The organism is Streptomyces flavofungini, assembly GCF_014650815.1.
Classification (GTDB): Bacteria; Actinomycetota; Actinomycetes; order Streptomycetales; family Streptomycetaceae; genus Streptomyces; species Streptomyces flavofungini.
Map to the genome: position 1 here is coordinate 112,102 of NZ_BMVR01000009.1, position 113,298 is coordinate 225,399.

Genomic DNA, 113,298 nt, shown 5'->3' on the forward strand with positions numbered 1-113,298 from the left:
TGCTCATGGGCAGGAACCTAACCCTCCCCCGGGAGTTCCGGGATTTCCGGGTTCCGGAGCCATCCTTGAGTGGAATAGACTCAACTTTGTGCACGTTGGCTAAGTCAGTATTGGGGTGGGGGCCCGCGGGCGAGCCGGCCCGGGCCCCGTACCCGCCACACCCAGCGACCAGGAGGAGAACCCGCACGTGGACGCCGAGCTGACCAACCGGAGCCGGGACGCGATCAACGCGGCCACCAGCCGGGCCGTGTCCGGAGGCCACCCCGACCTGACCCCCGCGCATTTGCTGCTCGCGCTCCTGGAGGGCCGAGGACGACAGGCAAGCGAGAACATCACCGACCTGCTCGCCGCGGTGGACGCCGACCAGGCCGCCGTGCGCGCCGGGGCCGAGCGCGTCCTCGCGGGGCTGCCGAGCGTCACGGGGTCGACCGTCTCCCCGCCGGGGCCGGACCGCGAACTGCTGGCCGTCGTCGCCGACGCGGCCCAGCGCGCCAAGGAACTGGGCGACGATTACCTCTCCACCGAACACCTGCTCATCGGCCTCGCCGCGAAGGGCGGCGCCACCGGTGACGTACTGAACCAGAACGGCGCGAGCGCGAAGAAGCTGCTCGACGCCTTCGAGACGAGCCGTGGAGGGCGTCGCGTGACCACCCCTGACCCCGAGGGGCAGTACAAGGCCCTGGAGAAGTTCGGCACCGACTTCACCGCCGCCGCCCGCGAGGGCAAGCTCGACCCGGTCATCGGGCGGGACCAGGAGATCCGGCGGGTCGTCCAGGTCCTGTCGCGGCGCACCAAGAACAACCCCGTGCTGATCGGCGAGCCCGGCGTCGGCAAGACCGCCGTCGTGGAGGGGCTCGCGCAGCGGATCGTGAAGGGCGACGTGCCGGAGTCGCTGAAGAACAAGCGGCTGGTCTCGCTCGACCTCGGCGCGATGGTCGCCGGGGCGAAGTACCGGGGCGAGTTCGAGGAGCGCCTGAAGACCGTGCTCTCCGAGATCAAGGAGAGCGACGGGCAGATCATCACGTTCATCGACGAGCTGCACACCGTCGTGGGCGCCGGTGCGGGCGGCGACTCCGCCATGGACGCCGGGAACATGCTCAAGCCCATGCTGGCCCGCGGTGAGCTGCGGATGGTCGGCGCGACGACCCTGGACGAGTACCGCGAGCGGATCGAGAAGGACCCGGCCCTGGAGCGCCGCTTCCAGCAGGTCCTGGTCGCCGAGCCGTCCGTCGAGGACTCCATCGCCATCCTGCGCGGACTCAAGGGGCGCTACGAGGCCCACCACAAGGTGCAGATCGCGGACAGCGCCCTGGTGGCGGCCGCCACCCTCTCCGACCGGTACATCACCTCGCGGTTCCTGCCCGACAAGGCCATCGACCTCGTCGACGAGGCCGCTTCCCGGCTGCGCATGGAGATCGACTCCTCGCCCGTCGAGATCGACGAGCTGCAGCGCGCCGTCGACCGGCTGCGGATGGAGGAGCTGGCCCTCAGCAAGGAGACCGACCCGGCCTCCAAGCAGCGCCTGGAGAAGCTGCGCCGCGACCTCGCCGACAAGGAGGAGGAACTGCGCGGCCTGAACGCCCGCTGGGAGAAGGAGAAGCAGTCCCTCAACCGCGTCGGCGAGCTGAAGGAGAAGCTCGACGAGCTGCGCGGGCAGGCCGAGCGGGCCCAGCGCGACGGCGACTTCGACACCGCCTCCAAGCTCCTGTACGGCGAGATCCCCGCCCTGGAGCGCGACCTGGAGGCCGCGTCCGAGGCCGAGGAGGAGAAGGCCGCCGAGCCCGACACCATGGTCAAGGAGGAGGTCGGCCCCGACGACATCGCCGATGTGGTGGCCGCCTGGACCGGCATCCCGGCCGGCCGGCTCCTGGAGGGCGAGACGCAGAAGCTGCTGCGCATGGAGGGCGAGCTGGGCAAGCGCCTGATCGGCCAGACCGAGGCCGTCCAGGCCGTCTCGGACGCCGTGCGCCGCACCCGCGCCGGGATCGCCGACCCCGACCGCCCCACCGGCTCCTTCCTGTTCCTCGGCCCGACCGGCGTGGGCAAGACCGAGCTGGCCAAGGCGCTCGCCGACTTCCTCTTCGACGACGAGCGGGCCATGATCCGCATCGACATGAGCGAGTACGGCGAGAAGCACAGCGTCGCCCGGCTCGTCGGCGCCCCGCCCGGTTACGTCGGGTACGAGGAGGGCGGCCAGCTCACCGAGGCGGTGCGCAGGCGGCCGTACTCGGTGGTGCTGCTCGACGAGGTCGAGAAGGCGCACCCGGAGGTCTTCGACGTGCTGCTGCAGGTCCTCGACGACGGGCGCCTGACCGACGGGCAGGGGCGGACGGTGGACTTCCGCAACACCATCCTGATCCTCACCTCGAACCTCGGCAGCCAGTACCTGGTCGAGCCGCTGACCAGCGAGGAGGAGAAGAAGCAGCAGGTCCTGGAAGTGGTGCGGGCCTCGTTCAAGCCCGAGTTCCTGAACCGGCTCGACGACCTCGTCGTCTTCTCCGCGCTCGGCAAGGACGAACTGACGCACATCGCCGAGCTGCAGATCCGGCGCCTCGCCAAGCGCCTCGCCGACCGGCGGCTCACCCTCGACGTCACGCCCGCGGCCCTCGCCTGGCTCGCGGACGAGGGCAACGACCCGGCGTACGGCGCCCGGCCGCTGCGCCGCCTGATCCAGACCTCCATCGGCGACCGCCTCGCCAAGGAGATCCTGGCGGGCGAGGTCAAGGACGGGGACACGGTCCGCGTGGACGTCTTCGGGGAGGGGCTCATCGTCGGTCCGGCGGCGGCCGGTACCGGGGTCGAAACGGAGGCGGCGGCAACCGGGAAGTCGCGGTAAGGCGCCGTAACCGGTCACATAGGCGGGCGGGGGTTGCGGGCCCCCGCCCGGCATGGGAGAGGATGGCTCAATCCGTACGAAGGGAAATACACGGTGAGCATCGACCCGTCCTCGATTCCGAATTTCGGGGGCCAGCCCGAACCGCAGCAGGGCGCAGGACCGGCGGGCCCCGTCGTCCCTGACCAGGACCTGGTCAAGCAGCTCCTGGACCAGATGGAACTCAAATACGTCGTCGACGACGAGGGCGACCTCGCGGCGCCGTGGGAGGAGTTCCGTACGTACTTCATGTTCCGTGGCGAGGACGACCAGGCGGTCTTCTCGGTGCGGACGTTCTACGACCGGCCGCACGGCATCGAGGAGAAGCTCCAGCTCCTGGAGTCCATCGATGACTGGAACCGGCGCACGCTGTGGCCGAAGGTCTACAGCCACACTCACGACGACGGCACGGTCCGCCTCATCGGCGAGGCTCAGATGCTGATCGGCACCGGTGTCTCGCTGGAGCACTTCGTGTCGTCGACGGTGAGCTGGGTGCGGGCCGCGATCGAGTTCGACCGCTGGCTCGTCGAGCAGCTCGGCCTGGAGCAGGCCGTCGACTCCGCCGACGGCGAGGAGAAGCCCGGCGACGACGAGGCCTGACGGCCCGGCGTACTACAACGGCATGCGGGCGATCGTCACCAGATACGCCCCGTACGCCACCGAGAGCCCGGCCAGGGCGCCCACCACCAGGTAGGCGGCCCGCGGCCGGGCTCTCGCCGTCCGCACCACCGCGCCCGCAAGGGGCAGCAGCAGCGGGAAGGCGGGCAGCAGGAACCGCGGCTTGGACTCGAAGAAGCCGGAGCCGCCGACCGTGATCAGGAGCAGCACACCGGTGTAGACGAGCAGCGGCAGCGGGGCCCGCTCGGCCACCAGGAGCGCGTACAGGAGCACGGCCACCGCGACGATCACCAGCGTCATGGAGAAGACCAGCTTGTCCCCGTCGAGCAGCAGGTGCCTGACGAAGGCGAGCGAGCCCGCGCCGAAGTCGAAGCGCGAGCCCCAGCCGCGCTGCACCGCGAAGTAGCCACCGGGCACATCGCCCTGCCGGGCCCCGACCCACAGGACGTACGCCGCCCAGCCGAGCGGGGCGAGCAGCGCGCCCGTCCACAGCCTGTGGGGAACCCCGCGCCCGCGCCGCCGCCCGATCTCGCAGACCGCCGCGACGAGCACCGCCGCCGCCACCGCGAAGCCGTTCGGCCGGGCCAGGCCCGCGAGCGCCGCGAGCGAGCCCGCCCACAGCCAGCGCCCGGTGAGCAGCGCGTACAGGGACCAGGCGGCGAGCGCGGTGAGGACCGGCTCGGTGTACGCCATCGACAGGATGACGGAGTGGGGCATGAGACCCCACAGGAGCACGAGGACGGTCGCGGTGCGGCGGTCGTACAGGCGGGCCGCGACGGCGTAGATGCCGAGGGCGGCGGCCCCGGCGGCCAGCCAGGACACGACCAGCCCGGCCGCGCCGTGGGAGAGCGGCGTGACGGTGGTGACCGCGCGGATCAGGCCCGGGTACAGCGGGAAGAACGCCAGGTCGCTCTGGACCACGGCGGGCTCGAAGTACAGGGTGCGGCCGTAGCCGTGGGCGGCGATGCCGGTGTACCAGCGGGAGTCCCAGGAGCGGCCGAGAAGGCGGAAGGTGTCCTGGCCGGTCGCGTGCGCCACGGCCGTCACCGCGAGCAGGCCGGTGAGGCGGGCGGCGGCGAAGACCCCGAGGGCGCGCACGGCCGTCGGCCCCTTGGGTTCGAGGGCGAGGCAGCGGGTGCGGGGCGGTTTCGTGAGCGGGGCCGGGACGGTGGGGCTCGGGTGGGTCACACCCGAACCCTCCGGGGTCGTGGCGGCGGGCGCGAGCCGGGTGGGTCCGTGTGGGTGGGTGCCGTGCCCCTACGGGGACTTCGGCTCCGCCCGGCACGAAGACGCCGGCCGGCCCGCCGCTCCCGTCACAGCGCCTTGAGCCGCTCCACCGCGTCCGCGAGGACCTCCGTGCGCTTGCAGAACGCGAACCGCACGAAGGGCGCGCCCGCGTCCCGGTGGTCGTAGAAGACGGCGTTGGGGATGGCGACGACACCGGCGCGCTCCGGCAGGGCGCGGCAGAACGCGAAGCCGTCGCCGCCGTGCGACCGGTCCTCGCCGAGCGGGCGGATGTCGGTGGTGATGAAGTACGTGCCCTGCGGGCGGTAGACCTCGAAGCCCGCCGCCGTCAGGCCCGCCGACAGCAGGTCCCGCTTGGCGCGCAGGTCCTCGCGGATGCCCGTGAAGTACGACTCGGGCAGGGCGAGCGCCTCCGCGACGGCGTACTGGAACGGGCCGGACGCCACGAACGTCAGGTACTGCTTCGCCGACCGCACCGCCGTGACCAGCTCGGGCGTGGACGTCACCCAGCCGACCTTCCAGCCGGTGAACGAGAACGTCTTGCCCGCCGAACCGATGGTGACGGTCCGCTCCCGCATGCCGGGGAAGGACGCGAGCGGGAGGTGAGCGGGCGTCACCTCATCCGTGAAGACCAGGTGTTCGTAGACCTCGTCGGTGACCACGAGCAGATCGCGCTCGACGGCCAGCTCCGCGATGGCGGCCAGCTCCTCGCGGGTGAGGACGGTGCCCGTCGGGTTGTGCGGGGTGTTGAGGAGCAGCAGCCGGGTGCGCGGGGTGACGGCGGCGCGCAGCTCGTCCAGGTCGAGGACGAAGCGTCGATCAGCGGCTCCGCCGCCGGGCCCCTCGCCCGGGCGCAGCGTCACCGGGACCCGGGTGCCGCCCGCGAGCGCGATCGAGGCGGCGTACGAGTCGTAGTACGGCTCCAGGGCGATCACCTCGTCGCCCGGCTCGACCAGGGCGAGCAGCGAGGCCGCGATGGCCTCGGTGGCACCGGCCGTGACCAGGACCTCCCGGTCGGGGTCGTAGCTCAGGCCGTAGTGCCGCTCCTGGTGCGCCGCGACCGCCGCGCGCAGCTCGGGGACGCCGGGGCCCGGCGGGTACTGGTTGCCGCGCCCGTCGCGCAGCGCCCGCACCGCCGCCTCCCGCACCTCCTCGGGGCCGTCCGTGTCGGGGAAGCCCTGGCCCAGGTTGATCGCCCCGGTCCGCACGGCGAGGGCGGACATCTCGGCGAAGATCGTCGTGCCGAATTCGGCCAGCCGGCGGTTGAGCAGCGGGCGGCCGCCCGCCGCGGAGCCGGGGGCGCCCGGGGTGCCGGTGGTGCCGGTGGAGCCAGAAGTGGACGTCATGGCCGTCATCCTGCGCCGAACCTCTGGACTTCCTCAACTCTGCTTTGGCCGTGAATGGCCGGGGGCATTCCCTTGTCACGCAACGACGCGGGACAACGACCGCAGGGCGCCGACCGCTTCGGGCTCCTGGGGGAACGCGGGCGGTCGGCACAACGGGGGAACGGAAAGGTGAGTGAGGGACATGATTCTCATCGTGCTCTTCTTCGGGCTTGTGGTGCTGATGATCGTGGGGTTCACGATCGGTGCCGCCCGCGTGCGCAGCCGGGGGCGCCGCACGGCGTCCGGGGCCGGCGGCAGCTGGTGGGCGTCCGGCGGCGCCGGCAGCAGCAACAACCACAGCGGCGCGACATCGTGCGGCGGCGCCTCGTCCTGCGGCGGCGGCTCGTCCTGCGGTGGCAGCTCCTCGTCCTGCGGCGGCGGCTCGTCGTCGTGCGGTGGGGGCGGCGGGGGCGGATGCGGCGGAGGCAGCTGACACGGGGCAGCTGGTCCACTGGGCGAAGCGTCCGCCGGGAGTCAACTCCCGGCGGGCGCTTCGTCGTTGTCGGGCATCCGCGCGGCCGGGCCTTGACGGGCTTCGGCGGGCTTCGGCGGGCCCTGAACGGGCCGGTGTCGGGTCGGTGCCGGGGTGCGGGGGACGGATGTTGACGCCCTGGGTGGAGAAAGCGCAGCGCAGCGGGTCGTCGCGGGGCGACAGGGGCGAAATGGGGCTATTGGCGACCGTACCGGGATGCTTCTGGATCGTCTGAGTTTTCAGAAACGTGAACAGATGAACTGTTCGGCCCTCTAGGGGATGGAAACCCTACGAAGTTGGGTAAAAACGCTGTGGCAGTGTCGCAGTTCATGATTCCCTCTTAACCGTCACACCGCCCTCGGACGTTCTCAGTCCAATCAACGATCGGGACTTCTCCGTGGGCACGAGCCGGCATTCCGACCTCCTGGTGTCCGACCGGGTGCGCCGGCCCCACCTCCATTGCGTGCCTAGCGGAGCCGACCCATGCTCACGACCCTGAAGACTGTCTATACCGACACGCGCGCCGGGGACCTGGCCTGGGCCCTCGGTCGCGAGCCGTTGCCCGCGCTCGCCACGCTAGACCTCGAACTGTCCGGCGCCACCATCCAGTTGAGGCTCCTCGGGGCGTCCCACCAAGTGCTCCTGGAGGAGGAGCGCGGCGGCAGCTGCTCCGAGACGGTGGCCTGCATCCCCGGCAGCAGCACCCCGCTGCCGCTCGGCGTCTCCAAGCGCGTCGGCGAGTGGGAGTACGAGTTCGCGGCCTGCGTCGAAACCCTGTCACGGGGTCAGTTCGCGGGCCGCGCCCAGGAGTTGCTGGCCCTCGTCACCGAGCACCCGCACGGCCTCGCCGGAGTCTTCCCCGGCATCCCGCACGCCTTCACCGCGATGCTCGCGCAACGTCACGAGGGCTCGGTCATGTGGCGTACGTGGCACGCGTATCCGCAGGACGGGCAGCTGGTGGCGACCAGGACCCGGGTCGGCGTACGGATGCCGGCCGCACTGTGACGGGCGAGGCGGCCGCGGCGACGGCGGACCCGTGTGCGCGGGCGCGACGGCCGCGGCACCGACACGCGCCCTGCCGCCCTTTACGCGTCTTACACGTCCACGCGGGCACCTCCACTCTTGTGGGGGACTTGGCGTAAGCGTTCGGTGACGTAGCGTTCGCAGCGTGATCGAGCCGCCCGAGCGTCTGCCCGTCACGCCCCGGACAGGCCGGTTCCTCGTCCTCGCGGGCGTGTTCATCTGTGCCGCCTGCGGACTCGTGTACGAGCTCGAACTCGTCGCCCTCGCCTCGTACTTGATCGGCGACTCCGTCACCCAGGCCTCCGTCGTGCTGTCCGTGATGGTGTTCGCCATGGGCATCGGCTCGCTGCTCGCCAAGCGGCTGCGCTGCCGCGCCGCCGCCGGGTTCGGCCTCATCGAGGCGGCGCTCGCCCTCGTCGGCGGCTGCAGCGCGATGACGCTGTACGCGGCGTTCGCGTGGGCCGGGGACCGGGGCGAGGTGTGGGCCAGCGGCTCGCGCTACCTGTTCGTGGCGTTCTCGCTCGCCATCGGCGTCCTCATCGGCGCCGAAGTGCCCCTGCTGATGGTGCTGATCCAGCGCGTCCGGCGGCAGGACGCGGGCGGCGCGGTGGCGGACCTGTTCGCGGCGGACTACGTGGGCGCGCTCGTCGGCGGCCTCGCCTTCCCGTTCCTGCTGCTGCCCTGGTTCGGGCAGCTCACCGGGGCGCTGCTCACCGGCGCCGTCAACGTCCTCGCGGGCGGGGCCCTGGTCTTCGGCCTGTTCGGCCGCGACCTGAGCGGCCGCTGCCGCTGGATACTCCTCGCCACCAACGTCACCGTCCTCGCCGTCCTCGCCTCCGCCGCCGTCCTCGTCGACGACTTCGAGCGCGCCGCCCGCCGCGCCGTCTACGGCTCCGACATCCGCGTCGCCGTCCGGACCGGCGTCCAGGAAGTCGTCCTCACCGGCGGCCGCCGCGAATCCCTCGACCTCTTCCTCGACGGCAGGCTCCGCGTCAGCGGCCGCGACGAGCACCGCTACCACCGCGCCCTCGTCCAGCCCGCCATGCGCGGCGGCCCGCACGCCCGCGTCCTCGTCCTCGGCGGCGGCGACGGGCTCGCCGCCCGCGAAGTCCTACGGCACTCCGGAGTGCGGCGCGTCGACATCGTCGAGATCGACCCCGGCGTCGTGAAGCTCGCCCGCAGCGATCCCGCGCTCAGCGAACTCAACGGCCACGTCTACCGCGACCCGCGCGTGCGGGTCGTGCACGCCGACGCCTTCCACTGGCTGCGCGGGCCGCACGGCCGCCGCCTGCCCTACGACGTCGTCGTCGCCGACCTGCCCGACCCCGGCATCACCGCGAGCACCAAGCTGTACTCCCAGGAGTTCTACGGCCTCGTCGCCCGCGCCCTCACCGACGGCGGCCGCTTCGCCGTCCACGCCGGGCCCGTCGGCACCCGCCCCCACACCTACTGGACCGTCGACGCGACCCTGCGCGCCGCCGGGCTCGCCACCACCCCCTACCGCGTGACGGGCCGTCACTCCGGCTTCGCCGCCGGGCCCGACCGGACCGCCGACAGCACCGTCCAGCCCCGCGACTGGGGCTTCGTCCTCGCCGCGCGCGGGCCCGAGGGCCTGGTCGGCGCGTCGGACTCCGCCATCCTGCGGGCCGGTGCCCGGGCCGCCCGGCAGGTCCGCCCCGCCCAGCGGCACCCGGTCGCCCCCTCCACCCTCGTCCACCCCCGGTACGCCGACTGACGGGTCGTCGGGCCGTCGGCGCGGGCAAGTGGCGTACATCACGCGGTGGGCGTCGGTACGCTCGACTGTCATGGAGCATGAGGTGTTCGTACCGGTCCCGGAAGAGCCGCTCCGCGAAGCGCTTGCCGACCCCGAGCGGGTCGCCGGCGCCGTGCCGGGGTTGCAGCGTGCCGCCGACGCGGAGTCGCCGCCGCTGTCCGGGCGGCTGCGCGTACGCGTCGGTGGTCACACGATCACCTACCGCGGGGCCCTGCGCGTCGCCCCCCTCGACGGGGGCGCCTACTCCCTTGAGGGCGAGGGCACCGAAGTCCGCGGCAGTGGCTCCGTGAAGTTCGCCCTCACCCTGCGCCTCGCCCCCGCCGCGGAGGGCGGCACCAGCCTCGCCTTCACCGGCACGGGCAGCGGCGACGGCCGTCTCGCCGAGGTCGCCGAAAGTTCTCCACAGGCTGTGGAGGCGGCGGCGCGGAGGCTGCTCGGGCGGTTCGGGGAGGCGTTGGGCGCCGGGGTGTCCAGGGACGCCGCGGCCGCTGCTGAGGACTCCGGTGTCGATCCGGGCGCGGCGGACGTGGACGCTGCCGACCCCGATCCCGGCCCCGACCCCGACCCCGGCCCCGTCTCCGGCCCCGTTTCCGTCGAGGAGGCCGGGGGGATCTACGAGGCCGAGGTGCCGCCGCCGTCGTTGGATCCGCTGGCCGACGACTTCGACCGGCCGCTGGACGCCGGGGGCGGGACGGCGGCGGAGGCCGCGCACGCGCGGCGGACCATGATCGGGCGCAGCGCCGAGGAGGTCGACCACGCTCCGCCCCGGGGGCGGTACGCGCCGGTGCCGGTGCCCGAGTCGATGTCCGGCGGAGTCGCCACGCTGCGCTGGGCCGCGCCCGCGGCGGCGGTGGTGCTGGCCTCGGCGATCGTGGTGGGACGGGTGCTGCGGCGCAGGCGCTGAGCCTTGGCGGACATCCGGTGCGGGTGGGCCGACCTCCGCCGAATCGGCGCTCCGCGCCTCGTCCCCAATCGCCGGACGGGCTGAGACGTGCCGGGCTGTTGGTCAGCCAGTAGGAAGCTGGAGCGGGTGGGTGGGAGAGAGCCCGTCCGGCGTTTGAGGACGAGGCCGGAGGCCGATCGGGGGCGGACTGTTCCACCCGCGCGGGACACCCACCGCGGGGAACCGGGCCGTAGGGTCGACCTTGTGAGTAGCGACGAGATCAAGTTGGGCGCGGGTGCCGCGGATGTGACGGTGCAGCCGGGGAACGGCTGCCGGGTGGGGAGTCTGCGGGTCGACGGAGTCGAACTGCTGCGGCAGGGGGAGCGGTACGGGAGCTTCCCGATGGTGCCGTGGTGCGGCCGGACCAGGGAGGGACGGTTCCGCAACGGCGACACCGTCCACCAGCTCCCGGTGAACGCCCCACCGCACGCCATCCACGGCACGGCCCGCGACGCGGTCTGGAAGACGGCGCGGGTGACCGACACCGAGGCCGTGTTCACGTACGACCTGACGGACCCCTGGCCGTACCCGGGCCGTGTCACGCAGATCGTGGAGCTGGCGGAGGACGCCCTGACGCTGCGCCTCGCGATCGAGACGTATGACGACTCGTTCCCGGCGCAGGCGGGCTGGCACCCGTGGTTCAACCGCCACCTGGAAGGCACCGGGGGCGAGAGCGAGGGTGTCCAGGTCCACTTCGACGCGGCCTGGCAGGAGCTGCGCGGCGACGACCACCTCCCCACCGGCACCCGCGTCGACCCCGCCCCCAGCCCCTGGGACGACTGCTTCGGGATGCCGGGCGGCGTCGACGTGACCCTGACCTGGCCGGGCCGCCTGGAGCTGAAGGTGGCGAGCCGGGAGGAGTGGGTCGTGGTGTACGACGAGCCCGCGGAAGCGGTGTGCGTGGAGCCGCAGACGGGCCCGCCGAACGGCCTGAACACCGCGCCCCGCCTCGTCACCCCGCTGGAGCCCCTGGAGACGTCGACCACCTGGACCTGGCGGCGACTGTGACCCCCGCGGCGCCTTTAAGCTCGTAGCCATGACGAACGACGTACGCGGCGACCTGCTGCAGCAGATCAAGGACAAGGCCGTCGTGCACGGCAAGGTGACGCTCTCCTCGGGCATCGAGGCCGACTACTACGTCGACCTGCGCCGCGTCACCCTCGACGGCGAGGCCGCCCCGCTGGTCGGCGAGGTCCTCCTGGACCTGACCGCCGACCTGGAGTTCGACGCCGTGGGCGGCCTGACGATGGGCGCCGACCCGGTGGCCGCCGCGATGCTGCACGCCGCCGCCGGGCGGGGCCGCCGCCTGGACGCGTTCGTGGTCCGCAAGGCCGCGAAGGCGCACGGCCTGCAGCGCCGCGTGGAGGGCCCGGAGATCAAGGGCCGCCGGGTGCTCGTGGTCGAGGACACGTCCACGACGGGCGGCTCCCCGCTGACCGCCGTGGAGGCGGTGCGCGAGGCCGGGGCCGAGGTCGTCGGCGTGGCGACGATCGTGGACCGCGCGACCGGTGCCGCCGAGAAGATCACCGAGGGCGCCGGGGTCCCGTACCTCTTCGCGTACTCGAAGGACGAGCTCGGCCTCGACTGAGCGGCCCGGGGCGCGGGGCCCCGCGCGCGGGCTGGAGCAATCCGGCGAGTCTGGAAGGATGGGGGCGACGACGGCGTCGCCCCCCGGTACCACCGGTCCCACCGGTCCTCCAGGTACCCCAGGTCAGGACACAGCAGCAGAGCAGCACTCACCCCGCACATCACAAGGAGCGGACACATGCCCATCGCAACCCCCGAGGTCTACAACGAGATGCTCGACCGGGCGAAGGCAGGCAAGTTCGCCTACCCGGCCATCAACGTGACGTCCTCGCAGACCCTGCACGCTGCGCTGCGCGGCTTCGCGGAGGCGGAGAGCGACGGCATCATCCAGATCTCCACGGGTGGCGCGGAGTTCCTGGGTGGCCAGTACAACAAGGACATGGTGACGGGCGCGGTGGCCCTCGCCGAGTTCGCGCACATCGTCGCGGCGAAGTACGACATCACGGTCGCGCTGCACACCGACCACTGCCCGAAGGACAAGCTCGACGGCTACGTCCGCCCGCTCCTCGACGTCTCCGCCGAGCGCGTCAAGGCCGGTCGCGACCCGCTGTTCCAGTCCCACATGTGGGACGGCTCCGCCGAGACCCTCGCCGACAACCTGGCCATCGGCCAGGAGCTGCTCGCCAAGGCCGCCGCCGCGAAGATCATCCTTGAGGTCGAGATCACCCCGACCGGCGGCGAGGAGGACGGCGTCACCCACGAGATCAACGACGAGCTGTACACCACGGTCGACGACGCGATCCGTACCGCCGAGGCCCTCGGCCTGGGCGAGAAGGGCCGCTACCTGCTCGCCGCGTCCTTCGGCAACGTCCACGGCGTCTACAAGCCGGGCAACGTCGTGCTGCGCCCCGAGCTCCTGAAGGACCTCCAGGAGGGCGTCGGCTCCAAGTACGGCAAGCAGTCCCCCTTCGACTTCGTGTTCCACGGCGGCTCCGGCTCCACCGCCGAGGAGATCGCCACCGCCCTGGAGAACGGCGTCGTGAAGATGAACCTCGACACCGACACCCAGTACGCCTTCACGCGTCCGGTCGCCGACCACATGTTCAAGAACTACGACGGCGTCCTGAAGGTCGACGGCGAGGTCGGCTCCAAGAAGACGTACGACCCCCGCACCTGGGGCAAGTCCGCCGAGGCGGGCATGGCCGCGCGGGTCACCGAGGCCTGCGCGAACCTGCGCTCCACCGGCACGAAGCTCAAGTAGGTCACCGTTCGTCGGGCCCGGTACTCCGTGTGGGTGCCGGGCCCGCGGCATGTCCGGAGGGAACCATCGTGGAGTACGAGCCCGTGGAGTACGAGCCCGTGAAGTACGAGCCCGTGAAGTACGAGCCCGTGGAGTACGACTTCGACACACCGGTCGACCGGTACGGCACCTGGTGCGTGCAGTGGGACGGCGTCGCCGACCGGTTCCCGGTCCCCGACCTGCTCCCCTTCACCATCTCCGACATGGACTTCCGGTGCGCCCCGCCCGTCCTGGACGCGCTCCAACGCCGCGTCGCGCACGGCGTCTTCGGCTACACGGACTGGCGCAACGACGACTTCCGGGGAGCCGTCCGGGACTGGTTCAAGCAGCGCCACGACACCGACGTCGACCCCGCGTCCCTGGTGTACGCGCCCTCCGTGCTCAACCAGATATCCCAGCTCCTGCGGATGTGGACCGAGCCCGGGGACGGGGTGGTCGTGCACACGCCCACGTACGACGGGTTCCGGAAGGCGGTCGGGGGGCTGGGGCGGGAGCTGCGGGGGGTTCCGGTGGACGACCCCGAACTCCGCCTGCTTGAGGCCGAGTTGGCCCGACCTGACGCGCGGGTGCTGATCCTGTGCTCGCCGCACAATCCCACCGGGCGGGTGTGGAGCGATGCCGAGCTGGGCGGGATCTCCGCGCTGTGCGAGCGCCACGGGGTCGCTGTCATCAGCGACGAGATCCATGCCGACCTCACCCACGGCGAGGGCGTCCACCTGCCGTGGACCCGGTACGGGCGGGGGCGCTGGGCCTTGGTCAGCTCCGGTACGAAGGCCTTCAACTTCCCTTCGCTGAGCGGGAGTTACGGCTTCATCGGTGATCCCGACGACCATGCCGCCTTCGTGCGGCGCATGGACACCGGGGAGGGGCTCGCCTCGCCCGCCGTCCTTTCGCTCACCGCGCACATCGCCGCCTACCGGGAGGGGGCGGAGTGGCTCGATGCCGTGCGGGCCTACACGTACGGGAATCTGTGCCTGGTCGGGGAGCGGTTGAACGCGGCCTTCCCCGAGCTGGGGTGGACGCCCCCGCAGGCGGGTTATCTCGCCTGGATCGATCTGCGGCCCGTGCTCGGGGGCGTCGGGGACGAGGTGCTCCAGCAGGAGCTGGTGGAGCGGCAGGGGGTGGCCGTGATGCCCGGGGGGACGTATGGGGTGGAGGGGTTCGTGCGGCTGAACGTGGGGTGCCCGCGGGGGAAGGCCGAGGCGGGGGTGGAGGCGCTGGTGCGGGGGGTCCGGGGGGTGCGGGAGGCCCGGGGCTGAGGCCCTGCCCCGGCAGCGGCGGCGATGCCGCAGACTTGGCGCATGACCCTTCACGAGAACCTGCTCGGGGGACCGCCCCCGACCCACCTGCCCGACGACCCCGAGCCCCGCGAGCTGCTCGCGGCCGGCACCCCGGCCGCGGACGTCGCCGCGAAGTACCCGAAGTCGTCCCTCGCCTGGGCCCGCCTCGCGGACGAGGCGTACGAGGGGGGCCGAGTCGTCGAGTCGTACGCGTACGCCCGTACGGGATACCACCGCGGCCTGGACTCCCTGCGCCGCAGCGGCTGGAAGGGCCACGGCCCGGTCCCGTGGGAGCACGAGCCGAACCGCGGCTTCCTGCGCGCCCTGCACGCCCTGGCCCGCGCCGCGGGCGCGATCGGCGAGCAGGAGGAGTACGAGCGCTGCTCGACGTTCCTGCGCGACTCCTCGCCGGCGGCGGCGGACACGCTTGGTTAGCAGGCCCGGTCGGCCGACGGCCGCGCGGACCGCGCGTACGACCTGCCTGGACACCCAGTGTGACCAGGCAGGTCTTGCCGTTTCCGGGGAAGTTGCGGAGGATGCGGGTGGGGACCGGGGCCCCCGTGTCGATACCGGCAGGGGCGGACCGCTACCCGGAGTACGCATCTAGGAGACAGCGATGTCCCACGAGGCGCACGCGGCGCACGAGACCCGGCCGGAGTCCGCGACAGCGGACGGCGAGAGCCCGGACAGCCCGAACCTCGACTTCGCAGGCACCACCCCGTACGAGGACTACGTCCAGGCGGACGTCCTCACCCACCTTCAGCAGCTGCGGTCGGACGATCCCGGGGAGATGGTCTTCCTGGTGACGACGCAGGTGATGGAGTTGTGGTTCACGGTCATCGTCCATGAGTGGGAGACCGCCGCGCACGCCCTGCGCGAGGGCGACGTGCCGGTCGCGATCGCCGCGCTGAAGCGGTCCGTGCGGGAGCTGGAAGCCCTGAACCACTCCTGGCAGCCGCTCGGGCAGCTCACCCCCGCCCAGTTCAACTCCTACCGGGGGGCGCTCGGCGAGGGCTCCGGTTTCCAGTCGGCGATGTACCGGCGCATGGAGTTCCTGCTCGGTGAGAAGTCCGCGTCCATGCTGGTGCCGCATCTGGGCGCGCCGCGCGTCCACGCGGAGCTGGAGAAGGCGCTGCAGGAGCCGAGCCTGTACGACGAGGTGCTGCGGCTCCTCGCGCGCCGCGGGCACGCCGTGCCCGCGGCCGTCCTGGAGCGCGACATCTCCCTCAGGTACCAGCCGTCACCCGAGGTCGAGGCCGTGTGGACGGCCCTGTACGCGGGGGACGAGAGCGATGAACTCGCGCGGCTCGGTGAGGCGTTGACCGACGTCGGCGAGCTGGTGTGGCGATGGCGCAACGACCATCTGGTGGCCACCCGCCGCGCCATGGGCTCCAAGACCGGCACGGGCGGCTCCGCCGGGGTGGCCTGGCTGGAGAAGCGGGCCGCGAAGAACGTGTTCCCCGAGCTGTGGACGGCGCGCAGCCATGTCTGAGATATCTGGGATGTCTGGGATGTCAGGGAAGTTCGAGGCGCGGAGGTTCGAGGTGTCGGAGACGAACGCGGTGGCGGAGCCGGAAGCCGAGTACGCGCGGCTTGCCGCTGCCGCCCTCGTCCTGGACGGCAAGGACGAACTCGCCCACAAGCGGGCGGAGTTCGTCCTCGACGACACCGTCTATCTGGACGGGAACTCGCTGGGCGCGCTGCCCCGCAACGTCGAGGCCCGGGTCGTGGACGTCATCACCCGCGAGTGGGGGCGGATGCGCATCCGCTCCTGGGAGGAGAGCGGCTGGTGGACCGCGCCGGAGCGGATCGGCGACCGGATCGCCCCGCTGATCGGCGCCGCCCCCGGACAGGTCGTCGTCGCCGACTCGACGAGCGTCAACCTCTTCAAGGCGCTGGTGGCGGCCGTGCGCATCGCGCGTCAACGGCCGGGGGGCGCGGGTTCCCCGGACGAGGGGCGCGACGAACTCGTCGTCGACGCCAGCACCTTCCCCACGGACGGGTACATCGCCGAGTCCGCCGCCCGCCTCACCGGCTGCCGCCTGCTCGCGGTCGCCCCGGCGGACGTCCCCGGCGCCCTCGGCCCGCGTACCGCCGCCGTCCTGCTCAACCACGCCGACTACCAGTCGGGGCGCCTGCACGACCTGCCCGGGCTGACCGCCGCCGTGCACGCGGCGGGCGCCCTCGTCGTCTGGGACCTGTGCCACACGGCGGGCGCGCTCCCCGTCGGCCTGGACGAGCAGGGCGTGGACCTGGCCGTCGGCTGCACCTACAAGTACCTGAACGGCGGCCCGGGTTCGCCCGCCTACCTCTACGTGCGCCGCGCGCACCAGCCGCACTTCGACTCGCCGCTGCCCGGCTGGAACTCGCACGCCGAACCCTTCGGGATGCGCTCCGCGTACGAACCGGCCGCCGGTGCCCTGCGCGGCCGCGTCGGCACCCCCGACATCCTGTCCCTGCTCGCCCTCGACGCCGCGCTCGACGTGTGGGAGGGCGTGTCCATGGCGGCCGTGCGCGCCAAGTCCCTCGCCCTGACGGACTTCTTCCTGGAGTGCGTCGCCGCGTACGTCCCCGCGGGCCGCGTCGAGGCGGTCACGCCCGTCGCGCACGCCGAGCGGGGCAGCCAGGTCGCGCTGCGCTGCCCGGACGCCGCCGACGTCATGAAGCGGCTCGTCGACCGGGGCGTCGTCGGCGACTTCCGCGCGCCGGACGTGCTGCGCTTCGGGTTCACGCCGCTGTACGTGTCGTTCGCCGACGCCGAGCGGGCCGCGCGGGTCCTCGCGGACACACTGGCGGACGGGTCGGGGGGCGGCGTGTCCTAGGGCCTGCCCGATGGCCTGTCCGAGCCGGGGGGTGCCGTGGGGTCGCTGGATGGGGCGGTACCTCGGGCCCTGCGGCGCGCACGTCGGTCGGATCCTGATACCGTCCGGCAAATCTGGATCATGGTACGAACGCCCGTCGGCCGCCGGACAGTTGCCGCCGGTGGCCGACGGGCGGCCGCTGGCCGAGTTTGAGAGGGTTGCCGCATGCCGGACGACGCCGCCGTGGCCCGCGATGCCGCCGAGCAGGATTCCGCGTTCGCACATCCCGCGGCCCCGCCCGACGCCACCGCCCCGTACGGTCCGCACGCGGACCAGATCGTGGACTTCTACGCCCCGCGCGGCGCCGCCGACCGCCCCGCGCCGCTCGTCGTGCTGCTGCACGGCGGCGCGTGGCGGGCTCCGTACGACCGCGCGCACGTGTCACCGTTCGCGGACTTCCTGGCCCGCCGTGGCTTCGCCGTCGCCAGCGTCGAGTACCGGCGCGGCACCGCGGGCGGCCTCGTGCCCGCGCAGGGCGGCGGCGACGGGCCGGTCGCCGGGCGCTGGCCCGACACCCTCGACGACGTGGCCGCCGCGCTCGACGCGCTGCCCGGCCTGGTCCGCACGGCCCTGCCCGCGGCCGATCCGCACCGGGTCGTCCTGACCGGGCACTCCGCCGGGGGCCACCTCGCGCTGTGGGCGGCGGCCCGGCACGTCCTGCCGGAGGGCTCGCCGTGGCACCGGGAGCGGCCCACCCCGCTGCGCGGCGTGGTGGCGCTCGCCCCGCTCGGCGACCTGCGGGTGGCGGACGAGCTGGGGGTGTGCTCCGGCGCGGTGCGCCAGTTCCTCGGCGCCACCGGTTCCGGCGCGGACGCGGCCGACGCCGACGCGCGGTTCGAGGAGCGCCTCGCGCACGCGGACCCGGCGGCGCTGCTGCCCACCGGCATCGCCACCACCGTCGTCCAGGGCCGCACGGACATCGTCGTGCCGCAGGCCGTCTCGGAGGCCTACGCGGACGCGGCGGCCAAGGCCGGTGAGGTGGTCGGCCTGACCCTGCTCGAGGACGTGGGGCACTTTCCGCTGATCGATCCGGCGGCGGACGCGTGTGCGGTGGTGGCCGAGGAGATCGCGCAGCTGGCGTTCTGAGGGTGCGGGTGGGACGTGCTCCGGTGGGTGTCCCCTCCGATGGGTGTCCCGTGCGGGTGGGACGGGTCCGCGCCGATCGTGCTCCGCGCTCGTCGCGTAGTACCTGCGACGGACCTCCCCGAACCCGTCCCGGAGGGGACGCCGCCCCCCACCCCCGCCCCGTACCGTCTATCGCGTGACCGAGAAAACGCGCAGCCCGGAGTTCCACCTCGCGCAGAACGCCCTCCAGGGCCTGCGCACGGACCTCTTCCACGACGCCTTCGCCTACCGACCGCTCCCTCCGCTCAGCCCGAGCGCCGCACTGGTGCAGTGGCTGCCGGGGCGGATACGCAGGTTCGCGGTGTGGTTCCCGCACGCCGTGGTGCTCGCGATGGCGGGGTTCACGCTGATGATCACGTACGCGGCGTCGTACAGCGGCTTCGGCGCCAGTAACGAGGCCGCCGGGATCGTGACGTCCGTCATCCCGGCGGCGACGGTGGCCCTGACGCTGGTGCGCCCGCTGCTCGCGTGGTGGCTGTCGTTGCTGGTGACCCCGTTCCTGACGGCGGTCACCAGCGGCACCGACTACCCGTGGTCGCCGGGCTCCTTCGCGGGCCACATCGCGGTGATGATGGTGGTCGCGGCCCGCACCCGCCCCCGCACGGCGGCCTGGATGTGGGTGATCACGGCCCTGTACTCGCTGGTCGCGGAGAGCGGCGGCACGAGCTACGGGTCGAACAGCGGCTCCCTCGTGGTGGTGAGCGGCCTCGCCGTCGCCCTGGTCACCCTGGCCGCCGCCAACTTCAACACCCGCCGCGAGGTCGTCGCGGAGCGCACGGTCACCGCCGTGGAGCGGGACAAGCGCACGCTCCTCGAGGAGCGGACGAACATCGCCCGCGAGCTGCACGACGTCGTGGCGCACCACATGTCCGTGGTCGCCATCCAGGCGGAGGCCGCCCCGTACCGCGTGGAGAACCCGCCGCCGGAGCTGGCGCAGGCCTTCGCGACGATCCGCGAGAACGCGGTGATCGCCCTGACGGAGCTGCGCCGCGTCCTCGGCGTCGTCCGGGCGGAGGACTACGAGGCCCCGGACGCCCCGCAGCCCACCCTCGCCGACATCGGCCGCCTGCTCGACAACGTTCGCGACACCGGTCTCGCCGTGGAGAAGGTCGTCACCGGCGCGGCCCGCGAGCTGCCGCAGGGGGTGGAGCTGTCGGCGTACCGCATCGTGCAGGAGGCGCTCAGCAACAGCCTGCGGCACGCGCCGGGCGCGACGGCCCGGGTGGAGATCGGGTACGTGCTCGGCGGGCTCGGCCTGCGGGTCGTGAACGGGCCCGCGACCGAGCCGGTCAAGCCCTCGCCGGGCGCCGGGCACGGCATCACCGGGATGCGGGAGCGGGTGACGATGCTCGACGGCGAGATGACGGCCGAGGAGACGGCGGACGGGGGGTACGAGGTGACGGTCTTCCTGCCGGTGCCGCTGGACACCCCGAAGGTCGCGGAGCCCGCGCAGCCCGTGCCCGCGCAGTCCGTGCCCGCGCAGTCCACGGGCGCCCCGAAGGTCCCTGCGGCCACCCCCGACACCACCGAGACCCTCTCCCTCGACAAGCCCGGCACCGGCACCACCGGCTCCGCCCGTCCCGCCGGAGGTGACCCCGCATGACCCGGACCATTCGTGTCCTGATCGCCGACGACCAGATGATGGTCCGCGAAGGCTTCTCCGTGCTGTTGAACGCGATGCCGGACATCGAGGTCGTCGGTGAGGCGGTGAACGGGCGGGAGGCCGTCGAGCGGGTGCGTGAACTCGCCCCGGACGTCGTCCTGATGGACATCCGGATGCCCGAGCTGAACGGCATCGAGGCGACCCGGGAGATCGTCGCGGACGCCCGTGTCGAGACGAAGGTGCTGGTCCTGACGACGTTCGACCTGGACGAGTACGTGTACCAGGCGCTGCGCGCGGGCGCCTCCGGCTTCCTGCTCAAGGACGCGTCGGCCCGCCAACTCGCGGACGGCGTACGGGTGGTGGCCGCCGGCGAGGCCCTGCTCGCGCCGAGCGTGACGCGTCGCCTCATCACGGAGTTCTCCAAGCTCTCGGACAACCCCCGGCTCGCGGCGTCCGCGCAGGCCCAGGCGCAGTACGGCGAGCTGACCGAGCGCGAGACGGAGGTTCTCGTCCTCATCGCGCAGGGTCTGTCGAACGGGGAGATCGCCGCCCGTCTCGTCGTCGCCGAGTCCACGATCAAGACGCACGTCAGCCGGGTCCTGGTGAAGCTCGGCCTGCGCGACCGGACGCAGGCCGCGGTGTTCGCGTACGAGGCGCGGCTGGTCACGCCGGGCTGAGGGGCGCCGGGGGCGGGGGCGTCCGGGCGGCGGTGTCCGGGCGGCGGCGTCCGGGCGGCGCGGGGCTGGTCACGTGCTGCGCGCGCGGCTAGCGTCCGACCATGGCAGACCCGGAAACCGCCGCCCCCAGCGCCGCCTTCGACCCCTGGTCACCCGCGTTCGTGGCGGACCCCTACCCCGCGTACGCCGCCCTGCGCGCCGGGGGCCGCGCGCACTACTACGAACCCAGCCGCCAGTACCTGATCCCGCGCCACGCGGACGTCGCCGCCCTGCTGCGCGACCGCCGCCTCGGCCGCACCTATCTGCACCGCTTCGGCCACGAGGACTTCGGCCGCGAGGCGCCGCCGCCCGAGCAGGAGCCGTTCCACGTCCTGAACGACAACGGCATGCTCGACCTGGAGGCCCCGGCGCACACCCGCATCCGCCGTCTGGTGGCGAAGGCGTTCACACCGCGCACGGTGGAGCGCCTTCGCCCGTACGTGGAGGGGCTCGCGGACGAGCTGGTGCGGGGGCTCGTGGCGGACGGGGGCGGGGACCTGGTGGCGCGGGTCGCCGAGCCGCTGCCGGTCGCGGTGATCGCCGAGATGCTGGGTGTGCCGGAGGCGGACCGGGGGCCGCTGCGGCCCTGGTCGGCGGACATCTGCGGGATGTACGAGCTGAATCCGGGGGAGGAGACGGCGGCTCGGGCCGTGCGCGCCTCGGTGGAATTCTCGGCGTACCTGCGGGAGTTGATCGCCGCGCGGCGCAAGGAGCCCGGCGACGATCTGATCAGCGCGCTCATCGCCGCCCACGACGAGGGCGACCGGCTCAGCGAGCAGGAGCTGATCTCGACCTGCGTGCTGCTCCTGAACGCGGGCCACGAGGCGACCGTCAACGCAACGGCCAATGGCTGGAACGTTCTTTTCAGTCACCCGGAACAGCTCGCCGCCCTGCGCGCGGAGCCGGAGCGACTGCTGCCCACCGCCGTCGAGGAACTCCTGCGCTACGACACGCCGTTGCAGCTCTTCGAGCGGTGGGTGCTCGACGACATCGAGGTCGGGGACACCGTCATCCCGCGCGGCAGCGAGGTCGCGCTGCTCTTCGGGTCCGCCAACCGGGACCCGGCCGCGTTCACCGCCCCCGACACCCTGGACCTGGCCCGCGCCGACAACCCGCACATCTCCTTCAGCGCGGGCATCCACTACTGCGTCGGCGCGCCGCTCGCCCGCATCGAACTCGCCGCTTCCATGGGGGCGTTGCTGCGCCGCGCGCCGCGGCTGCGGCTCGCCGCCGAGCCGTCGCGGCGGCCGAACTTCGTGATGCGGGGGCTCGGGGAGCTGCTCGTCACCTGTTGATGCCGAGCAGCGGGGGACCGGTCAGCCGGTCGCCAGGTCCCTGCGGCGCAGCCCCGCGAGCCCCGCCGCCGTCAGGGCCACCGCCACCCCCGTGAGCAGCAGCACCGGGCTCCACGCCAGGTCCTGGCCGGGCAGCTTCGGCAGGTGGGAGAACGGCGAGAGGTTCATCAGGGGCTGGGGCAGGTCGAGGGCGGGGCCGATCCAGCCGATGAGCAGCGCCAGGCCCGCCACGCCCCAGGCGCCGACGGCCAGTTGGGGCGAGACGCCGTGCAGCAGTACCGCGAGGGAGCCGAGCAGCCAGATCGCGGGGAGCTGGACCAGGCAGGCGCCGACGATCGGCCCGAAGTCGTGCCCGTACCCGAGGCTGAGACCGCAGGCCGCGAGCAGCATGATCAGTGTGGCGCCCGCGAAGGCCACCGCGAGGTGGCCCGCCGCCCAGCGCAGCCTGCCCACGGCGTTCGCGAGCACCGGCTCGGCGCGCTGCGAGGTCTCCTCGCCGTGCAGCCGCAGGACGGAGGCGACGATGTAGAGCGCGCCGACCATGCCGAGGATGCCGACCATCGCGGCGAGGAAGGCGTCGGTGAGGCCGGTCTGGCCGCCCATGCGCCCGATGATCTCGCGGGTGTTCTCGTTGTCGCCGACCAGGTCGGTGGCGCCCTCCGTCAGGCCCCCGAAGACGATCCCGGCGGCGAGGAAACCGAGGCTCCAGCCGATGACGGCACCGCGCTGCAGCCGCCACGCGAGGGCGCCCGCCGTGCCGAGGCGGCCGTGCGCGGGCCCCGGCCGGGACGGCAGGAAGCTCATGCCGACGTCGCGGCGCCCGGCGAGTTCGTACGCCCCGATCGTCTGAACGGCGATGGCGCCCGCGAACAGCAGCAGCACCCACCAGCGTTCGGCGCCGAACGACCGCATGTTCTCCAGCCAGCCGACCGGCGAGAGCCAGGTCAGGAGCGAGGAGCCGTCGGCCGTCGCGGAGTCACCGGCCGCGCGCAGCACGAACGCGGCGCCGAGCAGCGCCGAGGTGAGGCCCTTGGCGAGGCGGGCGCTCTCCGTGAACTGGGCGACGATCGCCGCCATCGTCGCGAACACCATGCCCACCCCGGCGATGCCGAGCCCCAGCGCGAGCGCACCCGCGCCGCCCTCGCCCGCGAGCCCGGCCGCGACGAGCAGGCCGAGCAGGGCGTTGGCGACGAGCGCGGTGAGCAGCGCCGACGTCAGCGGCGCGCGACGGCCCACCATGGCCGAGGAGATCATCTCCTGGCGGCCCGTCTCCTCCTCCTCGCGCGTGTGCCGGACGACGATGACGAGGCTCATCACGGCGGCGAACACCCCGGCGAAGGCGCCGACGCGCCACGCCGTGAGCCCGCCGAAGGACTGGTCGAACACCGGCCCGTAGAGGGCGCGCAGGGAGGCGTTGGTGGCGAGCGAGTCCATCAGGTCGGCGCGCTGGGCCGTCGTGCCGTACACCTCCTTGAGGGTGTTCGGCATGCTCAGGACCATCATCGCGATGACGACGAGCCACACCGGGACGATGACGCGGTCGCGGCGCAGCGCCAGGCGCAGCAGCGGCCCGGTGCCCGCGAGGTGGCCGCGGCCGCCGGTGCGCCGTGCGGGCGCGGGGGACGCGGGCGGCGCGGTGGTCACGGCGGTCATCGCGTCATCGCCTCCGCTGCCTGCCCGGCGCCCGCCGTCGCCACGTCGTCCTGGTAGTGCCGCAGGAACAGCTCCTCCAGGGTGGGCGGCGTGCTCGTCAGGGACCGTACGCCGGACTCGGTGAGGGCGCGCAGGACGGCGTCCAGCTTGTCGGTGTCGACCTGGAGGGCGACGCGGTGGCCCTCGATCTCCAGGTCGTGCACGCCCGGCAGCCGCCCGATCCCGTTCGGGGCGGCGGCGAGTTCGGCGCGGACGCTGGTGCGGGTGAGGTGGCGCATGTCGGCCAGGGAGCCGGACTCCACGGTGCTGCCCTTGCGGATGATGCTGACCCGGTCGCAGAGGGTCTCCACCTCGCTGAGGATGTGCGAGGACAGCAGGACGGTACGGCCCTCCTCGCGGGCCCGGACCACGCAGCTCTGGAAGACCTCCTCCATCAGCGGGTCCAGGCCGGACGTCGGCTCGTCCAGGATCAGCAGCTCCACGTCCGACGCGAACGCGGCGACCAGGGCGACCTTCTGCCGGTTGCCCTTGGAGTAGGCCCGGCCCTTCTTCGTCGGGTCCAGCTCGAACCGCTCGATGAGCTCCGCCCGGCGGTCCTTGTCCAGGCCGCCCCTCAACCTGCCGTACAGGTCGATGACTTCGCCGCCGGAGAGGTTCCGCCACAGGGTGACGTCGCCCGGCACGTACGCGAGCCGCCCGTGCAGCTCCACCGCGTCGTGCCAGGGGTCCTTGCCGAGCAGTTGCGCGGCGCCGGAGTCCGCCCGCAACAGGCCGAGCAGGACGCGGATCGCGGTGGACTTGCCGGCCCCGTTGGGCCCGAGGAAGCCATGGACCTCGCCGCGCTCCACGTCGAGGTCGAGGCCGTCCAGTGCGTGTGTCCGGCCGAACGACTTGTGCAGCCCGGAGACGGTGATTGCCTTCGTCATGTTTTTGAACGTACGGTACTTTCACAAATTTGTGAAGTTAAGGAACTGTATAAACTTGGGGTGCGCGGGGGCGAGCTGGGGAGATGATCTACGCATGACCAGGGACGACAAGGGCGGCACGGGCACGCGGGCCGAGGGCGCGAGCGGGGGCGACGCGGCGGGCCGGGCGGAGGACCTGGCGGCCGCCTCCCGCTTCACCGAGCAGTTCGCCGCGCAACTGGTCTGGGCCGGGATGCCCCGGATGCCCGCGCGGGTCTTCGCCGCGCTGCTCGCCTCCGACTCCGGCTCGCTCACGGCGGCCGAGCTGGGGGAGCGGCTGCACGTGAGCCCGGCGGCGGTGTCGGGGGCGGTGCGCTATCTGACGCAGCAGTACATGGTCGCCCGCGAGCGGGAGCCCGGTTCGCGGCGCGACATCTTCCGGGTGCACAGCAACCAGTGGTACGAGGCGCTGGCCAACCGCGACTCCGTCCTCAAGCGCTGGGAGTCCGCCCTCCGCGACGGCATCACCAGCCTCGGCCCCGACTCCCCGGCGGGCCACCGACTGGAGGAGACCCTCGCCTTCTTCGAGTTCGTCCAGGGAGAACTGGCCGGCATGATGACCCGCTGGCGCACCCACAGAGAATCCCTCTTCGGCCCGCCCCGCTGACCCGCTTGTGGTACTCGCTGTGGGCAGCCGGTCCGCCCGGAGGGCGATGGGGGTGCCCCCTGCCGAGCGAAGCCGAGAGCTCGGGGGAGGGCGGGCACAGCCCGGGCCGACGGTGCCATGACGTCCAGGGCGGGGCGCCCCGACGCGGGGGACCTCACCGGGGCAGCACAAGCCCCCAAGCCTGCGCCCGCACGTGCCACGTCCGGCTCCGCACCGGACCCGTGACCACCGCGTCCGCCCGGTACCGGAAGTCCGGCCCCGACACCGTCACCGATCGGGCCCGCGCCCGCACGGGCGCGACCTCCGCCCCGACGGACGCCGGATGCACCTCGACCCGCGCGAACCCCGCCCCACCGGGCCGCACCCGCACCCCCTCGACGGGCTGGTCGAGGTCGACGAGCGTCACGCCGTCGGCCTCGACCCGCAGCCGCGAGGGCCCACCGGCCGCGACCCGCGAGGGCCGCACGGCCAGCGTCCGCACGAGCGACTGGCAGGTCCGCAGCCACGGATGCCGCTCCGCACCCCCGTCCGCCCCGGCGTCCAGGCCGCTCCCGGCCGCCACGGGCGGAATGAGCACGTCCCCCACGACGACCCCGTCCCGGTCGTCGACGAGCAGATCGAGCCGCCGGGGCGCCCCCTCAAGGACGGCCCGCGCCGCCGCGACGGCCCCGGCGGGCACCCCGAGCGCCCGGGCGAGCCGGACGGCGGACGCGGCGGAGCCGACGGGAACGACGGACAGGACGGCGGACGCGAGCGCCCGCTCCCGGTGCAGCACACTGACCGCCCGCAGCAGCGCGGCATCGTCGCCCACCACGACGGGCCGCCGAGCCCCCCGCCTGACCAGCGCTTTCGTGAATTCCTCAGGGCTTTCAGGCAGGCACACCCTGACGCCCGCGCCCGCGCCAAGCACGTCCTTGGCGATGCGTACGGACTCCCCGTCCGTGCGCCGGGCGACCGGGTCGATGACCACCAGAAGCTGGTCGCGAGCCGACACGTGCGCCCTTTCTTTAGGTCTCGGGTAGCATCTTTGTGCAAGAGCCCCTTGCGCTATTGCGCCAGGGGCTTCGTCTATTCCGGGGCAACCAAGGCACACCCACATCGGCGGCCGACGGCCTGTCGCTGTGGCCCCTGACCTTGGACATGCCCCGCCCGGAAGGGGTGTACGCCTGTGCCCGCACTCGTGCTGCTCGGTGCTCAGTGGGGTGACGAAGGCAAGGGAAAGGCCACCGACCTGCTCGGTGGCTCCGTGGACTATGTGGTGCGTTACCAGGGCGGCAACAACGCCGGCCATACGGTTGTCGTAGGCGACCAGAAGTACGCGCTGCATCTCCTCCCTTCCGGGATCCTCTCGCCGGACTGTGTCCCGGTCATCGGCAACGGAGTCGTCGTCGACCCGTCGGTCCTGCTCTCCGAGCTGAGCGGTCTGAACGAGCGCGGCGTCGACACGTCGAAGCTGCTGATCAGCGGTAACGCGCACATCATCACGCCGTACAACGTGACGGTCGACAAGGTCGGTGAGCGCTTCCTCGGCAAGCGGAAGATCGGTACGACCGGCCGCGGCATCGGCCCGACGTACGCCGACAAGATCAACCGCACCGGCATCCGCGTCCAGGACCTCTACGACGAGTCGATCCTGAAGCAGAAGGTCGAAGCGGCCCTGGAGCAGAAGAACCAGCTCCTGACGAAGGTGTTCAACCGCCGCGCCATCGAGGCCGAGCAGATCGTCGAGCAGCTCCTGGAGCACGGCGAGAACATCAAGAGTTACGTCGCCGACACCACGCTGATCCTCAACAACGCGCTCGACGAGGACAAGGTCGTCCTGTTCGAGGGCGGCCAGGGCACGCTCCTGGACGTGGACCACGGCACGTATCCGTTCGTCACCTCGTCGAACCCGACCGCGGGCGGCGCCTGCACGGGCACCGGCGTCGGCCCGACGAAGATCAGCCGCGTCATCGGCATCCTGAAGGCGTACACCACGCGCGTCGGCGCGGGCCCGTTCCCGACGGAGCTGTTCGACAAGGACGGCGAGGCGCTGCGCACCATCGGCGGCGAGCGCGGTGTCACCACCGGTCGGGACCGCCGCTGCGGCTGGTTCGACGCCCCGATCGCCCGCTACGCGACCCGCGTGAACGGTCTGACGGACTTCTTCCTCACCAAGCTGGACGTCCTCACCGGCTGGGAGCAGATCCCGGTCTGCGTCGCGTACGAGATCGACGGCAAGCGCGTCGAGGAACTCCCGTACAACCAGACGGACTTCCACCACGCGAAGCCGATCTACGAGACGCTGCCGGGCTGGTCCGAGGACATCACCAAGGCCCAGACCTTCGCCGACCTGCCGAAGAACGCGCAGGGTTACGTGAAGGCGCTGGAGGAGATGTCCGGCGCGCCGATCTCCGCGATCGGCGTGGGCCCGGGCCGCACCGAGACGATCGAGATCAACTCGTTCATCTAGCCGAGCGGCTGCCCGGCGCTCCGCCGGGCAGCTCGGCGCAGGCCCGCAGTCCCTCGGGTGTCGCGCACGGCAGATGGCCATGGGTGCGGATCACGTCCTGGCCACTGCCGCGCGCGTACGCGAGGAAGCTGGACGCGAGCGAGTCGGCGGGCGGCTGCCCGTAGGTGTAGGCGTACTCGATCTCGCGGTACGGGTAGCCGCCGTCGTCGGCGAGGCCGTCGGCGGACGGCGCCCGGCCGCCGAGGGACAGCCGGTGCAGGCCCTTGAGGTCGGCGGCGGCGCGCAGTTCGCTGTAGCCGAGGGCGCCGGGGATGCGGCCGACGGCGTCCAGGACCTGCTCGGTGGAGTCGAGTTCGCAGCGGGTGACGGGGGCGCGGGCGTCGTCCTTGCGCACGCAGTCGTTGGACGACGCCTTGATCTCGAAGTCTCCGTGGAGCAGGCGGCGTTGCAGGGTGTCGCGGGTGCCGGAGCTGGAGCCGCGGCTGACGAGGACGACCTCCTGATCGGCCCCGCCGAGCTGCTTCCAGTTCCGGATCTCGCCGCGGTACAGCCGCCGCACCTGCGGCAGCGACAAGTCCCGCAGCCGCACACCGTCGTTGACGACGAGCGCGTACGCCGACACCGCCACGCGGTGCTCGACGAGCCGCGGATAGCCGTCCGACTTGGGCCCGTCGGACAGGGCGATCAGCGCCGGTGACTTCTTCGCGGTCCGCGCCGACCGCGCGCCCTCCGCGTCGAGTTCGCGTATCCCCGCCGTGCTGCCGTGCGCGTCGACGCTGATCGAGGCGCCGGGGCAGTCGTCCTCGTACTTCTCCTTCAACTCCTCGGCGACGGGCCGGAAAGCCGTGGACCCGACGACGGTCAACTGCCCCGTGGCGCACTCGATGGGCGTCGGATCTTCCTCGCTCACCAGGATCATCGCGGCGAGCGTGACGACGGACGCGGTGAGCAGCGCCGTCAGGATCTTCGCGGGACGGCTGAACAGCGGCGGCTTGTCGTCGGGTGTGGTGGACCGGTTGGGCTGCACCTCGCCCGCCTGGATGCCGCCGGACACGGTGATCTCGCGGCCGACGGCGCCGCCGGTGAGCAGGACGAGCAGCTTGTAGTGCTGGCCCCGGTTCAGCGGGACGCGCGGGATGTACACGGTCGAGCCGTCGGAGCGCAGCCCCGCCGCCGGGGTGAAGTGCTCCATCAGGTGGTCGGCACCGGCCTGCGCGGTGACGGCGAGCCCGCGCACGGTGCGGCCGGTGAACACGGCGGTGAGGCCGTGCAGGGCGCGCCCCGTGTAGTCGGCGTCGCTGATGGACTGCGAGCCGTCGTTCTCCACGCGAAGCAGCACCAGCGTGGCGTCGGACATCTCCGGCGTCTCGTCGAAGAGCCCGAGCCGCGCGTTCGCCCCGCCGGTGCGGACGTTGTCGCCGATCGCGGTGTCCATCTGCACGCGATAGCCGATGCGTTTGCGGCGCGGCACGCGGCGCTCGTACCAAATGGCCCCCAGCGTGGCGAGCAGCCCGAGCGCGGCGGTCAGGACAGCGACGACGTTCTCGGGGCTCAACCAGTCCACGCCCGCACGCTACGGAGCCGCCCCGGCGCGCGGAACGCCCGGACCGGGGACTTCGCCCTTCCGCCCCCGGACGTTCGCCGCCGGTTCAACCAGCCTGCCGCACTGCCCGGTCGCCCTTGCTGTCAGCTTCCCCTGCCGTCAGCTTCCCCCGCTGCCGTCTTCCCCTGCTGCCGTCTTCCCTTGGTGTCAGCTTCCCTTGGTGTACGACAGCGCGCGGGTGCCGTCGGTGTTGACGCGGTGCAGTTCGCCGCTCGGCAGGATCGTGACCACGGTCGGCTTGCCGGGGTCGCACGCGGGGGGCCCGCCCACGGTGACCCGCGTCGGGCCGATGGTCAGCCGGTCCTCGCTCGCGGACTCCAACTCGCCCTGGAACACGCAGTGGTAGGTGCCGCCGCCCTCCAACGGCCCGTCGGCCGTCATGGACAGGACCGTGTCGCCCTCCTCGCCCTGCTGAATGGTCAGCTGACGCGTGCTGAGCCCGGCGTCGCCGGTGACCGTGCCGTTCCAGGTGCCGAGGAACTTGTCCGGCACCGTCTTGTCCGAGACGGCGGACGTGGACGGCGAGGGGCTCGGCCCGGAGTCGGACTCCGACGGGCTGCCGGGCGTCGTCGGCGCGCTGCTCTCCCGGTTCTTGCCGTCGCCGCCACCACGCGCCTTCGGGTCCCCGTCGTCCCCCTTCATCGTCGCGTACACCGTGCCGCCCGCCCCGAGCGCGACGATCAGCGCCACGGCGACGAGCAGCGCGGTGGACCGCCCGCTCCGCCGCGGCGGCTCGCCTTGCGGCATGCCGTACGGGGGTGTGGGGCCGTAGGGCGGGGTGGAGCCGTACGGGGGCTGCTGCTGGTGCGGATACCCGTAGCCGGGGGCTTGGTGGGGGTAGGCGTAGGCGGGGGAGCGGGCGGGGGTGTGCGCGGGCGGCGGGGTGTGGGCCGGGGTGGGCGTGGGGGCCGGTGGGAGGCCGCTGACCATGGTGGGGAGGTGGTTCACCGGGGCGTGGCCGGGGGTGCCGGGCGGGGGCGGGGTGTCCTCGCCGGGCGGGGGCGTCCGGTCGGGGTGGGCGGGGGGTGCGGCGGGCGGGGGCCCGGCGTCGGGGGCTCCCTGTCCGGCCGCCGCCACTCCCGCTGCCTGCGGGGTGGGCCCACCGGACTCCGACGGCGCCCCGGCCGACCCCTCCGGCTCCTCGATCTCCAGCAACTGCACGGCGTGCCGCCCGAGTTGGGCGACCAGCGCCGCGGGCAGCCAGGGCTCCAGGGACTTCCCCTCGGAGAGGGTGTCCTCCGCCCCGGTCCGGGCAAGTATCTCGTCAAGGGACGGCCGGTCCCCCGGCGCCTTGGCGAGGCAGTGCCCGACCAGCTCCCGCAGATTCTCCGGCAGCGCCTCGAGGTCGGGCTCCTCCTGCGCGATGCGGAACATCAGCGCGTGCACCCCGCTGTTGGCGGTGCCGAACGGCAGCGCCCCCGTGGCCGCGTACGCGAGCACGGACCCGAGGCAGAAGACGTCGCACGCCGAGGTGACCCGGTCCCCCCGCACCTGCTCGGGCGCCATGAACCCGGGCGACCCGACGAGCGCCCCGGTCCGGGTGAGCCCCCCGTCCGTGACGGTCTCCAGGGCCCGGGCGATCCCGAAGTCGATGACGCGCGGCCCGTCGATGGTGACGAGGACGTTCGACGGCTTCAGGTCGCGGTGGATGAGCCCGGCGGCGTGGATGTCCTTGAGGGCGTTGGCGAGCCCGGCCGCGAGGATGTTCACGGACCGCTCGGGCAGCGGCCCGTGGTCGTGCGAGACGACGGCCTGCAGCGAGGGCCCGGCGACGTACCCCGTGGCGACCCACGGGATGTCCGCCTCCGTGTCGGCGTCGAGGACCGGCGCGGTCCAGGCCCCGCCGACGCGCCGCGCGGCCCCCACCTCCTGCCGGAACCGCCCCCGGAACTCGTCCTGCGCGGCCAGTTCCTCGCGGACCAGCTTGACCGCGACCGTGCGCCCCCGGTCGGAGCGGGCCAGGAACACCTGCCCCATGCCGCCCGCGCCGAGCCGCGCGAGCAGCCGGTAGGCACCGATTTGCTGCGGATCCCCCGGGCCGAGTTTCTCCATGGCCATCGGCGCCGCCCTCCCCCTGGTTTTCAGCCACCGTGGTACGGCGACCCTGTGTGCATCGCCGTGCGACAGACCGAGGAGTCTACGGGCCGTCCGTGCAGTCCGGCAGGCGCTCCCCGTGTCCGTATAAGCCCACATCATGGGCGCCTTATCCGCAGCCGTCGACGGAATCTGTGACACATCCGTGAGACGGCGGGCACCCGCGCCGGGCCTTCGCCGTGGCCTGGTCCGGATCAGCCGCGCCGCGCGGCCACGGCGCCCGTGTACGTCTCCACCGTCAGATCCTCCGCGCCGATCCCCAGCCCGGCGAGCACCGCACGGACATCGTCGAGAGCCGCAGCCACCTGGTCCTCGTCGACGAGGGTCTCGACCTCCAGGAAGGTGCCGTCGATCTCCGGCACGCGCACCAGGGTGGCGAGCATCTGCCGTCCGTGCGCCTCGAAGGCATAGTTCCGGCACCGCTTCTCGAACGCGATCAGCTCCACATGTCCGAGCCCCCGCAGAATCGCGTGCGCCTCCTCGGCGTCCTCGACGCGCGTCTCGTGCTCGGGCTTCGAACCGGACTCCTCGTCGACCGCCGCGCCTTTGTACGTGAGCACCGTGCGCGTGCCGTCCCCGCCGTGCACGGTACGCACCCGCAGCTCCTCGCCCGCCCTTTCCAACGAGCCGTCCGGCCGGTCGTAGTACGTGTCCCGGTACACCTCGACCCGCGCCGTCGCGCGCTCGTCCAACTGCCGCACGACCCTCTTGGGCTCCCGTACGCGTGCCTTCAACTCCGCCTCGATCACCTGCGGTTCCCTCCTCGTCGAGCGTTCCCACCCCAAGGTGCGCGCGCTGTACGAGGGGTGGGGGTACGAGTGGTTCGGCGAGGTGCTGCCGTTCAGTGACTCGCCGCTGTACGACGCGCTCGTGCTGGCTAGGGCTTGACGGCCGCCTCCAGGCTCGCGAGGACCTCGGAGAGGCGTTCCAACACCTGTGCGGTTTGCGCGAATTGTTCCTCGCCGAGGGCTTCTTTGAGCCGGGCGGCGAGGTCGGCGTGCGCGGGCTGGATCCGCTGGACGGCGGCGCGGCCCTCGGCGGTGGGGGTCAGCAGCTTGGCGCGGCGGTGCGCCGGGTTGGGCGCGTACTCGGCGAGTCCGTCGCGCACCAGGAGGTCCGCGATGCGCTGCACGCTCTGCCGGGTGATGCCCATGGTGCGGGCGATCCCGGCGACGGGCTGCGGTGCGCGCAGGACCGCGCCGAGGACCTGCCACCAGGCGGCGGTGAGTCCGGCCGGGCGGGCCATCTCCTCCGACACGGAGAGGAACTGGCCGTTGAGGCGGAAGACGCCGAGGGCGGTGCGGGTGAGCAGGTCCTGCTCGGGCAGGCCGACGACGCCCTCGCCGACCGTGACGTTGACGACGGGCTCGCCGACCGCGTTGACGACGGGCTCGCCGACCGTGACGTCGGCGGCGGGCTCGCCGCTGTGGACCGGCTCACCACCGTCCCGCTCCGTGCCGCTCATGATTCGAGGGTCTCGTACGCCGTCGGGTCCGAGTCGTGGAACAGCCGGTACCAGGCGTCCAGCTTCTCGCCCTCGAACGCGCCCATCCGCTTGAGGACTTCGCGGGCGAACGCGACGGGCTCGGTCGGCCCCGCCGTGATCAGGTCGCCGTCGGTGACGGCGTCGGTCTCGACGTACCGGTCCGCGCCCTTGTAGCCGGTCGCGTCCAGGTAGAACGACACCGCGCTGGTGTGCGCCCGGTCGTCGAGCAGCCCTTCTCTGGCGAGCCCGGCGGTGGCCCCGCAGATCGCGGCCACGGGCACGCCCGCGTCGAGGAACGCGCGGGCCGCGCGGGCGAACGGGGCGAGCGAGTCGCCCGTGTCCCACAGGTCCCCGCCGGGCAGGATCAGCAGCTCGCTGTCCTCGGCCCGCAGCTCGTCGAGGGTCAGGTCGGGCTGGATGCGGACGCCGCCGACCGTGGTGACGGCCTCGCGGGTGGCGGCGACGGTACGGATCCGGTGCCCCGCGCGGGCCAGGTAGGCGGTGGCGTAGCCCGTCTCCCAGTCGGCGAGGGCGTCGTAGACGGCGAGGTGAACGGTGGTCGTGGCGCTCATGGTGTCCTCCATGGTGTCACTCGGTGTCGTTGTAAGGATGCTGTCATGATGACAGTATTCTGTCAATGAATTCCGGGCGCGCGATCTCCGCCACAGCGCTTAACCCGCACCAGCGGCCCCCTTAACCGACCCCGCCCTAACGTCCCGGCCATGGACTACTCGACCCTCTCCGCGCACCTCGGCCTCGACCTCGTGGCCGTCTCGCTGCTGACGTTCGCCGTGTTCTGCCCACGGCACCGCAGGCGCGAGCTGGTGCCCGCCTATCTCGCCCTGAACGTCGCGCTGTTCGCGGTCGTCGCGGCCCTGTCGGAGGCGTCGGGCGGCGGCGGCCTCGCGCTCGGGTTCGGTCTCTTCGGCGTCCTGTCGATCGTCCGGCTCCGCTCCGACCCGGTGCGCCACCAGGAGGTCGCGTACTACTTCACGACGCTCGTCCTGGGCCTGCTGTGCGGGCTCCCGGGCCTCTCGCTGCCGCTGGCCGCGGGCCTCTCGGGCGTGCTGCTCCTGGTGATGTACGTCGGCGACCACCCACGCCTGTACGCCCGCGACCGGCGGGCCCTGGTGACCCTGGACGCGGTGTACCGGCAGGAGGACGCACTCCGCGCCGAGCTGACGCGACGACTCGGCGAGCCGCTCGGCTGGACGGTCCAGGAGGTCGACTACGTACGGGACCTGATGGTGCTGGAAGTCCGCTTCCGTCAGCCGGAACCTTTGCCCCACGATGGGGAGTTCGTACGAGTGACCCCGCCGTACGCCAAGGAGGCCGCGTGAAACCCGCCGTACGTGCCCTGAGCCGTGCCGCGCTCGCCGCGCACCCCGTCTCGCTCGACGAGCTGAACGTCCGCGCGGAACTGCTCGCCCGCTACGACAACAGCTATCTGGTCCCCGTCGACATCTTCGAGGACTTCGCGGCGCTGCTCACCGACCCGCGCCGCGCGGGCGGCGCGTTCCGCGCCCTGAGCATCGGCGGCCGCCGCTCGTTCGGCTACCTCTCGACGTACTACGACACCCCCGCCCTGCGCACGTACCACGACCACCGCCAGGGCCGCAGACTCCGCTACCGCGTCCGGGAACGCCTCTATCAGGACAGCGGCGAGCGGCAGTTCGAGATCAAGCTGAAGACCGGCCGCGGCGAGACGGTCAAGCACCGGCAGCGGATGGAGGGCGCCGACCACGCCCTCGACGACGCCCGCCGGGGCTTCCTCGCCGGGGTGCTGAGGGGTTCGTACGGCATCGAGGCCCCGCACGGCCTCACCCCCTCCCTCGTCACGGACTACCGCCGCGCGACGTTCGTGGCCGACGGCCAGCGCGTGACGTGCGACGCGGCGCTGGTGGTGCGGGACGTGGCGACGGGCCGCACCGCCTCGGCCGACAGCGGCCTCGTCCTCGTGGAGACCAAGACCCGCGGCCGCCTCACCGAGGCCGACCGCGTCCTGCACCGCTACGGCCTCCGCGCCGCCGAATTCACCAAGTACTGCGGCGGCTTCGCGGCCGTCCGCCCCGACCTCGGCGTCAACCGCTGGGCGCGGGCGGTCCGGACGGTGTTCCCGCGAGCGGGAAGGTGAGGGTGACGCGGGTCGGCGCCGCCTCGATGGCGAAGACCCCGCCCGCGTCCTCGGCGGTACGCCGGGCGATGTCGAGCCCGAGCCCGGTCGACCCGCCCCCGCTGGCGCCGCGGGCGGTGGCTTCCGGGTAACCGTCGGGGAACCCGGGCCCGTCGTCGGTGACGGTGAGCCGGGCGTCCCCCGCAGCCGTGACCCCGACGGTGATCCGGAAGGCGGTGCCGTGGGGGGTGTGGTCGAGGACGTTCCCGATGAGGGCGTCCAGGGCGGCGGAGAGTTCGTCCGGGGGGACGGGGACGGGTATCTCCTCGGGTTCGTCCGGGAGTTCGTCCGGGGGTTCGGTCGGGAGGGCGGGGACGGATGCCGCTTTCCCGCTGTGGTGCGGTCCGCCGGGCAGCCGTGCCGGGGGGCGGCAACTGTCCGGCGCACTGCCTGTACCCGCTGCGGGCGGCTGGGCCGCCGAGAGCTTGGGGGAGGGTGGGCACAGCCCAGGTCGGCGGCGCCCCTGACGTTCGGAGCCGCCACGTACCGGGACGTCCACCAGAAGCCCCCGGCTCTGGTCCTCGGCCAACGGCGCCCAGAACGCCGCACGTGCACGCGCAACGGCGGCAAGATCGGCGCACGCCGCGCCCCGCAGCGGCAGCCGGGCCCGCCGGATCACGTCGTCCACACTGCGCTCCAGCGCGGCCACGTCCCCGGCGATCCGCCGGGCCTCCCGGGGGTCCCGCAACGACTCGGCGTCAAGACGCAGCGCGGCGACCGGCGTCCGCAGCCGATGCGCGAGGTCGGCGGCGTTCTCGCGGGCGTTCTCCCGCTCGGCCCGGAGCAACTCGTCGATGCGCCCGGCAAGCCGGTTCAACTCACCCGCGACAAGCCGGAGTTCCGGCGGCCCGTCGGGCACGGCCCGAGCCGTGAGGTCCCCGGCGGCAAGCCGGTCGGCGGTGCGGGCGAGCCCCCGCGTCGCCCCCACGAGCCGCGCCCCCAGCCGGTCGGCGAGCAGCAGCCCGAGCAGCACGAGCCCCACCCCGATCCCGGCGAGCACGAGCCAGGACGTGAGCGTACCGGCGTACAACTGCCGCTCGGTGAGCGTGACTTGGACGACGGCGGTGCCGTCGGCGGCCCCGTGCACGGGCACCAGTACCTGACGCCCGCCGCCCGCGGGTTCATAGGTGAACGCCCGCCCGGTCCTGGCGAGCCGAACGGCATCGGTGACGGCGCCGCGCGAGCCGCCCCCGGAGCCGGATCCGGGCCCGACGACGGTCCCGTCCCCGAGGACGAGCGACGTGCGCGGCAACCCGTCCCCGTTGACCCCGGCGACGGTCTGCTCGGCGGTCGGCCGCTCCCCGGCCGAGGCGAGCACGGGCCCGATCGCATGGGCCACCCACTGCGCGCGGGCGGTGGCCTCGGCGGTGGCGCGGTCGGCGGCGTGGTTGCGGGTGAGGAGGGTGAGGGGGACGAGCAGGGCGGTGAGGACGAGGGCGGTGGTGGCGGCGGTGAGCAGCAGGAGGCGCCGCCGCATCAGAGGGGCCCGTCCGGCGCGGGCCTGTCCGGCGCGGGGTCGTCCGGCCCGGGACCGTCCGGCGCGGCACCATCCGCCGTGGGACCGTCCGGCGCGCTGAGCTTGACGCCGACCGTACGCACGGTGTGCAGATAGCGCGGCGCCAGCGCCGTCTCGCCCAACTTCCGCCGCAGCCACGACAGATGGACGTCCACGGTCTTGTCGGCGCCGCCGAGCGGCTGGTGCCAGACCTCGGCGAGGAGTTCACGCCGGGAGACGACCTGGCCCGCGCGGCGGGCGAGATGGGCGAGCAGGTCGAACTCGCGGGGCGTGAGGTCGACCGGCGCCCCGTCGAGGCGCACCTCCCGGGCGGCGACGTCGACGCTGAGCCCGCCGACCCGCAGCGGCTCCGCGCCCTCCGTGCCCGCGCCGAGCCGCCGCAGCACCGCCTTCACCCGGGCGTCCAACTGCGCGGCGCCGAACGGCTTCACGATGTAGTCGTCGGCGCCGTCGCCGAGCACGGCCACCATCTCCGGTTCCTCGTCGCGGGCGGTGGCGACGATGACGGGTACGTCGCTGACGGCCCGCAGCATCCGCAGGACCTGGGCGCCGTCCACGTCGGGCAGGCCGAGGTCGAGGACGACGAGGTCGGGCCGGTGGGTCACGGCCGCGTCGAGCCCCGCCATGCCGGTGGGGGCGGTCGCGACGGCGTGGCCCTTGTCGCGCAGGGCACGCACGAGGGCGCCGCGCAGTTGGGGGTCGTCCTCGACGACGAGCAGGTGGGCCATGCGGCCACGGTAACCAGGGGTGCACCGGGAATCGGCCGCCGATTCACGCCGGATCACGCTCCCTGGGCCGACCTTAACCGGGCTTTTAACCGGACGTTAGGGAACGCCGGGAGAGAGTGTGCGGGTGGGCAAGTGGTGGAGTGCCGCGGGTACGGCGGCGTGGGTGGCGGTCGGCACGGCGGCCGGGGCGCTGGGCGCCTGGCAGTTGGCGAGCGCGGATTCCGGCGGGGCCGCCCACAGCAGGCCCCTGGACGAGGGGGCCGTGCGGCGTGCCCTTGCCGACACCCCGGACTCCCCGTCGGCCTCCCCCTCCCCGAGCCGTCCCCCTTCCCCGTCCCGTTCCCCTTCCCCGACCCGTTCCCCCTCCCCCTCCCGTTCGGGCTCGGCCGAGCCGACCGGGCGGGCCGTGGAACGGTCGACGGTCCGGTTCACCGGCGGCACGGCGACGGTGGAGTGCCGCCCCGACGGCACCGTCCGCCTGGTCTCCTGGAGCCCGGCCGACGGCTACCACATAGACGACGACGTCAGCCGCGGCCCGGCCGCCGCGACCCGCCTGGAAGCCGAGGCCAACGACGACGACGAACGGGACGACCTGACGTACGAGATCCGCTGTACCCCGACCGGCCCCCGCGCCCGGGCCGTCCCCGAAGCGGACGACGACTGACCGCCCGTTCTCCCGCAGGACGCCCCCGCCCGACAGAATGTCGCGTTCAAGGCGAGCCGCCAGACAGGACGCCCATATCCCGTCCACGAAGTGGACATCTACCCTCGGCCCCATGACCCCTCAGCCAGACCCGCAGCTCGGAGCGGCCGTATCCGCGGCGGACCGCGCCCACGTCTTCCACTCCTGGTCCGCCCAGGAACTGATCGCCCCGCTCGCCGTCGCCGGCGCGGAAGGCTCGTACTTCTGGGACTACGAGGGCAACCGGTACCTCGACTTCACCAGCGGCCTCGTCTACACGAACATCGGCTACCAGCACCCGAAGGTCGTCGCGGCGATCCAGGAGCAGGCCGCGACGATGACGACGTTCGCCCCCGCCTTCGCCCTGGAGGCCCGCTCCGAGGCGGCCCGCCTCATCGCGGAGCGCACCCCCGGCGACCTGGACAAGATCTTCTTCACCAACGGCGGCGCCGAGGCCGTGGAGAACGCCACCCGCATGGCCCGGCTGCACACCGGCCGCCCGAAGGTGCTCTCCGCGTACCGCTCGTACCACGGCGGCACCGCCGCGGCGATCAACCTCACCGGTGACCCGCGCCGCTGGCCGTCCGACAGCGGCTCGGCGGGCGTCGTCCGCTTCTGGGCGCCGTTCCTGTACCGCTCGCCGTTCCACTCGGAGAACGAGGCCCAGGAGTGCGAGCGGGCCCTGACGCACTTGGAGGACACCATCTCCTTCGAGGGTCCGGCGACCATCGCCGCGATCATCCTGGAGACCATCCCCGGCACCGCCGGGATCATGCCGCCGCCGCCCGGCTACCTCGCGGGCGTCCGCGAGCTGTGCGACCGGTACGGGATCGTGCTCGTCCTCGACGAGGTCATGGCGGGCTTCGGGCGTACGGGCAAGTGGTTCGCCGTCGACCACTACGACGGCGTCGTCCCCGACCTGCTGACCTTCGCCAAGGGCGTGAACTCCGGGTACGTGCCGCTCGGCGGCGTCGCCATCTCCGGCGCGATCGCCGAGACCTTCGCGCGGCGGCCGTACCCGGGCGGGCTCACCTACTCCGGGCACCCGCTGGCCTGCGCCGCGGCCGTCGCGACGATCAACGTCATGGCGGCCGAGGGCGTCGTCGAGCACGCCGCCCGCCTGGGCGAGGACGTCATCGGGCCCGGCCTCCGGGAGCTGGCCGCGCGGCACCCCAGCGTGGGCGAGGTGCGGGGGGTCGGGATGTTCTGGGCCCTGGAGCTCGTACGGGACCAGGAGACCCGGGAGCCCCTCGTGCCCTACAACCCCTCGGGGGAGGCGAACGCCCCCATGGCCGCGTTCGCCGCCGCCGCGAAGGCGAACGGGCTCTGGCCCTTCGTCAACATGAACCGCACCCACGTGGTGCCGCCGTGCAACATCTCGGAGCCCGACGCGAAGGCCGGCCTCGCGGCCCTGGACACGGCCCTGGACGCCGCGGACGCCCACATCGCCTGACGCGGCCGCCGGGGGGCGGGTGGGGTGACCGCACGGGGTCGCCCCACCCGCCGCTCGGCACCCCGCACACCGCCGTGACCTCGGTCATGGGGAGCGGGAACCCCGACCACGTAGTCTGACGTGCTCGTAAGTGACCAGAACTTACCCACGTCCGTTCCTGGACGCCCACGTCAGAGAAGCGCGTAGGGGGAGGCCCACCACCATGCCCGGACCCGACGGCCCGGCCGTCATCCGCAGCACCCTGCGCCAGCAGATCGCCGACGCCCTGCGCGACGAGATCCTCGCGGGCCGCCTCGTGCCGGGCCAGGAGTTCACGGTGAAGGAGATAGCCGACCAGTACGGCGTCTCCGCGACCCCGGTCCGCGAGGCGCTGGTGAACCTGACGGCGCAGGGCCTCCTGGACTCCGTACAGCACCGCGGCTTCCGCGTGCACGAGCACACCCTGGCGGACTACCGGGGCATGCTGCAGGCCCGCGGCCTCATCGCGGACGCCATCTTCCGCGAGGTGGCGACGACGGCGGCCCACCACTCCGTACCGGCCGCGGGCTTCGTGTCCGTGCGCCGCCGCGGCGAGGAGGCGGCCCGCGCGGCGGCGGCCGGCGACCTGACCGTCCTGATCGGCTACGACCTGCGGTTCTGGCGCGAACTGAGCGCCCTGTTCGGCAACGCGTATCTGTCGGACTTCCTGCACCGGCTGCGCGTGCAGTCCTGGGTGTGCGCCGTCCCGCACCTGCGCCGCGAGGTCGAGCGCGGCGGCGATCTGCGCGGCCGCCTCTGGTCCCGGCACCTGGACCTGGTGGAGGCCCTGACCTGCCGCGACGCCGTTCTCGCGCACGCGATCGTGGCGGAGTACAACACGCACTCGCTGGAGCTGATCGAGAGCCTCGCCGCCGCCGACCGCCCCGAAGGCGCCCGCACCCCACCGGCACCACAGGCCCCCGCATGACCGTCGACCTGACCATCGTCATCCCCGCATACAACGAGGAACGCCGCCTCGCCCCCACCCTGGAAGCGATCCGCGCGTACCTCGACGGGCCCGAGGCCCGGCCCGGGTTCCCGCAGTGGGAGCTGATCGTCGTCGACGACGGCTCCACGGACCGGACGGCGGAGATCGCCGCGGCGGCCGCCGCCGCGGACCCCCGGATCCAGCTCCTGCGCGGCGGCCGCAACCGCGGCAAGGGCCACGCCCTGCGCCAGGGCGTCCTCGCCTCGTACGGCCGCCGGGTCCTGGTCACGGACGCCGACCTGGCCGCGCCGATCGAGGAGCTGGAGGCGCTGGAGAAGGCGCTCGCGGACGGGCACGCGGCGGCTGTCGGCTCCCGGGCCCGGCCGGGCGCGACGATCGACGTCCACCAGCACCGGCTGCGCGAGCTGCTGGGCCGGGGCGGCAACTTCCTGATACGGACGGTCGCCGTCCCGGGCATCCGCGACACCCAGTGCGGATTCAAGCTCTTCGACGGCGACCGCGCCCGCGCGGCCTTCGCCGCGTCCCGGCTCAGCGGCTGGGGCATCGACGTGGAGATCCTGCACCACTTCCGCCGGCAGGGCTGGCCGGTCGCGGAGGTCCCGGTGCGCTGGTCGCACCAGGAGGGCTCGAAGGTCCGCCCCGGCGACTACGTGCGGGTGCTCGCCGAGGTCACGTCCCTCAAGGCCCGCTCCGTACGCCGCGTCGACCTCCTCGTCGCCGCCCTCTTCGTCACCTTCGCGGCCGTCCTGTACTCGGCCCGCTGGATATCCCCGGACCACCGCTACCTCCCGCACGCGCTCCAGGACCAGAACCAGTGGGAGTGGTTCTTCGAGGTCACGGCGCACAACGTGCGGCATCTCCAGAACCCCCTGTTCACGGACCTGCAGGGGTATCCCGACGGCGTGAACCTCATGGCCAACACGGTCATGCTCGGCCTGTCCGTCCCCCTCGCGCCCGTCACCTGGGTCCTCGGCCCCGCCGTCAGCCTCAACCTCGCCATGACGCTCGGCCTCGCCGCGACGGCCTTCGCCTGGTACTGGCTGATCGTCCGCCGTCTCGTACGTCACCGGGGCGCCGCCGCCCTCGGCGCGGCCCTCGCCGCCTTCGCGCCCCCGATGATCAGCCACGCGCACGCGCACCCGAACTTCATCGTGCTCTTCATGATCCCGCTGATCATCGACCGCGCGCTGCGGCTCTGCGAGGGCACACACGTCGTACGGGACGGGGTCGTCCTCGGCCTCTTCGCGACGTACCAGATCTTCCTCGGCGAGGAGCCGCTGCTGCTCGCCGCGATGGGCATGCTGCTCTTCACGGTGGCGTACGCGGTGGTGCGCCGTGACGTGGCGCGTGCGGCCTGGCGTCCGCTGGCCCGCGGCATCGGCATCGGGCTCGCCGTCTGCCTGCCCCTGATCGCGTTCCCGCTCTGGTGGCAGTTCTTCGGGCCGCAGAGCTACAAGAGCGTCCTGCACGGCGACAACGCGGGCAACAGCCCGCTCGCCCTGCTCTCCTTCTCCGAACGCTCCCTCGCGGGCGACGCGGACACGGCCGCCTCCCTCTCCATGAACCCCACGGAGCAGAACGCCTTCTACGGCTGGCCGCTCATCGCCCTCGCCCTGCTGATCGTGGTGTGGCTGTGGCGGCGCCCGGCGGTGCGGGCCCTCGCCTGCACGGCGGTCGCGGCGGCCTTCCTCTCCCTCGGCCCGAAGTTCCGCATCCCGCGGACGGACGTCGTCCTGTCCGGCCCCTGGGCCCTGCTCTCCGACAAGCCGCTCTTCGAGTCGGTCATCGAGTCGCGGGTGGCGATGGTGTGCGCGCCCGCGCTGGGGATGCTGGTCGCGCTGGCCGTGGGGCACCTGGTGGCGCGCGGCGCCGAGGGCGAGCGGAGGTGCGGCAGGCCCTTCCGCTACGCCGGACTCACCGCCGTGGCCCTCTCCCTCCTGCCCCTCGTCCCGCTCCCCCTGAAGGCCGTGGACCGCACCGAGGTGCCCGCGTTCATCGCCGACGGAACGTGGCAGCGGTACGTCGACACGGCGTCCGGCGAGACCCTCGTACCGGTACCGCTGCCCGACCCCGCGTACGCCGAGGCCCTGCACTGGCAGACCACCGCCGACCTGGGATTCCGGCTGCCCGGCGGCTACTTCAACGGGCCCTGGGGCCCGGACCGCGTCGGCATCTACGGCGCCTCGCCCCGCAACACCTCCAACCTCCTGCGGGACGTGCGTAATTCGGGCCGTTCGGTGCGGATCACCGACGCCTGGCGGGAGGCGGCACGCGTCGACCTGCGGTACTGGAAGGCGGGCCTCCTCGTGCTCGCGCCGCAGCCGGGCGACGCGGCGCTGCGCACGACGGTCGACGACCTTCTTGGACAGCGCGCAAAGTGGGTAGACGGCGTGTGGATCTGGGACGTGCACGGGGGAGGCTGAGCAGGCCCCGGTACCACTACGCTGCCGGAACAACACGCACGGTAGCTGTGTGCGTAGGACCCTCGTTCACCGACCCTAGGAGCATTTCTTGGCCTGCGACCTGTGGCTGGTCCCGCTCGTCGACGTGCTGTGCCACAGCCCCGACAACCCCTTCGCCGAGGAACTCGCCACGTACGACAAGGCGTTGGGTGACGCGGGACTGCCGGCGGTGCCCGTGTACGCGTACATGCCGGGCCTGTCCGGCGACGTGGCCCCGGTCGCGGGCTTCGACTACGACGCGCTGCACTTCCTGCGCCGCGCCTACCTCCTCAAGATCTGCGGCCTGGAGGTCACCCCGGTCGACGAACTGGGCGGCGACTACGAACAACTCCTGGAGATGTTCGACTCCACGGCCCAGCAGTCCCACCTGGTCTGGCACTACGACCACGCGGGCGCCTACGTCCCCGTGGACTTCCCCGCCCCGCTCTCCAACGACGAACTCCTCTCCGGCGGCGGCCCCTTGGGCTCCTCCCAGGCCCTCCTGCGCGAACTGGAATTCGTGGCCCCGGCCATCGGCATAGACCCGGCCAACCCCCCGCTCCCCCCGGCCCCGCCCCAGGCCCCCACCACCCTGGAAGAACCGGCCACCCCGCCCCCGCACGACCCCAGCCCCTTCGCCCGCGAACGCCACGTCTGGCTGGGCCTGCACGCGGCGACGACGCGGAGCCTGGCGCAGGGCTCGATGATCATCTACAGCTGAGGATTTCAGCCCCTCCGGCGTTTGCGGAGCGGGGGTCTGGGGGCGGAGCCCTCAGTTTCGGGAAGGGGCGGGCTTGGGGAGCCCCCGGCAGGGCCTCACCGGGGCTCCGGCGGCCGCTGCCGAGGCATGTTCGGCCGGGCCCCGGGCGGCAACGGAAACCGCCCGGGCCCACCCCCGCCGTCCCGGGGCGCCCCACCCGCACCTCCGGGCACGGCCGCCTGCATCACCAGCGGCGCGGGCCCGGCCCGGAACTCCACCATCCAGTCGGCCGTCTCGGCCCGGACCAGCTCCGTCACGTCCTCCGAAAACCGCCGCAGCACCCCGAGGCACCGCTCGGCCGCCTCACTGGCGGTCCCCTCCGTGGGCCCGAGGACCTCCCGCACGCTCTCCGACGCCCAGTCGAACTGCAGCACCTGCAGCCGCCGCTGCACGGCCTGCGCGGTGGCGACATCCCTTATCCACCCGGAGGTGAGCCCGAAGAACCGGTCGCACCCCACACAGGCCACCCCGGCGAGCAGCGAAACGAATCCCCAGGTGGCCACGCCGTCGACGCCCCCGGCGAGGTCGAGCAGGGGAAGCACCCCCGCCCCCGCGGCCCCGAGCGCCGCCCCGCCCCGCAGCAGCCGCGCCCCGAGCCGCTTGCGCGTACGGTCGCGCAGATACCATCCGGCGGTGTCGAGGGCCCCGCGCTCCACCCACCGGTACAGCTCGTCGAGCCGCTCGGCGGGCTCCCCCCAGTCGCCCTGCGGAAACGACCGCCCCACCAGGTCCCCGGGCGCCGCACCGGCCGCCGCCGCACCGGCCCCGTCCCCGTCCTGGGGCACTCCCTCAGGCTGCATCTCCGGCTGGTGGCTCACCCGGCACTCCCTCGGCTTCCGCGTAAGTGGCGCAACGTAATTGGCTGGTGCCGCTGCGCGGCATCCAGTCCTACCGCCCAATGGGTGGCTATGCGGCAGTTTTCGCGGCTTTTCCGCCTGGAAGGGTCGCTTGATCAGGTATAGGAGCAGGGCCGATCTCACCCGAAAGAGTGGCGGCCGGAGTGCTGGGGCGAGCACACCCTTGACCACGTAGGCTCGTGCCAGACGGGAAAACCCCCGCCATACGGACCATAAGAACCAGGAGCTGATCGTGATCCCCGGTGGTGGCCAGCCCAACATGCAGCAGCTGCTCCAGCAGGCCCAGAAGATGCAGCAGGACCTCGCCAAGGCGCAGGAGGAGCTCGCGCGGACCGAGGTCGAGGGCCAGGCGGGCGGCGGCCTCGTCAAGGCGACGGTCAACGGCTCGGGTGAGCTGCGCGGCCTCGTGATCGACCCGAAGGCGGTGGATCCGGAGGACACTGAGACCCTCGCGGATCTGGTGGTCGCGGCGGTGCAGGCGGCGAACGAGAACGCCCAGGCGCTGCAGCAGCAGAAGCTGGGCCCCCTCGCCCAGGGTCTGGGCGGCGGCGGCATCCCCGGCCTGCCGTTCTAGCGGGGCCGCGGCGGGCCGCCGTTGTGGCCCGCGCTTCCCTTCTATGTCGGCCGACGGCCAACTACGGTACGTACGAAAGCTCCCTGAGCCCCGAAGACTGAACGACCGAAGATCCGGCAGCCGAGGCCCGGCGGCCGGAAACAGGAAGGCAATCCGTGTACGAAGGCGTGGTCCAGGACCTCATCGACGAACTGGGCAGGCTGCCCGGCGTCGGTCCCAAGAGCGCGCAGCGGATCGCCTTCCACATCCTCCAGACCGAGCCCACGGACGTCCGCCGGCTCGCGCACGCCCTCCTTGAGGTCAAGGACAAGGTCCGCTTCTGCGCGACCTGCGGGAACGTCGCGCAGGAAGAGCTGTGCAACATCTGCCGCGACCCGCGCCGGGACCCGTCGGTGATCTGCGTGGTCGAGGAGCCCAAGGACGTGGTCGCGATCGAGCGGACCCGTGAGTTCCGCGGCCGCTACCACGTGCTCGGCGGCGCGATCAGCCCGATCGAGGGCGTCGGCCCGGACGATCTGCGGATACGGGAACTCCTCGCGCGACTCGCCGACGGCACGGTCACGGAGCTGATCCTGGCCACCGACCCGAACCTGGAGGGCGAGGCGACGGCGACGTACCTCGCGCGCATGATCAAGCCCATGGGCCTGAAAGTGACCCGCCTGGCCAGCGGACTCCCTGTCGGGGGAGATCTGGAATACGCGGACGAGGTCACCCTGGGCCGCGCTTTCGAGGGGAGACGACTCCTAGATGTCTGACGCCACGCTGCACGCGATCACCCGGGACCCGGACGACTTCGCCGTCCAGATCTCGGACCAGATCGAGAGCTTCATCGTCGCGGTCACGGAGATCGCCAAGGGCGACGAGCCGGACTCGGCCGTCCCCTTCCTGCTCCTGGAGGTCTCCCAGCTGCTGCTCGCGGGCGGCCGCCTCGGCGCGCACGAGGACATCGTCCCCGACGAGCGCTACGAACCGGACCTCGGCCCGGAGGCGGACGTCGACGACCTCCGCGAGAGCCTGGCCCGGCTGCTCGACCCCATCGACGTGTACTCCGAGGTCTTCGACCCGTACGAGCCCCGCAAGGCCCCCGTCGCCTGCCGCATCTCGGACGACCTGGCCGACGTCCTCACGGACCTGCGCCACGGCCTCGCCCACTACCGCGAGGGCCGCACCACGGAGGCCCTGTGGTGGTGGCAGTTCTCCTACTTCTCCAACTGGGGCTCCACCGCCTCGGCCTCCCTGCGCGCCCTGCAGTCCCTGGTCGCCCACGTCCGGCTCAACCAGCCCCTGGAGGACCTCAACGGCCTGGACACCGACGAGGACCTGATGGAGGACGCCCTCGCCGAGGAGGCGGGCAAGGTCATGGCCGAGGAGATCGCGGGCCCGCTGGGGCTGCGCCCGGCGACGTAGCGGGGGCGGTGCTCCTGTGACCCACCCCACTTTCCGGAGTGGGGCGCTCCCTGGCGGGCATGTGCCTTCGCGGAGCGGCCGGAGGACAGACGACCCGGGTGATCAACTCGTGAGCGGGACATCTCATGATGCGATACGCGCCGGGAGGATTTCGGCCGCTCGTTAGACTGAGCCGACCGCAGCGATGCGGAACGAGACGGACTGAGCGAGGAGCGCACGTGGGCCTTGTCGTGCAGAAGTACGGAGGCTCCTCCGTAGCCGATGCCGAGGGCATCAAGCGGGTCGCCAAGAGGATCGTCGACGCCAAGAAGAACGGCCACCAGGTCGTTGTCGTGGTGTCGGCGATGGGTGACACGACGGATGAGTTGATCGATCTCGCCGGGCAGGTATCGCCGATCCCTGCCGGGCGCGAATTCGACATGCTGCTGACCGCCGGAGAGCGGATCTCCATGGCCCTGCTTGCCATGGCGATCAAAAACCTGGGCCACGCCGCCCAGTCGTTCACCGGCAGCCAGGCCGGTGTCATCACCGACTCGGTTCACAACAAAGCGCGCATCATCGATGTCACGCCCGGCCGCATCCGGACCTCGATCGACGAGGGCAACATCGCCATCGTCGCCGGGTTCCAGGGCGTCAGCCAGGAGGGCAAGAACATCACCACGCTGGGGCGCGGCGGTTCCGACACCACGGCCGTCGCCCTCGCCGCCGCCCTCGACGCCGAGGTCTGCGAGATCTACACGGACGTCGACGGCGTGTTCACCGCCGACCCGCGCGTCGTGAAGAAGGCGCGGAAGATCGAGTGGATCTCCTTCGAGGACATGCTGGAGCTCGCCAGCTCCGGTTCGAAGGTGCTGCTCCACCGCTGCGTGGAGTACGCCCGCCGTTACAACATCCCGATCCATGTGCGCTCGTCCTTCAGCGGGCTGCAGGGCACCTGGGTCAGCAACGAACCGCAAGGGGACCGCAAGGTGGAGCAGGCCATCATCTCCGGTGTCGCGCACGACACGTCCGAGGCCAAGATCACGGTCGTGGGCGTCCCGGACAAGCCGGGCGAGGCCGCCTCGATCTTCCGGGCGATCGCCGACGCCGAGGTCAACATCGACATGGTCGTGCAGAACGTGTCGGCCGCCTCGACGGGCCTGACCGACATCTCCTTCACGCTGCCGAAGACCGAGGGCCGCAAGGCCATCGACGCGCTGGAGAAGACCCGCGCCCGGGTCGGCTTCGACTCCCTGCGCTACGACGACCAGATCGCCAAGATCTCGCTCGTCGGTGCCGGCATGAAGACCAACCCCGGTGTCACGGCGACCTTCTTCGAGGCGCTCAGCGACGCGGGCGTGAACATCGAGCTGATCTCGACGTCCGAGATCCGCATCTCCGTGGTCACCCGCGCCGACGACGTGAACGAGGCCGTCCGCGCCGTGCACACCGCCTTCGGACTCGACTCCGACTCGGACGAGGCCGTGGTCTATGGAGGCACCGGGCGATGAACCGCAAGCCGACGCTCGCGGTCGTCGGAGCGACCGGGGCCGTCGGCACGGTGATGCTCCAGATCCTGTCGCAGCACGCCGACATCTGGGGCGAGATCCGACTCGTCGCCTCACCGCGCTCGGCCGGCCGCAAGCTGGCCGTGCGCGGTGCGGAGGCCGAGGTCCTCGCGCTGAGCGAGGACGTCTTCGACGGCGTCGACGTCGCCATGTTCGACGTACCCGACGACGTGGCCGCCCAGTGGGCGCCCATCGCCGCCTCGCGCGGCGTCGTGGTCGTCGACAACTCCGCCGCCTTCCGGATGGACCCGGACGTACCCCTGGTCGTGCCCGAGGTCAACCCGCACGCCGCCCGGCTCCGGCCCCGCGGCATCGTGGCCAACCCCAACTGCACCACCCTGTCGATGATCGTCGCCCTCGGCGCCCTGCACGCCGAGTTCGGCCTGCGCGAGCTGATCGTCTCCTCGTACCAGGCGGTGAGCGGGGCCGGCCAGGACGGCATCGACACCCTGCGGCGGCAGCTGAAGCTCGTCGCGGGCTCCGAGCTCGGCACCGGCCCCGGGGACGTCCGGCGGGCCGTGGGCGACGACACCGGGCCCTTCCCCGAGCCCGTCGCCCTGAACGTGGTGCCGTGGGTCGGCGCGCTCCGCGAGGACGGCTGGTCCTCGGAGGAGATGAAGGTCCGCGACGAGTCCCGCAAGATCCTCGGCCTGCCCGATCTGAAGGTCGCCGTCACCTGCGTCCGCGTCCCCGTCGTCACCACCCACTCGGTGACCGTCCACGCGCGCTTCGAGGCCGAGGTGACCGTGGCGCACGCCCGCGAGATCCTGGCGACCGCGCCGGGCGTCGTGCTCTTCGACGACCCCGCCGCCGGTGAGTTCCCCACCCCCGCCGACGCCACCGGCACCGACCCGACGTGGGTCGGACGGCTGCGCCGCGCCCTCGACGACCCGACGGCGCTCGAACTCTTCGTGTGCGGGGACAACTTGCGCAAGGGCGCCGCCCTGAACACGACGCAGATCGCGGAGCTGGTGGCGGGGGAGTTCGGCAGCGAGGGCTGAGCGAGGGCCGAGGGTGGCGGAGGCGGTGCTTCCGGGATCCCGGAGCGGAACGCCCTGTAGGAACTGTGTAAGTTCTGTGTTCAATCCGATGGTCCAGACCGCTTGAACTGGGGCGTCTCCGCGTTCGAAGATTCGGCTTCCGCGTCGTGCAACCGCGACGGCGTGGCACGCGTCTTCGCCGTCGCCCTCCAGTGGGCGGCCTGAGGTGCTGCGAAAAAGAATATGGGCCATAGGGGAAGAGCTGGTACGCATGGGGGCTTTTGATGCATCGTCGCGAGCGGTTCCCGCAACCGCGACGCACGCCGCGAGCACGGCGCCTGCGGCCCGCACGGGGCAGGCGATGCGGAACGCCACACCCGACGCGTACAACCCTGATGGGGGGAAGCGTGTCAAACAGGCGTGGCAGAGGTACTGGACTTCACAGCGGCAGGTGGCGCGGCGGCATTGCGACCGCCCCGGCGCCCGCGCGTACCCGGCGGCATGCCGGTGATCGCTCCCATGCCCGCAGCGCGGCCGACCCGCATCCCGACTCAGCGCGAGGGCGATGAGTTGAGCGTCACCGCGGGCACCACCGTCGACCACCTCACCGAGACCTACCGCGCCCACTACCGGTCGCTGCTCGGCCTCGCCGCGCTGCTCCTGGACGACACCGCCTCCTGCGAGGACGTCGTGCAGGAGGCGTTCATCCGCGTGCACTCCGCGCGCAAGCGGGTGCGCGACCCCGAGAAGACCCTCGCCTATCTGCGCCAGACCGTCGTGAACCTCTCCCGGTCCGCGCTGCGTCGCCGCATCCTCGGCCTGAAGCTGCTCACCAAGCCGATGCCGGACATGGCGAGCGCGGAAGAGGGCGCGTACGACCTCCTGGAGCGCGACGAACTCATCAAGGCCATGCGCGGGCTGCAGCGCCGCCAGCGCGAGGTCCTCGTCCTGCGGTACTTCGCCGACATGACCGAGGCCCAGGTCGCCGAGACGCTCGGGATATCGCTCGGCTCGGTCAAGGCATACGGCTCGCGGGGCATCGCCGCCCTGCGCGTCGCCATGGAGGCCCCGGCATGACGGACAGGGGACACCGGCTGAGCGAGCAGGGCACTCCGGTCAAGAAGGGCGCGCTGGACGAGCGGGGCGCGCCGGACAAGGCGAGTGCGCTGGACAAGCGGGACATGTACGAAGAGCGGGACGCCGGGCGCGCCCGCGGGCAAGACGCTGGGAACGGAACTGTGAAGCACGGGCCGAGCGGCAAGAGCCGCCCCGACCACGGACTCGGCGTACTCGGCCTGATCGTGAGCCGGTCCGGCGACGGCCCGCAAGGGGGCGAGTCGAGCGGCGGCCCCGGCCCCGGCGGCGGCCCCGGCGGCAGCGCCCACGGCAGTGCCGCCCACGGCAGTGGCGCGAGCGGCGGTTCGGGTGGCGGCCCGCGCGGGACCGGCCCGGGCGGCGGCTCCGGCAAGGGCGGCTCCGGCGGCGGCCCCTTCGGTAGCGGCGGCGACAGCGGCGACGGCTCCCACGACCCCGACGGGCTGCACGGCGACGAACGCGCGCTGCGCCGCCTGCTCCAGCAGGCCGTCCAGGAGATCGAGCCCGGCGACGCCGCCCTGGAGCGGCTGCGGCACGCGGTGCCCGCCCGCCGTGCCCGCAAGCGCCAGGCCCTCGTCGGCATGGCCGCCGCGGCGCTCCTCGTCGGCACGGCCATCCCCGCCCTCGTGCACGTCGCCGGTTCCGGCGGCGACTCGGACCCGCGGCCCTCCATCATCGGCGCGGGCAGCAACCAGCCCAGCCAGGAGGACACCGGCGGCAGCAAGGACCGCGGTGAGCACGGCAAGGGCGGCAAGGTCAAGGACAAGGAAGACAAGAAGGACAAGAAGGAAGGCAAGGGCAAGGAGGGGAAGGGCAAGGACGGCAAGGACGAGGGCGGCAAGCAGGGCGGCGCCACCGGCGGCCCCGACCCGACGGACGACGACACCGACGCGGTGTCCTCGCCCAGCTGCGACGCCGCCCAGCTCGGCGCCACCGGCTCCGTCGCCCCCGCCGAGACCAACGGCACGGTCTACGGCACCTTCCGCATCTCCAACACCTCCGGCAACAGCTGCACCGTCAGCTCGGCCGGGAGCGTCAACGCCGCCGCCCTGGGCGCCGCCGACCAGACGAACGTCAACGTCGTCGACCACACCGCGGGCGACGCCGCGACCGGCCTGCCCGACCCGGCGCAGGAGTCCAGCGCGCTCGTCCTCAAGCCCGGCGCGTCCTACGAAGTGCGGTTCGCCTTCGTCCCCTCGGCGACCTGCCCCTCCGACGGCGGCGACCCCTCGCCCAACCCCTCGCCCAGCGACGGCGGCGGTGGCAGCGGCGGCAGCGGCTCCGAGAGCGGCTCTCCGGACGGTACGACGACGCAGCTCGTCCGCGACGAGGGCACGGAGGACGGCAAGGTCGCCGTGTCCCTGACGGCCGAGCCGGGCTCGCCGTCGGCGGGCGCGACGGTGCCCAACGCGTGTGCGGGGACCGTGTACAAGACCGGGGTGCTCGCGGCGCAGTGACGCCCGGCCAGGTGGTGTGCGGCCACGTGACGCGCGGCTAGGTGGTGTGCGGCTGCGCCTCGGTGGCGTCCGGTACGAGCCCCAGCTCCGCGTCCCGCGCGAACTCCCGCTCGCGTCGGAACAGCCGGAACCACATGAACACCACGAAGCCCGCGAAGACGAACCACTCGCCGGTGTAGCCGAGGTTCTGGAAGGCCTTCATGTCCAGGCCCGAGTCCTCCGGCGCCGTCGCCGGGACCGGCGTCAGCGGGCCCGTGCCCTGGTCGAGCGTGACCCACGCGTCGTACAGGTCGTCCGGGACCATGTTCACCAGGGACGCCGCGCTGATCATCCCCACCTGGCCGGACGGCAGGCCGCCCGCCGTGGTCACGCCGTTCGAGCTGGGGCTCTCCGAGGCCTGGAGCGCGCCGGTGACCTCGACCTCGCCCTGCGGCGGCGCCGGGGCCTTCTTCGCGTCCGCCGTGCCCGGCAGCCAGCCGCGCACCACCGGCAGCGACTTGCCCGCGTCGGTGCGCAGCAGCGTCAGGACGTAGTACCCGTCCTTGTCGTCCAACTCCCGGTCCGGCACCAGCAGTTGCCTGCCCCACCGGCCTGTCGCCGTCGCCTTCTCGCCCGACGTCTTCTTGTCCACCGGCAGCAGTGACGCCAGCGGGCGGGCGGCGCCCGTGTCCGTGGTCGCCTGCCGCTCCGCGTCCTTGTGGTCCTGTACGCGGTCCTCGAAGCGGGTGAGCTGCCAGGAGCCCATGAAGAGGCACACGGGGATCGCCAGCGCGACGAACAGATTGATGCCCCACCAGCGGGGCGTCAGCAGGAACCGGTACACACCCCCCACGGTACGGGGCGCTTGGCGGCGGCCCCTGCCGGGGGCTCCCCAAGCCCGCCCCTTCCCGAAACCGGGGGCTGCCGCCCCCTGGACCCCCGCTTGTCGGCGCTTCGTGCCTCGTCCTCAATCTCCCCCAAGCTCTCAAGGAGCAGGGGGGGACCCCCACGACGGGCTATGGACAGCCCCTCCGGCGTTTGAGGAGCGGGGTCCGGGGCGGAGCCCCGGTTTCGGGAAGGGGTGGGACTGGGGAAAGCCCCGCAGGGCCCTCACACCCTCACCCCAGGTGCCGCTCCGCGAAGTCCAGCTCGAGTGCCACCTGCTTGATCCGCTCGTCCACGACGAGCGACCCGTGCCCGGCGTCGTAGCGATAGACCTCGTGGACGGCCTCGCGGGCGGCGAGCCGGTCGACGTAGTTCTCGACCTGCTGGATGGGACAGCGGGGGTCGTTCACCCCGGCGGAGATGTAGACGGGCACCTTGACGGCGTCGACGTAGGTGAGGGGGGAGGAGGCGGTGAAGCGGTCGGGGACCTCTTCGGGGGTGCCGCCGAAGAAGGTCCGGTCGATGGCCTTCAGGGCCTCCATCTCGTCGTGGTACGCGGTCACGTAGTCGGCGACGGGCACGGCGGCGAGCCCGAGGGCCCAGGCGTCGGGCTGGGTGCCGAGGCCGAGGAGGGTGAGGTACCCGCCCCAGGAGCCGCCGGAGAGGATGAGGCGGTCGGGGTCGGCGAGACCGGACACGACGGCCCACTCGCGGACTGCGGCGATGTCCTCCAGCTCGATGAGGCCGACGCGGTGCTTGAGGGCGTCGGTCCACTCGCGGCCGTACCCGGTGGAGCCGCGGTAGTTGACGCGCACGACGGCGTACCCGTGGTCGACCCAGGCGGCCGGGCCCGCGGCGAAGGAGTCGCTGTCGTGCCAGGTCGGCCCGCCGTGGACTTCGAAGATGGTGGGCAGCGGCCCGTCGGCACCGGCGGGCTTCTGGACGAGGGCGTGGATGCGGCCGCCGGGCCCGTCCACCCACACGTCCTCGACGGGCACGGAGCGGGGCGCCTTCATGCCGGGCGGGTCGAGGACGACCTTGCCGGAGGTGGAGCGCAGGACGGACGGCTCGGCGGCGGACGACCACATGTACTCGACGGTGCCGTCGGGCCGGGCGGTGGCGCCGGAGACGGAGCCGCGGGGGGTCTCGACCCGGGTCAGCTCGCGGCTGCCGAGGTCGTACCGCCACAGGTCGCCGCGGGCCTCGAAGCCGTGCGCGACGAGCAGCGCGGACCCGTCCGGATACCACTCGGCGGAGACGTCGCCGGGCAGGTCGAGGGCGAGGTCGGTCTGCTCGCCGGTGGCGACGTCCCACACCATGGGCTCCCAGCGGCCGCGGCGCTGGTGGCCGACGAGGAGGCGGGTGTCGCCGTCCACGGGGGCGAAGCCGAGGACCTCAAGGCCCAGCTCGACCGTGCCGCCCTCGCTGTCGTCGAGCTCGGCGACGGCCGAGCCGTCGGCGCGCACGACGCGCAGCGCCGGGTGCATCGCGTCGCCGTGCTCGGTGTGCTCGATGGCGATGAGCGTCCCGTCGTGGGAGAGGTCGCCGACGCCCGCGGACTCGCGGTGGCGGTAGATCTCGGCGGGTGCCTCGCCGGGGGCGGCGTCGGCGCGGAGGACGTGGATCGTCGAGCCGACCTCGTCCGTGGAGCGGCCCACGACGACGGTGCGGCCGTCGCGGCCGATGGCGAGGCCCGCCGGATAGGACGGCTCCAGGCCGGGCACGGCGGGCTCGTCCTTGCCGCTGCCGTCGAAGGGCTGGCGCATCCACACGCCGAACTCGTCGCCGTCCTTGTCGTTGAACCACCAGATCGAGCGGCCGTCCGGCGCGAGCAGGCCGTCCGTCGTGCCGTTCGGCCGGTCGGTCACCTGGCGCTGCTCGCCGGTGGCGCGGTCCCATGCGTACAGCTCGTACGTCCCGGTCGCGTTCGACACGAACAGGGAGCGGTCGGGGGCGTCCTCGGCCCAGTCCGGCAGGGAGACGCGGGGCGCCCGGAACCGCTTCTCCCAGTCGGGCATCGACCCGGCCCCCGACGGGGTCCCCGCACCCCGGCCCGTCCCTGCGTTCGGCTGCGTACCCGCATTCGGCTGCGTACCCGTGTCACTCATGGCCCCATAGTGCCTGGCCGGGGCGCCCGCCCGCCGGGAGGGCCCCAGCCTGTGGATAACTTTCCGGGCGGGCCTCCGCACGAGCTTCCGTACCGGCCTCCGGCCAGGCCCCCTCAGCCCGCCCCCGCCCGCAGCCACGCCTCCTTCTGCGGTGACCCGAAAGCCCCCAGCTTCGTGTACGACCAGGCCCGAAGGACCTCGTGCGCCACCCCGCCCCCGGGCGGCACCGCCGCGACGACCACGTCGGTCACGTGCCGGGAGAGGAGGAGGTCCCGCAGCCGGGTGGCCACGCCCTCCAGGCGGTAGTCCGGCAGGACCATCAGCTCCGTGAGCACGAAGAGCCGTCCCGCCCCGGCCCGCCCGGCCGCGTCGGCGGGCAGCACGTCCCGGAGGGACTCCAGGAGCGCGCTGCCCCGCGCGGCCCGGAACCCGTACAGGCAACCGGCGAGCACCGCCCCCGAGTCGGCCGTCACCATGTCGAAGTCGGGCTCCTGGACGTGCCGTTCGAACCGTTCCAGGAACGCCTTGCGATCGGCGCCGCCGGGCTCGCCGCTGCCGCCCGGCCCGCCCGATCCGCCGGACCTGCCGGTCACTCCGAACCCGCCGGTCCCGCCCGGCCCGTAGCACTCCACGTACACGTTCGCGATCGACTCCCGCTGCTGCTCCGCCTGCCAGCGGGTCAGCCGTCGCAAGAACACCTCAGTCATCCACGCCTCCCACCCCGCGCCCCGCGACCCCGAGCCGCCCCGCCCCGCACGCCGCACCTGGACTCCGCATGGTGGCACCACCGGACCGCTCGCGGAACTACGCGTGGACGACGAGCTGCACGGAGTACGCGCCGAGTACGCGCCCGGGCGCGCGCCAGTGCCGCTGGAACGCCCCCCTCCCCTACGTCCGCAGCACCGTCCCCCGCCGCTCGAACTCCATCAGCGCCTCCACCTGCCCGGCCGGCGCCGTCCCGAGCGCCCGCTCAAGGAGCCACAGCGACCCGTCGATGCCGGAGCTGACCCCGCCCGCGCACACCAGGTTCCCGTCGTCGACCACGCGTGCGTCGCGCACGTCGGCGCCCTGCTCCCGCAGGTAGTCCTTCGCGCGGTGGTGCGTGGTGCACGGCCGGTCGCCGATGACCCCGGCCGCGTGCAGCACGATCACGCCGGTGCAGACGCCGAGCAGGGTGAGGTCGGGCCGGACGGCCTCCCGCAGGGCCCGGGTCATGCGGCCCTTCTTGATCTCGGCCCAGACCCCGGCGCCGTCCCGCTGCGCGAAGCCGCCGCCGGGCACGACGACCACGTCGGCCGCGCCCGGGTCCCAGGCGCCGACGTCCGTCACCTTCGTACCGAAGCGGCCCGTGCAGCCGCCCGCGCCGGCGCTCGTGACCAGCCGCGTCTCGACCTGCTGCCCCACGGAGCGCGCGGCGCCGAAGACCTCCAAGGGGCCGACGAAGTCCAGCTCCTCGACGCCGTCGAAGACGACGATGTGCACGCGCAGGGGGCCCGTCCCGCGCCCCTTCCCCCGCGGTCCCCACGGTCCCTGCGCCGCCGCGCTCCCCGCGCCCCATGCCGTCGCCCCCGCCGCCCCCACGGCGGCCGTCGACCTCAGCAGTCCTCTGCGGTCCATCCCGGCCCTCCTCGCTCTCGTCCAACTCCCGTATGGGTGTGGACAGTCGGTCGTGCGGTACGAGGGCCGGGTTCCCGTGGTCCGGAAGATTCGGTGGCGGAGCCAAGCACGTGCAGGACCTCCACGCAGCGCCACTCACCGGCTACGGTGAGCGTCTGGACGCGGGGCGGGAAGCGCACGTCTGCTCGGGCGGAGGAGCCGATGGGCCAACAGCGAGCGCAGACCGTTCAGTTGACACGGTTACACCTCGACGAACTGCTGGAAGAGCTGGCCGCGCGGATCAGCACGGTCCGGGGCACCCGGGACCGGCTGCACAGCCTCCTGGAGGCGGTGCTCTCGGTCGGCAGGGAGCTGGACCTGGCCCAGGTCCTCAGACGCATCGTGGAGACGGCGGTCGCCCTCGTCGACGCCGAGTACGGCGCGCTCGGCGTGATCGGCCAGGGCCGGATGCTGGACGAGTTCCTGCCGGTCGGCATCAGCGACGAACTGCGCGCCCAGATCGGCGACCTGCCCTCCGGGCACGGCCTGCTCGGCGAGCTGATCCGCAATCCGCAGCCGCTGCGCCTCGCGGAGCTGTCCGACCACCCCGCCTCGTCCGGATTCCCGCCGCACCACCCGCCGATGCACTCGTTCCTCGGCGTCCCCATCCGCGTGCGCGACAAGGTCTTCGGCAACATCTACCTGACCGGCAAGCACGGCGGCGCGGAGTTCGACGCCGAGGACGAGTCGGTGCTCTCCACCCTCGCGGTCGCGGCCGGGGTGGCCGTGGAGAACGCCCGCCTGTACGAGGACGCGCGGCTGCGCGAGCGCTGGCTGCAGGCGAGCGCGGAGGTCACCAGCGCGGTGCTCTCGGGCGCGGCGGAGAAGCAGGTCCTGGAGCTGATGGCGGAGCGGGCCCGGGAGATCACCTCCGCCGAGCTGGGAGCGATCGAACTCGTCAGGGGCGACGGCGAGTTGCGGGTCGAGATCGCGCTCGGCCCGGGCGCGGAGGCGCACCGCGGCGCCACGCTGCCCCGTACCGGTACGTTTGCGGGGGCCGCGCTCGACGCCCAGGCGCTCATCGCCGCGGCCGATGTGCGCAAGGACGCCCGGGTGACGTTCAAGGCCGACCGCTGGGAGGGGTTCGGTGCCGCCGTCGCCGTACCGATGAGCACGCGCGACGAGGTGCGGGGGGTCCTGCTGCTGGCCCGCAGCAGCGGCCGACCCGGCTTCTCGGAGGCCGAGACCACGCCCCTGACGGGCTTCGCGGGGCAGGCCGCGCTCGCCCTCGAACTCGCCGACCGGCGCCGCGACGCCGAGCAGATGAGCCTCCTCGAAGACCGTGACCGGATCGCCCGCGACCTGCACGACCTGGCCATCCAGCGGCTGTTCGCGACCGGCATGACGCTGCAGAGCGTGCAGCGGTTCGTGGAGCACCCCGGGGCCGCCGAGCGGCTGCGCCGGGCCGTCGACGACCTCGACGCCACCATCAAGATCATTCGCTCCACCATCTTCGGCCTGCGCGACCACGAGGCGCCCGGCGGCGCGGCCGGTCTGCGCGTCCGCACGGTCCGCGCGACCGAGGACGCGGCGGCGGCCCTCGGCTTCACCCCCGCGCTGCGGATGGAGGGCCTGATCGACACGGATGTGCCGCAGGCGGTGGCGGACGACGTGGTCGCCGTGCTCAACGAGGCGCTGTCGAACGTGGCTCGGCACGCGCGCGCTCGTCGGGCCGAGGTGTCGCTGATCGTGCGGAAGGGGGTGCTGGAGTTGGCGGTGGTGGATGACGGCGTGGGGATCGAGGCGGGGGCGGGGTCGGCCGAGGGGGTGGCCGACGGCGCGGGTGCGGATGACGGGTCGGGCCGGGGTGCGGGGCGGGTCATTGGAGCTGGTGCCGCAGCCGGTGCCGGTGCCGCGGTCGGTGCCGAGCGGGGTGCGGGGCTGCGGAATCTGGCCGAGCGGGCCGAGCGGCTCGGGGGAGAGCTGGTGGTGCGGGCGGGGGAGCGGCGGGGGACGCGGCTGGAGTGGCGGGTGCCGTTGGCGGGGGTGGGGCAGGGCGCCGACCCATCGGGCAGGCCCTAGGGGGCGAGGGCGGGCTGGTCCGGCCGGGCCCGGGGCGGGGCGGGTGTCACCCAGGGGCGGCCGATGCCCCCGGCGTCACCAGCCGCACCCCCCGGAGGGCAGCCTCACCGCACGAGCCCGATCGCCTCGATCTCGATCATCCACTCCGGGTCGGCGAGCGACGACACCTCCACGAACGACTCCGCGAGGTGGGGCTTGTCCGGGAAGTGCTCGGCGCGCAGCTCGGCGAAGACATCCTGCCGGGCGATGTCGGTGACGAACACGGTGGCCTTGACGACGTCGGCGAGGCTGGAGCCCGCGTTCGTCAGGACGGTCGACAGGTTGGCGAGCGCCTGCCTGGCCTGCGCCTCGAAGTCCCCGGCGCCGACGGTGGCCCCCTGGGCGTCGATCGGGGCCTGGCCCGAGGTGAAGACCAGGTTGCCGACGCGGACGCCGAGCGAGATACCGGCGGACTCGTACCAGTCGGGATCCGCGGTGACGCGCACACGCTCGACGGCGGACTCGGCGGACTCGACGGCGGGCTGGGCAACGGACATGCTGCTGGCACTCCTTCAAGCAGGACGATGGCGTGATCCATGCAGGACAGCCACGGAGTGCGGTGATCCATTCCCGGAGGCCCGGAGGCCCGGAGGCCCGGAGGCCCGGAGGCCCGGGAGCCCGGCGAGCCCGAGGCGCGTCGCCGACGCGGGCGCGGGCGCGCGAGCCCGTGGGTTCAGCGAACCGGCCCCTGCGGCGGCGCCCCGGGCCCGGACTTGGATGCCGCGCCGGGCGGCGACACCTGCGCCGCGAGGACGGCGGCCTGCACCCGCCGCTCGACGCCCAGCTTGGCCAGCATCCGGGAGATGTGGTTCTTCACGGTCTTCTCGGAGAGATACAGCTTCCCGCCGATCTGCCGGTTGGTGAGCCCCTCCCCGATGAGTGCGAGGATGGCACGCTCGCGCTCGTTGAGGACGGACAACCGGGCGTCCTCGGGCGGCAGTTCGCTCTCGGGCCCGCGCAGCGACCGCATCAGCCGGGCGGTCGTGGCGGGGTCGAGCAGCGACTGCCCGGCGGCGACGGTCCGTACCGCCGTCACCAGGTCGGAGCCCTTGATCTGTTTGAGTACGTAGCCCGCGGCGCCCGCCATGATGGCGTCGAGCAGCGCGTCCTCGTCGTCGAACGAGGTGAGCATCAGGCACGCCAACCCCGGCATGAGCACGCGCAGTTCACGGCACACCGTGATGCCGTTCCCGTCCGGCAGGCGTACGTCGAGCACGGCGACGTCGGGCCGCAGCGCGGGCCCCCTGGCCAGCGCCTGCTCCCCGCTGGCGGCCTCCCCGACCACCTCGATGCCGGGTTCGCCGCCGAGGAGGTCGCGCAGGCCGCGCCGGACGACTTCGTGGTCGTCGAGGAGGAAGACGCGGATGGGGCGCGGCGGGGTGTCCGGGTCGGCCGGGGTTCCGGGGACCGGGTCCGGTGCTGCGTCAGTGCGGTCCATGTGTGCCCCTAGGTCGGCCGGGCGGGTCCATCGGTCTGCCGGTCGGCGGCTCTGCCACGCGGAGGGGGCGCCGGTGTCGGCGTCGGTGTCCGTGCCCGTACGGCGGGGCAGTCATGCCCATGGCCGTACGAGGGTCGCGAACCGTGCCCCTTCGAGAGTGACGGTAAGGGCTTGCTCCCTGCCAGGGGCCGAACGGCCCGGTAGGGCCCGGGCGTGAGGGCCGAGCGGCCCCGCGTGAGGGCCGCTCGGCCCTCACGCAACCCGCCCCGCCCCGGGCATTGTTGAGTACGGAACAACCCCCACGACACGGGATGCCGGTGTCGCAGCGGATCTGGAATCTGCCGCACCGGGTCCGTTCCGGTGCGGTATGGCTGAGTACCTGTCCAGCGACCACCGCACCCGCCTGCGCGGCCGCAGGGGAGCGGCCGCGCAGGCGCATCGAGCGCCCGCGCGCGTCGGACGAATGCCGCGAGAGTCCTGAACTCCACCCACATCGCACCCTCACCTGGCCCTGATAGATTTCCAGCCATTGCCCGATAACCGGACAACAGGCCGGAATCGGAACACGCGGGAACCAGGCAAGGCGAGCAGGTGGGGGAAACGTGTCCACGGACCCGATGGACGGTCATGACGCCGTCACGCTGATGGGCATCGTCTTCTTGGCCGCGGTACTGGCCGTGGGCCTCACGGCGTACGCGACGATCACGCTCGTACGCACGGCCAAGGGGCGCGCGCAGTCGACGCCCGCCGTGCTCCCGCGTGCCCTCGGCGCCACGGCCTCCCTGGCCGGAGCGGGTGCCCTCGCCGTCTACGCCTGGGGCGCCCTGCGCCTCCTGGCCCTCGACGACACGGAGCGGGGCCCGGCCTGCGCGCGGGCGGAGGGTCCGGTCGACGCGTCGGCCATCGACGGCTACAGCGCCACGTACGTCCCGCTCCGTTTCGGCTGTCACGCGGCGGACGGCACGACGTACGCGGTGGGTGTCCCCGAGTACGTCAATCCGGCGGCGCTGACGCTGACGATCACGGCGGCCGTGCTGGCGGGGGCGGCGGCCGCGATCGGCTCACGCGCGCGGGGCCGTCGCCCCGACCGGGTCACGGCCTGACCCCGCACCACGCCCGCGACTCACGTCGTGGAGCCGTCGCCCCCGGCCAGGGTGTGGGCCACCAGCGCGTTGGCGTGCCCGTGCCCGAGCCCGTGCTCGTCCTTGAGCCACTTCACGAGCTCCATGTGCTTGCTCAGCTCGGACCCCCGAATGAGCTCCACCCACTCCGGGATGGGTCGCCCGTGCTTCTTCTCGATGGAAGAAAAGTAGCTGGCGGGTCCGTTCGCAGCGGCAGCAGACATCTCAACGCCCTCCCCAGGTCTCACGCTTGGCCTTCTCGCACATAAGACGGCCCCCGCCCCCAGGACTCATCGCCCCCGCGAAGTGATCCACGTCACGCGCCCCCGAACGGCCCGCCCTCCCGCTCCCAAGTGCAACCCTTCGGTTGCGCGAAGCCGAGCCATGTGCAACTCTGAAGTTGCGCCAACCGTGGAGCGAGACGCCCGAAGGAGCCCGCCATGAGTGACAAGGAGTCCGCCATGAGTGACACCGGGAACAGCACGCCCCTCCCGCAGAGCCCGCACACCCTGCCCGACCGGATCGAGCGCGAGACCCTGATCGCCGCGTCCCTGGACCGCGTGTGGACGCTGGTGACCGAACCCGGTTTCTGGGTGGCCGACAAGGCGAGCCTGCCGGGCACCGTCGCCAAGGAGGGCGAGTCGGTGCTGGCCAGGAATCCGGAGTACGGGGACTACCCGGTGCGCGTGGAGAAGGTCGAGCCGCAGGCGTACGTGGCGTACCGGTGGGCCAGCGCCTTCCCCGGCGAGGAGCTGCGCGCCGACAACAGCACCCTCGTGGAGTTCACGCTGACCTCGGAGGGCGACAAGACGCGGCTCCGCGTCGTGGAGAGCGGGTTCGCCGCGCTCGCCGGGTCCGAGGAGCTGCGCGCCCAGGCCGTACGGGACAACACCGGCGGCTGGCCCCAGGAGCTCGACGCGCTCAAGCAGCGAGCCGAGCAGCCGACGGCGTGACGGATCAGGATCAGGGGCGGGATCAGGGGCAGGGTCAGGGGCGAGGCCAGGGCCAAGGGCGGGGGCCGGGGCGCGAGCAGGGTCGGGGGCCGGATCAGGCCGAGGGGCCGGATCGGGGTCAGGGCTCGGGCGGCGGTGCGGCCGTCGACAGCGTTCTCGCCGCCCTGGCCGACCCGACCCGGCGTCGGCTCCTCGACCTGCTCGCCGCGCACGGCGAGGCCACCGCGACGCAGCTCGCCGACCAACTCCCCGTCTCCCGCCAGGCCGTGGTCAAGCACCTCGGGGTCCTGGACGCCGCCGGTCTGGTCTCCGGAAGCCGGGTCGGCCGCGAGATGCGGTACGCGGTACGGCCCGCCGCCCTGGACGCCACCGCCCGCTGGATGGCCGCCCTCGCGGCCGACTGGGACCGGCGCCTGGCGACCATCAAGCGCATCGCGGAGGCGGCGGAACGGGACGCGCGCTAGGGCGTTTCCGACGGCTCTTGAAACCGTCAGATGGCTGTCACGGGTGTGGGCGCCGGGGCGAGCAGCACCTCGCGGGGCAGCTCCCGTTGCGCCGACGATCTCCCTGGCGGCCGACCAAGAGCCATCAGAAACGCCCTAGCCGACGCGGACGGCGCGAGTGCGTTCCGGTCGCCGCAAGCGGAACGCACTCGCGCCAGGCGCGAACGAACGCCCCGATCCGCGTGGCGATGGGGGCGCTCCTGCCCTGACCCTCCGTCCGCGTCGGCGCCCGCGCCCGCGTCCCACCCGTGCCCCCGACCGCATCCCACAGGCACCCCCTCACAGATGCAGCATCCGCATCAACTCCCCGCTCCGCACCCCCGCCGACACCTCCGGCACCGCCTCCCCGGGCCGCATCCACCCCGCCCGCTCCGCCGCGGCCACCGCAGCCGCCTCGGCCTCGTCGGCCGCCGTGTTCAGCGCCGGGTTCTCGCCCAGCTCACCCGCCTTCGCGGCCGACCCCGCCGCCTGCGCCGCCGCGAGGGCGGCGCGGCAGGCGGCGACGGCGAGTTCGCTGTCGCCGTCGTGGATCTGGCCCATGCGGGCGGCCTGCGCCGCCGACGCGGCGGCGTTCCGCGCACAGCGCGAGTCCGCCGCCGGAGCGGGATCGCTCTCGGCGAGCACGGCGACGGCCTGCGCGGACACCCGGGCCGCATGCGCCGCCTTCCAGGCGACCCCCTCGGCCTCCTCTGCCCGCTCGGCCCCGTCGGCCGCACCCTCGGCCCCGTCGACCGCCGCCCCGCCCGCACCCGACCCCGCGCGGCGCCCGCGCTCGATGTACCGACTGACCGCCGCAGCCCGCGCCGCGGCGCTCCGCGCCCGAGCCGAGTGGCCCGCCCTGAGGGCCCCCTCGGCCGTGCCTCCGCACGTCTCCTCGTGCTGGGATTCGCTCACTCGCCCTCTCCTTGTCCGCGCGGCCATCAACGAGTGCCCCGCAGGGTGACATGCCCGACCGCAACAGACCAGACCGGACCTGACGTTGCATCAGATCCCAAGCCACGCAGGCCTGCCGCCCCCGGCGCCCTTCCCGCAGCCCGCCCCCGGACCGACCGACCCTCACAAGACCGACCCTCACAAGAACAACCCCACCGCCTCGTCCACCGACCACACCTGCCAGCTCATCGCGAACAGCGCCACCGCCGAGATCAGCGCCATCATCAGGTTCTGCCCCTGCTCGGCCCAGTCGTGGATCATGAGGACGAGGTAGATCAGGTTGAGCAGCAGGCCGCAGGCCAGGGCGATCGGCGTGAGGAAACCGGCGATGAGGCCGAGGCCCAGGGCCAGTTCCGCGTACGCGACGACGTAGGCCATCAGGCGCGGGCGCGGCTTCACCACGCGGTCGAAGCCGCCGCGCACGACGGGCCACCGGTGCTTCTCGGCGATGCCGGCCGCCCAGCCGATGCCCCCGCCGGTGAACCAGGTCTTCTTGTCCTTGTGCCGCCAGCTCTCCAGCCACCACAGGCCGAGCCCGATCCGGAGGATCGCGAACCACTCCGCGCCGCTGAGCCAGATCGTCTGCATCGTGTGCCCTTCCCGCCGCCCGGTGCCGGCCCTTGCCCGCCCGCCCATGTCTGACGATCCGTCAGTTCAGCGGATGGCTCGCGAGAGCGCAAGGCCTCGTGCGGCCCCGCGCCGTCCGCGCGGCCCGCGAGGTCACCGCGCCCCGACTTCGCGCTCCCGCTTGCCGCGCGGGCTTCCTCGCCATAGCCTCGATCTGATGGGTCGTCAGATTTGGGCCGGTGGATCCGGCGGGCGGTGAGGGGACACAGCGTGAGCGGCAACGAGAGCGGCGCCAAGGACATCCCGAAGGACATCCCGAAGGTCATCAGCGTGGACGATCACGTCATCGAGCCCGCGCACCTCTTCGAGACCTGGCTCCCGGGCAAGTACCGCGACCGGGGCCCGCAGCCCTTCACCGCGGGCATCGGCGAGCTGGCGTACGTCGGCGGGAAGTACCGTTTCACCACCGATCCCGAGGGTCAGATCACGGACTGGTGGCGGTACGAGGACGAGATCTTCCCGTACAAGCGCATCATCGCCGCCGTCGGTTTCTCCCGGGACGAGATGACGCTCGACGGGATCACCCGGGAGCAGATGCGCCGCGGCTGCTGGGACCCCAAGGCCCGCCTGGCGGACATGGACCTGAACCACGTCGAGGCCTCGCTCTGCTTCCCCACCTTCCCGCGCTTCTGCGGTCAGACCTTCGCCGAGGCCAAGGACAAGGAGGTGGGGCTCGCCTGCGTCCGCGCGTACAACGACTGGATGGTCGAGGAGTGGTGCGGGGACAGCGGGGGGCGCCTGATCCCGCTCTGCCTGATCCCGCTGTGGGACGTCGACCTCGCCGTCGCGGAGATCAAGCGCAACGCCGCCCGCGGGGTGCGGGCCGTGACCTTCAGCGAGATTCCCACCTATCTGGGGCTGCCCTCGATCCACTCCGGCTACTGGGACCCGTTCTTCGCGGCCTGCGAGGAGACCGGCACGGCCGTGAACATGCACATCGGCTCGTCCTCGCAGATGCCCGCCGCCTCGCCGGACGCGCCCCCCGCCGTGCAGGCCTCGCTGTCCTTCAACAACGCGATGGCCTCGATGATGGACTTCCTCTTCTCCGGGGTGCTCGTGAAGTTCCCGCGGCTCAAACTCGCCTACAGCGAGGGGCAGATGGGCTGGATCCCGTACGCCCTGGAGCGCGCCGACGACGTCTGGGAGGAGCACCGGGCGTGGGGCGGCGTCAAGGACCTGATCCCCGAGCCGCCGTCGACGTACTACTACCGGCAGATGTTCTGCTGCTTCTTCCGCGACAAGCACGGCATCGAGGCGATCGAGACCGTCGGGGTCGACAACGCCACCTTCGAGACCGACTACCCCCACGTCGACTCCACCTGGCCGCACACGAAGCAGGTCGCGACCGACCACGTCGGCCACCTGTCGGAGGAAGTGGCCTACAAGCTGTTGCGCGGGAACGCGATTCGTATGCTGGACCTGCCGTTTGATCAAGACCGGACGGCCGCGAGCACGGCCTGACGCCGGGGCCCGCGACGTACCGTGCGGAGAGGCAGGCGGACCGGAATGTCGCACCCCACCCAGGACCCCACCCCGAATCCCACCCAGGGTCCTGGGCCGAATCCTGCGCCGGATCCTGCCTCGGAGGCCGTTCCGGAGATCCTGACCACGCTGGCGCGGGCCTATGTGCGCCGGGCTCCGGGGGACTTCGGCAAGGCCGCGCTGGTCGCGCGGTATCTGAACGGGCGGCTGCGGGATCATCCCCGGCGGCGCGTGGCGGACGTCGACTTCGGGGTGCGGGGTGCGGAGGGGGCGCCCGGCGTACCGGGCGCGCCGGGAGTCCGGTTCGCCCTCGACACCCAGGACCTCATCCAGCGCTACCTCTACCTGTTCGGCTCCTGGGAGCCCAACATGACGCGCTGGCTGCGCGGTCGGCTCCGTCCGGGGGACACGTTCGTCGACGTCGGCGCCAACATCGGGTACTTCGGCGTGCTGGCCTCGCGGCTCGTCGGGCCGACCGGGCGGGTGGTGACGGTCGAGGCGTCGCCGGTGTTCCACGAGCGGCTGCTGCGGCAGCTGCGGCTCAACGCGTGCGGCAACGTCCGGGCGCTCAACGCCGCCGTGTCCGACCGGGCGGAGACGCTGACGTTCGTCCTGGCCAGCTCGCACAACATGGGGGCGAACAGCATCGTCCCCTACGACGGCCCCGCGGAGTCGACGTTCGACATCGAGGCCCGCCCGCTGCCCGACCTGCTCGACGCCGACGAGATCGCCGCCGCCCGGGTCATCAAGGTCGACGTCGAGGGCGCCGAGGGCGGCGTCGTCCGCGGCATGGCCCCGCTGCTCGACCGGCTGCGCCCCGACGCCGAGGTCACCGTGGAGGTGACACCGGACCGCATGCGTCAACTCGGCTACTCCGCCGAGGAGTTGGTGGCGACGATGCGCGCCCACGGATTCCATCCGTACCGGATCGCCAACGAGTACGCCCCCGAGACCTACCCGGCGGCCCTGCGCGGCCCGGCCGCCCTGCCGGTCCGCCTGCGGGGGCCGGTCGTCGAGGAGAGCGACCTGATCTTCTCGCGCGTGGACGCCGAGACGCTGTAGGCCACGACGCCCTGGTCCCACACGGCGCGGACGGGCAGCCGGCTCCGGGGCGCCGCACGGCAGCACGTGCTCAAGCGCTCCACCGCAAGCCGTGCAGCGCCCGCGCCCGAGCCTCCACCACCGCCATGCGCACATCCCGCTCGGCCGCGTCCGTGTGCGAGGGCTGACTCGTCGCCTGGCCCGGCCACTTGCGGTACAGCAGGCCGACCTCGGCGGAGAACCAGCCGCGGGCCACCGCGTTCAGGGCGAGGAGCAGGCCGGTGTCCTCCGACGCCGGGAGCGCCATCCAGCCGCCGAGCGCGACGAGCAGGTCGCGGCGGACGAAGAGCGTCGCCGGGTGGACCTGCGCGCGGTAGTCGTGGGCGGCCCAGTGGTCGAGGACGGCCCGGCGCTCGATCGGCCCCGGCGCGGGGTCCCCGGGGAATCCGGCGGTCGTACCGTCCGGCAGCAGATCGAGTACGCGCGACGTGGCCCAGCCCAAGGTCGGGTCGCTCTCCAGGGCGGCCAGATCGCGGGCCAGCGCCCCCGGGGCCAACTGGTCGTCGGCGTCGAGGACCTTGACGTACTCGCCGTCGGCGTGGCCCAGGGCCAGCGTGCGGGCGACGCCCGGGCCGCCGGACCGGCCCTGGCGGAACGTCACGCGGTCGTCGTCCGGGACGTGCGGGGCGACCTCCGTGCCCTGGCCGTCCTCCTGGATCACCCAGTGCCACTCCCAGCCGTCGGGGAGCCGCTGCTCACGCAGGGAGTCGTACGCGCCCGTGAGGAAGGGGGCGGAGGGGCCGTGGACAGCAGTGATGATGACGACGCGCCGACCCACGGCACGCACCACCTTTCCGAGTTATTCGGAGACAGGGGGTTCCCGGTAGCGGGTAGGGGTGGGGACTAGGGGGTTGCATGTATGGGGAACGGATCATTTCACGTAATCCGGGCCGCGGGCCGTGAGTTGCCTCATGATTTGAGCCAGAGTTGAGCTACGAGTCGCGCCACGAGTATTGAAAGAGTTCTGCAATTCAAGGCATTGCGGAGGGTGCAATCACGGTGCCCCGCAGGTCGGCGGGGCGATGCGGGCGCGCAAAGGGCCCGATCGCTGGCGACGGGGGATGCACCAGCGATCGGGCTGTGTCCAACCGTAACAAGCCTGCTGGCGTGGGGGGAAGGTATGGACAAGAGATGGCGAGTTGTGAGCGGGATCACGTGCCGTGAACCGCACGGAAAATCAGTGAACCGTCACCTTTCGCACGGCGGCGCGTACGAGAGCCGGGGCAGATACTCATGCCAATTCTCCGGCGTCAGGACACCCTGAGTGGTCGAGCAAATGCGGCGAATGGCCTCGTCGGTGTCGAGGTTCCACAACCGGACGGTATCCGTGCCGCTGGAAACTCCGAGCATGTGACCTTGCGGGCTGAACGCCAGGAAACTGCCCGTCTTGGCGTTGGGGCTCATCGACTGGCCGATGGGCGCGGTCCTGGCCGGATCGGTGACGTCCCAGAGCCGGACCGCGTTGTCGTTGCCGCCGCTCGCCAGGGTGCGGCCGTCCTCGCTGAACGTCAGGGACACGAGCGCGTCGGTGTGGCCGGTGAGGGGCGAGCCCAGCGGCTCGGCCCGGCGCGGGTCGGTGATGTTCCAGAGCCGGACCGTGCTGTCGTCGCTGCCGCTGGCCAGCGTACGGCCGTCGGGGCTGTGGACGAGGGTGTTGATGGGGCCCAGGTGTCCCCTGAGGGGCTCGCCGAGGCGGGTGGCGCGGCGCGGGTCCGCCACGTCCCAGAGCCGGACGGTGGCGTCCGCGCTGCCGCTGGCCAGCGTGCGGCCGTCGGGGCTGAAGGCGAGGTCGTTGACGTACCCCTTGTGGCCGGTGAGCGGTGCGCCGAGCGGGCGGAGGCGGGTGGGGTCGCCGACGTTCCAGAGCTGGATGGTGCGGTCGTCGTACGCGGTCGCGAGCGTGCGCCCGTCCGGGCTGAAGGCGAGCGCGGCCGCGAACCGGGTGCGCAGCGCGACCGGCGGCCCGTACGCGACGGGTCGCGACGGGTCGCTGACGTTCCACAACTGCACCGCGCGGCTTCCCGTGAGCACCGCGAGCGTGTTCCCGTCGGGGGAGAACATCGGCGCGCGCACGGCCCCCGCCCCGGGCTTGAACGGCTTGCTCAGGGACTCGGGCCGGTCCGGCCGCCGCACGTCCCACAGCCGGAGCTTCTCGTCGCGTGCCGCCGTGGCGAGCACCTTGCCGTCGGGGCGGAACGTGCCCTTGCGGCCGAGCATGTCCGACGTCGGGATCGACCACAGGCGGACCTTGTTGTCGCCGCTGCCGGTCGCGAGCGTGCGCCCGTCGGGGCTGAAGCCGAGGGAGTACACCTCGCCACCGCTGCCCGCGAGGGGCTCGCCGACCTCCGACGGGTGCGCCGGGTCGCGGACGTTCCACAGGCTCGCCGTGCTGTCCGCGCTGGCGGCGGCGAGCATGGTCCCGGCGGGGTTGAAGGCGACGGACCAGACGGGGCCGGTGTGGCCGGTCAGGGGTGCGCCGAGCGACTTCGCGCGGCGGGGGTCGGCCACGTTCCAGAGCCGGACGGTGTTGTCGGAGCCGCCGCTGGCGAGCGTGCGGCCCGTGCTGTCGAAGGCCACGGAGTGCACCGTGTCGGTGTGGCCGGTGAGGACCCGCCCGACCGGCTTCGGGTGCCGTGGGTCGGCCGTCTCCCACAGCCGGATGGTGCCGTTGTCGCCCCCGGCCGCCAGGGTCCGCCCGTCGGGGCTGAACGCCACCGAGCGCACGGCGGCGGTGTGGCCGGTCAGGGCGCCGAGCGCCTTCGGCCTGCCGGGCCTGCGCACGTCCCACAGGCCGACCGTGCGGTCCTCGCTCGCGGAGGCCAGCGTGTGCCCGTCGGGGCTGAACGCGAGGAGGTAGACCGTGCCGCCGTGCCCGGTCACGGGTGCGCCGAGCGAGCGCGGATGACGGGGATCCCGTACGTCCCACAGCCGGATCGTGCCGTCGTCCGACGCGCTGGCGAGGGTGGTGCCGTCCGGGCTGAAGACGGCGGTGCTCACCCAGCTCCGGTGCCCGGTGAGCGGCTTGCCCAGGGGCTTGGGGCGGGCCCGGTCCCGCACGTCCCACAGGCGGACCGTCCGGTCGTAGCTGGCGGTGGCCAGCAGCCGTCCGTCCGGGCTGAACGAGGTGAGGTAGACGGCGCCGGTGTGCCCGAGCAGGGGGGTGGCGAGGGGCGCGTTGACGATCGAGATCAGCCGGTTCTTCGTCCCCTCGTCGTCCGGTCGAAGCCGGTGCGCCACCAGGCCGAGCTGGGCCGACAGCGACGGATCGGTGGACTGGGCGCGGTCGGCCTCGGCCGTCACCTGTTCGAAGACCGCGTCGTTGCGCTTGGACACCGCGTCGTTCCGCTGCTGCCACGCCACCACCGCCGAGACGACGGCCACCATCGCGAGGGCGACCAGCGCCGCCACCGCGCCCCGGCTGATCCAGAGCAGGCGCCTGCGCAGCCCGGCCGAGGCGGCCAGGAACTCCGCGGCGCCCCGGGTCAGGAACGTGTCCCCTGCGGACTCCGCCCAGGCGCGCGCCTGCTCCAGCCGGGACCCCCGGTAGAGCAGGGCCGCGTCGCGGCCGGAGTCCGCCCAGGCCCGGCCGTCCTCCTCCAGGCGCTGGCGCAGCAGATGGTCGCCGCGGTCCTCGTCGATCCAGTCCCGCAGCCTCGGCCAGGCGTGAAGGAGCGCCTCGTGCGTGATCTCCACGGCGTCGGCGTCGAGGGTCACGAGCCGGGCGCGCACCAGCGCCTCCAGCGACTCCTCGGTCTTCGCCGGGTTCGTCGACTCCTCGGCCAGCTGCCGCCGCGTCCCCCGTCTGCGGGTGGCCTGGGTGTCCTCGCCGAGGTGGACGAGGCGGAGCAGCAGCAGCCGGGCGGCCGAGCGTGCCGCCGGGTCGAGCCCGGACCAGGCGCGCTCGGCGGTCGCCGCCACCGCCCCCTGGATACCGCCCGCCGCCCGGTACCCGGCCAGCGTCAGCTTCCCCGTCTTCCGCCGCTGCCAGGTGGCCAGCAGCGCGTGCGAGAGCAGCGGCAGCACGCCCGCGTCGTGTGCCCCGCGAGGTTCGCCCGTGCTCACCTCCCGCACGATCAGCTCCGCGAGCCCCGGTTCGAGTTCGAGTCCGACGGCCTTGGCGGGCCCGGTCACGGCGTTGCGCAGCTCGGTGGTGGTCAGCGGCCCGAGGACCATGTGCCGGTGCTGCAGGGCGTCGGCGAGCTCGGGATAGCCGAGGCACTCCTCGTAGAAGTCGGCGCGGATGCCCAGGACCACGAGGGCGGGGGCGCTGCGCTTGCCGGGTCCGCCGGATTCACCGGGTCCGCCGGGTTCACTGGTCTCGGCGGGCTCGGTGGGGGAGCAGGCGGCGTGCAGGACCTGGATGAAGGCGCGCCGGTCGGCCTCGTCGGAGCAGAGGGTGAAGGCTTCCTCGAACTGGTCGACGATGAGGACGGGGCGGGTGGAGCCGGCCGCCTGACTTGTGGCCCAGGCGCTGAGGGAGGCCTGGACGGCGCGGGCGAAGTGGGGCGTACCGGGGCCTTTCGCCGGGGCGTCCTCGGCCGCGGCCCTGTCGGCCTCCGCGGCCTGTTCGGGGGCCTGTCGGGGGGCCTCTTCGGGGGCCTCGGTGGGGGAGAGGAGGTCGGCGAGCCCGGGTATTCGCCCGGTCAGCTCCGCGAGGGGATCACTGCCTGGTACGAGCTGCAGCACGGGCCCGGCCGAACCCGCCGACCCGGCCGAACCCGCCGACCCGGCCGAACCCGCCGACCCGGCCGACCCGGCCGACCGGCCCTCATCCCCCAGCACCCCGTCCCGCAAGGCGGGCACGAGCCCGGCGTTGAGCAGGGAGGACTTCCCCGCACCGGAAGCCCCCACGAGCATGACGAGCCCACCCGTCCGCTCCGCGGCCCGGAGCTGGGCGACGAGGGCGTCGGTGCTGCGCTCCCGCCCGAAGAACCACTGGGCGTCCTGCTGCTGATAGGAGGCGAGCCCGAGGTAGGGACAGACGCCGGCGACCGCGGGCTCGCCCCCGGTGGGCCGCTCCTCTTCCTCCCCGACGGCGGCGGCCGCGGCCCGCTCCCCGGCGGGGTCGGCGACGGAGAGCTCCCACAGGCGCTGCCACTGGGCGAGGTCGTACAGCCCGGCGGAGACCGGAGCGGGCCGCTTGCGCCGGGCTTCGGGGATGAGGACGTGCAGGACGGCGGCGAGGGCGGCGAACTGGGCGGGCACGTTGTTGGCGCGGCGCCAGTCGCTGATGCGCTGCGCGGAGACGCGGACGGGCCGCCCGCGTTCATCGACGCGCTGGAGCTGCCCGACGGCTTCGGCCACGCGCTTGAGGGGCGGGTTACCGGCCTCCTGGTACAGCAGCGCGAGGCGTTCCGCGAAGGCCGTGCGTGCCCCCGAGTCGGGACTCAAGGCCGCCACCCCTTCCTTCCGCCGCACCTGGACATCCGGACCGGAAAACTCACTGTATACGCCTGACCTGCGGCGACGTGGGCCGGACGATACCGGAAGCTCCTCAGCGGGACCCTCGAATGGCAGGATCGCGTCGCAGTAGCGAACCAACCGCGAGGCGTCATGGCAGGCCACAGGCCCGGCGCTCGGAGAGGCGACTCATGGCGCTGCACCCTCCTGGCTGGTCCTCGCCGGAGTCACAAAGCGGTAGCGATAGTTCCGTTTCGCGCCCGCGTCAGACGCACGAAGCAGGTCGCACCCGTACCGCTTCCACGTCACCCGCGGCCCCGGCCTCTCCCTGACCCCCGCTCTTCCGGCGGGGGGTGACGCCGCCCGCATCGTGTGGGTACCGGTCCCCACGAGGGGAGGGACCGGTACCGATACGAGGCGGGGGCTCCCGCCGGGCCGGGCCGGCGCTCACCGCCACGTCGGCCGGTGCGCGCCGCCGCTCCGCCGGGGGCTCGCGCATGCGCTCATTCGCTCCCGAGCCCGTCGAGCCACCCGTTGAGGCGGGCGCCCTGGCTCACCATGACGTCCGGGTCGCGGAGGGCGTTGGCCAGGAGGGACATGCCCTGGTACGCGCCGACGAAGGCGAGTGCGAGGCCGCCGGGATCGGGCAGGCCCAGCTCGCGGAACTGCCGCTCGACCCAGTCGAGGAGCTGCCGGACGACCCGGCCCGCCTCCTGGTCGAGGCCGCCCTCGGAACGCTTGTCGAGCTCGGCGGCCAGCGTGCCCGTGGGGCAGCCGTACCGTGCCGCGGTGTCCCGCTGGTCGACCCACATCCCGACCAGCGCCTTCAGCCGCCGCATCGGGTCGGGCAGCGCGTCGAGGCCGGCGGTCAGCTCGGTGAGGTGCCCGGAGTGCTCGGCGAGCGCTGCCTGGACCAGCTCGTCCTTGGTCTTGAAGTAGTAGTAGACGTTCCCGACCGGCACGTCGGCGGCGGCCGCGATGTCGGCGATGGTGGTGCGCTCCACGCCCTGCCGGTGCAGGACCTGGGCGGCGGCGGCCATGAGCCGCTGCCGCTTGCCGCCGCGCCCGGCGCCGCGAACCTTCTCTGAGTCAGTCACCTGACTAACTATAGACAACCACCGGGTGCGCCGTGCTAGCGTCCTTCTAAGTCAGCCAACTAACTAACAACCAGGCCGATCGGCTGACTGCTCAACCAACTCCAAGGAGACGAAGATGATCGTGGTGACCGGAGCGACCGGCAACGTCGGACGAGTGCTGGTGCGGACGCTGGCCGCGGCCGATGAGAAGGTCCGGGCGACGTCCCGGGGGATCGCGCCGACGGACGTACCGGAAGGAGTCGAGCAGCACCGGGCGGACCTGGCCGACATGGACAGCCTGCGGCCGGTCCTCGACGGCGCGAAGGCGCTGTTCCTGCAGAACGGCGGCGCCGGTGCGCACCTGCTCGACCCGCGGGACATCCTGGACGCCGCGAAGGCGGGCGGCGTCGAGCGGGTGGTGCTGCTGTCCTCCCAGGGCGTGGTGACCCGCCCGGACTCGGCCTCGCACGGCGCGCTGATGCGGTCGATCGAGGACGCGGTACGGGACTCGGGGCTGGAGTGGACGATCCTGCGGCCCGGCGGTTTCGCCTCCAACTCCTACGCGTGGGCCGAGCCGGTACGTACGACACGTACCGTCGCCGCCCCCTTCGGCGATGTCGGCCTGCCGGTCATCGACCCGACGGACATCGCCGAGGTCGCCGCGGCGACGCTGCGCGAGCCCGGCCACGCCGGGCGCGTCTACGAACTCACGGGCCCGGCCCTGATCACCCCCCGCCAGCAGACCGAGGCGCTCGCGGCGGCCCTCGCCGAACCGGTCCGCTTCACCGAGCTGACCCGCGAACAGGCCCACGCCCAGCTCCTGCACTTCATGCCCGCCCCCGTCGCCGACACCACCCTCGCCATCCTCGGCACCCCCACCCCCGGCGAGACCCGCGTCAGCCCTGACGTCGAACGCGTCCTCGGCCGCGCGCCGCACCCGTACGCCACGTGGGCGGCGCGGAACGCGGCCGCCTTCCGGTGACGTGTCCGGGGCGGCGGGCAGGGGCATGGGGTCAGCCGGCCTTGCGGCAGGTCAGGTCCTTGGCCGGGAGCCTGCCCGTGGTCAGGTAGCGGGTGGCGCTCTTGTCCGCGCAGGACCCGAAGGGGTAGACGCCGTGCCCCTCCCCTCCGGCGACGGTGATCATCCGGGAGCCGCGCAGGGCCCGGTGCATGGCCTGGCCGGAGGCCAGCGGCGTCTGGGGGTCCCACTCGTTGTGCACGATCAGCGATCTGACCTTGTTGTGCACCTTCGTCGGGGGCTCGCTGCCCGGCTTCCAGAAGGCGCACGGCTTGATGGTGGACGCGAAATCGCCGTACAGCGGATACCGGGCCTTGTCGCGGATCGCGTCGCGACGGTACTGCCCGGGGTCGCGCGGCCACGTGCGGCTGGTGTCGGCGCACAGGACGGCCCAGGAGCTCGCGTCGGCATTGTCCGGGGGAACGGCCTGCTGCGGAACGGCTTGCTGCGAACCGGTCTGTTGGGGACCGGTCTGCCGGGGACCGGCCCGCTGCGGACCGGTCTGTTGGGGAACGGCCTGCCCAGGAGTGCCGGACGGGACCGGCTCCCGGCCCTCGGCGGCCGTCTTCAGCCCGGCGACCCAGGAGGCGGCCGCCCGAACGCGGAAGAACGTGGCGCGCTGGGCGCGGACCCCGTCACCGGTGAGGGGTCCCTCGTCCGAGTCGATGGGCTTCCGGTCGGCCCGCGCGACCAGGTGCCAGAAGGTCCTGCGGACCTCCGCCGGGGTGCTGCCCAGTGCGTACGTCGTGTGTCGCCGGGCAGCCCAACGGCTCCACCGCGTGAAGGCGAGCTCGGTCCCCGCCGCCATTCCCTGGAACGTGCCACGCCCGTACCGCGCGGGGTCGGCCGCACTGTCCAGCACGAACCGGTCGGCTCGCCGGGGGAACAACTGCGTGTAGACGGCGCCGAGGTAGGTGCCGTACGAGTACCCCAGGTAGGAGATCTTCTTCTCTCCCAGCACGGCACGGATGACGTCCATGTCGCGAGCGGTGTTGCGGGTGGTGAGGTGCCGCAGCGTGTCACCCCCCTTGGCCCGGCACTTGGCGGCCACCGTACGGGCCCACCGCACGTCCTTCGCGAAGGTCCCGGCTCGGTACGGGCGATCGGTGATCCTCTCGTCGGCGGTCAGGCCGCAGCCGACGGGGGAGCTCCGCCCGACGCCCCTCGGGTCGAACCCGATGAGGTCGTACTGTCGCTTCACCTTCGCGGGGAGGTCCGCTCCCACGTCGACAGGCATGTTCAGACCCGGCCCGCCGGGGCCGCCGGGGTTGAGAAGCAGCACGCCGCGACGCTCCTTCGCACTGCTCGCCCGCAGCCGGGATATCGCGATCTCCACCTTCCTGCCGCCGGGATCGCCGTAATCCAGCGGTACTTCGAGAGTCGCGCACTGAAAGGCGGCGGGGCTCCTCGCGTCGCACCGTTGCCAATCGGGCTGCTGCTGCGTGTACGGCCCCAGCGAATTCCTTGCCACGGAGATGTCAGAGGTGGCGATGGCCGTAGCGGGAGCGGGCGTCATTGCCGAAAGGAAAGTCGCCGCGAGGCCGACGGCCAGGAGAGATGCTCTTTGTGTGTTGCGCACGGTGATGCTTGACCTCAGTTTCCGTTGAGCTGTTCGTGGACGCACTGCTTGTACTGCTGGAAGCTGTCGGGCCGGTAGCACTCCTGCGTCTTGTTCGCGTACCAGGCCAGGAAGAACGCGACCACGACGGACACCACGATCGCGAGGGCCGACGTCACCAAGCCGGTGACGGCCTTGCTCCGGCCGACGCCGGTCCGCTTGGCCGTGATCAGGGCGGCGCTGCCCAGGACCAGGCCGATGACGCCGAGCAGGCCGCCGATGAAGACGATCGAGCTGCTCAAGCTGATGAGGCCCAGCACCAGGGCGGCCACGGCCAGGCCGTTCCTGCCGCCCGGCGCCCGCGTGCCGGAGCCGTAGCCCTGGAGGCCGGGGGAATGCGGGTCCGCCCCAGCAATCCAGGTCGGCGCCGTGTGCTGGGGCGCCCCGTCTCTCTCTTGCGTTTTCATCAGCCGTCCTCCGGTCAACTGCTCGGGGCACGATCCTGACTTCCGGGGGTCTTGGCACACATCGCGGGAAGGCGGGAGAAAGGGCTCCCCCGATCGGGGGAGGTTCCTGGTCGGCGGTCCGGCGATACTGGCCTGATCATGATCAGGGGAATCCGGCCGCTGCTGAGCGGCTCCACGTATGCGGGCATGCTTTTCGCCTATTGCGGCGCCTTGGCGAGCATTCCGCTGCTGCCTTTCGCGATGCTGCCGACGCTGGCGTGGCCGTCCGCTCCCTATGGCGTGCAAGCCGCTCTGACCCTGCTGGTCTGGGCGGTACTGATCGGCGTGGTCGGTCTCGCCCGCACCACGCGGCGGGCGCTGATCGCGTTCGCCCGTCGGCTGCTGAGGGTGCCGCTGCCGGACCCGGCCCCTGCCGCGCCGACCGGCGCCGACCGCCTGCGGACTCCGCTCTGGCTGCTGCTGCACGTGGCACTGGGGTGGACGGGGGCACTGGTCAGCGGTGCGCTGGTCCTCGTGGGCCTGACCCTCCCGTTCGGCTGGTTCCGCGCCGAGGCGGGGCTGAGCCTGTTCGGCTGGTCCGTGCGACCGGGGGGCGGCTGGCAGAGCTGGGCGGTGGCACTCGTCAGCCTGCTCCTCGCGACGGTCGTGTGTGCGGTGGTGGCGCACGCACTGCGGTGGCTGGCGCCCCGGCTGCTGGGTCCTTCGGCGGCCGAGCGGCTCGCGCTGGCGGCCGAGCGTGAGCAGCGGCTGGCCGCACGCAACCGACTGGCCCACGAGTTGCACGACTCGATCGGCCACACCCTGACGGCGGCCACGATCCAGGCCGCCGTGGCCGGCGAAGTGCTCGCTGCCGACCCGGTGGCGGCGCGGGCCGCCCTGCGCAGCATCGAGGAGTCGGCCAGGGCCGCGCTGGAGGACCTGGACTACGTACTGGGTGCGCTGCGCGAGGAGAAGTCGGAGCCGGCGCCGACCCGCACCCTGGCCGATCTGCCCGAGCTGTTCGACCGGTTGCGGCACGCGGGCGCGGTGGTCGAGCCGGAACTGTCGGGCGACCTGGCGCAGGTGCAGGGGACGCTCTCCCGGGCGGCGTACCGGATCCTGCAGGAGGGGCTGACGAACGCGCTGCGGTATGGGGCGGGCGGCTCGATCGCGGTCAGGGCGGCAGCCGGGCCGGACGTACTCGCACTCGATGTGGTCAACCGGATCGACCCGGAGACGAACACCGGCACGGGCCCGGGCCGGGGCACCTTCCCGACGTCCGGGCACGGCCTGCCGGGCCTGGCCGAGCGCGTGCGGCTGCTGCACGGCGAGTTCGAGGCGGGCCCGGACGGGCCGCTCCACTGGCGGTTGGCGGTCCGCCTGCCCGTACGGTTGTCGACATGACCGGCTCTGGCATCGGCGCAGCCGTCACCCTCCTGATCGCGGACGACGACGAGGTGACCCGCAGCGGTCTGCGCACCCTGCTCGCGGCACAGCCGGGGATCGAGGTGGTCGGGGAGGCCGCCGACGGCGTCGAGGCGGTCGAGCAGGCGCGGCGACTGCACCCGGACGTGGTCCTGATGGACGTACGGATGCCGCGCCGCAACGGAATCGAGGCCACCCGCCACCTCCTCGCCGGAGCAACCGACCCGCCGAAGGTCGTAGTGATCACCACCTTCGAGAACGACGACTACGTCACCGCCGCCCTCAGCGCGGGCGCCGGCGGCTTCGTCCTCAAGCGGCGGCCGGTCCGGGAGATCGCGGAGGCGGTACGGGTGGCGGCGGCGGGGGAAGCGATCCTCTTCCCGGCGGCCCTGCGCCGACTGGTCGCCGCCCGCCCCCTGGACTCCGCCGAGGCGTTGCCGAGGGCGGCGCTGACGGGACGGGAGGAAGAGGTACTGCGGCTGATGGCCACCGGCCTGTCCAACCCGGAGATCGCGCGGTCCCTCACGGTGAGCCTGGAGACGGTGAAGACGCACGCCGGGAACGTGCTGACCAAGCTCGGCGCGCAGAACCGCACCCACGCGGTGGTGATCGCGTACGAGTCGGGTCTGGTGGTGCCGGGTTTCACCGGCTGAGGAAGGGGCTTCGGGAGTGGGGTGACTCCCAGGAGGCACAGCGAGGACCGCCGTGCGCCCGGCCTGCGGCCGCACTCCCCATGGGGCGGCAGGCCGGGTTGCCTCGACCGGTGTGCTGGGTGCCTGAAGAGCCAGCGGGCGGGAGGCGCACGGTCGACCAGGGTCCGGGGCCGCTTGGTGAGCGTAGTGGCGTCGCGGGGCGCGGCCAGGGTGGTTTCGCGTCAGTCAGGCCGCTGCCTGTGGTGGTACGGGCAGGGGCAGCCGATTCAGGATGTCGAAGTCCAGGCGTAGTCGTGGATGGTTGAGCAGGCGGCGGGTCACGGGGCGGGTGCAGATCAGGCGAAAGCGTCCGTGACGGCCGCTGGTCCGGGTTCGGGCGCGATGGAGGATTCGTACCCCGGCGCCGTCCATGAAGTCGACGGGGCGCAGGTCGATCAGCAAGTCGGAGTCGCCGGTGTGGGTGAGCGCGTCGAGGCAGTCGGTGATGCCGGGGGCGGTGTGGATGTCGATTTCACCGCACAGGACCACCAGGGTGCAGTCGCCGTGAAGGCGGACTTCCTGGACACAGGTCGCTGCGGGGGGTGAGGTCATGGCGACCCTCTCGAAGGCGGATGTCCCTGGGGACCGATCGCCAACGGGTCTGGGTCGGCATTCCACGGTGGCGCGTTGTCCTCGACTCTTGGCGGGTATCGCCGAAGAGCTGCGGGTGCACCTGCCGGGCTGCTAGGGCCTGTTCGGTGGGTCGGCGCGGCGTCGCGACGCCCACCGGTCGTCCGCGGGGGCGGGGAGTCCGGCGGCGAGCTGGTCGCCGCCGGTCGTGCGCGGCGGGCTACCCGGACGGGCCCTCGGCCGCCATCAGGTCCGTTCCGGTGAGGTGGAGGGCGGGGTCGGCCGCGGCGGTCATCAGCCGGGCCGCCGCGTCGGCCTCGCTGCGCGGCGGGACGACGAGCAGGTCCCAGCGGCGGGCACCGCAGGAGAAGAGCCGGATCGTGTGCGGGTCGAGGCCGGACGTGTACCAGATGGCCGTGACCGTGTGACCCGTCACGGGGAGGGTGCGCGGCTCGCGCGGCCAGCTTCCGCGGTGGGACGCGATCCGGGTCACGAGGCCGTGGGAGTCGTCGAACACATCGGTGAGCGAGGCCAGTTCGGCGGCGAGGTCATCGGTGCGGGGCCACCAGGCCCCGCACACCGGACCCGGCGGGAAGGTCGGTGGGCGCAGGGCGAGCCTGGCGGGTGGGTACGTGGCGGGTCGTCCGGGGGCGGCTGAACTGCGGCGGACGATGGGTGCGTTCATGACGCACGCCCCTCTTCGGGCCGATGGCGGCGCGGCCCGCTGTCGTGGTGCGCCGGAAGCGACGCCGAGCGGAGTCGGCGTACGAGAAGCGTCCGGCGGCTCCAGCCTACGTCCCGGTCGGCCGCGGGGCGGTGTTCCCCTTCTGGACCGAACCGGACCGCCTCCCTGGGAGCCGCATCCTGAAGTTGGCCCCCAAACTGGCCCCCGAACGCAGATCAGGTCCGGTACTGATCTCTCAGTACCGGACCTGATCTGGTGTTACGGCTGTCGGGGTGGCGGGATTTGAACCCACGACCTCTTCGTCCCGAATGAGGTTCGGCCTTGATCGACACCGACGGCGCCGCTGTCCCGACGCCGTTCGGCGCGGTGCGCCGTCAGTTCACCCACCCCTCCCGGCGGTACGAGGCCAGCTTCTGCGACGTGAGCTCCCGGAGGTCATCGATGCAGCCGTAATGCATGGCGATCGTCACGGCACAGCGCACCACGTCGAGCACCTCCTTGGTGAGGTCTCCGACTTCCGGTTCGCCGTGGCGGTCGCGCTTGAGCCCCATGCCCTCCAAGTGGTTGACCTGCTGGGCGACTTCCCCCGTCTCTTCGGCGAGGCGGGAGACGAGGTGAAAGATCTCGTTGTGGCGGGGGAAGCGGGCGATCGCCCCGGCGGCGAGGCGTTCCACTTCGTCCAGCCAGTCGGCTTCGGGGTCAGGCATGTGGACTCCAAGAAGGGGTGGGGCCGACGGATGTTCCGGTGAGCTGCTGCAGCCTCCTGCACACCCTTCCCCGCTCGCTCTCCAGCGCAACGCGCGTTCTGGGTGCGACCCGTTCGGCGAGCGCGTCGAGCCGACGCCACTCTTCGCGGAGCGCGACGGGTTCGGTGCACTCCTTGCGCCGCTCACGGTCTGTCAAAGTGCTCCAGCACAACCTGACGTGCCGACCGTTGGCGTAGCGCTGCGTACGGAAGCGGCGCCCTTCGAAGCCCCAGTTCGTGTACTCACCAGGCTCGGAGCGGACCAGGAACAGAGGTGCCGTGGCCGCGTTCACCCCCATTGCCCCTTCGTTGAACTCGCTGACCAGCACGAATCCGGTGTACATCACCTTGCTGATGCCGCCCTGGAACATCTCGTGGACATTGGTGCCCTTCACGAACACGCAGTCCGCTTCGTGCAGGGCACGGGCCAGCTCCGGGGACAGCTTGCGCAGGTTGGCCGTGGCCATGCTCGGTCCGGTCGTGCACACGTCCGTTGCCCGCAGCCGGTCGACGCCAAGTGACCGCAGACGCGGCGAGTTGAGCAGGCGGAGCAGGAGAGGCGCGTCGGCGTCGGTGTAGCAGGGCAGGGACTTGGGCACCAGGGTGAGCCGCAATCGCGGATTGGCCTCCATGAGGCGGTCGAGCAGCAGAAGATCGATCACGGTCTCGGCGCAGTCGTCGAAGAACCACACCAACTGCCGTGGACCATCGAGCACTTCGGCAAGAAAGGCATCCCAATAGTCCACGTGGAGCGGCCGCTCGGCCAGCTTCCGGTACTGCGGCCACAGGTCGTGCGCCGTCGGCGCGGGGTCGCCCGGCGCGCCGACGGGCAGAGCGAGACCGGGTCCGGGCGTGCGCAGCTTCTGCTCGGCGCCGAGCAGCCCGGCGGCGAGGCTGTAGCGCAGCAGGGCGGCAAGGTCCGACCCGCACGCGTTCAGGACCAGGGGGGCCAGGTCCAGGGCGGCCCGTACGGAACGGTCCGTGTACCCCCGGTGGGTGGCTACCGGGGCCCGGACATCTCCGAACGCGCAGTGCGCGACCACGCGGTCCACCACCGAGGGCAACTCCTGGTTGGCCAGCGTCCGCGCCACCGGTGCCCCCGCGACGGAGTGCTCCAGGAGCCGCATCGTCTGCGCGTGGCAGAAGCCGCCGACGGCGGACATCCCCGCATACCCGCCGGACGGCAGCACCCGCCGCAACTTCCCCTCGATCACACCGGAGAGCCACGTACCGAAGTCGCTCTCCGAAGCCTCAAGAAGCACCTCGCCGTTCATCCGCTCGGCCACGGTGAAGCCGTCCGGCTCGAAGTCCGGACGCACCAGCAGCCCGCGCCACGCCGAACCGCTGCGCGAGTCGTCGCACAGCAGCCGATCCACCAGCCGCGCACTGCCGAGGTCGAGGGGCCGCAAGATCCCTGTGTGTGCGAGGAGGTGGGTCTCTAGCACACCCGCTCCTGATCGTGTACGACGGCCACTCCGGCGGGAGAGACCTCCACCGACATTCCGTCGCACAGCAGTTGGGCGGCATCGCGCGACACGATCGCCGGAACTCCCCGTTCGCGCAGCACGATGGCGGTGTGACAGAGCAGGTTGCCGCGCTGGAAGACAAAGCCCGCCGCGAAGTCCACCAGCGGGATGAGCCCCGCCGAGGGGTACTCGGCCACCACGATGACGTTGTCGGTGCGGCGGACCGCGGCGACGGCGGCGGTGATCCGGGCGTCCGCCATGACCGCGGCGTTGTCCGTGCCGGAGCCGATGACGCTGACCTCCAGGGTGCGGGCTGCCTCGTCGAGCTCAGCGAGGTCCGGAAGATTCAGCACCGTCCCCGAGGCGACCCCGCCGGATATGAGCTGCCCTCCAGGGGCCGAAGGAGCGTCGAGGCGGCCGCCTTCGAGACTGACGTCGCGGACCATGGCCCGGCCGTCACCGGCGTACCACTCCACGCGGGCCTCACCGAGGGAGTCGCACAGGGCGCGGGTGATCCGGGCGATGTCCAGGACCTCGGCGTCGGACCGGTCGAAGGAATACGGAGGCGTGTCCTGCGGGCGCCACCACCAGCCCTCGCCGGGCTCGATCCGGCACCGGCGGTCGAAGTCGGCGATGTGCTCACGGGTGATCGCTCCCTCGGCGGAGACGGTGAAGACCGACGGGACGAGCCCGCCTTCCTTGATGCCCGGAAGCCCGGCAGGAAATGCCTCGATGACGACGGTCCCGTCGCTGAGCACGGCGGAGAAGCCGGACGCCTCGGCCGCCACGATCTCCCCGATGTGCGCCGCGCAGAAGGCCGGGTCGGCCAGCGGATTGCGGTCGTGCCCGCGCTTGAGGCGGTCTGCGAGCTCCGCCAGCGGCGCGACGGTGCCGGTGCCGCGCGCACCCCAGTTGATCTGCACGAACTCGGTGCGCAGATGTCCGGACAGTTCGGCCGCGAGGCGCTCGGTGTCCTGCGGGCGGTAGACGACGTACGCCTCGCGGTAAGTCGGAACATCGAGGGCAGCACACTGCCGACGCAGCCAGATGTGTTTCTGCAGAGCGCCCTCGAAGCGCCGCCGGCACAGGCCGAGATCGACGTCGTGCAGCGCCCCGACGTCGGAGTCCGGCCACCAGGCGGCGGCCGTCGGCGCGTGAACCGCGGTCGCGTGCGTGATGGGGCGGGCCTGAAGCGTGTGCAGCCGCCCGTCGCTCCACACCCACTCCAGGTCGAGCGCGTGGCCGAAGAGCTGTTCGCCCTGTTCGGCAAGGGAGATGAGCGAGTCCCGCAGCTCGTGCGGCAGGACGTCGCCGCTGTCCCGGTCCGCGAGGGCCAGGCGCGTGGCGCTTCCCCGCCCCGACGTGGTGTCGGTCGCGTTGCCCCAGGCGACATCGGTGATCGGCCCGCGGGCGTGGGTGACGGGGTCCTGGGTGAAGAGCACGCCGTGCGCGTCGGGGCGCACCCAGGTCTGCAGGAAAGCGGCGTACTCCCGGGGCAGTTGGCCTCGTGCGTAGGAGAAGGCGCGGGCCGAGTACAGCGCCGCCCAGCAGCGGGCGAGCGCCGACAGCACCTCCGCCGTGGTGCTCAGCGGCCCCTCGGACTCGAAGACACCGGCGTACGACAGACCGGCGCCGTCCTCGACGGGAACCGACGAGCGCACCATCACCGGCCCTTCGCCGAGCAGCCGCTCCGCCGCCGCGCGCACCTCCAGGACCAGGTCCTCGGGCCAGAGCGTGCGCGTGAGGGCCCGGCGGATGAGTTCCAGGGAGCGCCCCGTACCGGTGGGAACCGCGCCCAGATCGCGCAGTTGGTCCTCGATCGTCTCGCCGATGTCCGTGCGGGACGCGACCTCGCCGAACCAGCGCGAGGTCACGCAGACGCCATCAGGGATCGCTAGACCTGCCCCGTGCAGGCGGGCGAGGGACTGTGCCTTCGCGCCGGTCAGCGGCGTGGGGAACCCGGCGGCTCGATACAGCGGTACGACTCTGTCCTGCTTCACCCTGACTCCTGTCTTCCGTTTCCTTCGACCTGGCCGCGCCGGATGTCAGGCGGCGTTCCGCAGGTCGACGCGGAGCGGGGCACCGGACTCGCCAGTTGCCTCGTAGACCTTGAACTCGTACATGTCGATGACCCGGACGCCGCCGTCGGGGTAGATGCCGTACTGGTGGTGCGTGCGGGTGTCGGCGGTCGACTTGAACCGCTTGCCGTTGTTGCCCTTGATGCTGATGGCGTTCACCACCGGGCTGTCCCCGACGTAGGAGCCCAGGTCGTAGATGTCCTTGGCCGAAATGCGCCGGGGGTCGGCCATGGCTTTCTCGGCCGCGCCGGGGCGCAGCCCCGCCAACTCAAGGGCCTGGGCCATGAACTCCAGCGCCTCCTCGCGCCGGTCCCGCGTCGACTTCAGGTTGATGCGGAAACGCAGACCCGAGGGATCCTCCATGCGGGTCGAGCCCAGGTCCCACAGCGGGGCGAGCGTCGCGATGTCCTCGGCGATGCTGTGCAGATAGCGCTCGCTGCCCCAGCCCTGGTCACAGGGGGTGACGGTCAGCTTGACCTGGGAGACCACCTCGGGCGCGGCAGCGACGTCGCGCAGCGCGGTCCGCGCGAACCGTTTGCCCTCACTGCCGTTGGTCACCAAGTAAAGCCCTTGGCCCAGGTGTTCACGCCAGATCCGGGCGACGTCGAACGTGGTCCGGGTGGTCTTTCCGTCCCTGACGTGGTAGTCGAGCGGATCGCTGATCCGCCAGGAGACGATGCTGCGCTGCGCTGTGATGCCCCGGTCCCGGAACGCCTCGCCGACGTCGTGCGCGAGGCGGGTCAGGGTCGCGAAGGGCGTCATCTGTACGGGTGTCGTGTCGCCGAAGGCGGGGCAGTGGGTGCAGTTGCGGCGGCAGTGGTCGTTCGCGTGGAGGAAGCCGAGGCCTTCGAGGACCTCGTCGAGTACGCCTTCCTCGATCAGAGGCGTCAGGGATGTGTAGGCCATGGTGGTCCTTTCAGGTGCAACGGGGTAGAGACCGGGCCGGAACCGGCGGTGCGGTGAGCTCCAGGCGACGGAACTGCCCGGGCGGCAGGTGCGCCCGGTGCGTCCGCCAGGTTTCGAGGAGGTCCCAGCCGTAGACCCGCGCCGTCAGGACGGTGAGCGTGACCGCGTGGGACACGACGATCGCCGGACGCCCGTCGTCGGCGAGCAGCCGCAGCATCCCGTCCACCCGGGTGGCGACATCGACGAGGCTCTCTCCTCCAGGGAGCCTGCTCATCGGGTCCTGCTGCCAGCGTGCGTACGAGGTGTCACCGGCGGCGCCGGGGGAGATGGATCGTCCGCGCAGCTCACCCCAGTCCAGCTCGCGCAGTCCCGGTCGGGGAGTGATGCTCAGGTCCGGGTCGATCAAGTCCCGAAGGACGGCGGCGGTCTGGAGTGCGCGCGCCGCGTCGCTGCTGTGGATGGCCTCGGGGCGGAAGTCCGACGCGGCCAACAGCCTCCCGGTGCGGGTGACCTGTTCGCGGCCGACCCCGTCCAGGGGCACGTCAGAGGTGAGGGGGAAACGGGCCTGGGCGTTGGCCTGCGTACGCCCGTGCCGGACCAGGATCAGCTGCACGGCCCGGCCCCCTGCCGCGCGGCACCGACACCCGTGGAGGCCACGGCCCGCAGCGGTGGCAGGGCGCCGCGGCGGACGAGGTACTCGCGGATCTCCTGGGCGACGCGGTCGACGGGAGCGTCCGCGTCGAAGTCGGCGAGACGGGTGCCGGTGCGCGCGATGTCGGCCAGGCCGGGGAGGGTCTGCTCGGCGTAGACGTGGGCCTTCCGCGTCATCCGCAAGAGGTGCTGGGCGGTGACAGGAGCCTCGCCCCTGGAGGCCGCGCGGGCGAGCTGGCGGCGCATCGAGAACTCGAAAGGGTCATCAGGCGCGCGGAGATGAAGCACCATCAGCTTCGTGTGGGCCAGGCCACTGGCGAGCAGCAGGCGGGCCTGCTCGCAGCCGCGCGGCACGCTGTCGAGCACGACCGGCTCGCTCCGGCCGACCCGGCACACCAACTCCAGTATCACGCGGTCGAGTTCCGTCGGCATCAGCTCACCCCGGTCGGCGTAGGCGTGTGCGGCCTCCCGGGCCTCGGCCACCCGTACCCGTTGGTGCGGGGTCAGCCGGGCCGTGATGTCGGGTTCGCCCCGCAGCAGCGCGGGCACGGAGGCGCGCAGCACCGGGGAGCCCAGGGCCTCGCCCACGGCCGCAGCCAGACGAGCGGCCTGAGTGGTTTTCCCCGACCCGGGCGGGCCGACCAGGCTGAAGACGTTCACTGCGCTCATGGCTGGTTCTCTCTGCTGGAAGTGGTCGAGGGAGCTGTGGAGTCGGGGGCGAAGGGGGGAGAGGCGTGTGGAGCTCAGCGGAGGTTGAGCGCGCCCGCGCGGACCTGGTAGCGGAGGGACCCGGTGAGCGTCAGCCAACTGACCGCGCCCCACAGGAGGAGCACCCCGCACTCGGCGAGCACGGCGGTCGGCGGAACACCGCCGCCCGCCACGGCCGAACGAATCGCCCGCAGGCCATGGGTGGCCGGCAACACGGAGGCGACGGCGCCGCCGATGCCTCCGCTCGGAGGCGCTGTGTTCACCCCGGCGATCGTCATCAGCAGGATCGTCGCCCCGGCCGTCAGATACATACGACTCTCCGGCCACCGCAGGCTGACCCCCGCCAGGGCCAGGGCCAGGCTGTAGCCGCTGAGAGTGATCAGGATCTGGAGCAGAAAGCAGACGGGCAGGATCGGCGGGCTGATCTCGACACCCACCAGCCAGCGCAGGACCACGAGCGCGAAGCACGAGGTGACGACCCCGTCGGCGGCCCAGTACAGGCCCCGGGACAACAGCACGGGGAACGGGCCGTTACGGCTGAGCAGCAGGAACTGCAGGGTCCCGCCGCGGCGTTCGGCCACGCTGGAGGAGACCACCCCCAAAGCGCCGAGCGGCCCCAGGATCACTGCGTTGCCCAGCGCCATGTAGTGCTGCGCCCCGTCCGAGCCGATCGCCTTGCCGACCATCGAGAAGAACAGCACCTGGCACAGCAGCCGGACCATCCAGCCGAACAGCCACGAGCGCCATGTGTACAGGGCGCGGTAGTCCTGGTAGCTGCTCAGCAGTCCGTAGCCGATCTGATGGAACAGCGCGCCGGCGTTACGCATAGAGCCTGGCCTCCCCTCGGCGCGCCCGCGACAGGGCGCGGCGCAGCAGGAACACACCGGCCGCCAACTGCATGGCCGACAGCACGAACAGGGCCCAGAAGTCGCCCCAGTGACTGCCGTCGGCCCCGCTCATCGCGTCGCGGAGGAGCTGTGCCCCATGGGACAGGAAGAACAGGCGCGCGACCCACTCGACGGGAGCCGGCAGCGAAGTGACGGGCAGTACCAGGCCACCGAGGATGTAGAAGGGGTAGGTCAGCGCGTTCTGCAGCAGCCGCCCCACGGGCACGATGATCATGAGCGCGCTGACCAGCAGAGCGGACCCGGCGGTACCGACGACGAGCAGCAGCGTGGCCGTGAGCGCGATGACGGGCCGGTGCACCGGCAGTGGGAATCCGAAGCCGACCCGCCCGATCGCGATGACCTCCACCAGGACCGGCACGCTCAGCGCCGTGACGGTGCAGACCCTCGTCACCAGGGAGCGCACATAGGCGTTCGGGGTGAGCAGGGAGGGCTCCAGGGTGCCGTCCCACCGGTCGTTGTCGACGACTTCCGCCGCAACGAACATCGCCTGCGACCACATACTCATCGAGAACGCGGTCAGCGCCACCGTGCCGGCCAGCTCCGGCGCCTCGTACGAGCGCACCGTGGTGAAGAAGACCACCGCGTAGAGCGGGACGACGAACAGCGTGGCCAGCAGACGTGGGGAGCGCGTCAGGAGCAGCCACTGCAACTGCACGAAGGCGGCCATCAGAGGGCGAACTCCCGGTCCTCAATGATGGATCGGTAGACCTCGGCCAGGGTGGGCGCGGCCACCGACAGCTCGTGCACGCCCGCGGCGGTGAGTATCCGCAGTACCTCGGACACCGCGTCGTCCCCCGTGACCCGGAGCGTCACGAGCCCCTCCGGCGTCGGCCCCTCCACTGCGACACCCGGGATGCCCGCGACGGCCCCGGCGACGACCGCCGAGACACCGCCTGCGGTCACGGTCCGGGGCGAGTCGAGCCCGGTGAGCAGGTCCTTGGGCGCCCCTTCGCGAAGGATGCGGCCGTGGTCGATCAGCGTGACGCGCGAGCACAGTAGCTGTGCTTCCTGCATGTCATGGGTGGCCAGGAGCACGGTCGAGCCGCCGTCGCGTAACTCTTCGACGAGCCCGCGGAAGCCCTGCGCGGCATGGGGGTCCATGCCGCTGGTGGGCTCGTCCATGATGAGCACGCGCGGGTTGCGCAGCAGCGCGCGGGCCAGATGGACCCGCTGCACCATGCCGCGTGAGTACGTCTCCACCCGGTCGTCCGCACGTGCGGCGAGACCGAGCCGTTCGAGGAGCTCGTCGGCCCGCGTGCGGCAGTGGCTGCCGGTGAGGCCCTGCATGGCGCCCCAGTACCTCAGGTTCTGACGGGCAGTCAAGCGACCGTACAGGCCGCGCTCGCCGCCGAGTACGAGGCCGATGCGCTCCCGCACCGCGGTCGCCTCACGCACCACGTCGAGGCCCTCCACCCGGGCCGATCCGCTCGTGGGAAGCAGGAGCGTCGTGAGGATCCGCGACAGCGTGGTCTTCCCCGCACCGTTGGGCCCGAGAAGCCCTACGACCTCTCCCTCCTCGACGCGCAGGCTCACCGCGTCGAGCGCGGTGACCTCCTGGCCCTTGCGGCCGCGGAACCGGCGGCTGAGGTCCTCGACATGGACGGCGCTCATGACCGCTCCCCCTCGACGGCGCGCAGCCGGCGAAGTTCGGTGAGTGCCGCCTCGTACGCCGCCGGGTCCACGAGCTCCGTCTCGACCAGCAGGAACTCCCCCAGCGGGCAGAGCAGCAGCACGCCGCCGGTGAACGTGTGGAACCGCACCGCGCTGTCCGGGCGGGAAGTGGGGTCGGCAGACAGCCGCAGGCCGTGGAGTGGCCGGCCGCTGTTCAGGCAGGGCTCCCTGGTCCAGGCGCGCTCGGGCACCTGGGGCGCGCTCTCGCGACCGCGCCTCGCGGCCGACTCGCGCGCGGCGTCGCCCTCCAGCAGCGTCAGCAGACGGTCGTTGGCCGGGCTCGCCAGCTTCTCCGCGCCGTGCAATGCCCGGCTCAGACTCAGCAGTTCCGGCGCGAGCCGATATCGGACCGCGGCCTCGGCGAGCACCGCCGGGGACGGGCAGTCGGCGCTGTCGAGGGTGAGGGCCAGATCGAGAACGTCCTTGATGGTGAAGGGACGTTGGAACGCCTCCTCCGCGATGGCCAGCAGGTCGCCCAACACCTGGTCGCGCGGCGGCTCGGCACGCAACGGCACCACCCCGGGCTGCCCCGGGTAGGCGAAGGTCACCAACTCGACGCGGTGATCGGGGTCGAGGGCCGGATCCTCCGCGGACCAGCGAAGAACCACGACCCAGTGCACGTGGGTCCCGCTGCCGAGCACCGTCACGTCGACATCGGTCACCGGACGGGTACGCAGCACCGCCGCCACGGCCCGCCACAGGGCGGCCTCGTCGGGTACGTACGCGTCCAGATCACCGCTGGGGCGGAGCACCCCGCTCGGATAGTGCTCCGCCAGCGAGGGGCCCTTGAGCACGCGGAGTCCTGGCACTTCGGTCGACAGGAGCGTGGCGAGCGCGCGGTAGTCGTCGACCCTCGCTCGCATGCGGCGCACTTCGTCCGTGGAGCCGCTGCCCAGGACCGCGCCCTCACAGGCGGCGACGGACAGGACCAGGGGCGCCAGATGGCCGCGCAGCCTGCGGGCGCTCCGGACGAGATCGCGCAGCGGTTCCTGGCGGTCCACGGACAGCGCGTCGAAGAACAGGTCCAGCGTGAGCGGGGACGACGCGGCGGGGGACGAGGGGGGCATGGGTGTCCCTTGGCGCGTCACCACGTGCTCTCCCAAAAGGCGTGATCGACCGACCAGCCGGCGCTCAGCAGCGTCTGGAGCACCGCATCCGCCTGTCGGGCCTGCCCCGGCTCGTGGGGGTGCACCACATGCCCGCACAGCCGACGTCCTGCGGTGGCCCGCGCGGCGGCTTCGACCAGCGCCGAGGTCGCCTCCCGCCGGTGCTCCGCGTCGTCGATCAGGATGTCCACCAGCTCGGCGAACGCCTCCCCGGTGACCTCGTCCCGTTCGTCGGCAAGGACGGTGCCGTGCCCGATGGGCACGCCCGCGACCTGGGCGATGAACGACAGGCGTCCGGAATTCGCCAACACTCCCTTGATACCGCTGTGGTGGGCGTCCACTTCCTGGCCGGGGTAGGCGTTGCGAAATGCCTGCACCAGCCAGTCGTGGACGAGGACGTCGTCGTCGGGCGTCGCGGGACGCACGCTCACCGCCGGACGGGGGTGCGACGGCGTGGTGCTCGCGGGGGACTCGTGACAGATGTAGGTGAGCCGGGGCCGCCACGGGGCGGGCAGGGCTGCACCGCCCGTCACCCGCAGCAGGACCGCCTCGGCCGTGGCGTGGCGCTCGCGCAGTTGGTCACGGAGGGCACCGAGCGCCGCTGCGTCCGCGGGCAGCCCGGGATCGCAGTACTCGACCAGGATCTGTCGGCGGTTGGTGAAGGGGTCGTCGTACCGGTCGGCCACATACCGGTGCCCGCACACCTCGGCCACCAGACCGGCCTGCCGGGCCCGCTCCAGATAGTCGTCCGCCGTGCGCTCGTCCGTCGTGTGCCGCTCCGTCGTGTTCATGGCGCCGCCGGACTGGCGACGGCCCGGAAACCGTCCCTTATCTGCGCGGCAGCCCGCTGCACATCGTCGGCGGTCACCGCGTCGATGTACGCGACTTCGTCGGTGGACGACCAGGAGCCGGAGGCGGCGCTGCGCATGGCCAGGAAGCGGGCGCAGTCCAAGGGCGTGTCCATGGAGGTGAGGACGCGCATCCGGGCCTGGCGACGGGAGGAGGCCAGGTCGTCGGGGTCGGGCCCCTTGGTGGCGACCTCGTCGAGCGCGTTACGGATCACTTCGAGCGCGGCGTCGCCGTTGCCCGGCTCCACACCGGCCATGACGCGCCACGCACCGGTGTCGGCGTAACCGCGATTCCACGCGTAGAAGGTGTAGGCGAGCCCCGCCTCGCCGCGCAGCCTGCGGTACAACAGCGACGACGGGCTGGAGCCGAGCAGTTGGGCCAGGACGTTGAAGTGTGGCCTGCGCGGGTCGTGGTCCGGCACCGAGGGCGCGCCCGCACACAGCCAGGTGAACTCCTCCGACCAGCGCACCGGATGCGGCGGGGCCGGCGGTGGCGACGGGGGCACGGTTGCCGGGGCCGTGCCGATCGTCGCGAGGGTATGGGGCTCGATTCCGGCCGCCACGGGATCGATGGACTTCGGCAACCTGGGCCCCACGACGATCACCGACAGGGGCGCGGTCAGCAGCCGATCCCGGTGCGCGGCGGCGACTGACGCCGTGTCGCATCGCTCGACGTCGACCTTTGTGCCGCCGACCGGACGGCCCATGGGGTGCCCGGGGAAGAAGTGCGCGAGGAACGCGTCCTGCACCACATCGCTGTGGTCGGCCGCGGCGGCGGCCAGCTCCTGGAAGACGGCGCGTTTCTCCTGCTTCAGGACGGCGTCGCTCCAACGGGGCTGGAGGACCGCCTGATACAGCAGCCCGGCGATCTCATCGGCGTCGTCCGGGTGCACCTGTGCGTAGAAGAGCATGCGGTCGAGACCGGTCTCCGCGTTGGCGTGCCCGCCGAGCCGCTCGACGTACTCGCTCAGTGAGGGAACGCTTCCGACGGGCGTCGACATCAGTACGTGCTCCAGCACATGAGCGAGTCCGCACTGCCCCAAGGGGTCGAGTTGCGAACCGTACTTCGATGCCAGGCAGATGGTGGTCGTACTCAGCCGATCGTCGATCAGACCGACGACGGGTATCGGGCCCTCCACCTCTGTGAACTGATGCACCGCAGCCCTCCATTCGGTAATTCGCCTACGTCAAGCGGGTATGCCGCCACCCGAAGGTGGCGGCATACATCACTGCCTCGCTGGTCAGCGGTCCTGCGGCTTGACCTTGTCGAGACGCGGACGCAGGATCGAAGCGTGCTTCGCCATGTTTTCCTCCTTGGATCGAACACTGAACGGGACGGGAAGCACGTTAGGCAGCGTCCGGCGGCGACAGCAATAGCGCTTTCCGTATTCCGCACCTCGAATTGACGAGGCCCCGCAGGAGCTGCTGAAAACAGAAAGAGGGGTACCGAAGAGGCCCTGTGCGCCGTTAATTTGATGGCTCATGGGAGCACAGATACTTGGCCAATTGGTCGACGATGCGAATTCCTCGTTCTGGTCGTACTGGCGCAGTCGCCCCGGTGTCTTCGCCGTCGGCGGAATGCACAGCCCCTTCGCCCTCGCCGATGTCGACGCTGCCTTGGCCAGTGGGCTCTTCCGGGAGCCGTACGTCGAAATGTGGCGGGATGGCCGGCGCCTTCCGGTCACGGACTTCACCTCGACCAGAACGGTCGCGCGCGAGAACCCGGGCGGCTTCGCGGACGAGGTGAAGATCCGCGCTCTCCTCGACGGCGGGGCGACCATGCTGCTGCGCTGCCTGGACCAGTGGCACGGCCCGACCCGCGACATGCTGCACGCCCTCGCCGCCGAACTCGGCCGTGCTGTTGAGGCGTTCTGCTTCGTGACCCCCGCGGGCCAGGCCGGGCTGCCGCTCCACCGGGACGACGGTGACGTCTTCGTCGTACAGATGACGGGCAGCAAGAGCTGGTACGTCCACGAGGGACCGGCCGACGCCAGGTGGCAGGCGGGCCGGGTGCGGGACAACGAACCGCAGCCCGCCGAGCTGCTCCACACCGTGCTGCGCCCAGGCGAAGTCCTCTACATCCCCCGCGGGTTCGCTCATCGTGCCACCGGCCAGGAGGGTCTGTCCGCGCATCTGTCGCTGGCTGTCCGCGAGATCGGCGTGGCCGAACTGTTCGACAGCATCCAGGAGCACGCGATCCGGGCCGACGGGACCGAGGACGCCGAGGCGGGGCCGCGGCCCCTCTCGGACGCCGCCATCATCGCCGAGGCGAAGAAGCTCCTGGAAACCGCACGCCGACAGTTGGCGAACCTGACCGAGGAGGGCTTGGTGGCCCACGCACGGCAGCGCCACGTGGCCCGTATGCCGCCGCGGCCCGAAGGCCCTCGTCTGTCCGAACTGGCCGCTGCATGGCCGACGCCGACTCCCGACGGGCAGGTGAGCGGGCAGTAGAGTGCGGCACATTCATGCGGCATAGATCAAGGGCTGTCGCGCAGTGATCTGCCGTTGATCGGGCTCTGTGACCGTGGAGAGGGCAACAGCCATACCGGGGAGAGGTGATGTCACACCCATGAACGATGCATCGGCCCAGTCAGCACACAGGGCGCCCCGACTGGGCCCGCCGCGCCACCTGGCCCTCGATGAACGTCAACTCAGGCTCATTTCCCTGCTGCTGGCCGGGCACACGGATGTCAGTGCCGCACATCGGCTGGGCGTCAGCCCCCGCACCGTGACCAATATGCTGCGCTCCCTGATGAACCGGCTCGGTGTGGACAACCGATTCCAACTGGGAGCGGCACTCGGCACCCATCTGTGGCGCGATACCGCATCCTCGCCCACGAATGCCGACAGCCATGACCGCAATTCGTTCGTACGAATCCAAGGGGGAACCCCATGCCCTGCCAAAGCAATCTGAAGCACAGCCGGACCAGGGCCGTGGCGGCCGGGGTTCTACTGCTCGCCATACTGACAGGGGTTTCCGTGACAGCGCTGTCGGCTCCGGCCCCGCACCCGGAGCGCAGCACGGTGGCGTGGAACAGCACCGGCTCCGAGTGGGAGTCGAAGGTGTAGACAGAGCGGGCGGAGCGGACTGCGAGCGCCGTACCCCGGGGGGTCGGACCAGGGCGTGGCCCCGGCCCCCCGGGTCTTCGGTCAGACTGCGGTCCGTACTCACTGGTAGCCCTCGTTCACCCGCAGTCCCCGGCCAACTCCCGCTCCGAGGAGCGCAGCAGCGTCGCCGCCTCGGACGCATCGGGCAGCTTGAGCCGAGTGAACAGGACGTACGCCCGTTGCCAGAGGGCACGCCCCTCGGCGCGACGGCCGAGATCGAAGAGCACCCGGCCGAGGACCATCAGGGCGTGCCCCCGGTCCCGCTCGAAAGCGATCTCCTCGCACTGCGCCAGAGCCCGCTCGGCGTGCGGGAGGGCCTGCTCCAGGTCGCCGAGCATGCGCAGGCTCTCGGCCAGACGGTAGCGCGCGTGCACGCTGCGGGAGCGCAGGTTGGCACGTGTACACAGGTCCAGACACTCCTTGAATCGCGCCACGGCCGCGTGATGGTTGCCCAAGGTGTGCAGCGCGAGACCGAGTACGTACAGGGCGTACGCGCGTCCCGGGATGTCCCGTGCGTGCACATCGCCGTCCAGGACCTTGCGGCAGACCGCCACCGCCTCAGCGGCGTTACCGGCGCGCACCTGGACAAGGGCGGCGTTCACCATGATCGCTGTCTCGCCCGAGCGGTGTCCCAACTGCCGCGCCAGGGCGATGGATTCGTTGAAGTGCGCGATGGCCTCGTCGTAGCGCGACAGGTACTGGGCGATGAGCCCGAGGTCGTTGAGGACCTGCTGGAGCACGACGGTGTCGCCCACCTCCCGGCACGCCGTCAGCGCTGCCCTCGCCTCGACCTCGGCGTTGCAGAGCCGGGCGGCGGCCAGGGCGTAGGTGCACTGCAGGAAGCGGGCCCGCCCCTCGGCCGCGCGGTCGCGGTGCCGCACGGCGGCACTCACCAGCGTGTCCGCCGTCGACACCAGCTCGGCGTAGCAGGTGCTGACGTCGAACGGGCTGAGAGCGATGAGGAGATCGATGGCCTGACGCAGTCTGCGCACCTCGTGCACGCCCCGCACGCCGTGCGCCGTACCGCCGTCCTCTGCGCAAGCAGCGGCGCACTCCCGAGCCAACTGCGTCACCAGGACGCGTGCTTCCTCAGCCTCGACCGACACCCACTGCTGCGCGGCGGCGAGATCAGCGAAGGACAGGCCGGGGGTGTCGGACGGCGTGAACGTGCCGGACACCGGGTCGGCGGGGGCGGCCTGCCGGAACGCCTCGCAGGTCGTCGACAGCAGAAACCCGAGCAGCCGGTCCTGGGCCACCGACGCCTCGTCCGGTTGCTCGCTACGCGACTTCCGGCACGCGAAGGCGCGCAGCAGATCGTGGTAGCCGTAGCGGCCCACCACCTTCGATTCCAGCATGCAGGCGTCGACCAGCGACTCCAGGACGTCCTCGGCGCCGGCCTGATCCGTTCCGAGCATCGCGGCGGCCGCGGCCACCCCGAGCTCCGCGCAGTCCACGGCGGCGAGCCGCCGGAACGCCGCCGCCTGCTCGTCCGTCAGATGACGGTAGCTGAGCTCGAACACCGCCTCCACGGCCAGTTCACCGGCGCGCAGCTCGTCCAGACGACGCGACTCCACAGCGAGCCGCTCCCGCAGACTGGCGATGGACCACATCGGACGGGCGGCGAGCCGGGCAGCCACGATCCGTACGGCGAGCGGCAGGAAGCCGCACGCCTCGACCAGGTCGAGCGCGGCCTGCGGCTCGGCCGCCACCCGCGTCTCACCGATCGCCCGGCACAGCAGCTCATTGGCCTCCGAACTGTGGAAGACATCCACATTGAGCTGCAAGGTCACCGGCAGACCGGCCATGCGGCTGCGGCTCGTGACGACCACGGCACAGCACTCGGTCCCCGGTAGCAGCGGCCGCAACTGCTGCGCGTCACGAACATTGTCAAGCACGATCAGCATCCGCCGGCCGTCAACCACTGACCGGAACAAGGCCGTTCGGGACTCCAGGTCGTCCGGCAGCGCATCGGCCGTGACGCCGAGGGCGGAGAGGAAGTTCGCCAGTACGATCTCGGGCCGACTCGGAACCGCGTCGCCGCCGTGCAGGTCCGCGTACAACTGGCCGTCCGGAAAGGTGCCCCGCACCCGATGCGCCACATGGAGCGCCAGCGAGGTCTTGCCGACCCCTCCCATGCCGACGAGGACGGCCACCGCGGGGGTGCTGCGCCCCGGCTTCCGCAAGCAGTCGCCGAGCGTGTCGACGAGACGCTCACGGCCGAGGAAGTCCGGTTCTGGCGGGGGTAATTGGGCTGGGCGGGGCAGTGGCGCGGTGGACTTCTGGCGGGGGGAGGGCGATGGCTCCGGCTGTTCCGGTGCCTCGTCCGTCTCCGCGCCGGATCCGACGAGGCTGAGCGACTCCGGGGCCGCGGGGACGAGGGTGGGGTCGCGCTCGAGGATGCGCCGGTGGAGTCCCTCCAGCTCCGGCCCGGGCTCCACCCCGAGCTCGTCGATGAGCAGTCGCCGGGCGTCGCGGAAGACGGCAAGGGCGTCGGCCGACCGCCCCGCCTGATACAGGGCCGTCATCAGCAGCCCGTAGGGCCGCTCGCGCAACGAATGCTCGGTGGTCAGCTCGGTGAGCTCCGGCACACAGCGCGCGGCGTGGCCCAATGCGAGCTCGTACGCCAGCCGCTCCTCGAGCAGCGCGAGGCGCAGCTCGCTGAGGCGCTGGCGTTGCCGCTCCGCGAACGGGCCGGGTATGGCCGCGAGCGGCTCGCCCTCCCACAATTCGAGTGCCTGGCACAGCAGTTCCCGTGCCTGCTCGGGCCGACCCTGCGCACCGGCCCGCTCCGCCTGGGCTGTGAGCCTCGTGACCTGGAAGGCGTCGATCGACTCCTCGGGCACTTGGAGCCGGTAGCCGTCGCCGAAGGTCACGAGCACATCCAGATCCGGCCGGTCGGCCGTGAGGATCCGCCGCCAGCGCCAGGCATAGGTCCGCAACGTGGACACGGCCTTCGCCGGTGGCTCCGTGCCCCACAGTGCATCGGTGAGATCGGCCACTCCGGCGGCTCGCCCCGGTCTGAGCAGGAGCGTGGCGAGCATCGCCTGCTGCTGCGGATATCCCACGGGCAAAGAGGTGCCGTCCCGGAGGATGCGCAGGGGGCCGAGCAGCGAGAACTGGAGAGACGCCATGTACCTGACTCTTCTCAAAACAGTTGGTTGGGTCAGCCATGGATTATTCGTGGTGGAAGAGGGCGTGTCATGCCTTGCCCGGAACGGGAGCGTCGCGGGCCGCTATTTCGGGGTTCAGTCAGTTCGTCCTTCTTCGACCTGTGCGGGCCTTGCCGCTCCGCGCCCACGCATGCCTCCGCGCTGCCCGCACATGCCCGGTTCGGTGGCTGTGGCTGGTCGCGCCGGAATCATCGAGGTCGATGGACCACACCACAAGGGACGGCCGACGGCAGACGTGACGCGAGTACCGCGGCGTGCGTGGGACGGCTCATGGGAGCCGCATCGGGCTGACGTGGTCTCCAGGTCGGGCCATGGCGCTGAGGTTAGGTCGTCCTCGCGCCCTCGGACGCGCGGACGACCTTTTCGGTACTGGTCAGCGCAGAGCGTCGGGGGTGCGCTGTCGGAGCTGAGGGTCGCTAAGAGACGAGGCCAACGGCGCTGCGAGGCGGAGAGTGTCTCCCATGGTGCCGGAAGGCACTGACACCGACGTCGACATTGGTCGGCGCCAGCCGTATCGAGAGCACCATGGGAACACGCCCAGTTGGTGGCCGCTGATCGGGAGCGAACGGGCGCGTGCAGTAGCGGTCCGTGTCGGCAGTTACCTGGCGCTGTGGCGCACTCCACTCGCGCGCGTGCCTGATGGCTTCGTGAAGTGCCGGGGCCCCTCCCCGCAGCGGGAATGGGAGCTGTCCGGGAGCCGTATCCAGAAGTTGGCCCCAAACTGGCCCCCGAATGCAGATCAGGCCCGGCGCTGATCTCTCAGCACCGGGCCTGATCTGGTGTTACGGCTGTCGGGGTGGCGGGATTTGAACCCACGACCTCTTCGTCCCGAACGAAGCGCGCTGCCAAGCTGCGCCACACCCCGATGTCGTTGTTCCGGCGGTTCTGCTGGGCAGGGCCGCGGCGACATCGATTACTTTAGCGGACCGGCGGCCGGAGACGAAATCCGGTTTTGCGGGGTGGGGCGGGGGTGGGGCTCAGGCGTGCGGGGAGCGTTCCGTGAGGGTGAGGAGGGTGGCCTCCGGGGGGCACGCGAAGCGGAAGGGGGTGTAGCGGTTGGTGCCGCAGCCCGCGGAGACGTGCAGGTAGGAGGTGTGGCCCTCGGCCTCGTGCGTGGACAGGCCCTTCACCCGGTCCGTGTCCAGGTCGCAGTTGGTGACCAACGCCCCGTAGAAGGGGATGCGGAGCTGGCCGCCGTGGGTGTGGCCCGCGAGGATCAAGGGGTAGCCGTCGGCCGCGAAGGCGTCGAGCGCGCGCAGATACGGGGCGTGCACGATGCCCATGGAGAAGTCCGCGTCGGTGTCCGGGCCGCCCGCCACCCGTGCGTACCGGTCCCGCTTGATGTGCGGGTCGTCCAGGCCGGTCAGCGCGATCTCGTAGCCGTCGATCTTCAGCGCGCCCCGGGTGTTGGTGAGGTTCACCCAGCCCGCCGCGTCGAAGCCGTCCCGCAGGTCCTCCCACGGGTTGTGGATCGCGCCCACGACCGGCTTGTTGCCGTTCAGGCCGTGCCGGCCCTGCGCCTTCTCGACCAGGTAGCGCGCGGGGTTGCGCGGCGTCGGGCCGTAGTAGTCGTTCGAGCCGAAGACGTACGCCCCGGGGAACGACATCAGCGGGCCCAGCGCGTCCAGGACCTCGGGGATGCCCTCCGTGTCCGACAGGTTGTCGCCCGTGTTGATCACGAAGTCGGGCCGCAGGCCCGCCAGCGAGCGCAGCCAGCGCTGCTTCTTCCGCTGCCCCGACACCATGTGGATGTCCGACACCTGCAGCACGCGCAGTGGGCGCATTCCGGCCGGGAGGACCGGAACCGTCACCCGCCTCAGTCTGAAGAAGCGGGCCTCGATGCCCACCGAATAGGCGATACCGGCCGCGGCCGTCGCCGTGATTCCCAGAGGTACTGCGTATCGCGCGCGCATACGACCATCGTGTCAGACGCGCCACATTCGGCGGAGGGGGAGCCCCCGGATCAGGGAGAGGGCGCGATGGGGGCGATGGGGGGGGGTGATGAGGGCCGCGCCCTGCGCCGCTTTGGCGTCCCGCCCCGAAAACGCGGGGCGTCCCGCCCCGTCCACCTGCCACAATTGCCCCCATGACCACGCTGAAGGCGAAGCTGAAGGAAGACCTCACCGCGGCGATCAGGGAGCGCGATGAGCTGCGCTCCTCGACGCTCCGGCTGACGCTGACCGCCATCTCCAAGGAGGAGGTCGCGGGCACGTCCGCCCGTGAGCTCTCCGACGACGAGGTGCAGAAGGTGATCACCCGCGAGGCGAAGAAGCGCCGCGAGGCCGCCGAGGCCTTCGCGCAGGGCGGCCGCGCCGAGCAGGCCGAGCGGGAGAAGGCGGAGGGCGAGGTGCTCGCCGCGTACCTGCCGCAGCAGCTCTCCGACGACGAGCTCGAGCAGATCGTCGCCGCTGCCGTCGCCGAGGCGAAGGGCGCGGGCGCGGAGGGGCCGCGGGCCATGGGCCAGGTCATGAAGATCGTGAACCCGAAGGTCGCCGGGCGCGCGGAGGGCGGCCGCGTCGCCGCCGCGGTCAAGAAGCTCCTGGCCGGCGGCTGAGCTTCCGGGCTTCCGCCCTCAGGGCCTGGCCGGTGCGCTCAGCTGTGAGTGCCCACGTGAGCGCCTATGAGAGTGCCTCTGTGAGTGCCTCTGTGAGTGCCTAGTTCGTACGTCGATGGGGCGCCCCCAAGTCGGAGAGTTCGACTCGGGCGGCGCCCCATCAGCGTATTCAGAAGCCCCGTGAGCTCCGCTGCGTGGACCTAGTCCCGCCAGCCCCCAGGCCCCCCGTCCTGACCGGCGATGACCCCGGGCAGGTCCGGCCACGGGTTGTCGTCGTCATCGTCGTCGCCCCCGCCGCCATTGCCCCCGCCGCCACCGTTGTGGCCGCCGCCGTTGCCGCCACCGGGCTTCCCGTCGTCGCCGTCGTTGCCGCCGCCATTGCCGTTCCCGTGGTCCCGGTCCCGGTCCTTGTCGCCGGGCAGTCGCACCGTCTCGAAGTCGGGGTCGGGCTTGCCCGCGAGGGCGCCGCTCATGGCGTCGCGCCAGATCGGGCCGGGTACCTCGCCGCCGAAGACCTTCTCGTACGAGCGGGGGCCGATGTCGATGTTGACCATGCGGCGGTCGTGGGCCGGGTCGCCGACCCAGACGGCGCCGGACATGTTCGGGGTGTAGCCCGCGAACCAGGCGGCGTAGCGGTAGTCCGTCGTACCGGTCTTGCCCGCGCTGTCGCGGGAGCCGAGGCCGGCCAGCTTGCCGGTGCCGTCCTCGACCACGCCTTTGAGGAGGGTGTTGACCGTGTCGGCGGTCCGCTCCGACATGGCCTGCGAGCACGTCGACTTCGGTACCCGCAGCGACTTCCCGCCGAGGGTGCGGATCGACTCGATGGCGATCGGGGTGCAGTACTTGCCGCGCGCGGCGAAGGTCGCGTACGCGCTGGCCATCGTCAGCGGCGACACTTCCTGGGTGCCGAGCGCGATCGACGGCGCCTGGTCCATCGGCTTGCCGTTGGCGCGCTCGACGCCCATCTTGGCGGCCATCTTCGTCACCGGGCAGATGCCGATGTCACCGATCATCTCGACGAAGTAGGTGTTGACCGACTTCGCGGTGGCCTCCCGCATGCGGTAGGGCCCGACCTCGGACTCGTTCTCGTTGGTGAGCTTCTGGTTGCCGAAGTTCCGCCAGGTCTTGCCGTCACAGGCGGAGACGCGCTCGGGGTACGGCATCTCGTACGGCGAGTCGTACCGCTTGCCCGGCGACATGCCGCGCTCCAGGGCCGCCGCCGCCACGATCGGCTTGAACGTCGAACCGGGCTGGTAGCCCGCGCCGCCGCCCATGTCGTCGTCGACGGAGAGGTTGATCTCCGTCTCGTTCTTGTTGTAGCCGAACGGGCGGGACTGACCCATGCCGAGGATCTTGCCGCTGCCGGGCTCGACGATGGTGGCGGCGGTGGCCACGTCGTCGGTCTGGTAGACGCGATCCTTGATCGCGGCCTGCACCGAGGTCTGGGTCTGCGGGTCGAGCGTCGTCCTGATGCGCAGGCCGCCACGGTTCCACAGCTTGGCGCGGGCCTCCTTGGTCTTGCCGAAGACCGGGTCGTTCAGGAAGGTCTTCTCGACGTACTTGCAGAAGAACCCGGCTCCCTTCACGGCCGTGATGCAGCCGTTCTTGGGGCGGCTGACGTCCAGGCCGAGCTTGGTCTTCTTCGCCTCGTCGGCCTCGCGCTGCGAGATGTCGTGCGTCTCGGCCATGCGCTGGAGCACGACGTTGCGGCGCTGCTTGGCCTCGGCCGCGTCGTTCACCGGGTCGTAGCGGCTCGGCGACTGCACGATGCCGGCGAGGAGGGCCGCCTCCTGGAGCTTGAGGTTCTTGGCGGGCTTGGAGAAGTACCGCTGGGACGCGGCCTCGACGCCGTACGCCTGCTGACCGAAGTACGTGATGTTCAGGTAGTTCTTGAGGATCCGCTTCTTGCCGAGCTCCTCCTCGACCTGGATCGCGTACTTCAGTTCGCGGATCTTGCGGCCGAGGGTCTGCTGGGTGGCCTCGGCGACCTTGTCAGGGTCGTCGCCGGCCTCCTCCACGAAGACGTTCTTCACGTACTGCTGCGTGAGCGTGGAGGCGCCCTGCGAGACGCCGCCGCTCTGCGCGTTCTGGTTCACCGCGCGCAGGATGCCCTTGAGGTCCACCGCACCGTGCTCGTAGAAACGGGAGTCCTCGATCGCGACGATCGCCTTCTGCATGTACGGCGAGATGCGCTTCAGCGGGACCACCGTGCGGTCGCGCGAGTACACCGTGGCGATCGCGCCGCCCGCCGAGTCCATGATCGTGGTGCGCTGGCTGAGCGGCGGCTGCTTCAAGTTGGCCGGGATCTCGTCGAAGCCCTCGACCGATCCCTTGGCCGCGAGGCCGATCACGCCCGCCGCGGGCAGCGCGATCCCGGCGAGCACCGCGCCCGCCAGCACGCTCACGCCCAGGAACTTGGCGGCCTGCTGCGCGGGGGAGAGACCACCGCCCGATCGCTTGTTTGCCATGGGGGCAGCCTACGTTCTGATTCGCCGGACACGCGTATATGCCTTGGCCTAAGCTGCTCTCAACTGTCACAGCAGTGCGGTCGTGCAACACGCCCCGTGCCGTTCCCGAATCCGGCCGGTCCACGCGGACCATCGGCGGGCCGGTGGACGGGCCGTCGGAATCAATGCCGGAATCGCTGCCGGAATCGATGTCCGAATCAGCCTCGTCCGTCTCCTCGCGTCCGCTGTGACCCAGCTGAACTGCCCGCATTTGCCGGGTTGGTCACGCATGTCGCCAGCTCACTCCGTCGGGTGATCTGCCGCTTACGCATAGTCCGTTCGGACCATTCAAGATTGGGCCCGCAGGGGGTGTTGCGCTGTGCCCACCTTCCGTAACGTCCTCAACTGGCGGCGGTGAATATGCCGCTGCCGCCGTGGGGGAGCCTCGATTCGGGAGAGGACGGCGCCGGTATGGGCTGGGTAACCGACTGGAGTGCGCAGGCCGCCTGCCGCACTACCGATCCGGATGAACTGTTCGTACAAGGAGCAGCGCAGAACAGGGCCAAGGCGGTGTGCACCGGCTGCCCGGTGCGCACGGAGTGCCTGGCCGACGCGCTGGACAATCGCGTCGAGTTCGGCGTGTGGGGTGGCATGACAGAGCGGGAGCGCCGCGCACTGCTGCGCAGGCGTCCCACGGTCACCTCGTGGCGCAGGCTCCTTGAGACAGCACGCTCCGAGTACGAGCGTGGCTCGGGCCTGCTGCCCGACTTGGACGACGAGGAGACCTACGAGAGCTACGCGGCCGTGGGCTGAGCCCTCGTCACGCAGCACCCATCGCCTACCACCGGCCCCCAGAAGTGCCGCCGTTCACAGGCGGCACCGGGGCCGCCGGGCAGCCCTCCGCAAGGGCTGTGCGACACCTGACGTATGGGCTGTACGCCAGGTGGTTCGTCCGGGCGACATCAGGACGGACGGTGTCGTGTGCGTCAGCGGTACGACGGGCGCGTGCTTGCGCCTGGACGGCGGTCACGCCCGGTCACGGGTCCGGCCGGGCATGCCTCATCACCGGCCCTGCTCGTCACCGGGTCATCGACCCTGTTCGTCGCCGGGGACGCACGCCGACGCGAGCCGGTCGCCGATCGTGCGCAGGCCGTCGAGGTCGTGCACATCGCCCGGCAGCGCGGCCACCTCCGCCACGGCCACCTCCGGGTGCAGCGCCGTGAAGCGGTCCCGGGTGTGCCGCTCGCGGGCGAGCAGCCGCATGCGCTCCGCGTGCAGCCGCAGCAGGCCTGCGGTCAGCTGCTCGACGGATGCGCCGGAGTCACCGGCACCGGAGTGGTCCGCGCCGGATTCGTCGTTTTTGGTTGAAGTGGAAGTGCCGTTCGCCTCAGGGGAGTTGGGAGCCTCGGACTCTGAGGAGTTACGCAGACCAACATTCCCGCCCTCCTGATCCACAATGCCGACCGCCTCAAGATTTTCCTCGGCGTCGGCTCCGGAGGCCTCCGATCCCTCGGCGCCCGGCTCCCCGTACCGCTCCCCGTACCGCTCCTCAAGCCCCTCCGCCGCGGCCAGCGCCCGCTCCGCCGACAGCTCGGCGGCGCCGCTGCCGTGCACCCGGTTCAGGACCAGACCCGCCAGCGGCATGTCGTCCGCCGCGAGCCGCTCCACGAAGTACGCCGCCTCCCGCAGGGCGTCCCGCTCCGGCGACGCCACCACCAGGAACGCCGTCCCCGGCGCCTGAAGGAGCCGGTACGTCGCGTCCGCGCGCTTGCGGAAGCCGCCGAACATCGTGTCCATCGCGGCCACGAAGGTCTGCACGTCCCGCAGGAGTTGGCCCCCGAGCAGCTTGCCGAGGGCCCCCGTCATCATCGACATCCCGACGTTCAGGAACTTCATCCCGGCCCGGCCCCCCACCTTCGCCGGGGCCATCAGGAGCCGGATCAGCTTCCCGTCCAGGAACGAACCCAGCCGCTTCGGCGCGTCCAGGAAGTCGAGGGCACTGCGCGACGGCGGCGTGTCCACCACGATCAGGTCCCACTCGTCGCGGGAGCGCAGTTGCCCCAGCTTCTCCATCGCCATGTACTCCTGCGTGCCCGCGAAGCCCGCCGAGAGCGACTGGTAGAAGGGGTTGGAGAGGATCGCCCTGGCCCGGTCCGCGTCCGCGTGCGCCTCGACGATCTCGTCGAAGGTGCGCTTCATGTCCAGCATCATGGCGTGCAGTTCGCCGCTGCCCCGCACGTCCTTCACCCGCCGCGGCACATTGTCCAGCGAGTCGATCCCCATGGACTGCGCCAGCCTGCGCGCCGGGTCGATCGTCAGCACCACCACCGTGCGGCCCCGCTCGGCGGCGCGCAGGCCGAGGGCGGCCGCGGTGGTCGTCTTGCCGACGCCGCCGGAGCCGCAGCACACCACGATGCGGGTCTTCGGGTCGTCGAGCAGGGCGTCGACGTCGAGCGGGTCACGTGCCGGATCGAGGCTCATGAGTTTCCTGGTCTCCGCGTGGTGGGTGAGGTGGTGCTGCCGTACGCCGCCGGGCCGCGGTGCGGGTCCCGGGTGCGGGTCCCCGCGCTCATGAGGTCCCCGCGCTCATGAGATCCCCTGGTGGCGCAGCTCCCCGGCCAGCTCGTACAGGCCCGCCAGATCCAATCCGTCGGCCAGCAGGGGCAGTTCGTGCAGGGGCAGGCCGTGCGTGCCGAGGACGGCCCGCTGGGCGCCCTCCAGGGCGTACCGCTCGGCGTACTCGGCGGCCTGGGCGAGGAGCGGGTCCACGAGCCGTCCCGCGGCGCCCCGCGCCCCGCCGAGGCCCGCGGACGCCAGGGTCTTCGCGATGGCCGTACGGGGCGTGCGCTCCAGGCCGAGCTCCAGCTCCGCCTCGTCGAGGAGGGCCGGGCGCACCATGTTCACGATGACGCGGCCCACCGGCAGCCCGGCGGCGCGCAGCTCGGCGATGCCGTCCACGGTCTCCTGGACGGGCATCTCCTCCAGGAGCGTCACCAAGTGCACGTTCGTCTCGGGGGACTTGAGGACCCGCATGACGGCCTGCGCCTGATTGTGTATCGGCCCGATCTTCGCGAGCCCCGCCACCTCGTCGTTCACATTGAGGAAGCGGGTGATGCGCCCGGTCGGCGGGGCGTCCATGATCACGCAGTCGTACGCGTACCGGCCGCGCTTGTCCTTGCGGCGCACCGCCTCGCAGGCCTTGCCGGTCAGCAGCACGTCGCGCAGGCCCGGCGCGATGGTGGTCGCGAAGTCGACGGCGCCGAGCTTCTTCAGGGCGCGGCCCGCGCTGCCCAGTTTGTAGAACATCTGGAGGTAGTCCAGAAGGGCCAGTTCGGGGTCGATGGCGAGGGCGTACACCTCCCCGCCCCCCGGAGCGACGGCGATCTTCCGCTCCTCGTAGGGCAGCGCCTCTGTCTCGAAGAGCTGCGCGATGCCCTGCCTGCCCTCGACCTCCACGAGGAGGGTGCGCTTGCCCTCCGTCGCGAGGGCGAGCGCGAGGGCGGCGGCCACCGTGGTCTTGCCGGTACCGCCCTTGCCGCTGACGACCTGGAGCCTGCTCACGTATTCGAGCCTAACCAGTCGCCCGGCGGGCTACGCATGAGGCTGCCCCCACCGGCCCCCGACCCGCCCCCTAGGGGCGCCGGACAGCGGGTGTTCGTGAGGCCCCCGGTGCCAGGCATTACCCTCGCCGTATGACCAAGTGGGAATACGCAACCGTGCCGCTGCTCGTCCATGCCACGAAGCAGATTCTGGACACCTGGGGCGAGGACGGCTGGGAGCTCGTCCAGGTCGTGCCCGGGCCGAACAACCCCGAGCAGCTCGTGGCCTACCTGAAGCGGGAGAAGCAGGCATGAGCGGCGTGGTCGAGGCCCGGATCGCCGAGCTCGGTCTGACCCTGCCCGGCGTCGTCCCGCCGCTCGCGGCGTACCGGCCCGCGATCCAGTCCGGCGTGTACGTGTACACGGCCGGGCAGCTCCCCATGGTGGACGGCAAGCTGCCGGTCACCGGCAAGGTCGGCGCGGAGGTCACGCCGGAGGAGGCCAAGGACCTGGCCCGCACCTGCGCGCTGAACGCGCTCGCCGCGGTCAAGTCCGTCGCCGGCGAGCTCGACCGCATCGCCCGCGTCGTCAAGGTCACCGGCTTCGTCGCCTCGGCCCCCGACTTCACCGGCCAGCCCACCGTCCTCAACGGCGCCAGCGAACTCCTCGGCGAGGTCCTCGGCGACAAGGGCGTACACGCGCGGAGCGCGGTCGGCGTGGCGGTACTCCCGCTGGATGCCCCCGTAGAGGTCGAACTCCAGGTGGAGCTGCTGCCGCAGTAGGGGTTTTGGGGGGACGGGCGGCCCGGTTTCGCGCGGCTGCCCGGCTCTCCCTCCCGTCCGAGGGCCCACCACACCCCCGTACAACGGCCACGCCCCTCGGCGTACAAGAGGCCCCTCGAACATCCGCACCACACCGGATAGCCTCCGCCCATGGCAAATGGGCAGTGGTACCCCCCGGAGTGGCCCGACCGCATCCGCGCCCTCGCGGCAGGCGAACTGACCCCCGCCCCACCCCGCCAGGCGGCCACGGTCATGCTCCTGCGGGACACCGCGGCACCCGGGGCCACCGGGGCGGGCCCCGAAGTGCACATGCTCCGCAGAAGCACGACGATGGCCTTCGCGGGCGGCGCCTACGCCTACCCCGGCGGCGGCGTCGACCCCAGGGACGACGACCACCACGTCCGCTGGGCGGGCCCGCCCCGCACCGCCTGGGCGGCCCGCCTCGGCGTGGCCGAGGCGGCGGCCCAGGCCATCGTGTGCGCGGCCGTGCGGGAGACGTACGAGGAAGCGGGCGTACTGCTCGCGGGCCCGACCCCGGACACGGTCATCGCCGACACGACAGGCGACGACTGGGAGGCGGACCGCGTCGCCCTGGTCGCCCGCGACCTGTCCTTCGCCGAGTTCCTGGACCGCCGCGGCCTGGTCCTGCGCAGCGACCTCCTGGGCGCGTGGGCCCGCTGGATCACCCCGGAGTTCGAGCCGCGCCGCTACGACACGTTCTTCTTCGTAGCGGTCCTCCCGGAGGGCCAGCGCACCCGGAACGTCTCTACGGAGGCCGACCGCACGGTCTGGATCCACCCCCGGCAGGCCGCCGAGCGCTACGACCGCGGCGAACTCCTGATGATGCCGCCGACCATCTCGACGCTGCGCCACCTGGACGGCCACGCCACGGCCGCCGAGGCCCTGGCCGCGGCCGGGGCCCAGGACCTGGCCCCGGTGCTCGCCCGGGCCCGCCTGGAGGACGGCGAGTTGATCCTGTCCTGGCCGGGCCACGACGAGTTCACGAAGCGCATCCCGACGGGCGGCACCGCATGACGGCCCGCCGACGGCGCCCCGCACCCTCAGACCCGACGGGAGTCACCCCCGCATGACCGAAGCAGCCGCCCTCCCCGGCCAGCCCCGCGGCGGCGTACTCAGCGGCCCCGCCACGGCCCGCGCCGTCAACGTCCTCGCGCCCAACGCGTCGGCGATGACCCTGGACGGCACCAACACCTGGATCGTCGCGGAGCCGGGCTCGGGCCTCGCGGTGGTCATCGACCCGGGCCCGCTCGACGAGGACCACCTCGCGCACGTCGTCGCGACGGCCGAGAAGCAGGGCATGCGGGTCGGCCTCACGCTGCTGACGCACGGCCACCCCGACCACGCGGAGGGCGCCGCGCGCTTCGCGGAGCTGACCGGCACCGAGGTCCGCGCCCTCGACCCGGCCCTGCGCCTCGGCGACGAGGGCCTGGCGGCGGGCGACGTGATCACGACGGGCGGCCTGGAGCTGCGCGTCGTCCCGACGCCCGGCCACACCGCCGACTCCCTGTGCTTCCATCTGCCCGCCGACCAGGCCGTCCTGACGGGCGACACGATCCTCGGCCGCGGCACGACGGTCGTCGCCCATCCCGACGGCCGCCTCGGCGACTACGTGGACTCGCTGCGCCGCCTGCGCTCCCTCACGGTCGACGACGGCGTGCACACGGTGCTCCCGGGCCACGGCCCGGTCCTGGAGGACGCCCAGGGGGCGGTCGAGTTCTATCTGGCCCACCGGGCGCACCGTCTGGCCCAGGTGGAGACGGCGGTCGAGAACGGGTACGTGGCGCCGGGCGACGTCGTGGCGCACGTGTACGCGGACGTGGACCGCTCGCTGTGGCCCGCGGCGGAGCTGTCGGTGCGGGCGCAGTTGGACTACCTGCGGGAGCACGGGCTCATTTAGCGCGCGGGGAAGGGCCCGGCGCGCCCCCGGTCCGGTCGGCGCGCCCGGGACTCGGGTCAGTGCGCCCCGAGCCCGTCCCGCTCCGGGCGCCGGGTTCTCATCCCTGCTGCGGGCGCGGCGCCTTCACCCCGTGCACCGCCGCGTACTCCTCGGCGAGCCACGGCCCGATCACGTCGGCGTACTCGCGCAGCGCGGCGGCGTCGGCGGCCGGTTCGTGGGCCATGGCGGCCGCCGCCCGCATCGGCGCGGCCCACCGGGGGTAGTACCGCGCGAACGCCTTCGCCATCTCCGTGAGGTCGCTGGTCCAGCCGCCCCAGCGCGGCATGACGAGCGTGAAGCCGGTGCGCACGAGGTGCCGGGAGGCGCGGCGGACGTGGGCGCGCAGGGCTTCGGGGTCGTCGGCGGCCGCGGCGGCCTGGGCGCGCCAGCGGGGCAGGAACAGGGCGAGGTCGCCGTTGGTCTCGCGGGCGAGGAGGCTGTCGGGCCGGTAGCGGGGCAGGAATTCGGCCAGGTCCTCGCCGAGCAGCGGGGTGCAGAGGCAGGCCACGAACCAGCCGAGGTCGTACGTCTCCCGCTCGCTCAGGACGGCCGCGCGGCTCGAAAGGAGGATGCCCACGCCGTCGACCTCGGTGAACTCCTTGTCGACGGCGGTGGCGACGGCGTCCGCGTCGGCGCGGTCGTCGGCGGTCGGCTCCGCGCGCAGGACGAGCAGCAGGTCGAGGTCGGAGCGGCCCACGCGCGCGGTGCCGCGGGGCACGGAGCCGTACAGGTACGCGCTGTCGAGGCGCTTGCCGAAGATCTCCGCGACGCGGTCGCGCGCGGCGGCGACGACGGGCCGGAAGGCGTCCCGCACCCGCCCCTGCGAGCCCTCACGCTCGATGAAGCCCTGACTGTCCAGCCCACGACCGACGGTGCCCATGCGCCCACTGTGCAGGGTGACGCGGCTCAGAGCACGCAATGTCCGCCCTGAAGCCGACTGGTGGCGCGGGCGCGCGTGTGTGTGCGGGACGACAGGGCGTCTCCGGAGGGGGCGTACGACGTCGGGGCCGTCCCTGGATCCAGGGACGGCCCCGACGTCGTACGAAGCACCGGGCCCCGTACGAAAACGGCGTCAGCGCGAGCGCTTGGCGAGGCGCTCCACGTCGAGCAGGATCACCGCGCGGGCCTCCAGGCGCAGCCAGCCGCGGCCCGCGAAGTCCGCGAGGGCCTTGTTGACCGTCTCGCGGGAGGCGCCGACGAGCTGGGCCAGCTCCTCCTGGGTGAGGTCGTGCACCACGTGGATGCCTTCCTCGGACTGCACGCCGAAGCGGCGCGACAGGTCGAGCAGGGCGCGGGCCACGCGGCCAGGGACGTCGGAGAACACCAGGTCCGACATCTGGTCGTTGGTCTTGCGCAGCCGCCGGGCGACGGCGCGCAGCAGGGCGGCGGCCACCTCCGGGCGGGCGTTGAGCCAGGGCTGGAGGTCGCCGTGGCCGAGGCCGAGCAGCTTGACCTCGGTGAGGGCGGAGGCCGTGGCCGTGCGCGGGCCCGGGTCGAAGAGCGAGAGCTCCCCGATCAGCTCGCCGGGGCCGAGCACCGCGAGCATGTTCTCGCGGCCGTCCGGGGACGTGCGGTGGAGCTTCACCTTGCCCTCGGTGACCACGTACAGGCGGTCTCCGGGGTCGCCCTCATGGAAAAGCGCGTCTCCGCGCGCGAGGGTCACCTCACTCATGGAGGCGCGGAGCTCCGCGGCCTGCTCGTCATCGAGCGCCGCGAAGAGCGGGGCGCGCCGCAGAACGTCGTCCACGAGTTCTCTCCTTGTCGACCTGCATCAGGGGACCGTGCCCCCAGTTTGCCGGACGGTTCAAACAGTGTGATCAGTCACTCAAGTCTGCCGCACTTGTGACGGGGGCAATGCGGAAGGGGGCCAATTGGGGGCCGATCCGGGGGACCGGCGACGGATACGGACGTCCGGACGTGGGTCGGACACCTGCTCCCTGGCCCGTGAGAGCACAGGCCACGGCGGCAGAGGTCACGGGTGACGGCGGGGATTCTGCTGTGGGCGAACACGCTTACGTTACCCCGAGAAACCGGACAAATCGGGCGTTGGGTGGGGTGTGGACGGGGGTGCGTCGGCGTGTTGGGGGGCGGGGGCGGGAGTGCGCGCGGGGTGGGGGTGGGGGCGCGCCGGGCGTGGTGTCGGGGTGCGTGCCGGAGCGCGCGACGATCTCCGGCGCGTGACAACTGCGCATCTCCACCGTCCGTGTCAGTGACGGCCCGTACGCTGGCGCCATGGCGAAACCAGGCGTGTCAGAAGGCTCCACGGACGGAGGCGGGACGGTGCCGAAGGCGGCCAAGAAGGCAGCCCCGGCCAAGAAGGTGGCCAAGAAGGCGGCCTCGCCCAAGAAGACGGCTCCCGCGAAGGCCGTGCAGAAGCCCAGACCCCCGCAATCCCACACCGCCCTCGTCCGGCAGGCCCGGCGGATCAACCGCGAGCTGGCCGACGTGTATCCGTACGCCCACCCGGAGCTGGACTTCGAGAACCCCTTCCAGCTCCTGGTCGCCACCGTCCTGTCGGCCCAGACGACGGACCTGCGGGTGAACCAGACGACGCCGGCCCTCTTCGCCCAGTACCCGACCCCCGAGGACCTGGCCGCGGCCAACCCCGAGGAGATCGAGGAGCTGATCCGCCCGACCGGCTTCTTCCGCGCCAAGACGAGGTCGATCATGGGCCTGTCGGCGGCCCTGCGCGACGAATTCGGCGGCGAGGTCCCCGGCCGCCTGGAGGACCTGGTCAAGCTGCCCGGCGTGGGCCGCAAGACCGCTTTCGTGGTGCTCGGCAACGCCTTCGGTGTCCCGGGAATCACTGTGGACACGCACTTCGGCCGCCTGGTGCGCCGCTGGCAGTGGACCGAGGAGACCGACCCGGACAAGGTCGAGGCCGTCGTCGGCGGGCTCTTCCCGAAGAGCGACTGGACGATGCTCTCGCACCGCGTGATCTTCCACGGCCGCCGCATCTGCCACGCCCGCAAGCCCGCCTGCGGCGCCTGCCCGATCGCCCCCCTCTGCCCGTCGTACGGAGAGGGCGAGACGGACCCCGACAAGGCCAGGAAGCTCCTGAAGTACGAGATGGGGGGCCTGCCCGGCCAGCGGCTCAACCCCCCGCCGGGCTATCCGGGCAAGGCGGCACCGCCCCTGGGCGCCGCCGGGTGAGCCGGGGGCCGGGAGTGCGCCCGGATGATCCCCGGGACGCGGAACCATCCGCGGGCCGGGAGGCGTTGTGCAGAGACGGACGGGGGTGCCGATGACGCACGCGAGCGATACGCACACAGGCGAGAGCGACACGCACACAGGCGATACGGACATGAGCGACGGCCAGGAGCAGGATCCCGCACGCCGCCACGGCCAGGCGGCCGACTCCGCACGCCCCCACGGTCAGTCCGCCGACCCCGCACGCCCCCACGACCGCGAGCTCGACCCGGCGGGCCGCGACGGCCACCACGCCCTCACCGCCCAGGGCCTCCTCTCCGCCGACGGCCTGCCCGCGTGGCTCACCCCCGTGGTGCGCGCCGTCGAGAGCGTCCGCCCCGACCAGCTCAGCCGGTTCCTGCCGCCGAAGAACGGCGCGGGCCGCCAGTCCGCCGTCCTGATTCTCTTCGGAGAGGGCGAGCGGGGCCCGGAGCTGCTGCTCATGGAGCGGGCCAGCTCGCTGCGCTCGCACGCGGGCCAGCCGTCGTTCCCCGGCGGCGCCCTCGACCCGGAGGACGGCGACCCGCGCGTGGCGGGCCCGCTGGTGGCCGCGCTGCGGGAGGCCGAGGAGGAGACCGGCCTGGACCCGAGCGGCGTGCAGCTCTTCGGTGTGCTGCCGAGCCTGTTCATCCCGGTGAGTGACTTCGTTGTGACGCCGGTGCTGGGCTGGTGGCGCGCGCCGAGCCCCGTCGGCGCGGTCGACCCGGCCGAGACGGCCCGCGTCTTCACGGTGCCCGTGTCCGATCTCACGGACCCGGCGAACCGCGCGACGACGGTCCACCCGAGCGGCCACCGCGGCCCGGCGTTCCTCGTCGAGTCCGCCCTGGTCTGGGGTTTCACGGCCGGTCTCATCGACAGACTGCTGCACTACGCGGGCTGGGAGCGCCCCTGGGACCGGGACCGCCAGGTCCCGCTCGACTGGGGCTCATGACAAGGTTGCGGGGTCCGGGCCGACCGGGGCCCGCGACCGTGCGCGCCGCCCGCGGGGCGGGCGTGCGGACCGTGACGCACGGCGGGCACGAGGCGAGGCGAGACGGGGAATGATGCGAGGCGAGGACTGAATTCCGTGAACGTGCTGGACATCCTGCTGCTGCTCGCCGCCGTGTGGTTCGCGATCGTCGGCTACCGCCAGGGTTTCGTCGTCGGCATCCTCTCGGTGATCGGCTTCCTCGGCGGCGGTCTCGTCGCGGTGTATCTGCTGCCGGTCATCTGGGACGCCTTCACCGACGAGGGCGCGCGGGTCAGCACGACCGCGGCCGTCGTCGCCGTGGTCGTCGTCATCGTCTGCGCCTCCGTCGGCCAGGCCTTCACCACCCACCTGGGCAACAAGCTGCGCCGGTACATCACCTGGCAGCCCGCCAGGGCCCTGGACGCCACCGGCGGCGCGCTCGTCAACGTCGTCGCCATGCTCCTGGTCGCCTGGCTCATCGGCTCCGCCCTCGCGGGCACCACCCTGCCGACGCTCGGCAAGGAGGTGCGCAACTCCACGGTGCTGCACGGGGTCTCCCGCACCCTGCCCAACCAGGCCGACACCTGGTTCGCGGACTTCTCCTCCGTGCTCGCGCAGAACGGCTTCCCGCAGGTCTTCAGCCCGTTCTCGAACGAGCCCATCAAGGACGTCCAGCCGCCCGACCCCAAGCTCGCGGGCAGCAAGGTCGCCGCCCAGGCCAAGCGCTCCATCGTGAAGATCAGCGGCGACGCGCACAGCTGCGGCAAGGCCCTCGAGGGCACCGGCTTCGTGTTCGCCCCGCGCCGCGTGATGACGAACGCGCACGTGGTCGGCGGCGTCGACGAGCCCAAGGTGCAGATAGGGGGCGAGGCCGAGAAGTACGACGCCAAGGTCGTGCTCTACGACTGGGAGCGCGACATCGCCGTACTCGACGTACCGACCCTGCCCGCCCCCGCGCTGCAGTTCACCTCGCGCGACGCCGAGAGCGGCGACAGCGCGATCGTGGCGGGCTTCCCCGAGGACGGTCCCTACGACGTGCGCTCCGCGCGCGTGCGCGGCCGCATCACGGCCAAGGGCCCGGACATCTACCACCGGGGCACGGTCCGCCGTGATGTGTACTCGCTGTACGCCACGGTCCGCCAGGGCAACTCCGGCGGCCCGCTGCTCACCCCGGACGGCAAGGTCTACGGCGTGGTGTTCGCCAAGTCCCTCGACGACCCGGACACCGGGTACGCGCTGACCGCGGACGAGGTCCGCGAGGAC

General features: G+C 72.3%; 102 protein-coding genes, 1 tRNA gene and 1 pseudogene (2 of these 104 cut by a window edge). 54 read left to right on the forward strand and 50 right to left on the reverse strand.

Annotated features, from left to right (window positions below):
- Positions 1–7, reverse strand: the 5' portion of a protein-coding gene (locus tag IE274_RS23945) for a pyridoxamine 5'-phosphate oxidase family protein (protein WP_190117927.1). 410 nt of this gene lie to the left of the window's left edge; 7 of the gene's 417 nt are visible here — the first part of the coding sequence; its start codon is at positions 5–7; its stop codon lies off the left edge, out of view.
- A gap of 180 nt (positions 8–187) precedes the next feature.
- On the opposite strand from IE274_RS23945, the gene clpB reads away from it, so the two are divergent.
- Positions 188–2,836 (forward strand): ATP-dependent chaperone ClpB, encoded by a 2,649-nt coding sequence (gene clpB / locus IE274_RS23950; protein ID WP_190117928.1) that lies wholly within the window; start codon positions 188–190, stop codon positions 2,834–2,836.
- Between the two features lie 93 nt (positions 2,837–2,929).
- A complete protein-coding gene (locus IE274_RS23955; RefSeq protein WP_190117929.1) occupies positions 2,930–3,472 on the forward strand; it encodes a type III secretion system chaperone family protein in 543 nt (180 codons plus the stop codon).
- Between the two features lie 12 nt (positions 3,473–3,484).
- Here IE274_RS23955 and IE274_RS23960 read toward each other — a convergent pair whose 3' ends face one another.
- Together IE274_RS23960 and IE274_RS23965 are read right to left on the reverse strand one after the other, a co-directional pair.
- On the reverse strand, positions 3,485–4,678 hold the full coding sequence (locus IE274_RS23960; protein WP_190117930.1) for a glycosyltransferase family 39 protein: 1,194 nt from the start codon (positions 4,676–4,678) through the stop codon (positions 3,485–3,487).
- Positions 4,679–4,803: 125 nt separating this feature from the next.
- Complete coding sequence (locus IE274_RS23965; RefSeq protein WP_229909763.1) at positions 4,804–6,081, reverse strand: pyridoxal phosphate-dependent aminotransferase; 1,278 nt, start codon at positions 6,079–6,081, stop codon at positions 4,804–4,806.
- A gap of 181 nt (positions 6,082–6,262) precedes the next feature.
- On the opposite strand from IE274_RS23965, the gene IE274_RS23970 reads away from it, so the two are divergent.
- The 15 genes from IE274_RS23970 to IE274_RS24040 all read left to right on the forward strand — a co-directional run bounded on the left by IE274_RS23970 (position 6,263) and on the right by IE274_RS24040 (position 22,039).
- The gene (locus IE274_RS23970) at positions 6,263–6,553 is read left to right on the forward strand and encodes a hypothetical protein (protein WP_190117931.1); all 291 of its coding nucleotides are present in this window, start codon (positions 6,263–6,265) and stop codon (positions 6,551–6,553) included.
- Positions 6,554–7,075: 522 nt separating this feature from the next.
- Positions 7,076–7,597, forward strand: a complete 522-nt coding sequence (locus IE274_RS23975; RefSeq protein WP_190117932.1) for a DUF2617 family protein — start codon at positions 7,076–7,078, stop codon at positions 7,595–7,597.
- Positions 7,598–7,760: 163 nt separating this feature from the next.
- Positions 7,761–9,350, forward strand: a complete 1,590-nt coding sequence (locus IE274_RS23980; protein WP_190117933.1) for a polyamine aminopropyltransferase — start codon at positions 7,761–7,763, stop codon at positions 9,348–9,350.
- A 70-nt stretch (positions 9,351–9,420) separates the two neighbouring features.
- Positions 9,421–10,293 (forward strand): SRPBCC domain-containing protein, encoded by an 873-nt coding sequence (locus IE274_RS23985; RefSeq protein ID WP_190117934.1) that lies wholly within the window; start codon positions 9,421–9,423, stop codon positions 10,291–10,293.
- Positions 10,294–10,536: 243 nt separating this feature from the next.
- Positions 10,537–11,340, forward strand: a complete 804-nt coding sequence (locus IE274_RS23990; protein ID WP_190117935.1) for an aldose epimerase family protein — start codon at positions 10,537–10,539, stop codon at positions 11,338–11,340.
- Between the two features lie 28 nt (positions 11,341–11,368).
- Complete coding sequence (gene pyrE / locus IE274_RS23995; protein ID WP_190117936.1) at positions 11,369–11,920, forward strand: orotate phosphoribosyltransferase; 552 nt, start codon at positions 11,369–11,371, stop codon at positions 11,918–11,920.
- 177 nt (positions 11,921–12,097) lie between these two features.
- Positions 12,098–13,120 carry a class II fructose-bisphosphate aldolase gene (fbaA, locus tag IE274_RS24000; protein WP_190117937.1) on the forward strand — a complete coding sequence of 341 codons (1,023 nt, stop codon included), beginning with the start codon at positions 12,098–12,100 and terminating at the stop codon, positions 13,118–13,120.
- Positions 13,121–13,248: 128 nt separating this feature from the next.
- A complete protein-coding gene (locus tag IE274_RS24005) occupies positions 13,249–14,418 on the forward strand; it encodes a MalY/PatB family protein (RefSeq protein ID WP_190118155.1) in 1,170 nt (389 codons plus the stop codon).
- Positions 14,419–14,460: 42 nt separating this feature from the next.
- Positions 14,461–14,874, forward strand: a complete 414-nt coding sequence (locus IE274_RS24010; RefSeq protein WP_190117938.1) for a DUF3151 domain-containing protein — start codon at positions 14,461–14,463, stop codon at positions 14,872–14,874.
- 181 nt (positions 14,875–15,055) lie between these two features.
- Positions 15,056–15,931 (forward strand): tryptophan 2,3-dioxygenase family protein, encoded by an 876-nt coding sequence (locus tag IE274_RS24015; protein ID WP_190117939.1) that lies wholly within the window; start codon positions 15,056–15,058, stop codon positions 15,929–15,931.
- 19 nt (positions 15,932–15,950) lie between these two features.
- Positions 15,951–17,261 (forward strand): kynureninase, encoded by a 1,311-nt coding sequence (gene kynU / locus IE274_RS24020; RefSeq protein ID WP_190117940.1) that lies wholly within the window; start codon positions 15,951–15,953, stop codon positions 17,259–17,261.
- A gap of 204 nt (positions 17,262–17,465) precedes the next feature.
- Positions 17,466–18,386 (forward strand): alpha/beta hydrolase family protein, encoded by a 921-nt coding sequence (locus IE274_RS24025; RefSeq protein WP_190117941.1) that lies wholly within the window; start codon positions 17,466–17,468, stop codon positions 18,384–18,386.
- Positions 18,387–18,561: 175 nt separating this feature from the next.
- Complete coding sequence (locus IE274_RS24030; RefSeq protein WP_190117942.1) at positions 18,562–20,028, forward strand: sensor histidine kinase; 1,467 nt, start codon at positions 18,562–18,564, stop codon at positions 20,026–20,028.
- Positions 20,025–20,705, forward strand: coding sequence for a response regulator (locus IE274_RS24035; RefSeq protein ID WP_190117943.1), 681 nt, complete (start codon positions 20,025–20,027; stop codon positions 20,703–20,705). The genes IE274_RS24030 and IE274_RS24035 overlap by 4 nt, the downstream gene beginning before the upstream one ends.
- A 101-nt stretch (positions 20,706–20,806) precedes the next feature.
- Positions 20,807–22,039 (forward strand): cytochrome P450, encoded by a 1,233-nt coding sequence (locus IE274_RS24040; protein WP_190117944.1) that lies wholly within the window; start codon positions 20,807–20,809, stop codon positions 22,037–22,039.
- A gap of 21 nt (positions 22,040–22,060) precedes the next feature.
- Here the strand turns inward: IE274_RS24040 and IE274_RS24045 are convergent, their stop codons facing one another.
- Positions 22,061–23,692 carry an ABC transporter permease gene (locus tag IE274_RS24045; protein ID WP_190117945.1) on the reverse strand — a complete coding sequence of 544 codons (1,632 nt, stop codon included), beginning with the start codon at positions 23,690–23,692 and terminating at the stop codon, positions 22,061–22,063.
- Positions 23,689–24,618 (reverse strand): ABC transporter ATP-binding protein, encoded by a 930-nt coding sequence (locus tag IE274_RS24050; protein WP_190117946.1) that lies wholly within the window; start codon positions 24,616–24,618, stop codon positions 23,689–23,691. The genes IE274_RS24045 and IE274_RS24050 overlap by 4 nt, the downstream gene beginning before the upstream one ends.
- Positions 24,619–24,712: 94 nt before the next feature.
- Between IE274_RS24050 and IE274_RS24055 the strand changes: the two genes are divergently transcribed.
- Entirely contained in the window at positions 24,713–25,264 is a 552-nt protein-coding gene (locus tag IE274_RS24055) for a GbsR/MarR family transcriptional regulator (RefSeq protein WP_190117947.1), read from the forward strand.
- A gap of 154 nt (positions 25,265–25,418) precedes the next feature.
- On the opposite strand, the gene IE274_RS24060 is transcribed toward IE274_RS24055, so the two are convergent.
- Positions 25,419–26,258 carry a diacylglycerol kinase family protein gene (locus tag IE274_RS24060; protein WP_229909764.1) on the reverse strand — a complete coding sequence of 280 codons (840 nt, stop codon included), beginning with the start codon at positions 26,256–26,258 and terminating at the stop codon, positions 25,419–25,421.
- A gap of 174 nt (positions 26,259–26,432) precedes the next feature.
- On the opposite strand from IE274_RS24060, the gene IE274_RS24065 reads away from it, so the two are divergent.
- Positions 26,433–27,716 (forward strand): adenylosuccinate synthase, encoded by a 1,284-nt coding sequence (locus IE274_RS24065; protein ID WP_190117948.1) that lies wholly within the window; start codon positions 26,433–26,435, stop codon positions 27,714–27,716.
- Here the strand turns inward: IE274_RS24065 and IE274_RS24070 are convergent.
- The 3 genes from IE274_RS24070 to cyaB all read right to left on the reverse strand — a co-directional run bounded on the left by IE274_RS24070 (position 27,709) and on the right by cyaB (position 32,162).
- Complete coding sequence (locus IE274_RS24070; protein ID WP_190117949.1) at positions 27,709–29,280, reverse strand: substrate-binding domain-containing protein; 1,572 nt, start codon at positions 29,278–29,280, stop codon at positions 27,709–27,711. The two genes, IE274_RS24065 and IE274_RS24070, sit on opposite strands and share 8 nt — an antisense overlap.
- Before the next feature lie 186 nt (positions 29,281–29,466).
- Complete coding sequence (locus IE274_RS24075) at positions 29,467–31,371, reverse strand: serine/threonine-protein kinase (protein ID WP_190118157.1); 1,905 nt, start codon at positions 31,369–31,371, stop codon at positions 29,467–29,469.
- Between the two features lie 236 nt (positions 31,372–31,607).
- Positions 31,608–32,162, reverse strand: a complete 555-nt coding sequence (cyaB, locus tag IE274_RS24080) for a class IV adenylate cyclase (RefSeq protein WP_190117950.1) — start codon at positions 32,160–32,162, stop codon at positions 31,608–31,610.
- A gap of 37 nt (positions 32,163–32,199) precedes the next feature.
- Here cyaB and IE274_RS24085 point away from each other — a divergent pair, with 37 nt between their 5' ends.
- A complete protein-coding gene (locus tag IE274_RS24085; protein ID WP_190117951.1) occupies positions 32,200–32,301 on the forward strand; it encodes an acetyltransferase in 102 nt (33 codons plus the stop codon).
- Here the strand turns inward: IE274_RS24085 and IE274_RS24090 are convergent.
- Together IE274_RS24090 and IE274_RS24095 are read right to left on the reverse strand one after the other, a co-directional pair.
- Entirely contained in the window at positions 32,291–32,740 is a 450-nt protein-coding gene (locus tag IE274_RS24090) for a MarR family winged helix-turn-helix transcriptional regulator (protein ID WP_229909795.1), read from the reverse strand. The genes IE274_RS24085 and IE274_RS24090 overlap by 11 nt on opposite strands.
- A gap of 134 nt (positions 32,741–32,874) precedes the next feature.
- Positions 32,875–33,471 carry a DJ-1/PfpI family protein gene (locus tag IE274_RS24095; protein ID WP_229909765.1) on the reverse strand — a complete coding sequence of 199 codons (597 nt, stop codon included), beginning with the start codon at positions 33,469–33,471 and terminating at the stop codon, positions 32,875–32,877.
- 150 nt (positions 33,472–33,621) lie between these two features.
- Here IE274_RS24095 and IE274_RS24100 point away from each other — a divergent pair, with 150 nt between their 5' ends.
- On the forward strand, positions 33,622–34,239 hold the full coding sequence (locus IE274_RS24100) for a DUF4956 domain-containing protein (protein WP_190117954.1): 618 nt from the start codon (positions 33,622–33,624) through the stop codon (positions 34,237–34,239).
- Positions 34,236–35,033, forward strand: a complete 798-nt coding sequence (locus tag IE274_RS24105; protein ID WP_190117955.1) for a VTC domain-containing protein — start codon at positions 34,236–34,238, stop codon at positions 35,031–35,033. The genes IE274_RS24100 and IE274_RS24105 overlap by 4 nt, the downstream gene beginning before the upstream one ends.
- Here IE274_RS24105 and IE274_RS39610 read toward each other — a convergent pair.
- Both IE274_RS39610 and IE274_RS24115 read right to left on the reverse strand, forming a co-directional pair.
- The gene (locus tag IE274_RS39610; protein ID WP_229909766.1) at positions 34,981–36,549 is read right to left on the reverse strand and encodes an ATP-binding protein; all 1,569 of its coding nucleotides are present in this window, start codon (positions 36,547–36,549) and stop codon (positions 34,981–34,983) included. The two genes, IE274_RS24105 and IE274_RS39610, sit on opposite strands and share 53 nt — an antisense overlap.
- Positions 36,549–37,316: a response regulator transcription factor gene (locus IE274_RS24115; protein ID WP_229909767.1), complete on the reverse strand. Its 768-nt coding sequence runs from the start codon at positions 37,314–37,316 to the stop codon at positions 36,549–36,551. Before IE274_RS24115 ends, IE274_RS39610 begins: the two co-directional genes overlap by 1 nt.
- 124 nt (positions 37,317–37,440) lie before the next feature.
- On the opposite strand from IE274_RS24115, the gene IE274_RS24120 reads away from it, so the two are divergent.
- From IE274_RS24120 to IE274_RS24140, 5 genes are all read left to right on the forward strand, one after another.
- Positions 37,441–37,980 (forward strand): hypothetical protein, encoded by a 540-nt coding sequence (locus IE274_RS24120; RefSeq protein WP_190117956.1) that lies wholly within the window; start codon positions 37,441–37,443, stop codon positions 37,978–37,980.
- A gap of 112 nt (positions 37,981–38,092) precedes the next feature.
- Positions 38,093–39,451, forward strand: coding sequence for an aspartate aminotransferase family protein (locus IE274_RS24125; protein ID WP_190117957.1), 1,359 nt, complete (start codon positions 38,093–38,095; stop codon positions 39,449–39,451).
- Positions 39,452–39,653: 202 nt separating this feature from the next.
- Positions 39,654–40,397: a GntR family transcriptional regulator gene (locus tag IE274_RS24130; RefSeq protein ID WP_190117958.1), complete on the forward strand. Its 744-nt coding sequence runs from the start codon at positions 39,654–39,656 to the stop codon at positions 40,395–40,397.
- A complete protein-coding gene (locus IE274_RS24135; RefSeq protein WP_190117959.1) occupies positions 40,394–42,841 on the forward strand; it encodes a dolichyl-phosphate beta-glucosyltransferase in 2,448 nt (815 codons plus the stop codon). The genes IE274_RS24130 and IE274_RS24135 overlap by 4 nt, the downstream gene beginning before the upstream one ends.
- 88 nt (positions 42,842–42,929) lie before the next feature.
- On the forward strand, positions 42,930–43,580 hold the full coding sequence (locus IE274_RS24140) for a putative DNA-mimic protein (protein ID WP_190117960.1): 651 nt from the start codon (positions 42,930–42,932) through the stop codon (positions 43,578–43,580).
- A 95-nt stretch (positions 43,581–43,675) separates the two neighbouring features.
- On the opposite strand, the gene IE274_RS24145 is transcribed toward IE274_RS24140, so the two are convergent.
- Positions 43,676–44,419, reverse strand: a complete 744-nt coding sequence (locus IE274_RS24145) for an SLATT domain-containing protein (protein ID WP_190118158.1) — start codon at positions 44,417–44,419, stop codon at positions 43,676–43,678.
- A gap of 289 nt (positions 44,420–44,708) precedes the next feature.
- Between IE274_RS24145 and IE274_RS24150 the strand changes: the two genes are divergently transcribed.
- From IE274_RS24150 to IE274_RS24180, 7 genes are all read left to right on the forward strand, one after another.
- Entirely contained in the window at positions 44,709–45,050 is a 342-nt protein-coding gene (locus IE274_RS24150) for a YbaB/EbfC family nucleoid-associated protein (protein WP_078619650.1), read from the forward strand.
- 155 nt (positions 45,051–45,205) lie between these two features.
- Positions 45,206–45,805, forward strand: a complete 600-nt coding sequence (gene recR, locus IE274_RS24155; protein WP_164322503.1) for a recombination mediator RecR — start codon at positions 45,206–45,208, stop codon at positions 45,803–45,805.
- The gene (locus IE274_RS24160) at positions 45,798–46,457 is read left to right on the forward strand and encodes a DUF5063 domain-containing protein (RefSeq protein WP_190117961.1); all 660 of its coding nucleotides are present in this window, start codon (positions 45,798–45,800) and stop codon (positions 46,455–46,457) included. The genes recR and IE274_RS24160 overlap by 8 nt, the downstream gene beginning before the upstream one ends.
- A gap of 218 nt (positions 46,458–46,675) precedes the next feature.
- Complete coding sequence (locus IE274_RS24165; protein ID WP_190117962.1) at positions 46,676–47,947, forward strand: aspartate kinase; 1,272 nt, start codon at positions 46,676–46,678, stop codon at positions 47,945–47,947.
- The gene (locus IE274_RS24170) at positions 47,944–49,005 is read left to right on the forward strand and encodes an aspartate-semialdehyde dehydrogenase (RefSeq protein WP_190117963.1); all 1,062 of its coding nucleotides are present in this window, start codon (positions 47,944–47,946) and stop codon (positions 49,003–49,005) included. The genes IE274_RS24165 and IE274_RS24170 overlap by 4 nt, the downstream gene beginning before the upstream one ends.
- A 399-nt stretch (positions 49,006–49,404) precedes the next feature.
- Entirely contained in the window at positions 49,405–50,061 is a 657-nt protein-coding gene (locus IE274_RS24175; protein WP_190117964.1) for a SigE family RNA polymerase sigma factor, read from the forward strand.
- On the forward strand, positions 50,058–51,536 hold the full coding sequence (locus tag IE274_RS24180) for a hypothetical protein (RefSeq protein ID WP_190117965.1): 1,479 nt from the start codon (positions 50,058–50,060) through the stop codon (positions 51,534–51,536). The genes IE274_RS24175 and IE274_RS24180 overlap by 4 nt, the downstream gene beginning before the upstream one ends.
- A 37-nt stretch (positions 51,537–51,573) precedes the next feature.
- Here IE274_RS24180 and IE274_RS24185 read toward each other — a convergent pair whose 3' ends face one another.
- From IE274_RS24185 to IE274_RS24200, 4 genes are all read right to left on the reverse strand, one after another.
- Positions 51,574–52,359 (reverse strand): SURF1 family protein, encoded by a 786-nt coding sequence (locus IE274_RS24185; RefSeq protein ID WP_190117966.1) that lies wholly within the window; start codon positions 52,357–52,359, stop codon positions 51,574–51,576.
- A gap of 274 nt (positions 52,360–52,633) precedes the next feature.
- Entirely contained in the window at positions 52,634–54,418 is a 1,785-nt protein-coding gene (locus tag IE274_RS24190) for a S9 family peptidase (protein WP_190118159.1), read from the reverse strand.
- 203 nt (positions 54,419–54,621) lie between these two features.
- A complete protein-coding gene (locus IE274_RS24195; protein ID WP_190117967.1) occupies positions 54,622–55,215 on the reverse strand; it encodes a hypothetical protein in 594 nt (197 codons plus the stop codon).
- Between the two features lie 181 nt (positions 55,216–55,396).
- Positions 55,397–56,125 carry a DJ-1/PfpI family protein gene (locus IE274_RS24200; RefSeq protein WP_190117968.1) on the reverse strand — a complete coding sequence of 243 codons (729 nt, stop codon included), beginning with the start codon at positions 56,123–56,125 and terminating at the stop codon, positions 55,397–55,399.
- 201 nt (positions 56,126–56,326) lie between these two features.
- On the opposite strand from IE274_RS24200, the gene IE274_RS24205 reads away from it, so the two are divergent.
- Complete coding sequence (locus IE274_RS24205; RefSeq protein ID WP_190117969.1) at positions 56,327–58,186, forward strand: sensor histidine kinase; 1,860 nt, start codon at positions 56,327–56,329, stop codon at positions 58,184–58,186.
- Positions 58,187–58,290: 104 nt separating this feature from the next.
- Here the strand turns inward: IE274_RS24205 and IE274_RS24210 are convergent, their stop codons facing one another.
- Positions 58,291–58,722 carry a RidA family protein gene (locus IE274_RS24210; protein WP_190117970.1) on the reverse strand — a complete coding sequence of 144 codons (432 nt, stop codon included), beginning with the start codon at positions 58,720–58,722 and terminating at the stop codon, positions 58,291–58,293.
- A gap of 176 nt (positions 58,723–58,898) precedes the next feature.
- Positions 58,899–59,663 (reverse strand): response regulator, encoded by a 765-nt coding sequence (locus IE274_RS24215; protein WP_229909768.1) that lies wholly within the window; start codon positions 59,661–59,663, stop codon positions 58,899–58,901.
- 602 nt (positions 59,664–60,265) lie between these two features.
- Here IE274_RS24215 and IE274_RS24220 point away from each other — a divergent pair.
- On the forward strand, positions 60,266–60,766 hold the full coding sequence (locus IE274_RS24220; protein ID WP_190117971.1) for a hypothetical protein: 501 nt from the start codon (positions 60,266–60,268) through the stop codon (positions 60,764–60,766).
- Between the two features lie 20 nt (positions 60,767–60,786).
- On the opposite strand, the gene IE274_RS24225 is transcribed toward IE274_RS24220, so the two are convergent.
- The gene (locus IE274_RS24225) at positions 60,787–61,008 is read right to left on the reverse strand and encodes a DUF4287 domain-containing protein (RefSeq protein ID WP_190117972.1); all 222 of its coding nucleotides are present in this window, start codon (positions 61,006–61,008) and stop codon (positions 60,787–60,789) included.
- A 237-nt stretch (positions 61,009–61,245) separates the two neighbouring features.
- Between IE274_RS24225 and IE274_RS24230 the strand changes: the two genes are divergently transcribed.
- Entirely contained in the window at positions 61,246–61,737 is a 492-nt protein-coding gene (locus IE274_RS24230) for an SRPBCC domain-containing protein (protein ID WP_190118161.1), read from the forward strand.
- A gap of 140 nt (positions 61,738–61,877) precedes the next feature.
- Positions 61,878–62,201, forward strand: a pseudogene (locus IE274_RS39615) (ArsR/SmtB family transcription factor); the annotation flags it as partial.
- Between the two features lie 318 nt (positions 62,202–62,519).
- Here the strand turns inward: IE274_RS39615 and IE274_RS24240 are convergent.
- Positions 62,520–63,134 (reverse strand): hypothetical protein, encoded by a 615-nt coding sequence (locus IE274_RS24240; protein ID WP_190117974.1) that lies wholly within the window; start codon positions 63,132–63,134, stop codon positions 62,520–62,522.
- 177 nt (positions 63,135–63,311) lie between these two features.
- Complete coding sequence (locus IE274_RS24245) at positions 63,312–63,761, reverse strand: DoxX family membrane protein (protein WP_190117975.1); 450 nt, start codon at positions 63,759–63,761, stop codon at positions 63,312–63,314.
- A gap of 249 nt (positions 63,762–64,010) precedes the next feature.
- Between IE274_RS24245 and IE274_RS24250 the strand changes: the two genes are divergently transcribed.
- Both IE274_RS24250 and IE274_RS24255 read left to right on the forward strand, forming a co-directional pair.
- Positions 64,011–65,261, forward strand: a complete 1,251-nt coding sequence (locus tag IE274_RS24250; RefSeq protein ID WP_190117976.1) for an amidohydrolase family protein — start codon at positions 64,011–64,013, stop codon at positions 65,259–65,261.
- A gap of 165 nt (positions 65,262–65,426) precedes the next feature.
- Positions 65,427–66,344, forward strand: coding sequence for an FkbM family methyltransferase (locus IE274_RS24255; protein ID WP_229909797.1), 918 nt, complete (start codon positions 65,427–65,429; stop codon positions 66,342–66,344).
- Positions 66,345–66,414: 70 nt separating this feature from the next.
- Here the strand turns inward: IE274_RS24255 and IE274_RS24260 are convergent, their stop codons facing one another.
- The 3 genes from IE274_RS24260 to IE274_RS24270 all read right to left on the reverse strand — a co-directional run bounded on the left by IE274_RS24260 (position 66,415) and on the right by IE274_RS24270 (position 72,880).
- Entirely contained in the window at positions 66,415–67,161 is a 747-nt protein-coding gene (locus IE274_RS24260; protein WP_190117978.1) for a glycosyltransferase family 2 protein, read from the reverse strand.
- Between the two features lie 410 nt (positions 67,162–67,571).
- Positions 67,572–71,783, reverse strand: coding sequence for an NACHT and WD repeat domain-containing protein (locus IE274_RS24265; protein ID WP_190117979.1), 4,212 nt, complete (start codon positions 71,781–71,783; stop codon positions 67,572–67,574).
- 503 nt (positions 71,784–72,286) lie between these two features.
- A complete protein-coding gene (locus IE274_RS24270; RefSeq protein WP_372446969.1) occupies positions 72,287–72,880 on the reverse strand; it encodes a TetR/AcrR family transcriptional regulator in 594 nt (197 codons plus the stop codon).
- A 115-nt stretch (positions 72,881–72,995) separates the two neighbouring features.
- Here IE274_RS24270 and IE274_RS24275 point away from each other — a divergent pair, with 115 nt between their 5' ends.
- Positions 72,996–73,841, forward strand: a complete 846-nt coding sequence (locus tag IE274_RS24275; protein WP_190117980.1) for an SDR family oxidoreductase — start codon at positions 72,996–72,998, stop codon at positions 73,839–73,841.
- A 31-nt stretch (positions 73,842–73,872) separates the two neighbouring features.
- Here IE274_RS24275 and IE274_RS24280 read toward each other — a convergent pair whose 3' ends face one another.
- Positions 73,873–75,159 (reverse strand): alpha/beta hydrolase, encoded by a 1,287-nt coding sequence (locus IE274_RS24280; RefSeq protein ID WP_372446968.1) that lies wholly within the window; start codon positions 75,157–75,159, stop codon positions 73,873–73,875.
- 311 nt (positions 75,160–75,470) lie between these two features.
- Complete coding sequence (locus tag IE274_RS24285) at positions 75,471–75,902, reverse strand: DUF4190 domain-containing protein (RefSeq protein ID WP_229909770.1); 432 nt, start codon at positions 75,900–75,902, stop codon at positions 75,471–75,473.
- Between the two features lie 138 nt (positions 75,903–76,040).
- Between IE274_RS24285 and IE274_RS24290 the strand changes: the two genes are divergently transcribed.
- Positions 76,041–77,285: a sensor histidine kinase gene (locus IE274_RS24290; protein WP_190117982.1), complete on the forward strand. Its 1,245-nt coding sequence runs from the start codon at positions 76,041–76,043 to the stop codon at positions 77,283–77,285.
- Positions 77,282–77,959, forward strand: coding sequence for a response regulator (locus IE274_RS24295; protein WP_190117983.1), 678 nt, complete (start codon positions 77,282–77,284; stop codon positions 77,957–77,959). The genes IE274_RS24290 and IE274_RS24295 overlap by 4 nt, the downstream gene beginning before the upstream one ends.
- Before the next feature lie 225 nt (positions 77,960–78,184).
- On the opposite strand, the gene IE274_RS24300 is transcribed toward IE274_RS24295, so the two are convergent.
- From IE274_RS24300 to IE274_RS24365, 14 genes are all read right to left on the reverse strand, one after another.
- Positions 78,185–78,550 carry an STAS domain-containing protein gene (locus IE274_RS24300; RefSeq protein WP_190117984.1) on the reverse strand — a complete coding sequence of 122 codons (366 nt, stop codon included), beginning with the start codon at positions 78,548–78,550 and terminating at the stop codon, positions 78,185–78,187.
- Positions 78,551–78,788: 238 nt separating this feature from the next.
- Entirely contained in the window at positions 78,789–79,253 is a 465-nt protein-coding gene (locus IE274_RS24305) for a DUF5994 family protein (protein WP_190117985.1), read from the reverse strand.
- 374 nt (positions 79,254–79,627) lie between these two features.
- Complete coding sequence (locus tag IE274_RS24310) at positions 79,628–79,960, reverse strand: nucleoside triphosphate pyrophosphohydrolase family protein (protein WP_190117986.1); 333 nt, start codon at positions 79,958–79,960, stop codon at positions 79,628–79,630.
- The gene (locus tag IE274_RS24315; RefSeq protein WP_190117987.1) at positions 79,953–81,407 is read right to left on the reverse strand and encodes an ARMT1-like domain-containing protein; all 1,455 of its coding nucleotides are present in this window, start codon (positions 81,405–81,407) and stop codon (positions 79,953–79,955) included. The genes IE274_RS24310 and IE274_RS24315 overlap by 8 nt, the downstream gene beginning before the upstream one ends.
- A 29-nt stretch (positions 81,408–81,436) precedes the next feature.
- Complete coding sequence (locus IE274_RS24320) at positions 81,437–83,464, reverse strand: PEP/pyruvate-binding domain-containing protein (RefSeq protein WP_190117988.1); 2,028 nt, start codon at positions 83,462–83,464, stop codon at positions 81,437–81,439.
- Positions 83,465–83,509: 45 nt separating this feature from the next.
- The gene (locus IE274_RS24325) at positions 83,510–84,448 is read right to left on the reverse strand and encodes a hypothetical protein (RefSeq protein ID WP_190117989.1); all 939 of its coding nucleotides are present in this window, start codon (positions 84,446–84,448) and stop codon (positions 83,510–83,512) included.
- Between the two features lie 10 nt (positions 84,449–84,458).
- Positions 84,459–85,061, reverse strand: coding sequence for a histidine phosphatase family protein (locus IE274_RS24330; protein ID WP_190117990.1), 603 nt, complete (start codon positions 85,059–85,061; stop codon positions 84,459–84,461).
- Complete coding sequence (locus tag IE274_RS24335; RefSeq protein WP_190117991.1) at positions 85,052–85,768, reverse strand: nucleoside/nucleotide kinase family protein; 717 nt, start codon at positions 85,766–85,768, stop codon at positions 85,052–85,054. Before IE274_RS24335 ends, IE274_RS24330 begins: the two co-directional genes overlap by 10 nt.
- Positions 85,769–85,842: 74 nt before the next feature.
- A complete protein-coding gene (locus tag IE274_RS24340; protein WP_190117992.1) occupies positions 85,843–86,634 on the reverse strand; it encodes an ABC transporter permease in 792 nt (263 codons plus the stop codon).
- Positions 86,627–87,382: an ABC transporter permease gene (locus IE274_RS24345; RefSeq protein WP_190117993.1), complete on the reverse strand. Its 756-nt coding sequence runs from the start codon at positions 87,380–87,382 to the stop codon at positions 86,627–86,629. The genes IE274_RS24340 and IE274_RS24345 overlap by 8 nt, the downstream gene beginning before the upstream one ends.
- Positions 87,382–88,326, reverse strand: coding sequence for an ABC transporter ATP-binding protein (locus tag IE274_RS24350; protein WP_190117994.1), 945 nt, complete (start codon positions 88,324–88,326; stop codon positions 87,382–87,384). The genes IE274_RS24345 and IE274_RS24350 overlap by 1 nt, the downstream gene beginning before the upstream one ends.
- Positions 88,323–89,453, reverse strand: a complete 1,131-nt coding sequence (locus IE274_RS24355) for a nucleotidyltransferase family protein (RefSeq protein ID WP_190117995.1) — start codon at positions 89,451–89,453, stop codon at positions 88,323–88,325. The genes IE274_RS24350 and IE274_RS24355 overlap by 4 nt, the downstream gene beginning before the upstream one ends.
- 17 nt (positions 89,454–89,470) lie before the next feature.
- Positions 89,471–90,283, reverse strand: coding sequence for a GNAT family N-acetyltransferase (locus IE274_RS24360; protein ID WP_190117996.1), 813 nt, complete (start codon positions 90,281–90,283; stop codon positions 89,471–89,473).
- Positions 90,280–91,497: a M16 family metallopeptidase gene (locus IE274_RS24365; protein ID WP_190117997.1), complete on the reverse strand. Its 1,218-nt coding sequence runs from the start codon at positions 91,495–91,497 to the stop codon at positions 90,280–90,282. The genes IE274_RS24360 and IE274_RS24365 overlap by 4 nt, the downstream gene beginning before the upstream one ends.
- Positions 91,498–91,846: 349 nt before the next feature.
- Here IE274_RS24365 and IE274_RS24370 point away from each other — a divergent pair, with 349 nt between their 5' ends.
- Positions 91,847–92,791 (forward strand): JmjC domain-containing protein, encoded by a 945-nt coding sequence (locus tag IE274_RS24370; RefSeq protein WP_229909771.1) that lies wholly within the window; start codon positions 91,847–91,849, stop codon positions 92,789–92,791.
- A gap of 118 nt (positions 92,792–92,909) precedes the next feature.
- Entirely contained in the window at positions 92,910–93,254 is a 345-nt protein-coding gene (locus IE274_RS24375) for a helix-turn-helix domain-containing protein (protein WP_190117999.1), read from the forward strand.
- A 271-nt stretch (positions 93,255–93,525) separates the two neighbouring features.
- On the opposite strand, the gene IE274_RS24380 is transcribed toward IE274_RS24375, so the two are convergent.
- The 3 genes from IE274_RS24380 to IE274_RS24390 all read right to left on the reverse strand — a co-directional run bounded on the left by IE274_RS24380 (position 93,526) and on the right by IE274_RS24390 (position 98,531).
- The gene (locus IE274_RS24380; protein ID WP_229909772.1) at positions 93,526–96,579 is read right to left on the reverse strand and encodes an AfsR/SARP family transcriptional regulator; all 3,054 of its coding nucleotides are present in this window, start codon (positions 96,577–96,579) and stop codon (positions 93,526–93,528) included.
- A gap of 830 nt (positions 96,580–97,409) precedes the next feature.
- Positions 97,410–97,483, reverse strand: a tRNA-Pro gene (locus IE274_RS24385).
- A gap of 112 nt (positions 97,484–97,595) precedes the next feature.
- Positions 97,596–98,531: a metallophosphoesterase gene (locus IE274_RS24390; RefSeq protein WP_190118000.1), complete on the reverse strand. Its 936-nt coding sequence runs from the start codon at positions 98,529–98,531 to the stop codon at positions 97,596–97,598.
- 173 nt (positions 98,532–98,704) lie between these two features.
- Here IE274_RS24390 and IE274_RS24395 point away from each other — a divergent pair, with 173 nt between their 5' ends.
- Complete coding sequence (locus IE274_RS24395; protein WP_190118001.1) at positions 98,705–99,172, forward strand: GatB/YqeY domain-containing protein; 468 nt, start codon at positions 98,705–98,707, stop codon at positions 99,170–99,172.
- Positions 99,173–99,372: 200 nt separating this feature from the next.
- Here IE274_RS24395 and IE274_RS24400 read toward each other — a convergent pair whose 3' ends face one another.
- A complete protein-coding gene (locus IE274_RS24400; protein WP_190118002.1) occupies positions 99,373–101,640 on the reverse strand; it encodes a transglycosylase domain-containing protein in 2,268 nt (755 codons plus the stop codon).
- A 450-nt stretch (positions 101,641–102,090) separates the two neighbouring features.
- Between IE274_RS24400 and IE274_RS24405 the strand changes: the two genes are divergently transcribed.
- Positions 102,091–102,432 (forward strand): WhiB family transcriptional regulator, encoded by a 342-nt coding sequence (locus IE274_RS24405; RefSeq protein WP_190118003.1) that lies wholly within the window; start codon positions 102,091–102,093, stop codon positions 102,430–102,432.
- A 273-nt stretch (positions 102,433–102,705) separates the two neighbouring features.
- On the opposite strand, the gene bagB is transcribed toward IE274_RS24405, so the two are convergent.
- Both bagB and bagA read right to left on the reverse strand, forming a co-directional pair.
- Entirely contained in the window at positions 102,706–104,100 is a 1,395-nt protein-coding gene (gene bagB / locus IE274_RS24410) for an ATPase BagB (protein ID WP_190118004.1), read from the reverse strand.
- Positions 104,101–104,205: 105 nt separating this feature from the next.
- Complete coding sequence (bagA, locus tag IE274_RS24415) at positions 104,206–105,180, reverse strand: ATPase BagA (protein WP_190118005.1); 975 nt, start codon at positions 105,178–105,180, stop codon at positions 104,206–104,208.
- A 131-nt stretch (positions 105,181–105,311) separates the two neighbouring features.
- Here bagA and sp36 point away from each other — a divergent pair, with 131 nt between their 5' ends.
- The 4 genes from sp36 to IE274_RS24435 all read left to right on the forward strand — a co-directional run bounded on the left by sp36 (position 105,312) and on the right by IE274_RS24435 (position 107,858).
- Positions 105,312–105,473, forward strand: a complete 162-nt coding sequence (sp36, locus tag IE274_RS24420; RefSeq protein ID WP_003975360.1) for a Sp36 family protein — start codon at positions 105,312–105,314, stop codon at positions 105,471–105,473.
- On the forward strand, positions 105,470–105,940 hold the full coding sequence (locus IE274_RS24425; RefSeq protein ID WP_190118006.1) for a RidA family protein: 471 nt from the start codon (positions 105,470–105,472) through the stop codon (positions 105,938–105,940). The genes sp36 and IE274_RS24425 overlap by 4 nt, the downstream gene beginning before the upstream one ends.
- Positions 105,941–106,090: 150 nt before the next feature.
- A complete protein-coding gene (locus IE274_RS24430) occupies positions 106,091–106,975 on the forward strand; it encodes an NUDIX hydrolase (RefSeq protein WP_190118007.1) in 885 nt (294 codons plus the stop codon).
- Positions 106,976–107,027: 52 nt separating this feature from the next.
- Positions 107,028–107,858 (forward strand): MBL fold metallo-hydrolase, encoded by an 831-nt coding sequence (locus IE274_RS24435; RefSeq protein WP_190118008.1) that lies wholly within the window; start codon positions 107,028–107,030, stop codon positions 107,856–107,858.
- Positions 107,859–107,955: 97 nt separating this feature from the next.
- Here the strand turns inward: IE274_RS24435 and IE274_RS24440 are convergent, their stop codons facing one another.
- Both IE274_RS24440 and IE274_RS24445 read right to left on the reverse strand, forming a co-directional pair.
- Positions 107,956–108,777 (reverse strand): nucleotidyltransferase domain-containing protein, encoded by an 822-nt coding sequence (locus IE274_RS24440; RefSeq protein WP_190118009.1) that lies wholly within the window; start codon positions 108,775–108,777, stop codon positions 107,956–107,958.
- Between the two features lie 192 nt (positions 108,778–108,969).
- Positions 108,970–109,644: a Crp/Fnr family transcriptional regulator gene (locus tag IE274_RS24445; RefSeq protein WP_016642758.1), complete on the reverse strand. Its 675-nt coding sequence runs from the start codon at positions 109,642–109,644 to the stop codon at positions 108,970–108,972.
- Between the two features lie 485 nt (positions 109,645–110,129).
- On the opposite strand from IE274_RS24445, the gene nth reads away from it, so the two are divergent.
- From nth to IE274_RS24460, 3 genes are all read left to right on the forward strand, one after another.
- On the forward strand, positions 110,130–111,050 hold the full coding sequence (gene nth / locus IE274_RS24450) for an endonuclease III (RefSeq protein WP_190118010.1): 921 nt from the start codon (positions 110,130–110,132) through the stop codon (positions 111,048–111,050).
- 151 nt (positions 111,051–111,201) lie between these two features.
- Entirely contained in the window at positions 111,202–112,017 is an 816-nt protein-coding gene (locus IE274_RS24455) for an NUDIX hydrolase (RefSeq protein WP_190118011.1), read from the forward strand.
- Between the two features lie 135 nt (positions 112,018–112,152).
- A protein-coding gene (locus IE274_RS24460) for a MarP family serine protease (protein WP_190118012.1) crosses the window boundary here: on the forward strand, positions 112,153–113,298 show its 5' portion. 57 nt of this gene lie beyond the right edge of the window; the window shows 1,146 of its 1,203 coding nt (coding positions 1–1,146); its start codon is at positions 112,153–112,155; its stop codon lies beyond the right edge, outside the window.

Coding starts and splice junctions, on each gene's coding strand:
- IE274_RS23965 (WP_229909763.1), bottom strand. CDS start 6,081: ATGACGTCCACTTCTGGCTCCACCGGCACCACCGGCACCCCGGGCGCC.
- IE274_RS23970 (WP_190117931.1), top strand. CDS start 6,263: ATGATTCTCATCGTGCTCTTCTTCGGGCTTGTGGTGCTGATGATCGTG.
- IE274_RS23975 (WP_190117932.1), top strand. CDS start 7,076: ATGCTCACGACCCTGAAGACTGTCTATACCGACACGCGCGCCGGGGAC.
- IE274_RS23985 (WP_190117934.1), top strand. CDS start 9,421: ATGGAGCATGAGGTGTTCGTACCGGTCCCGGAAGAGCCGCTCCGCGAA.
- pyrE (WP_190117936.1), top strand. CDS start 11,369: ATGACGAACGACGTACGCGGCGACCTGCTGCAGCAGATCAAGGACAAG.
- fbaA (WP_190117937.1), top strand. CDS start 12,098: ATGCCCATCGCAACCCCCGAGGTCTACAACGAGATGCTCGACCGGGCG.
- IE274_RS24010 (WP_190117938.1), top strand. CDS start 14,461: ATGACCCTTCACGAGAACCTGCTCGGGGGACCGCCCCCGACCCACCTG.
- IE274_RS24015 (WP_190117939.1), top strand. CDS start 15,056: ATGTCCCACGAGGCGCACGCGGCGCACGAGACCCGGCCGGAGTCCGCG.
- kynU (WP_190117940.1), top strand. CDS start 15,951: ATGTCAGGGAAGTTCGAGGCGCGGAGGTTCGAGGTGTCGGAGACGAAC.
- IE274_RS24025 (WP_190117941.1), top strand. CDS start 17,466: ATGCCGGACGACGCCGCCGTGGCCCGCGATGCCGCCGAGCAGGATTCC.
- IE274_RS24035 (WP_190117943.1), top strand. CDS start 20,025: ATGACCCGGACCATTCGTGTCCTGATCGCCGACGACCAGATGATGGTC.
- IE274_RS24040 (WP_190117944.1), top strand. CDS start 20,807: ATGGCAGACCCGGAAACCGCCGCCCCCAGCGCCGCCTTCGACCCCTGG.
- IE274_RS24045 (WP_190117945.1), bottom strand. CDS start 23,692: ATGACCGCCGTGACCACCGCGCCGCCCGCGTCCCCCGCGCCCGCACGG.
- IE274_RS24050 (WP_190117946.1), bottom strand. CDS start 24,618: ATGACGAAGGCAATCACCGTCTCCGGGCTGCACAAGTCGTTCGGCCGG.
- IE274_RS24055 (WP_190117947.1), top strand. CDS start 24,713: ATGACCAGGGACGACAAGGGCGGCACGGGCACGCGGGCCGAGGGCGCG.
- IE274_RS24075 (WP_190118157.1), bottom strand. CDS start 31,371: ATGGAGAAACTCGGCCCGGGGGATCCGCAGCAAATCGGTGCCTACCGG.
- IE274_RS24095 (WP_229909765.1), bottom strand. CDS start 33,471: ATGAGCGCCACGACCACCGTTCACCTCGCCGTCTACGACGCCCTCGCC.
- IE274_RS24100 (WP_190117954.1), top strand. CDS start 33,622: ATGGACTACTCGACCCTCTCCGCGCACCTCGGCCTCGACCTCGTGGCC.
- IE274_RS39610 (WP_229909766.1), bottom strand. CDS start 36,549: ATGCGGCGGCGCCTCCTGCTGCTCACCGCCGCCACCACCGCCCTCGTC.
- IE274_RS24115 (WP_229909767.1), bottom strand. CDS start 37,316: ATGGCCCACCTGCTCGTCGTCGAGGACGACCCCCAACTGCGCGGCGCC.
- IE274_RS24125 (WP_190117957.1), top strand. CDS start 38,093: ATGACCCCTCAGCCAGACCCGCAGCTCGGAGCGGCCGTATCCGCGGCG.
- IE274_RS24130 (WP_190117958.1), top strand. CDS start 39,654: ATGCCCGGACCCGACGGCCCGGCCGTCATCCGCAGCACCCTGCGCCAG.
- IE274_RS24135 (WP_190117959.1), top strand. CDS start 40,394: ATGACCGTCGACCTGACCATCGTCATCCCCGCATACAACGAGGAACGC.
- IE274_RS24145 (WP_190118158.1), bottom strand. CDS start 44,419: ATGCAGCCTGAGGGAGTGCCCCAGGACGGGGACGGGGCCGGTGCGGCG.
- IE274_RS24160 (WP_190117961.1), top strand. CDS start 45,798: ATGTCTGACGCCACGCTGCACGCGATCACCCGGGACCCGGACGACTTC.
- IE274_RS24170 (WP_190117963.1), top strand. CDS start 47,944: ATGAACCGCAAGCCGACGCTCGCGGTCGTCGGAGCGACCGGGGCCGTC.
- IE274_RS24180 (WP_190117965.1), top strand. CDS start 50,058: ATGACGGACAGGGGACACCGGCTGAGCGAGCAGGGCACTCCGGTCAAG.
- IE274_RS24190 (WP_190118159.1), bottom strand. CDS start 54,418: ATGCCCGACTGGGAGAAGCGGTTCCGGGCGCCCCGCGTCTCCCTGCCG.
- IE274_RS24195 (WP_190117967.1), bottom strand. CDS start 55,215: ATGACTGAGGTGTTCTTGCGACGGCTGACCCGCTGGCAGGCGGAGCAG.
- IE274_RS24200 (WP_190117968.1), bottom strand. CDS start 56,125: ATGGACCGCAGAGGACTGCTGAGGTCGACGGCCGCCGTGGGGGCGGCG.
- IE274_RS24205 (WP_190117969.1), top strand. CDS start 56,327: ATGGGCCAACAGCGAGCGCAGACCGTTCAGTTGACACGGTTACACCTC.
- IE274_RS24210 (WP_190117970.1), bottom strand. CDS start 58,722: ATGTCCGTTGCCCAGCCCGCCGTCGAGTCCGCCGAGTCCGCCGTCGAG.
- IE274_RS24215 (WP_229909768.1), bottom strand. CDS start 59,663: ATGGACCGCACTGACGCAGCACCGGACCCGGTCCCCGGAACCCCGGCC.
- IE274_RS24225 (WP_190117972.1), bottom strand. CDS start 61,008: ATGTCTGCTGCCGCTGCGAACGGACCCGCCAGCTACTTTTCTTCCATC.
- IE274_RS24230 (WP_190118161.1), top strand. CDS start 61,246: ATGAGTGACACCGGGAACAGCACGCCCCTCCCGCAGAGCCCGCACACC.
- IE274_RS24245 (WP_190117975.1), bottom strand. CDS start 63,761: ATGCAGACGATCTGGCTCAGCGGCGCGGAGTGGTTCGCGATCCTCCGG.
- IE274_RS24275 (WP_190117980.1), top strand. CDS start 72,996: ATGATCGTGGTGACCGGAGCGACCGGCAACGTCGGACGAGTGCTGGTG.
- IE274_RS24285 (WP_229909770.1), bottom strand. CDS start 75,902: ATGAAAACGCAAGAGAGAGACGGGGCGCCCCAGCACACGGCGCCGACC.
- IE274_RS24290 (WP_190117982.1), top strand. CDS start 76,041: ATGATCAGGGGAATCCGGCCGCTGCTGAGCGGCTCCACGTATGCGGGC.
- IE274_RS24295 (WP_190117983.1), top strand. CDS start 77,282: ATGACCGGCTCTGGCATCGGCGCAGCCGTCACCCTCCTGATCGCGGAC.
- IE274_RS24300 (WP_190117984.1), bottom strand. CDS start 78,550: ATGACCTCACCCCCCGCAGCGACCTGTGTCCAGGAAGTCCGCCTTCAC.
- IE274_RS24305 (WP_190117985.1), bottom strand. CDS start 79,253: ATGAACGCACCCATCGTCCGCCGCAGTTCAGCCGCCCCCGGACGACCC.
- IE274_RS24310 (WP_190117986.1), bottom strand. CDS start 79,960: ATGCCTGACCCCGAAGCCGACTGGCTGGACGAAGTGGAACGCCTCGCC.
- IE274_RS24325 (WP_190117989.1), bottom strand. CDS start 84,448: ATGGCCTACACATCCCTGACGCCTCTGATCGAGGAAGGCGTACTCGAC.
- IE274_RS24335 (WP_190117991.1), bottom strand. CDS start 85,768: ATGAGCGCAGTGAACGTCTTCAGCCTGGTCGGCCCGCCCGGGTCGGGG.
- IE274_RS24340 (WP_190117992.1), bottom strand. CDS start 86,634: ATGCGTAACGCCGGCGCGCTGTTCCATCAGATCGGCTACGGACTGCTG.
- IE274_RS24345 (WP_190117993.1), bottom strand. CDS start 87,382: ATGGCCGCCTTCGTGCAGTTGCAGTGGCTGCTCCTGACGCGCTCCCCA.
- IE274_RS24350 (WP_190117994.1), bottom strand. CDS start 88,326: ATGAGCGCCGTCCATGTCGAGGACCTCAGCCGCCGGTTCCGCGGCCGC.
- IE274_RS24355 (WP_190117995.1), bottom strand. CDS start 89,453: ATGCCCCCCTCGTCCCCCGCCGCGTCGTCCCCGCTCACGCTGGACCTG.
- IE274_RS24360 (WP_190117996.1), bottom strand. CDS start 90,283: ATGAACACGACGGAGCGGCACACGACGGACGAGCGCACGGCGGACGAC.
- IE274_RS24375 (WP_190117999.1), top strand. CDS start 92,910: ATGAACGATGCATCGGCCCAGTCAGCACACAGGGCGCCCCGACTGGGC.
- IE274_RS24380 (WP_229909772.1), bottom strand. CDS start 96,579: ATGGCGTCTCTCCAGTTCTCGCTGCTCGGCCCCCTGCGCATCCTCCGG.
- IE274_RS24390 (WP_190118000.1), bottom strand. CDS start 98,531: ATGCGCGCGCGATACGCAGTACCTCTGGGAATCACGGCGACGGCCGCG.
- IE274_RS24395 (WP_190118001.1), top strand. CDS start 98,705: ATGACCACGCTGAAGGCGAAGCTGAAGGAAGACCTCACCGCGGCGATC.
- IE274_RS24400 (WP_190118002.1), bottom strand. CDS start 101,640: ATGGCAAACAAGCGATCGGGCGGTGGTCTCTCCCCCGCGCAGCAGGCC.
- IE274_RS24405 (WP_190118003.1), top strand. CDS start 102,091: ATGGGCTGGGTAACCGACTGGAGTGCGCAGGCCGCCTGCCGCACTACC.
- bagB (WP_190118004.1), bottom strand. CDS start 104,100: ATGAGCCTCGATCCGGCACGTGACCCGCTCGACGTCGACGCCCTGCTC.
- sp36 (WP_003975360.1), top strand. CDS start 105,312: ATGACCAAGTGGGAATACGCAACCGTGCCGCTGCTCGTCCATGCCACG.
- IE274_RS24425 (WP_190118006.1), top strand. CDS start 105,470: ATGAGCGGCGTGGTCGAGGCCCGGATCGCCGAGCTCGGTCTGACCCTG.
- IE274_RS24430 (WP_190118007.1), top strand. CDS start 106,091: ATGGCAAATGGGCAGTGGTACCCCCCGGAGTGGCCCGACCGCATCCGC.
- IE274_RS24435 (WP_190118008.1), top strand. CDS start 107,028: ATGACCGAAGCAGCCGCCCTCCCCGGCCAGCCCCGCGGCGGCGTACTC.
- IE274_RS24440 (WP_190118009.1), bottom strand. CDS start 108,777: ATGGGCACCGTCGGTCGTGGGCTGGACAGTCAGGGCTTCATCGAGCGT.
- nth (WP_190118010.1), top strand. CDS start 110,130: ATGGCGAAACCAGGCGTGTCAGAAGGCTCCACGGACGGAGGCGGGACG.
- IE274_RS24455 (WP_190118011.1), top strand. CDS start 111,202: ATGAGCGACGGCCAGGAGCAGGATCCCGCACGCCGCCACGGCCAGGCG.